The 114,247-nt window shown below is 72.8% G+C and carries 101 protein-coding genes (1 of these 101 cut by a window edge); 40 read left to right on the top strand and 61 right to left on the bottom strand.

Going from position 1 to position 114,247, the window contains the following annotated elements:
* Positions 1-142: 142 nt before the first annotated feature.
* From ACULK2_RS00790 to ACULK2_RS00770, 5 genes are all read left to right on the top strand, one after another.
* A complete protein-coding gene (locus tag ACULK2_RS00790; protein ID WP_445967632.1) occupies positions 143-1,351 on the top strand; it encodes a cysteine desulfurase-like protein in 1,209 nt (402 codons plus the stop codon).
* A 103-nt stretch (positions 1,352-1,454) separates the two neighbouring features.
* Positions 1,455-2,228 carry an isocitrate lyase/PEP mutase family protein gene (locus ACULK2_RS00785; protein WP_445967633.1) on the top strand — a complete coding sequence of 258 codons (774 nt, stop codon included), beginning with the start codon at positions 1,455-1,457 and terminating at the stop codon, positions 2,226-2,228.
* A gap of 50 nt (positions 2,229-2,278) precedes the next feature.
* A complete protein-coding gene (locus tag ACULK2_RS00780; RefSeq protein WP_445967634.1) occupies positions 2,279-3,235 on the top strand; it encodes an ATP-binding cassette domain-containing protein in 957 nt (318 codons plus the stop codon).
* Entirely contained in the window at positions 3,235-4,065 is an 831-nt protein-coding gene (locus tag ACULK2_RS00775) for an ABC transporter permease (protein ID WP_445967635.1), read from the top strand. The genes ACULK2_RS00780 and ACULK2_RS00775 overlap by 1 nt, the downstream gene beginning before the upstream one ends.
* Before the next feature lie 28 nt (positions 4,066-4,093).
* Positions 4,094-4,483 carry a DUF1304 domain-containing protein gene (locus ACULK2_RS00770; protein WP_445967636.1) on the top strand — a complete coding sequence of 130 codons (390 nt, stop codon included), beginning with the start codon at positions 4,094-4,096 and terminating at the stop codon, positions 4,481-4,483.
* Between the two features lie 9 nt (positions 4,484-4,492).
* Here ACULK2_RS00770 and ACULK2_RS00765 read toward each other — a convergent pair whose 3' ends face one another.
* The 14 genes from ACULK2_RS00765 to hemE all read right to left on the bottom strand — a co-directional run bounded on the left by ACULK2_RS00765 (position 4,493) and on the right by hemE (position 17,356).
* Positions 4,493-4,936 carry a hypothetical protein gene (locus tag ACULK2_RS00765; protein WP_445967637.1) on the bottom strand — a complete coding sequence of 148 codons (444 nt, stop codon included), beginning with the start codon at positions 4,934-4,936 and terminating at the stop codon, positions 4,493-4,495.
* 239 nt (positions 4,937-5,175) lie between these two features.
* Positions 5,176-6,513 carry a glutamate-1-semialdehyde 2,1-aminomutase gene (hemL, locus tag ACULK2_RS00760; RefSeq protein WP_445967638.1) on the bottom strand — a complete coding sequence of 446 codons (1,338 nt, stop codon included), beginning with the start codon at positions 6,511-6,513 and terminating at the stop codon, positions 5,176-5,178.
* A complete protein-coding gene (gene hemB / locus ACULK2_RS00755) occupies positions 6,510-7,505 on the bottom strand; it encodes a porphobilinogen synthase (protein WP_445967639.1) in 996 nt (331 codons plus the stop codon). The genes hemL and hemB overlap by 4 nt, the downstream gene beginning before the upstream one ends.
* A gap of 162 nt (positions 7,506-7,667) precedes the next feature.
* Positions 7,668-8,465, bottom strand: a complete 798-nt coding sequence (locus ACULK2_RS00750) for a uroporphyrinogen-III synthase (protein ID WP_445968207.1) — start codon at positions 8,463-8,465, stop codon at positions 7,668-7,670.
* A gap of 14 nt (positions 8,466-8,479) precedes the next feature.
* Positions 8,480-9,451 (bottom strand): hydroxymethylbilane synthase, encoded by a 972-nt coding sequence (gene hemC / locus ACULK2_RS00745; protein WP_445967640.1) that lies wholly within the window; start codon positions 9,449-9,451, stop codon positions 8,480-8,482.
* Entirely contained in the window at positions 9,448-10,734 is a 1,287-nt protein-coding gene (locus tag ACULK2_RS00740; protein WP_445967641.1) for a ferrochelatase, read from the bottom strand. Before ACULK2_RS00740 ends, hemC begins: the two co-directional genes overlap by 4 nt.
* Positions 10,734-11,468: a hydrogen peroxide-dependent heme synthase gene (hemQ, locus tag ACULK2_RS00735; RefSeq protein ID WP_445967642.1), complete on the bottom strand. Its 735-nt coding sequence runs from the start codon at positions 11,466-11,468 to the stop codon at positions 10,734-10,736. Before hemQ ends, ACULK2_RS00740 begins: the two co-directional genes overlap by 1 nt.
* Before the next feature lie 55 nt (positions 11,469-11,523).
* On the bottom strand, positions 11,524-12,648 hold the full coding sequence (locus tag ACULK2_RS00730; protein WP_445967643.1) for a class I SAM-dependent methyltransferase: 1,125 nt from the start codon (positions 12,646-12,648) through the stop codon (positions 11,524-11,526).
* A 25-nt stretch (positions 12,649-12,673) separates the two neighbouring features.
* Complete coding sequence (locus tag ACULK2_RS00725) at positions 12,674-13,363, bottom strand: GntR family transcriptional regulator (protein WP_445967644.1); 690 nt, start codon at positions 13,361-13,363, stop codon at positions 12,674-12,676.
* Complete coding sequence (locus tag ACULK2_RS00720) at positions 13,344-13,637, bottom strand: DUF3618 domain-containing protein (RefSeq protein WP_445967645.1); 294 nt, start codon at positions 13,635-13,637, stop codon at positions 13,344-13,346. Before ACULK2_RS00720 ends, ACULK2_RS00725 begins: the two co-directional genes overlap by 20 nt.
* Positions 13,624-14,028 (bottom strand): phage holin family protein, encoded by a 405-nt coding sequence (locus ACULK2_RS00715; protein ID WP_445967646.1) that lies wholly within the window; start codon positions 14,026-14,028, stop codon positions 13,624-13,626. The genes ACULK2_RS00720 and ACULK2_RS00715 overlap by 14 nt, the downstream gene beginning before the upstream one ends.
* A 24-nt stretch (positions 14,029-14,052) precedes the next feature.
* Complete coding sequence (locus ACULK2_RS00710) at positions 14,053-14,511, bottom strand: YtxH domain-containing protein (RefSeq protein ID WP_445967647.1); 459 nt, start codon at positions 14,509-14,511, stop codon at positions 14,053-14,055.
* A 113-nt stretch (positions 14,512-14,624) separates the two neighbouring features.
* Positions 14,625-16,199: a protoporphyrinogen oxidase gene (hemG, locus tag ACULK2_RS00705; protein ID WP_445967648.1), complete on the bottom strand. Its 1,575-nt coding sequence runs from the start codon at positions 16,197-16,199 to the stop codon at positions 14,625-14,627.
* The gene (hemE, locus tag ACULK2_RS00700; RefSeq protein ID WP_445967649.1) at positions 16,196-17,356 is read right to left on the bottom strand and encodes a uroporphyrinogen decarboxylase; all 1,161 of its coding nucleotides are present in this window, start codon (positions 17,354-17,356) and stop codon (positions 16,196-16,198) included. Before hemE ends, hemG begins: the two co-directional genes overlap by 4 nt.
* Positions 17,357-17,589: 233 nt before the next feature.
* On the opposite strand from hemE, the gene ACULK2_RS00695 reads away from it, so the two are divergent.
* From ACULK2_RS00695 to ACULK2_RS00685, 3 genes are all read left to right on the top strand, one after another.
* Complete coding sequence (locus ACULK2_RS00695) at positions 17,590-18,306, top strand: hypothetical protein (protein WP_445967650.1); 717 nt, start codon at positions 17,590-17,592, stop codon at positions 18,304-18,306.
* Positions 18,307-18,394: 88 nt separating this feature from the next.
* Positions 18,395-19,798, top strand: a complete 1,404-nt coding sequence (locus tag ACULK2_RS00690) for a glutamyl-tRNA reductase (RefSeq protein ID WP_445967651.1) — start codon at positions 18,395-18,397, stop codon at positions 19,796-19,798.
* Positions 19,799-19,856: 58 nt separating this feature from the next.
* Positions 19,857-20,504, top strand: coding sequence for a GNAT family N-acetyltransferase (locus tag ACULK2_RS00685; protein WP_445967652.1), 648 nt, complete (start codon positions 19,857-19,859; stop codon positions 20,502-20,504).
* Positions 20,505-20,523: 19 nt separating this feature from the next.
* On the opposite strand, the gene ACULK2_RS00680 is transcribed toward ACULK2_RS00685, so the two are convergent.
* The 6 genes from ACULK2_RS00680 to ACULK2_RS00655 form a co-directional block, all read right to left on the bottom strand.
* Positions 20,524-21,573 (bottom strand): hypothetical protein, encoded by a 1,050-nt coding sequence (locus ACULK2_RS00680; protein ID WP_445967653.1) that lies wholly within the window; start codon positions 21,571-21,573, stop codon positions 20,524-20,526.
* Between the two features lie 126 nt (positions 21,574-21,699).
* Entirely contained in the window at positions 21,700-22,836 is a 1,137-nt protein-coding gene (locus ACULK2_RS00675; RefSeq protein WP_445967654.1) for a sensor histidine kinase, read from the bottom strand.
* Positions 22,833-23,636: a response regulator gene (locus tag ACULK2_RS00670; RefSeq protein ID WP_445967655.1), complete on the bottom strand. Its 804-nt coding sequence runs from the start codon at positions 23,634-23,636 to the stop codon at positions 22,833-22,835. The genes ACULK2_RS00675 and ACULK2_RS00670 overlap by 4 nt, the downstream gene beginning before the upstream one ends.
* On the bottom strand, positions 23,629-24,366 hold the full coding sequence (locus ACULK2_RS00665) for a cytochrome c biogenesis CcdA family protein (protein WP_445967656.1): 738 nt from the start codon (positions 24,364-24,366) through the stop codon (positions 23,629-23,631). The genes ACULK2_RS00670 and ACULK2_RS00665 overlap by 8 nt, the downstream gene beginning before the upstream one ends.
* Positions 24,367-24,382: 16 nt before the next feature.
* Positions 24,383-24,907 (bottom strand): thioredoxin family protein, encoded by a 525-nt coding sequence (locus ACULK2_RS00660; RefSeq protein WP_445967657.1) that lies wholly within the window; start codon positions 24,905-24,907, stop codon positions 24,383-24,385.
* Positions 24,908-25,035: 128 nt separating this feature from the next.
* The gene (locus ACULK2_RS00655; RefSeq protein WP_445967658.1) at positions 25,036-26,421 is read right to left on the bottom strand and encodes a glycine--tRNA ligase; all 1,386 of its coding nucleotides are present in this window, start codon (positions 26,419-26,421) and stop codon (positions 25,036-25,038) included.
* 210 nt (positions 26,422-26,631) lie between these two features.
* On the opposite strand from ACULK2_RS00655, the gene ACULK2_RS00650 reads away from it, so the two are divergent.
* Positions 26,632-27,408, top strand: coding sequence for a polysaccharide deacetylase family protein (locus tag ACULK2_RS00650; RefSeq protein WP_445967659.1), 777 nt, complete (start codon positions 26,632-26,634; stop codon positions 27,406-27,408).
* A 36-nt stretch (positions 27,409-27,444) separates the two neighbouring features.
* Here the strand turns inward: ACULK2_RS00650 and ACULK2_RS00645 are convergent, their stop codons facing one another.
* Positions 27,445-28,746 carry an alpha-hydroxy-acid oxidizing protein gene (locus tag ACULK2_RS00645; protein ID WP_445967660.1) on the bottom strand — a complete coding sequence of 434 codons (1,302 nt, stop codon included), beginning with the start codon at positions 28,744-28,746 and terminating at the stop codon, positions 27,445-27,447.
* Between the two features lie 61 nt (positions 28,747-28,807).
* On the opposite strand from ACULK2_RS00645, the gene ACULK2_RS00640 reads away from it, so the two are divergent.
* Positions 28,808-29,212 carry an NUDIX domain-containing protein gene (locus ACULK2_RS00640; protein WP_445967661.1) on the top strand — a complete coding sequence of 135 codons (405 nt, stop codon included), beginning with the start codon at positions 28,808-28,810 and terminating at the stop codon, positions 29,210-29,212.
* 91 nt (positions 29,213-29,303) lie between these two features.
* Positions 29,304-30,836 (top strand): alpha/beta hydrolase, encoded by a 1,533-nt coding sequence (locus ACULK2_RS00635; RefSeq protein ID WP_445967662.1) that lies wholly within the window; start codon positions 29,304-29,306, stop codon positions 30,834-30,836.
* Positions 30,837-30,867: 31 nt separating this feature from the next.
* Here ACULK2_RS00635 and ACULK2_RS00630 read toward each other — a convergent pair whose 3' ends face one another.
* Positions 30,868-32,982 carry a multicopper oxidase family protein gene (locus tag ACULK2_RS00630; RefSeq protein WP_445967663.1) on the bottom strand — a complete coding sequence of 705 codons (2,115 nt, stop codon included), beginning with the start codon at positions 32,980-32,982 and terminating at the stop codon, positions 30,868-30,870.
* An 89-nt stretch (positions 32,983-33,071) separates the two neighbouring features.
* Positions 33,072-34,103 (bottom strand): TerC/Alx family metal homeostasis membrane protein, encoded by a 1,032-nt coding sequence (locus ACULK2_RS00625; protein ID WP_501045004.1) that lies wholly within the window; start codon positions 34,101-34,103, stop codon positions 33,072-33,074.
* A gap of 358 nt (positions 34,104-34,461) precedes the next feature.
* Between ACULK2_RS00625 and ACULK2_RS00620 the strand changes: the two genes are divergently transcribed.
* Positions 34,462-34,629, top strand: a complete 168-nt coding sequence (locus ACULK2_RS00620; RefSeq protein WP_445967665.1) for a hypothetical protein — start codon at positions 34,462-34,464, stop codon at positions 34,627-34,629.
* 12 nt (positions 34,630-34,641) lie between these two features.
* On the opposite strand, the gene ACULK2_RS00615 is transcribed toward ACULK2_RS00620, so the two are convergent.
* The 5 genes from ACULK2_RS00615 to ACULK2_RS00595 are packed head-to-tail and all read right to left on the bottom strand — an operon-like array spanning position 34,642 to position 39,566.
* A complete protein-coding gene (locus tag ACULK2_RS00615; protein ID WP_445967666.1) occupies positions 34,642-35,517 on the bottom strand; it encodes a MurR/RpiR family transcriptional regulator in 876 nt (291 codons plus the stop codon).
* Between the two features lie 20 nt (positions 35,518-35,537).
* On the bottom strand, positions 35,538-36,764 hold the full coding sequence (locus ACULK2_RS00610; protein ID WP_445967667.1) for a M20/M25/M40 family metallo-hydrolase: 1,227 nt from the start codon (positions 36,762-36,764) through the stop codon (positions 35,538-35,540).
* Positions 36,764-37,570, bottom strand: a complete 807-nt coding sequence (locus tag ACULK2_RS00605; RefSeq protein WP_445967668.1) for an amino acid ABC transporter ATP-binding protein — start codon at positions 37,568-37,570, stop codon at positions 36,764-36,766. The genes ACULK2_RS00610 and ACULK2_RS00605 overlap by 1 nt, the downstream gene beginning before the upstream one ends.
* On the bottom strand, positions 37,567-38,565 hold the full coding sequence (locus ACULK2_RS00600) for an amino acid ABC transporter permease (protein ID WP_445967669.1): 999 nt from the start codon (positions 38,563-38,565) through the stop codon (positions 37,567-37,569). Before ACULK2_RS00600 ends, ACULK2_RS00605 begins: the two co-directional genes overlap by 4 nt.
* A gap of 38 nt (positions 38,566-38,603) precedes the next feature.
* Positions 38,604-39,566 carry an ABC transporter substrate-binding protein gene (locus ACULK2_RS00595; protein WP_445967670.1) on the bottom strand — a complete coding sequence of 321 codons (963 nt, stop codon included), beginning with the start codon at positions 39,564-39,566 and terminating at the stop codon, positions 38,604-38,606.
* Positions 39,567-39,782: 216 nt separating this feature from the next.
* Between ACULK2_RS00595 and ACULK2_RS00590 the strand changes: the two genes are divergently transcribed.
* From ACULK2_RS00590 to ACULK2_RS00575, 4 genes are all read left to right on the top strand, one after another.
* On the top strand, positions 39,783-41,093 hold the full coding sequence (locus tag ACULK2_RS00590; protein ID WP_445967671.1) for a cyanophycinase: 1,311 nt from the start codon (positions 39,783-39,785) through the stop codon (positions 41,091-41,093).
* Between the two features lie 133 nt (positions 41,094-41,226).
* Positions 41,227-41,937: an ABC transporter ATP-binding protein gene (locus ACULK2_RS00585; protein WP_445967672.1), complete on the top strand. Its 711-nt coding sequence runs from the start codon at positions 41,227-41,229 to the stop codon at positions 41,935-41,937.
* On the top strand, positions 41,934-43,235 hold the full coding sequence (locus tag ACULK2_RS00580; protein WP_445967673.1) for an ABC transporter permease: 1,302 nt from the start codon (positions 41,934-41,936) through the stop codon (positions 43,233-43,235). The genes ACULK2_RS00585 and ACULK2_RS00580 overlap by 4 nt, the downstream gene beginning before the upstream one ends.
* A gap of 19 nt (positions 43,236-43,254) precedes the next feature.
* Positions 43,255-43,890, top strand: coding sequence for a TetR/AcrR family transcriptional regulator (locus ACULK2_RS00575; protein WP_445967674.1), 636 nt, complete (start codon positions 43,255-43,257; stop codon positions 43,888-43,890).
* A 32-nt stretch (positions 43,891-43,922) separates the two neighbouring features.
* On the opposite strand, the gene ACULK2_RS00570 is transcribed toward ACULK2_RS00575, so the two are convergent.
* Positions 43,923-45,905 carry a glycogen debranching N-terminal domain-containing protein gene (locus ACULK2_RS00570; RefSeq protein ID WP_445967675.1) on the bottom strand — a complete coding sequence of 661 codons (1,983 nt, stop codon included), beginning with the start codon at positions 45,903-45,905 and terminating at the stop codon, positions 43,923-43,925.
* Positions 45,906-46,070: 165 nt separating this feature from the next.
* Here ACULK2_RS00570 and ACULK2_RS00565 point away from each other — a divergent pair, with 165 nt between their 5' ends.
* The 4 genes from ACULK2_RS00565 to ACULK2_RS00550 are packed head-to-tail and all read left to right on the top strand — an operon-like array spanning position 46,071 to position 50,508.
* Positions 46,071-47,117, top strand: a complete 1,047-nt coding sequence (locus ACULK2_RS00565) for a LacI family DNA-binding transcriptional regulator (RefSeq protein WP_445968208.1) — start codon at positions 46,071-46,073, stop codon at positions 47,115-47,117.
* A gap of 57 nt (positions 47,118-47,174) precedes the next feature.
* Complete coding sequence (locus ACULK2_RS00560) at positions 47,175-48,371, top strand: sugar ABC transporter substrate-binding protein (protein ID WP_445967676.1); 1,197 nt, start codon at positions 47,175-47,177, stop codon at positions 48,369-48,371.
* Between the two features lie 2 nt (positions 48,372-48,373).
* The gene (locus ACULK2_RS00555; RefSeq protein ID WP_445967677.1) at positions 48,374-49,597 is read left to right on the top strand and encodes a carbohydrate ABC transporter permease; all 1,224 of its coding nucleotides are present in this window, start codon (positions 48,374-48,376) and stop codon (positions 49,595-49,597) included.
* Positions 49,594-50,508, top strand: coding sequence for a carbohydrate ABC transporter permease (locus ACULK2_RS00550; protein ID WP_445967678.1), 915 nt, complete (start codon positions 49,594-49,596; stop codon positions 50,506-50,508). The genes ACULK2_RS00555 and ACULK2_RS00550 overlap by 4 nt, the downstream gene beginning before the upstream one ends.
* 96 nt (positions 50,509-50,604) lie before the next feature.
* On the opposite strand, the gene ACULK2_RS00545 is transcribed toward ACULK2_RS00550, so the two are convergent.
* The 7 genes from ACULK2_RS00545 to ACULK2_RS00515 all read right to left on the bottom strand — a co-directional run bounded on the left by ACULK2_RS00545 (position 50,605) and on the right by ACULK2_RS00515 (position 62,245).
* Positions 50,605-53,496, bottom strand: a complete 2,892-nt coding sequence (locus ACULK2_RS00545; RefSeq protein ID WP_445967679.1) for an arylsulfatase — start codon at positions 53,494-53,496, stop codon at positions 50,605-50,607.
* Between the two features lie 311 nt (positions 53,497-53,807).
* Positions 53,808-54,716: a serine hydrolase gene (locus tag ACULK2_RS00540; protein ID WP_430646915.1), complete on the bottom strand. Its 909-nt coding sequence runs from the start codon at positions 54,714-54,716 to the stop codon at positions 53,808-53,810.
* A 94-nt stretch (positions 54,717-54,810) separates the two neighbouring features.
* Positions 54,811-56,847 carry a M13 family metallopeptidase gene (locus ACULK2_RS00535; protein ID WP_445967680.1) on the bottom strand — a complete coding sequence of 679 codons (2,037 nt, stop codon included), beginning with the start codon at positions 56,845-56,847 and terminating at the stop codon, positions 54,811-54,813.
* Positions 56,848-56,912: 65 nt separating this feature from the next.
* Positions 56,913-57,620, bottom strand: a complete 708-nt coding sequence (locus tag ACULK2_RS00530; RefSeq protein WP_445967681.1) for a potassium channel family protein — start codon at positions 57,618-57,620, stop codon at positions 56,913-56,915.
* On the bottom strand, positions 57,613-58,989 hold the full coding sequence (locus ACULK2_RS00525; protein ID WP_445967682.1) for a TrkH family potassium uptake protein: 1,377 nt from the start codon (positions 58,987-58,989) through the stop codon (positions 57,613-57,615). The genes ACULK2_RS00530 and ACULK2_RS00525 overlap by 8 nt, the downstream gene beginning before the upstream one ends.
* A gap of 92 nt (positions 58,990-59,081) precedes the next feature.
* The gene (locus ACULK2_RS00520) at positions 59,082-59,762 is read right to left on the bottom strand and encodes a response regulator (RefSeq protein ID WP_445967683.1); all 681 of its coding nucleotides are present in this window, start codon (positions 59,760-59,762) and stop codon (positions 59,082-59,084) included.
* Entirely contained in the window at positions 59,759-62,245 is a 2,487-nt protein-coding gene (locus tag ACULK2_RS00515; RefSeq protein ID WP_445967684.1) for an ATP-binding protein, read from the bottom strand. Before ACULK2_RS00515 ends, ACULK2_RS00520 begins: the two co-directional genes overlap by 4 nt.
* A 217-nt stretch (positions 62,246-62,462) precedes the next feature.
* Here ACULK2_RS00515 and ACULK2_RS00510 point away from each other — a divergent pair, with 217 nt between their 5' ends.
* From ACULK2_RS00510 to ACULK2_RS00500, 3 genes are all read left to right on the top strand, one after another.
* Entirely contained in the window at positions 62,463-62,837 is a 375-nt protein-coding gene (locus ACULK2_RS00510) for a YccF domain-containing protein (RefSeq protein ID WP_445967685.1), read from the top strand.
* A 64-nt stretch (positions 62,838-62,901) separates the two neighbouring features.
* On the top strand, positions 62,902-64,290 hold the full coding sequence (locus ACULK2_RS00505; RefSeq protein WP_445967686.1) for an MATE family efflux transporter: 1,389 nt from the start codon (positions 62,902-62,904) through the stop codon (positions 64,288-64,290).
* Between the two features lie 121 nt (positions 64,291-64,411).
* Positions 64,412-65,182 (top strand): head GIN domain-containing protein, encoded by a 771-nt coding sequence (locus tag ACULK2_RS00500; protein WP_445967687.1) that lies wholly within the window; start codon positions 64,412-64,414, stop codon positions 65,180-65,182.
* Between the two features lie 24 nt (positions 65,183-65,206).
* On the opposite strand, the gene ACULK2_RS00495 is transcribed toward ACULK2_RS00500, so the two are convergent.
* The 4 genes from ACULK2_RS00495 to tdh form a co-directional block, all read right to left on the bottom strand.
* Entirely contained in the window at positions 65,207-66,283 is a 1,077-nt protein-coding gene (locus tag ACULK2_RS00495) for a LacI family DNA-binding transcriptional regulator (RefSeq protein WP_445967688.1), read from the bottom strand.
* Between the two features lie 180 nt (positions 66,284-66,463).
* Positions 66,464-66,895 (bottom strand): SRPBCC domain-containing protein, encoded by a 432-nt coding sequence (locus ACULK2_RS00490; protein ID WP_445967689.1) that lies wholly within the window; start codon positions 66,893-66,895, stop codon positions 66,464-66,466.
* A 106-nt stretch (positions 66,896-67,001) separates the two neighbouring features.
* Positions 67,002-68,201 (bottom strand): glycine C-acetyltransferase, encoded by a 1,200-nt coding sequence (locus tag ACULK2_RS00485; RefSeq protein WP_445967690.1) that lies wholly within the window; start codon positions 68,199-68,201, stop codon positions 67,002-67,004.
* Between the two features lie 2 nt (positions 68,202-68,203).
* Positions 68,204-69,247: an L-threonine 3-dehydrogenase gene (gene tdh / locus ACULK2_RS00480; RefSeq protein WP_445967691.1), complete on the bottom strand. Its 1,044-nt coding sequence runs from the start codon at positions 69,245-69,247 to the stop codon at positions 68,204-68,206.
* A 469-nt stretch (positions 69,248-69,716) separates the two neighbouring features.
* Between tdh and ACULK2_RS00475 the strand changes: the two genes are divergently transcribed.
* The 5 genes from ACULK2_RS00475 to ACULK2_RS00455 all read left to right on the top strand — a co-directional run bounded on the left by ACULK2_RS00475 (position 69,717) and on the right by ACULK2_RS00455 (position 76,359).
* Complete coding sequence (locus ACULK2_RS00475) at positions 69,717-71,078, top strand: MFS transporter (RefSeq protein ID WP_445967692.1); 1,362 nt, start codon at positions 69,717-69,719, stop codon at positions 71,076-71,078.
* A gap of 102 nt (positions 71,079-71,180) precedes the next feature.
* Entirely contained in the window at positions 71,181-71,672 is a 492-nt protein-coding gene (locus tag ACULK2_RS00470) for a hypothetical protein (RefSeq protein WP_445967693.1), read from the top strand.
* Positions 71,673-71,762: 90 nt separating this feature from the next.
* Positions 71,763-72,458 (top strand): endonuclease NucS, encoded by a 696-nt coding sequence (gene nucS, locus ACULK2_RS00465; RefSeq protein ID WP_445967694.1) that lies wholly within the window; start codon positions 71,763-71,765, stop codon positions 72,456-72,458.
* A 101-nt stretch (positions 72,459-72,559) separates the two neighbouring features.
* Positions 72,560-73,246, top strand: coding sequence for an HAD hydrolase-like protein (locus tag ACULK2_RS00460; protein ID WP_445967695.1), 687 nt, complete (start codon positions 72,560-72,562; stop codon positions 73,244-73,246).
* 305 nt (positions 73,247-73,551) lie between these two features.
* A complete protein-coding gene (locus ACULK2_RS00455; protein WP_445967696.1) occupies positions 73,552-76,359 on the top strand; it encodes an immune inhibitor A domain-containing protein in 2,808 nt (935 codons plus the stop codon).
* A gap of 87 nt (positions 76,360-76,446) precedes the next feature.
* On the opposite strand, the gene ACULK2_RS00450 is transcribed toward ACULK2_RS00455, so the two are convergent.
* On the bottom strand, positions 76,447-77,115 hold the full coding sequence (locus ACULK2_RS00450; RefSeq protein WP_445967697.1) for a TetR/AcrR family transcriptional regulator: 669 nt from the start codon (positions 77,113-77,115) through the stop codon (positions 76,447-76,449).
* A 141-nt stretch (positions 77,116-77,256) separates the two neighbouring features.
* Here ACULK2_RS00450 and ACULK2_RS00445 point away from each other — a divergent pair, with 141 nt between their 5' ends.
* The 3 genes from ACULK2_RS00445 to ACULK2_RS00435 all read left to right on the top strand — a co-directional run bounded on the left by ACULK2_RS00445 (position 77,257) and on the right by ACULK2_RS00435 (position 81,325).
* Positions 77,257-78,180, top strand: coding sequence for a carbohydrate kinase family protein (locus ACULK2_RS00445; protein WP_445967698.1), 924 nt, complete (start codon positions 77,257-77,259; stop codon positions 78,178-78,180).
* 235 nt (positions 78,181-78,415) lie between these two features.
* Positions 78,416-80,122, top strand: coding sequence for a hypothetical protein (locus tag ACULK2_RS00440; RefSeq protein WP_445967699.1), 1,707 nt, complete (start codon positions 78,416-78,418; stop codon positions 80,120-80,122).
* Between the two features lie 66 nt (positions 80,123-80,188).
* Positions 80,189-81,325: a DUF998 domain-containing protein gene (locus ACULK2_RS00435; RefSeq protein ID WP_445967700.1), complete on the top strand. Its 1,137-nt coding sequence runs from the start codon at positions 80,189-80,191 to the stop codon at positions 81,323-81,325.
* On the opposite strand, the gene ACULK2_RS00430 is transcribed toward ACULK2_RS00435, so the two are convergent.
* From ACULK2_RS00430 to ACULK2_RS00405, 6 genes are all read right to left on the bottom strand, one after another.
* Positions 81,313-81,840, bottom strand: coding sequence for a DedA family protein (locus tag ACULK2_RS00430; protein ID WP_445967701.1), 528 nt, complete (start codon positions 81,838-81,840; stop codon positions 81,313-81,315). The genes ACULK2_RS00435 and ACULK2_RS00430 overlap by 13 nt on opposite strands.
* A 340-nt stretch (positions 81,841-82,180) precedes the next feature.
* Positions 82,181-82,900 (bottom strand): DUF2461 domain-containing protein, encoded by a 720-nt coding sequence (locus ACULK2_RS00425; protein ID WP_445967702.1) that lies wholly within the window; start codon positions 82,898-82,900, stop codon positions 82,181-82,183.
* Positions 82,900-83,436 (bottom strand): glutathione peroxidase, encoded by a 537-nt coding sequence (locus ACULK2_RS00420; protein ID WP_445967703.1) that lies wholly within the window; start codon positions 83,434-83,436, stop codon positions 82,900-82,902. The genes ACULK2_RS00425 and ACULK2_RS00420 overlap by 1 nt, the downstream gene beginning before the upstream one ends.
* A gap of 123 nt (positions 83,437-83,559) precedes the next feature.
* Positions 83,560-86,517 (bottom strand): helix-turn-helix transcriptional regulator, encoded by a 2,958-nt coding sequence (locus tag ACULK2_RS00415; RefSeq protein WP_445967704.1) that lies wholly within the window; start codon positions 86,515-86,517, stop codon positions 83,560-83,562.
* Between the two features lie 125 nt (positions 86,518-86,642).
* Positions 86,643-86,828 carry a hypothetical protein gene (locus ACULK2_RS00410; RefSeq protein ID WP_445967705.1) on the bottom strand — a complete coding sequence of 62 codons (186 nt, stop codon included), beginning with the start codon at positions 86,826-86,828 and terminating at the stop codon, positions 86,643-86,645.
* 413 nt (positions 86,829-87,241) lie between these two features.
* A complete protein-coding gene (locus tag ACULK2_RS00405) occupies positions 87,242-87,961 on the bottom strand; it encodes a pyridoxamine 5'-phosphate oxidase family protein (protein ID WP_445967706.1) in 720 nt (239 codons plus the stop codon).
* A 77-nt stretch (positions 87,962-88,038) separates the two neighbouring features.
* Here ACULK2_RS00405 and pdxR point away from each other — a divergent pair, with 77 nt between their 5' ends.
* The 4 genes from pdxR (at position 88,039) to ACULK2_RS00385 (ending at position 93,966) form a co-directional block, all read left to right on the top strand.
* Entirely contained in the window at positions 88,039-89,577 is a 1,539-nt protein-coding gene (gene pdxR / locus ACULK2_RS00400; RefSeq protein WP_445967707.1) for a MocR-like pyridoxine biosynthesis transcription factor PdxR, read from the top strand.
* A gap of 149 nt (positions 89,578-89,726) precedes the next feature.
* Positions 89,727-90,209 (top strand): LysM peptidoglycan-binding domain-containing protein, encoded by a 483-nt coding sequence (locus ACULK2_RS00395; RefSeq protein ID WP_445967708.1) that lies wholly within the window; start codon positions 89,727-89,729, stop codon positions 90,207-90,209.
* Positions 90,210-90,303: 94 nt separating this feature from the next.
* Positions 90,304-92,442: a S9 family peptidase gene (locus ACULK2_RS00390; protein ID WP_445967709.1), complete on the top strand. Its 2,139-nt coding sequence runs from the start codon at positions 90,304-90,306 to the stop codon at positions 92,440-92,442.
* A 210-nt stretch (positions 92,443-92,652) separates the two neighbouring features.
* Positions 92,653-93,966 carry an FAD-binding oxidoreductase gene (locus tag ACULK2_RS00385; RefSeq protein WP_445967710.1) on the top strand — a complete coding sequence of 438 codons (1,314 nt, stop codon included), beginning with the start codon at positions 92,653-92,655 and terminating at the stop codon, positions 93,964-93,966.
* A 70-nt stretch (positions 93,967-94,036) separates the two neighbouring features.
* Here the strand turns inward: ACULK2_RS00385 and ACULK2_RS00380 are convergent, their stop codons facing one another.
* The 3 genes from ACULK2_RS00380 to ACULK2_RS00370 all read right to left on the bottom strand — a co-directional run bounded on the left by ACULK2_RS00380 (position 94,037) and on the right by ACULK2_RS00370 (position 98,336).
* Entirely contained in the window at positions 94,037-96,667 is a 2,631-nt protein-coding gene (locus tag ACULK2_RS00380; protein ID WP_445967711.1) for a cation-translocating P-type ATPase, read from the bottom strand.
* 168 nt (positions 96,668-96,835) lie between these two features.
* Positions 96,836-97,492 (bottom strand): DUF1349 domain-containing protein, encoded by a 657-nt coding sequence (locus tag ACULK2_RS00375; protein WP_445967712.1) that lies wholly within the window; start codon positions 97,490-97,492, stop codon positions 96,836-96,838.
* A 28-nt stretch (positions 97,493-97,520) separates the two neighbouring features.
* The gene (locus ACULK2_RS00370; RefSeq protein ID WP_445967713.1) at positions 97,521-98,336 is read right to left on the bottom strand and encodes an oxidoreductase; all 816 of its coding nucleotides are present in this window, start codon (positions 98,334-98,336) and stop codon (positions 97,521-97,523) included.
* Between the two features lie 99 nt (positions 98,337-98,435).
* On the opposite strand from ACULK2_RS00370, the gene ACULK2_RS00365 reads away from it, so the two are divergent.
* Positions 98,436-99,035 carry a TetR family transcriptional regulator gene (locus ACULK2_RS00365; RefSeq protein ID WP_445967714.1) on the top strand — a complete coding sequence of 200 codons (600 nt, stop codon included), beginning with the start codon at positions 98,436-98,438 and terminating at the stop codon, positions 99,033-99,035.
* Here ACULK2_RS00365 and ACULK2_RS00360 read toward each other — a convergent pair.
* The 9 genes from ACULK2_RS00360 to ACULK2_RS00320 all read right to left on the bottom strand — a co-directional run bounded on the left by ACULK2_RS00360 (position 98,962) and on the right by ACULK2_RS00320 (position 108,616).
* Positions 98,962-99,309, bottom strand: coding sequence for a DUF2834 domain-containing protein (locus ACULK2_RS00360; protein WP_445967715.1), 348 nt, complete (start codon positions 99,307-99,309; stop codon positions 98,962-98,964). The two genes, ACULK2_RS00365 and ACULK2_RS00360, sit on opposite strands and share 74 nt — an antisense overlap.
* A gap of 112 nt (positions 99,310-99,421) precedes the next feature.
* Positions 99,422-100,072 (bottom strand): hypothetical protein, encoded by a 651-nt coding sequence (locus ACULK2_RS00355; RefSeq protein WP_445967716.1) that lies wholly within the window; start codon positions 100,070-100,072, stop codon positions 99,422-99,424.
* 86 nt (positions 100,073-100,158) lie between these two features.
* The gene (locus ACULK2_RS00350; RefSeq protein ID WP_445967717.1) at positions 100,159-101,064 is read right to left on the bottom strand and encodes a carbohydrate ABC transporter permease; all 906 of its coding nucleotides are present in this window, start codon (positions 101,062-101,064) and stop codon (positions 100,159-100,161) included.
* Positions 101,049-102,032 carry a carbohydrate ABC transporter permease gene (locus tag ACULK2_RS00345; RefSeq protein WP_445967718.1) on the bottom strand — a complete coding sequence of 328 codons (984 nt, stop codon included), beginning with the start codon at positions 102,030-102,032 and terminating at the stop codon, positions 101,049-101,051. The genes ACULK2_RS00350 and ACULK2_RS00345 overlap by 16 nt, the downstream gene beginning before the upstream one ends.
* An 83-nt stretch (positions 102,033-102,115) precedes the next feature.
* Entirely contained in the window at positions 102,116-103,477 is a 1,362-nt protein-coding gene (locus ACULK2_RS00340; RefSeq protein ID WP_445967719.1) for an ABC transporter substrate-binding protein, read from the bottom strand.
* A 25-nt stretch (positions 103,478-103,502) separates the two neighbouring features.
* The gene (locus ACULK2_RS00335; protein WP_445967720.1) at positions 103,503-105,275 is read right to left on the bottom strand and encodes a glycoside hydrolase family 13 protein; all 1,773 of its coding nucleotides are present in this window, start codon (positions 105,273-105,275) and stop codon (positions 103,503-103,505) included.
* A 213-nt stretch (positions 105,276-105,488) separates the two neighbouring features.
* Entirely contained in the window at positions 105,489-106,496 is a 1,008-nt protein-coding gene (locus ACULK2_RS00330) for a LacI family DNA-binding transcriptional regulator (RefSeq protein ID WP_445967721.1), read from the bottom strand.
* A 42-nt stretch (positions 106,497-106,538) separates the two neighbouring features.
* A complete protein-coding gene (locus tag ACULK2_RS00325; RefSeq protein WP_445967722.1) occupies positions 106,539-107,468 on the bottom strand; it encodes an NAD(P)-dependent oxidoreductase in 930 nt (309 codons plus the stop codon).
* Between the two features lie 170 nt (positions 107,469-107,638).
* Positions 107,639-108,616 (bottom strand): EamA family transporter, encoded by a 978-nt coding sequence (locus ACULK2_RS00320; RefSeq protein WP_445967723.1) that lies wholly within the window; start codon positions 108,614-108,616, stop codon positions 107,639-107,641.
* An 86-nt stretch (positions 108,617-108,702) separates the two neighbouring features.
* On the opposite strand from ACULK2_RS00320, the gene ACULK2_RS00315 reads away from it, so the two are divergent.
* Positions 108,703-109,050, top strand: coding sequence for a hypothetical protein (locus ACULK2_RS00315; protein WP_445967724.1), 348 nt, complete (start codon positions 108,703-108,705; stop codon positions 109,048-109,050).
* Positions 109,051-109,146: 96 nt separating this feature from the next.
* Here the strand turns inward: ACULK2_RS00315 and ACULK2_RS00310 are convergent, their stop codons facing one another.
* The gene (locus tag ACULK2_RS00310; protein WP_445967725.1) at positions 109,147-110,691 is read right to left on the bottom strand and encodes an FAD-dependent monooxygenase; all 1,545 of its coding nucleotides are present in this window, start codon (positions 110,689-110,691) and stop codon (positions 109,147-109,149) included.
* Between the two features lie 143 nt (positions 110,692-110,834).
* Between ACULK2_RS00310 and ACULK2_RS00305 the strand changes: the two genes are divergently transcribed.
* Entirely contained in the window at positions 110,835-111,410 is a 576-nt protein-coding gene (locus tag ACULK2_RS00305; protein ID WP_445967726.1) for an RBBP9/YdeN family alpha/beta hydrolase, read from the top strand.
* On the opposite strand, the gene ACULK2_RS00300 is transcribed toward ACULK2_RS00305, so the two are convergent.
* A complete protein-coding gene (locus ACULK2_RS00300) occupies positions 111,373-112,224 on the bottom strand; it encodes a DNA/RNA non-specific endonuclease (RefSeq protein WP_445967727.1) in 852 nt (283 codons plus the stop codon). The genes ACULK2_RS00305 and ACULK2_RS00300 overlap by 38 nt on opposite strands.
* Positions 112,225-112,346: 122 nt before the next feature.
* Here ACULK2_RS00300 and ACULK2_RS00295 point away from each other — a divergent pair, with 122 nt between their 5' ends.
* Both ACULK2_RS00295 and ACULK2_RS00290 read left to right on the top strand, forming a co-directional pair.
* Positions 112,347-114,026, top strand: coding sequence for a molybdopterin-dependent oxidoreductase (locus tag ACULK2_RS00295; RefSeq protein WP_445967728.1), 1,680 nt, complete (start codon positions 112,347-112,349; stop codon positions 114,024-114,026).
* Between the two features lie 134 nt (positions 114,027-114,160).
* On the top strand, positions 114,161-114,247 hold the 5' end (the start) of the coding sequence (locus ACULK2_RS00290) for a hypothetical protein (RefSeq protein ID WP_445967729.1). The gene runs 132 nt beyond the window's last position; only the first 87 of its 219 coding nucleotides appear in the window; its start codon is at positions 114,161-114,163; its stop codon lies beyond the right edge, outside the window.

Here is a 114,247-nt window from a genome sequence, read left to right as displayed (position 1 = left end):
AGGAACCCGCCGCATGAGAATCCGGCGCACGGCGCCCTCCGCGGCAGCATCCGCCGGATCCTCATGCACCAGCGGGCCGGCCCGGTCCAGCGCACGGGCCGCGCGCACGGCCCGCGCGCACGGCCCGATTAGGCTCCCGATCATGGCCTACGACGTCGCGCGCATCCGCGCCTGGTTTCCCTCGCTCGAGCACGGCTGGGCGCTCTTCGACGGACCCGGCGGCACGCAGGCGCCGCGGCAGGTCGGCGACGCGATCGCGGCGACGCTCACCGGCCCGCTCTCGAACCGTGGGCAGCTCGGCGAGTCGGCGCAGCGGGCGGATGCCGCGGTCGCGGCGTTCCGCGATGCGGTCGCCGACCTCACGGCCGCCGACCCGCGCGGCGTCGTGCACGGCCGGAGCGCGACGCAGCTGGTCTACGACTTCTCGCGGCACCTGTCGGGGAGCTGGGGCCCCGGCGACGAGGTCGTCGTCACGCGGCTCGACCACGACTCCAACGTGCGCCCGTGGGTGCAGGCCGCGGAGCGCGCGGGTGCGACCGTCCGCTGGGTGGAGTTCGACCCGGCCACGGGCGAGCTCCCGGTCGACGCCGTGGCATCCGCCCTCACCGAGCGCACGCGGCTCGTCGCCGTCACGGCCGCGTCGAACCTCATCGGCACCATGCCCGACGTGGCCGCGATCGCCGCCGCGGTGCACGATGCCGGGGCGCTGCTCTTCGTCGACGGCGTGCACCACGCGGCGCACGAACTCCCCGACCTCGCCGGGCTCGGCGCCGACGTCCTCACGTGCTCGCCGTACAAGTTCCTCGGCCCGCACTGCGGCCTGCTCGTCGCCGACCCTGCGCTGCTCGAGACGATCGCACCCGACAAGCTCCTGCCGGCGACCGACGTCGTGCCCGAGCGCTTCGAGTTCGGCACGCTGCCCTACGAGCTGCTCGCCGGCGTGACGGCCGCGATCGACGTGCTCGCCTCGCTCGACCCCGAGACGGATGTCGCGGCCCCGCGCCGCACTCGGCTCGCCGCGTCGTATCGCGCCCTGCACGAGCACGAGTCCCGCCTCCTCGACCGCCTCGAGCCGGCGCTCGCCGACCTGCCCGGCGCGGTCGTGCACTCGCGGGCCGCGCAGCGCACCCCGACGCTGCTCGCGAGCTTCGCCGGCCGCGAGGCATCCGTCGTCTCGGAGGCGCTCGCCGCCGACCGCGTGCTCGCACCGAGCGGGAACTTCTACGCGCTCGAGGCGTCGCGCCGCCTCGGGCTCGGCGACGCCGGCGGGCTGCGGATCGGGCTCGCACCCTACACGGACGACGAGGACGTCGACCGACTGATCGACGGACTCCGCCGCGCGGTCCGCTGACGCGCGGAGTGACGCGGGGCCCGACACGACTCCGGCGCGCCCGACCGGCGCGAACCGGGGCGTTTCCTCCGCCCCAGCCGCCCGCGGGCAATAGTCTGGGCGCATGACCCCCGCCGAGTCCGGCGCCGAGCTGCGCCGACTGCACGTCGACGACGAACTGCTGCAGGTCGTCAACGTCTGGGACGTGGTGAGCGCCACCGCGGTCGCCGCGCTCCCCGAGACCCGTGCGCTCGCGACCGCGAGCCATTCGATCGCGGCCGCGTTCGGGTATCCCGACGGCGAGCACATCCCCGCGGACCTCATGCTCGACATGGCCGGCCGCATCGCGCGGGCCGTCGACGTGCCCGTGAGCGCCGACCTCGAGGCGGGCTACGGCGACCCGGGCGAGACGATCCGGCGCGCGATCGGCGAGGGCATCGTCGGCGCGAACCTCGAGGACCAGCTGAAGCCGCTTCGCGACGCGGTCGCCGCGGTCGCCGCGGCCGTGGCCGCAGCCGGTGCCGAGGGCGTCCCGTTCGCGCTCAACGCCCGCACCGACGCCTTCCTCCGCGGCGGCGACCGGCCGCTCGACGTGCGGACTGCCGACGCGATCGAGCGCGGCCTCGCCTACCTCGACGCGGGTGCGACCTGCGTCTTCGTGCCCGGGAACTTCGGCGAGGACGTCATCGCCGACCTGGTCGAGGGCATCGGATGGCGCCGCGTCAGCGTCATCGGACTGCCCGACATCCCGCCGCCCGACCGACTCTCCGACCTCGGGGTCGCACGGATCTCCTACGGACCGCTCACGCAGCGCGTCGCGCTCGGGGCACTGCAGGACCTCGCGGCGATGCTCTACTCCGGCGGCGTCCCGCCAAGAGGCATCCGGCCACTGAACTGACAACCCGGCACGGTCGGCGCCCGCCGACCGGCACACGGAGAGGATCGCGCATGGGCGATGGGACCACCATCGAGATCACCGGACTCACGAAGCGCTTCGGCGCCGTCACCGCGGTCCACGACCTGACCTTCACGGTCGAACCGGGCCGCGTGACCGGCTTCCTCGGTCCGAACGGCGCCGGCAAGACGACCACGCTGCGCACGCTCCTCGGGCTCGAACGTCCCACGGCGGGGACCGCCACATTCGGCGGCACCGCGTACCGCGACCTGAAGCGGCCCCTCGAGACGGTGGGCGCCGCGCTCGACGCGGCCTTCCACCCGGGACGGAGGGCGCGCAATCACCTCCGCGTGACGGCGACCGCCGCCGGCATCCGCTCGTCCCGCGTCGACGAGGTGCTCGAACAGGTCGGCATGGCCGACTTCGCGTCCCGCCGCGTCGGCGGCTTCTCGCTCGGCATGCGGCAGCGACTCGCCCTCGCGACCACGCTCCTCGGCGATCCGCGCGTGCTGGTGCTCGACGAGCCGATCAACGGCCTCGACCCGGAGGGCATCAAGTGGATCCGCGGGTTCCTGCAGGCGCTCGCTCGTGACGGCCGAACCGTCCTCGTGAGCTCCCACCTCCTGAGCGAGGTGCAGCAGTCCGTCGACGAGGTCGTCATCATCTCGCGCGGTCGCCTCGTGCGCAGCGGAACGCTCTCGAGTCTCGAGCTCGACGCGTCGCCGCGCACCGTGGTCGATTCGCCCGACCGGGCGCGGCTCGCCGCGGCGCTCGACCAGGCGGGGCTCGAGTACAGCGACGGGCGCAGCGGCCTCATCGTCGTCGAGCCCGACCCCGCGGTCGTGGGGCACGCGGCGTTCGTCGGCGGCGTCGAGCTGAGTTCGCTGCACCGGTTGAAGTCGGGGCTCGAGGAGTCGTTCCTCGCCCTCGTCGGCGACGGCGGCGACATCGGTCACGGCGTCGACGACGGCCGAACCGGCCGAGACGCCGAAGGCGGGGTGGAGGCGTGATGTCGCTCGTGCGTTCCATCGGCGCGGAGTTCCAGAAGGTCCTCACGACGCGCATGTGGTGGCTGCTCGCGATCGTGCTGGTCGGGTACGTCGCACTGATGTCCGGCGGCTTCGGCGCCTTCCTCGGTTGGGCCGCCGAGAATCCGGATGCCGCGGCGTCGGCCGGCAACACCACGGCCCTGCCGCCCGGACTCGACCTCGCGCCGTTGCTCTACAGCTTCGCGTCGTCGATCGGGTACGTCTTCCCCGTCCTCCTCGGCGCCCTGGCGGTGACGACGGAGTTCCGCCACCGCACGCTGACGACGACGTTCCTCGCCGAGCCGCACCGCACGACCGTGCTCTCGGGCAAGTTCGTCTCGCAGCTCATCGTGGGCGCCGTGTTCGGCGTCATCGGATTCGCGACGTCGGTCGGCGCGGGCGCCGCTGCCCTCGCGGCGTTCGGCCTCGACACCGGCCTCGACTCGAGCGACACGTGGGCGCTCGTCGGCCGCGGCATCCTCGCCATGGCCCTGTGGGGCGCGATCGGCGTCGGGCTCGGCGCGCTCGTACCGAACCAGGTCGCCGCGATCGTCATCGTCATCGCGTTCACGCAGTTCTTCGAGCCGGTGCTGCGGCTCGTGGCCTCGCTGAACGACGTGACGGCGAGCATCGGCCGGTTCCTGCCCGGTGCGGCGAGCGACGCGCTCGTGGGCGCCTCGTTCTACAGTGTGGCATCCCTCGGCTCGACCGACACGCTCGAATGGTGGCAGGGCGGGCTGGTGCTCCTCGGCATCGCGGTCGTCACCACGGTCGTCGGCGGGGCGACGACCTGGCGGCGCGACGTATCCTGAGCCGCCCTCGCGGGCGTAGCATCCGACCATGAGCGTCCTCGCGATCGTCGGCACCGTCGTGGTGGTGCTCGCCGCGCTGCTGCACGTCGCCATCTTCGTGCTCGAGAGCGTCCGCTGGATGCAGCCGTCGACCTGGCGGGTGTTCGGGGTGCGCGACCGCGAGCAGGCCGAGACGCTGCGGCCGATGGCGTACAACCAGGGGTTCTACAACCTGTTCCTCGCGATCGGGGCGCTCGCGGGCATCTGGCTCTATTGGACGGACCTGCCTCGCGCCGGCCTCGCACTCACGCTGTTCACCACCGCGTGCATGGCGGCGGCCGCGGTCGTGCTGACGACGACCGGCCCCGGATACCTGCGGGCCGCGCTCGTGCAGGGGACGCTGCCGCTCATCGGGTTCGTACTGCTGCTGTTCGCCTGACGGACGACCTCAGTCGCCGCTCGTCTCCTCCTGCGCGAACGTCTCTGCATCGGGTCTCGTCGCGAGGGCGGCATCGTCGGCATCGTGCGCGTCGTCGTCATCGGGTGCGCCGACCTTGAGCTTGTCGATCAACTCGGTCGCCCGGCTGGTGCTCAGCACGAGACGTGCGAACTCGCCGGCCGACAGCTCGAGCACGACGGCCTGCCGCTTGCGCTTGACGAGCACGAAGTCGCTCCCGCCGTGGGTCTTCCAGACGCCGACGGCGAGGACGAGCGGCACCTCGGTGCCCCGCCGGCGGATGCCGCGGATCCAGATCCACGGGTCGTCGGTGATGATGGCCGAGCGGATGTCGTCGCGCTGGACGATGACGTCGGCGTTGCGGAGCGCGAGCGACTTCTCGGCCGGCGTGAGGTGGACCTCGAGCCGGTCGTTGTGCACGCGGAGGTTGGCCATATGAACCATCCTGCCCGAGGCCGCCGTCGACGGCGTCGTCGACGCTCCACAAACGCGGCATCCGTTCCGTGCACGATCCCGACCATCGACGGTCGCCCCGCTGATCCCGCCAGCCCCCGTCTCCACCCGCCAGCCCTCGTCTACAGGAAATCCGACGATGTGCAGGACGGCTCCGGCGGGACCGTCCTGCGGACCGCGGGATCTCCTGTGAACGGTGGGCGGGCGGGGAGGGCGGAGGGTCAGGCCTGCGGCGGGCGGGCGGATGCCGCGGCGCGGGCGGCTGCGGGGAGGGCGTCGACGATGCGCGAGACCGCCGCGTCGTCGTGCGCGGCCGTGACGAACCACGCCTCGAAGACGCTCGGCGGCAGCGAGACGCCCGCGTCGAGCATCGCGTGGAAGAACGGCGGGTAGCGCCACGACTCCTGCGACAGCACGGTCGCGTAGTCGCGCGCGCCCGCGGCGACCGCGTCGCCGAACATGAAGCTGAACAGGTTGCCGGCCGTCTGCACGACGTGCGCGACGCCCTCGGCGGCGAGCGCCGCCGAGACCTCGCGCTGCAGCAGCGCGCTCACCTCGTCGAGCTTCGCGTACACCGCGTCGTCGGCGAGCCGCAGCGTCGTGACGCCCGCGGTCACCGCGACCGGGTTCCCCGAGAGGGTGCCCGCCTGGTAGACCGGGCCGAGCGGCGCGAGCCGCTCCATGATCTCGGCGCGACCGCCGAGCGCGGCGACCGGCATGCCGCCGCCCACGACCTTGCCGAACGTGAGGAGGTCGGGCGTGGACGCGGCATCCGTCTCGGCCTCGAGGCCCCACCAGCCGGCCTTCGAGACCCGGAAGCCCGTGAGCACCTCGTCGCTGATGACGAGCGCGCCGTGCGCGTGCGCGAGCTCGACGAGCGCGCGGTTGAAGCCGGGCAGCGGCGGCACGACGCCCATGTTCGCAGCAGCGGCCTCGGTGATCACGGCCGCGATGCGGTCGCCGTGCTCGGCGAAGACCGCGCGGAGCGCGTCGAGGTCGTTGTAGGGCACGACGAGGGTGAGCGCGGCGACGTCGGCGGGCACGCCCGCGGAGCCGGGCAGCGCGAACGTCGCGAGCCCCGAGCCCGCCTCGGCGAGCAGGCCGTCGGAGTGCCCGTGGTAGTGGCCGGCGAACTTCACGAGCAGGTCGCGCCCGGTGAAGCCGCGAGCGAGGCGGATGGCGCTCATCGTCGCCTCGGTGCCGGTGGACACGAGGCGCAGCTTCTCGACCGGCGCGACGCGCTGCTCGATGAGCTCGGCGAGCTCGGTCTCGACGGGGGTCGAGGCGCCGAACGAGAGGCCGCGGGCCGCGGCCTCCTGCACCGCGGCGATCACCTCGGGGTGCGCGTGGCCCAGGATCGCCGGACCCCAGCCCGCGACGAGGTCGACGTACTCGCGCCCCTCGGCGTCGGTCACGTAGGGTCCCCGCGCCGAAACGAGGAAGCGCGGCGTGCCGCCGACCGAGCGGAACGCGCGCACGGGTGAGTTCACGCCGCCGGGGATCGCGGCCTGAGCGCGGGCGAACAGGTCGGCGTTCGTGGCCGTGGGTGCGGTCGTCATTCGGTCCCCTCCCGGATCCAGCCGGCGAGCTCGGTCGCCCAGTAGGTCAGCACGGCGTCGGCGCCGGCGCGGCGGATGCCGCGGACCGACTCGATCACCGCGCGGCGGCGGTCGATCCACCCGTGCATGGCGGCGGCCTCGATCATCGCGTACTCGCCCGAGACCTGGTACGCCCAGACGGGCACGTCGCTCGCGGCGGCGACATCCGACAGGACGTCGAGGTAGGAGCCGGCGGGCTTGACCATCACGATGTCGGCGCCCTCGTCGATGTCGATCATCGCCTCGCGCAGGCCCTCGCGCCGGTTGCCGGGGTCGAGCTGGTAGGTGCGGCGGTCGCCCTCGAGCGTCGACTCGACCGCGTCCCGGAACGGGCCGTAGAACGCCGAGGCGTACTTCGCCGAGTAGGCGAGGATCGCGGTGTGCGTGAAGCCCGCGCCGTCGAGCGCCTCGCGCACGGCGGCGACCTGGCCGTCCATCATTCCCGAGAGGCCGAGCAGCTGCGATCCGGACGCCGCCTGCACGAGCGCCATCTCGCGGTAGACCTCGAGCGTCGCGTCGTTGTCGACCCGTCCGAACACGTCGAGCACGCCGCAGTGGCCGTGGTCGGTGAACTCGTCGAGGCACAGGTCGGTCTGCACGACGAGCGCGTCGCCCACCTCGTCGGCGACGACCCGCGTCGCGCGGTTGAGGATGCCGTCCGGGTCGACACCGCACGAACCGGTCGCGTCGCGGGTCTCGGGCACGCCGAACAGCATCACGCCGCCGACGCCCGCGGCCGCGGCATCCGTCACCGCCTGCCTCACGGAATCGAGCGAGTGCTGCACGACGCCCGGCATCGACGCGATCGGCATCGGCTCGGTCACGCCCTCGCGGACGAAGATCGGCAGCACGAGCTCGGCGGGGTCGAGGCGGGTCTCGGACACGAGGCGGCGCAGGGCCGGCGTCTCACGCAGGCGCCGGGGCCGCACGCGGGGGGCGGGTGCGGAAGTCACCCGCCAAGCCTACGCGCGCGCGGCTGTGCGGTCGGTGGGCGCGGGCGCGTGCGAGCGAGCTCGGATCGAGTGCGATCTCTGCGGTGGAGTCCCGGATGCAACCGCACTCGACCGCAGAGAGCGCACTCGAACGGGCAGGGCGGGCGGGTGCCGCGGGGCGCGTCAGGCGCTCGCGAGCGCCGAGCTCACGACCGCGTCGATGAGCGACTCGGCCGACCGCTCCGCGGCGATCACGTCGACGCGGAGGCCGAAGGCCGCGGCGTCCTTCTGCGTCTGCGGGCCGATCGCGGCGACGAGCGTCTTCTCGGGGACCGGGCCGAGCTGCGCCTGCACCTGCTCGGCGACGCTGCCCGAGGTCACGAGGATCGCGTCGACCTTGCCCGCGCGCACGTCGTCGACGACCTTCTGCGCGACCGGCACCCCGACCGTGCGGTAGGCGACGACCGCTTCCACGTGATGGCCGATGCGCTCGAGGCCGACCGAGAGCACCTGCTTCGCGATCGCCGAGCGGAGCGCGAGGACGCGCAGCGGGACGACGCCCTCGGTCGCCGCCTCCCACTCCTCGAGGAGTCCGCGAGCGGAGTTCTCCTCGCTGGGGACGATGTCGGCGCGGTAGCCGGCGGCGACGAGGGCGGCCGCGGTGGTCTCCCCCACCGCGGCGACCTTCGTCGACTCCGGGATGACCGCGCCGTACGAGGACAGCACGTCGACCGTGGTCGCGCTCGTGACGGTCACCCAGTCGAACCCGCCGGCGGCGAGCTTCGCGAGCGCCGCCTCGAGTGCCGGCTGGTCGTCGGTCGGCGCGAAGTTGATCATCGGCGCGATGACCGGGGAGGCGCCGCGCGCCCGCAGGGAAGCGGCGACCGAGTCGCCCCAGGGTCCGCCGCGGGGTACGAGCACGCGCCATCCTGCCAGCGGCTTGGAGCCGTCGGCTCCGGGCAGGTTGATCGCGCCGGTCATCGGTTCGAATTCGGTCACGGCGACTCCAGGGCAGGGGCGAGATCGGCGGCGCCGTTGCCGAGGAGGTCCGCGACGACGCGGGATGCGACATCGCGTGCCGCGTCCGCCAGGTCGGCGGCCGAGCGGCTGTCGGGGGTGGCGGCGTGCGAACTGGTCAACTGCCGCGTCCCGTCGGCACTGTACACCGTCGCCGTGAGGAACAGAAGTTCGTCCTCCACGAATGCGGTGGCCCCGACGGGGGCGGCGCAGCCCGCCTCGAGGCCGGCGAGCACGAGGCGCTCGGCGAGCACCGTCGCCCGGGTCGTGCCGTGGTCGACAGCCTCGAGCCCGCGCTCGAGCGCTCGCGATCCGCGCTCGTTCCTGACCTCGAGCGCGAGGGCGCCCTGACCCGGCGCGGTCGGCCAGTCGCTCAGCGGGAAGCGCTCGGTCGCGGCATCCGCTCGCCCGAGTCGCCCGAGCCCCGCGGACGCGAGCAGGACCGCATCGAGTTCGCCCTGCTCGACGAATCCGAGCCGCGTGTCGATGTTGCCGCGCACGTCGACCGCGACCACGTCGGGCCGCGTCGCGGCGAGCTGCGCGATGCGGCGCGGCGAACCGGTGCCGATGCGGGCGCCCTCGGGCAGGTCGGCGAGCGCGAGACCGTCGCGCGCGCACAGCGCGTCGCGCGCGTCGGCGCGCTTGGGCACGGCGCCGAGCCGGAGCTGCGGGTGCTCGGCGGTGGGCAGGTCCTTCAGCGAATGCACGACCACGTCGCACTCGCCGGCGATGAGGGCCTCGCGCAGGGCGGCCGCGAAGACGCCCGTGCCGCCGATCGTCTGCAGCGATGCGCGCGACGTGTCGCCCTGCGTGGTGACGGTGACGATCTCGATGTCCGCGTCGGCGGCCTTCCCGAGGCGCTCGGCGATCTGCGTCGTCTGCGCGAGCGCGAGGGCGCTGCCCCGCGTCCCGACGCGGATCACGTCGCGCTGCGCCGCCGCGGCGGTCACGGTGCGATCCCCGCGAGGGCCGGCTTGAAGCCGAGGCGCACGTTCTCGCAGCAGCCGGGGCGGCACACGTCGTACCAGGGACCGAGGTCGGTGGCGTGCGGGCGCTCGGCGGCGGGCGTACCGTCGACGCGCTCGAGCACGAGGTCGACGAGGCCGCTGACGTAGGCCGGGTGCACGCCCGGCGTCGGCACGCGGACCGCGGCGAGGCCGTGCTCCTCGGCGGTCTCCATGGCCTCCTCGTCGAGGTCCCACATGACCTCCATGTGGTCGCTCACGAAGCCGAGCGGCACGATCACGACCGCCTTGCGGCCTGCTGCGGGCAGCTCGGCGATCGCGTCGTTGACATCCGGCTCGAGCCACGGCTGCGTCGGGGGGCCCGAGCGCGACTGGTAGACGAGCTGCCACGGCACGTCGCCCGCGCCGGCCTCGCGCATGACGACCTCGGCCACGGCGGTGTGCTGGGCCGCGTACGCGCCGCCCTCGCCGAAGCCGCGCTCCGCCGGGCCCGACTTCGCGGCATCCGTCGTCGGGATCGAGTGCGTCGCGAACAGCACCTCGACCTCGGTCGTGCGGTTCAGGCCCGCGTGCTCGGCCTCGAGCTTCGCGATGGCGTCGCGCACGCCCTCGACGAAGGGCGCGACGAAACCGGGGTGGTCGAAGAACTGGCGCACCTTGTCGATCTGCACGACACCGCCCAGGCCGGTGTCCTCCAGCGCGTCGGCGAAGTCCTCGCGGTACTGGCGGCAGCTCGAATACGACGAGTAGGCGCTCGTCGCGATCGCGATGAGCTTCGTCCATCCGTGCTCGTGCGCCTCTCGGACGGCGTCGTTCAGGTACGGATCCCAGTTGCGGTTGCCCCAGACGACCGGCAGGTCGATGCCGCGCCGCGCCAGCTCGGCCTCGAGCGCGGCCTTCAGCTCGCGGTTGTGCTCGTTGATCGGGCTCACGCCGCCGAAGTGGCGGTAGTGGTGCGCGACCTCCTCGAGGCGCTCGTCGGGGATGCCGCGGCCACGCGTGACGTTCCGCAGGAACGGGATCACGTCGTCCTGGCCCTCGGGCCCGCCGAAGCCGGCCAGCAGGATCGCGTCGTACGCGACCGGCGCCTCGACGTGCGCGGGGCCCGGCTGCGCGGGCTCGGTCGCGCCCGCCACGACCGCGCCCGGGGCGAAGGGGGCGGATGTCGCGGCCGCGGGCTTCACGCCCCGGAGCGGGTCGCCGGACTCGGCGGCCTTAACGCGCTCGGGCGAATCGGCGCCCGCACCGCCGAGGTTCGACGCGGGCATTACTGCAGCACCTCGACGAGTTCGGCGGTGGTGATGCGACGGCCCGTGTAGAACGGCAGCTCGTCGCGGACGTGGCGGCGCGCGTCGGTCGCGCGCAGGTCGCGCATCATGTCGACGAGGTCGGTGAGCTCATCGGCCTCCATCGGGAGCAGCCACTCGTAGTCGCCGAGCGAGAATGCCGAGACCGTGTTCGCCACGACCCCGCGGAACGCGGCCCCCTTGCGCCCGTGCTCGGCCAGCATCCGGCCGCGCTCCTCGGGCGGCAGCAGGTACCACTCGTAGCTGCGGACGAACGGGTAGATCGTGAGCCAGGCCTTCGGCTCGATGCCGCGGAGGAAGCCGGGCACGTGCGACTTGTTGAACTCGGCGTCGCGGTGCACGCCCATCGCGTTCCACGTGGGCAGCAGCGCGCGCAGCAGCCGCGCACGGCGCAGCTCGCGGAGCGCCCACTGCAGGCCCTCGGCGGTCGGGCCGTGCAGCCAGAGCATCACGTCGGCGTCGGCGCGGAGCCCCGACACGTCGTAGATGCCCCGGACGGTCACGCCCTCGTCGTCGACGACGTTGATGACGCCGTCGAGCTCGTCGACGAAGCGCGGCACGTCGCGACCGTCGAGGTCGTCGGGTCGCGCCGGATCCTTTCGGAACACGGCGAAGAGCGTGTAGCCCTCGGGCGAGGGGGTCGGGTCGGACTCGGGTGCGCTCGCGGCTGCCCCTTCGGCAGCGGGGGAAGACATGCCACTATCCTCCCCCCGCAACCTGAAAGGTCAAAAAGGGCGACGGATGCCGCGGTCAGGGACGGAGGCGCGTGAAGCGGAAGGCGGCGAAGCCCTCGATCGGGAGGATCTCGGTCGAAGCGAAGCCGGCATCCCGCGCATAGGCGTCCAGCGTCGCGGGTCGCATGACGGTTCCGGTGCCGACCGACCCCGGCGTCGAGAGGCTGTCGGGCAGGCACACGAGCAGGCTGTAGCCGTACATGATCCGCTCGACCTCGTCGCCGTCGGGCGCGAACGTCTCGGCGACGGCCTCGTCCATGATCACGACGGCGCCGTCGTCGCGCACGACGCGGCGGAGCGCCGTCAGCACCTCGACGGGGTTCGGCATGTCGTGGAGCGCCTCGAAGACGAACGCCGCGTCGTACGCGTCCTCCTCGGCGAGCGCCTCGCCGCCGCCGAGGTGGAAGGTCACCCGGTCGGCGAGCTCGGCGTCGTCGGCGTGGGCGCGCGCCGACGCGATCGACGGCTCGTCGATGTCGACGCCGTCCACGACGGCCTCGGGATACGCCCGCGCGAGCGCGAGCGACGACCACCCGTGCCCGCAGCCCACGTCGAGGATCCGCGCGCCGGGTCGACCGAGCACCGCGTCCAGCTCGGGGACCGACGCCAGCGCCCCGGCCAGCTGCCGGTCGAACCAGGGGCGGTTGATGTCGCCCTGCGCGTCGCGCATGTCCGCGCCGAACGAGGCCCACGGCACGCCGCCGCCCGTGCGCGCGGCATCGAGCAGGCCGGGCAGCTGCGCCGCTGCGCTCGCGACGATGCGCGCGATCGGCGCGAGGTACGCGAGCGACTCCTCGTCGGTGAGCACCTCGGCGTGCGCGGGCGGCAGCGAGTAGCGACGATCGGATGGCGCGGCGTCGGCGTCGTCGACGGCGAGGATCCCGCTGACCGCCTGGTGCTCGAGCCACTCGCGCGTGTACCGTTCGCCGGTGCCGGCGGCCTCGGCGAGCTCGGACGAGGTGAGCGATCCGCGCTCGGCGAGGATGCGGTACCAGTCGAGCCGGTCGCCGAGGTGGACGGAGAGCGTCTCGAAGGCCCCGAGCGCCGACGTGAAGATGCGATCGGCGAACGCATCGACGGGGTCGGCGCCGGTCGCGAGGTCGCCGGTATCGGGTGCTGGGGTGGGTTCGGTGGCGGACACGTCGCCTCCTTGCGGGGAGGGCCGCTCAGTCGGTGAGCAGCCGGGTGGAGTGCTCGAGATGGGCGCGCATGGCCTCGGGCCCGCGCTCGGGGAGCTCGACGAGCAGGCGCCGATGCTCCTCGACGAGGTCGGCGACGCCGTAGTGCCGCCGGACGTGGGCGACGAACAGCAGCAGTTCGCTGCCGATCGCCGCGTGGGCCTCGATGATGCGCGGGCTGTCGGAGGCCGCGACCAGCGCCGCGTGGTAGTCGGCGTGATACCGCTCGATGCGTCGCCACGCGGCATCCGACGCCCCGCCGGGGCCGCCGTCGGCGGCGGCCTCCATGGCGTCGCAGGCTGCGGCGGCCGGAGCGATCACCTCGGCGGGCAGCGTGCCGCCGAAGCGGGCGAACGCGATGCGCAGCGCCTCGACCTCGAGCGCCGCGCGCAACTGCTGCAGCGCGATGATCTCGCGGTCGTCGAAGCTCGTCACGCGGACGCCACGATACGGCTCGGCCACCGCGAGCCGCTCGGCGACGAGGCGCTGGAACGCCGCGCGCACGGTGTGCCGGGACACGCCGTGCCGGGCGGCGGCCGGCTCCTCGCGGAGGGGGGTGCCGGGCGCGAGCGCGCCGCTCAGGATCTCGTCGCGGATCACCGCGGTGACACGCTCGACGGCCGTCGACGCGGTGTCTGCGTCGACGCGGCCCGGTTGCTCAGTCGTCGAGGTTGGCACGCACCACGAGCCAGACCCCGACGCCGACGGCGACCACGACTCCGACGGCCACGGCGAGCGCCGCACCGGGTTGTTCGTCGGCGAAGCGCTGGAGGCGGCGCTTCGCCCGCGCCGTCGCGCGCGCCGCGCGCTTGGGCACGTTGAGCTTCTCCTCCAGCGCGCCGAGCGTGCCGGCGAGCTGGTCGCGCGCGGCGCGCGCGTTGTCGTGCGCCTGCAGGCGCGTGAGGTTGCGCTGCTGCTTCTTGTCGAGCCGGACGACGTCAGTGCTGGTCATAGTCGCCCCTTCCGGTGATCGCGTCGATGTCCTTGCGGACGCTCTCGATGGTCTCCAGCGGCTCGCTGCCGCGGCGGAAGTTCACGAGCGCGACGCCGACGAGGATCGCGATGACGAGCAGCAGGATGCCGGAGACGGTCAGTGCGGCCGCCCAGCCGGGCATCACGAGCGAGAGCGCGAGGATGCCGGTCGCGATGAGCGTGCCGAGCAGGAAGATGCCGACGAACGCCGCGGCGACCACGAGGCCCGCGCCGATGCCGAAATGCTTCGCCTTGTAGCTCAGCTCGGCCTTGATCTGGTCGATCTCGGCCTTGACGAGCGACTGGATCTGGTCGGGCAGCTCACCGACCAGGGTGAACAGCGACCGTTCGTCGTTCAGTGGTGCGGCCATCGGAAGTCACCTCCGCGGGGTCGGTCAGGACGAGGACGAGGACGAGCCCGACGACTTCGATGCCGAGGAGCCCGACTTCGATGCCGAGGAGCCGGACTTCGTCGCGCTCGATCGGGACGAGGAGCCCGACGAGCCGGATGAACTCGAGCCGCTCGACTTCGCCGCGGTCGACTTGGACGCCGCCGAGCTCGACTTCGATGAACCGGACGACGAGCCGGTCGACTTGGAGCCGGTCGACGTGGAGCCCTCACCGCCGCTCATCTGCCGCACGAGCTTCTTCGCGTTGTCGAGCACGACATCGCCCACGTCGCCGACGCGAGCCATGGCGAAGCCCTTCACCGTTTCCACGCCGTCCTGGACGGCCGGCTTGTTCCAGACGTCTTCGGCGGCCTTCCGGATCTGTTCGTAGCGTTCCCGCCCCGCTCTCGTGCCGAGCACGTAGCCCACGCCGAGACCGACGACGAAGAGGATCTTGCCCTTCATGTGCACCCCATCCCCCGCTGCGGTTCTTCTGACAGCGTCACTCCAGCGTAGACCCCGGGGGAAGCGGCGCAAGGGGGTTGCCGGGCGATCCGGCGGATCGTATGCCGATCCGGCTATGCATCCTCGGCGATCCGGAGCGACCGGCGCCGGATGCGCTCGGCGGCCTCGATGGCGTGCGGCACGACCGACGCGAGGCCGGTTCCGGCGACCCATGACCCGGCGAGCGCCAGCTCCTGCTCGTGCTCGAGCGCCGTCTCGAGGGCGCGGACACGGTCGCGCTGGCCGACGGCGGCCTGCGACAGGGCGTCGCGCCAGGCGGACCGGCCGTGCGCGCGCAGTCGCGAGGCGTCGAGGTCGACCCCGAGCAGGAGGGATGCATCGCGCAGCGCGAGTTCGGCGACCGCCTCGTCGTCGAGCCCGTCGAGGGGGCTCGCCGCGCCCGCCCGGCCGTAGGAGAGCCGGACCACGTGGCGCCCGGCGGCGGCATCCGCGAGCCACCGCCACTTGGCGCTCGAGTGCGTGAGCGCCTTGGCCGTGACACCGGGCGCACCGGCGGCGACGAGCACGCCCGTGCCGCGCGGTGCGGCGTCGAGCTCGGGTGCGTCGAGCACCAGCGTCACGAGTTCGACGGATGCCGCGGCCGGCCAGTCCTCGGCGAGGGCTCCCTCGGGGGCGATGCCCGAGAGCAGGGCGCGTGAGACGTGCGCGGGCGTGGCGACGATCGCGAAGCGCGCGTCGACGACGACGGATGCCGCGGGCTCGGCCGCCGAGGCGTCGCCGGGGCCGCCGTCGGCCGGCTCGACGACCGCCTCGCCGAGCACCCGCCAGCCGGATGCCGTGCCGGGGGCCTCCCGGGCGGGAGCCTCGACGTCGGCCGGCCGGCGCTCGAGCCCGGTCGCGCGCACACCGGTCCGCACCTCCGCGCCGAAGCGCGCCAGCTCCGCGGTGAGGGCGTCGACGAGCGTGTGCATGCCGCCCCGCAGCCCGAGCACCGCGGCGCCGGCGCGCCGCGCCTCGACGAGCTGGGCGACGCCGCCGGAGAGCGAGCCCGCGCGGGTCATCGCCTCGTTGAGCCCCGGGGCGACCACGTCGACGTCGAGGTCGTCCGGGTCGGTCGAGTACACGCCCGCCGAGATCGGCGTCACGAGCCGGTCGAGGACCGCGTCGCCCATGCGCTGGCGCACGAGCGGCCCGAGACGCTCGGCGCGGCCGATCTTGAGGATCGGGGTGATGCGGTCGCGCCACGCGCGCCACGCGCCGCGCCAGCCGATGATCGCCCGCACGTCGTCGCCGAGCGGGTTCGCCGGGATGCCGAGCACCCCGGTGCGGGGCAGGCGGGCGGCCCGCGCACTGCCGCGCTCGCCCCACACGAGCCAGGCGCCGGCGGGGTTCGGTGACTCGACGGCGTCGGCGAGGCCCAGGCGCTCGACGAGCTTCGAGACGGAGTCGTTGCGGGTCGCGAACGACTCCGCCCCCGAGTCGAGCGCGAGGCCGTCGACCTCGATGCGGCCCACGCAGCCGCCGGGACGGTCGGACTGCTCGAGCACGACCACGTCGAGGCCGAGGCGCGCGCACTCCAGTGCGGCGACGAGACCGGCGACGCCGCCGCCGACCACGACCACGTCGGTCGAGCGGTGGTCGGGCCCCGGGATGCGTGCGTCCTCGCCCGGCCCGACGCGGTCGGTCATCGTCCGGCCTCGTGCACGAGCTCGACGACGCGCGTGAGCACGGCCGGGTCGGTCTCGGGCGGCACGCCGTGCCCGAGGTTGAACACGTGCGACGGCGCCGACCGCCCACGCTCGACCACGTCGCGCACCGCGCGCTCGAGCACGGGCCACGGCGCGGAGAGGAGCGCGGGATCGAGGTTGCCCTGCAGCGGCACGCCCTCGCCGACGCGCTGCGCGGCGACGTCGAGCGGCACCCGGTAGTCGACGCCGACGACGTCGACCCCGACCGACTTCATGGCGCCGAGCAGCTCGCCCGTGCCGACGCCGAAGTGCACGACCGGGACTGCGTGGGTGCCGGCGGAGCCGGAGGCATCCGTCGTCTCGTAGGCGAGGTCGTGCACGTGCGTCAGCGCGGCGGCCGAGGCGGGGGCGACGTGCGTCTCGTAGTCGGCGAGCGAGAGCGCGCCCGCCCACGAGTCGAAGAGCTGCGCGGCGGAGGCTCCGGCGAGCACCTGCGTGCGCAGGAAGCGACCGGTGAGCTCCGCCGTCCAGTCCATGAGGGCGCGCCACGCGCCGGGGTCGGCGTGCATGAGCGTGCGCGCGGCGAGGTGGTCCTTCGACGGGCCGCCCTCCGCGAGGTACGCGGCGAGCGTGAACGGCGCACCCGCGAAGCCGATGAGGGGGGTGGAGGTCGGCGCACCCGGCGCGGTCAGGGTGGCGAGCTCGGCGATCGTGCGCCGCACGGCCTCGGTGATCGGCGCGGCCGCCTCGTCGAGGCGCGCGGGGTCGATCGCGGTGAGCTCGGCGACGGCCGCGGCATCCGCGTGGGCCCGTCCGAAGACGGGACCGCGGCCCGGCTGGATCTCGACGTCGACGCCGACGAGCTTCAGCGGCACGACGATGTCGCTGAAGAAGATGCCCGCGTCCACGCCGTGGCGGCGGACGGGCTGCAGCGTGATCTCGGCCGCCATCGCCGGGTCGAGGCACGCGTCGAGCATGCGCGTGCCGACGCGCAGTTCGCGGTACTCGGGCAGCGAGCGGCCGGCCTGCCGCATGAACCAGACGGGCAGGGTGTCGCTGCGGAGTCCCCGGTACGCGCGGACGAGTCGCGAGTCGTGCGTGAGGCCGGCGGCGAGCGGATGCTGCGGGGAGAGGTTCACCGTGACATCCTCCCCCATCGGGGCTGGGCGGGCCCTGATCCGGGAGCTCTGCGCCGCCGCCGCACGCTCCGGCGGAGCCGCCGGTACGGCCGCGCGCGCATCCGCCGGAGCTGTCGGCCGTCCGGAGAACCGGGTCTGGTGGTCGCGCTCCCACACCGATAGGGTCGGTCGGGTCGTGCGTCCCCGGCTCGACGACGCGCACCGCACCACGTTCGCGATGCGCGCCTCCGCCCCCGACGGAGAAGACCATCGTGTCCAGCATCGCAACGCGGCACCGCACCGGCCTCATCGTGCTCGTCGCCCTCATCGCCGCCGCCGTCGTCGCCGCGCTCGTCGTCGGCGCGCGACAGGTCGATCGCATCGTTCCGACCCTTCCCGAGGTGCCCGGCACCCCGGTCGCGCTCGCGCTCGCGGCCGTGGCCGCCGTCATCCTCCTCGTGTCCGCCCTCGTCCGCGGCGCGGCGACCGTGCGGGCGCGCGCCAGGCACCGTGCGCTCGAGGCGGTGCACGCCGGCGCCGTGAGCTGCGGCATCCGGAACCGCGACCTCGTCGACCGCCTCGACGAACTGACCCGCCCCGGCGATCGATCGCCCCGGCTGCCCGCGCGGTTCTCGGTGGTCGCCGACGACCAGGGCGTCTCGTTCTGGGGCGGCGGCCGCCGGCCGCGCCGCGTGGCGGCGTTCCCGTGGCGCGAGGTGCGCAACATCCGCGCCGACTCCACCGTCGCGGGGAGCACGAGCGTGCCGGTCGCCGTCGTGCGGATCCGCCGCGACGGCTCGAGCATCGAGCTGCCGATGATGCTGAACGACCCGCGCCCCGGCCGCTATGCGCTCACCGACGCGCCGTTCTTCGCGGTCGTGCGCGCATGGAAGGCCCGGCACCGTGCGGCGCTCGCCGCCGAGGGGCTCGAACTGCCGCCGGTCACGGGCGCGATCCCGATCATCCGGCAGGACCGGTCCGCGGCCTGAGCGCTCGCGTGCGACGGCACGGGCGCCGCACGAGGCGATCGTGACGTGGCCGGTCGGAGCCGCTTTCGACGCCGGGTAGAATCGTTCGGTGCTCATCTGTCTCTCCGCGAGCCACAAGAACGCCGGCTTCGACATGCTCGAACGTCTCTCGGCGTCCTCCGAGCACGCCGGACCGCGGCTGACCGACGGGCACGAGGCGGTCCAGGGCGCCGTCGTCGTCTCGACCTGCAACCGGTTCGAGGCCTACCTCGATCTCGACATCCCGCACGGCGACTCGCCCGTCGATGCCGTGCACGACGCGATCTTCGCGGTCGGCGACGTGGCGGGCCTCTCGACCGACGAACTGCGCAGCACCTTCGACTTCGTGCACGGCAACGCCGTCGCGGGTCACCTCTTCTCGGTCGCCGCGGGCCTCGAGTCCGTGGTCGTCGGCGAGGGTGAGATCGCCGGCCAGGTCCGCCGCTCGCTCGAGCGGGCCCGCTCGGAGGGCACGACGACCCCCGAGCTCGAGCGCCTCTTCCAGCGCGCCTCGCAGACGTCCCGCAAGGTGAAGAACCGCACGGGCATCGGGAACGAGGGCCGCTCGCTCGTACGCCTCGCGCTCGACCTCGCCGAGAGCCGCGTGACCGACTGGTCGGCCGTTCGCGTGCTCCTCGTCGGCACTGGCCGCTACGCGGGCGCGTCGCTCGCGGCGCTCCGCGACCGCGGCGTCGTCGACGTCGCGGTGCACTCGGTCTCGGGTCGCGCGAGCAGGTTCGCCGCGAACCACGGCATCGAGGCCGTGTCGGACGCCGACTACGCGACGGCCGCGGCGAGCGCCGACCTCATCCTCACCTGCACGACGGTCGAGCACCACGTCGTCGACCGCGCGCTGCTCGAGCTCGGCCGCACCGAGCTCGCCGTCGCCGAGGGTCGTCCGCCCGTCGCGCTGCGTCCGGGCGTCGTCCCGATGACGGATGCCGCGACCGGCGCCGATCCCGACGCGCCCCGCCAGCTCGTCATCGACCTCGGCCTGCCGCGCAACGTGGCACCCGACGTCGTCGCCGTGGCCGGGGTCGAGCTGCTCGACCTCGAGACCATCAAGATCCACGCGCCGCTCGAGGAGTTCGGCTCGACGGACGCCGCCCGCGAGATCGTCGACCGCGCCGCGCGCAACTTCGGCCGCGTCGCCGAGGAGCTCGACCTCGCACCCGCCGTCGTCGCCCTCCGCCGCCACGTGTTCGACGTGCTCGACGCCGAGATCGAGCGCGCCCGTTCGCGCGGCGACGACGACGCGCGTACCGAGGCCGCCCTCCGGCACATGGCGGGCGTCCTGCTGCACACGCCCATGGTCCGCTCGCGCGAGTACGCGCGCGCCGGCGACCAGCAGGCCTGGCTCGACGGGCTCGAGGCGATCTTCGGCATCCGGCCCGAGGTCGAGCCTGCGGCCTCCGCTGCCCCGGTCGTCGGCGAGCCCGGCTCGGGCGACCGTCGCGTCGCCGACGCGGGCTGAGCGGCGCTCGTCCGGACACGGGGTCGGTTCGGACCAGGCCGCGGTACGCTGCCCCTCGATGTCCTCCATCCTGCACGCTCGACCCGACGAGGCCGCCGACGCGGGCCCGCCGGCGCTCCGCCTGCCGTACGACGTCGCCGAGGTCGAGCACCGCCGGCTGACGACCGCGCGGATGACGCTCCGCCCCCTCGCGGCCTACGACGCCGACGACGTGTGGGAGTACCAGCGGCTGCCCGACGTGCTGCGCTACATCCCCTGGCCGGAGCGCGAGCGCGACGAGGCCCGCGAGCACACCGAGGCCCGGGCGTCGATGCGGCGCCTGGTCGCCGACGGCGACGCGGTCTTCCTCGCGATGGTGCTCGACGGACGGGTCATCGGCGACCTCATGGTCCGGCTCGCGAGCGCCCAGCACGCGCGCATCGAGATCGGCTGGGTCGTGCACCCCGACTTCCAGGGGCGAGGCCTCGCGACCGAGGGCGCCGACGTGCTGCTCGACCTCGCGTTCGGCCGGCTCGCCGCGCACCGCGTCGTGGCGCACCTCGACGCGCGGAACGCGGCATCCGCCCACCTCTGCGAACGCCTCGGCATGCGGCGCGAGGCGACGCTCCTCGAGGAGGAGTACAACGACGGCGAGTGGCAGGACACCGCGTCGTACGGCATGCTGCGGCGCGAGTGGCGCGCGCTGCGCGCCGGCCGATCCGCCTGACGCGCCGTCGGGCTCCCGCTCAGCCCACCGCGAGCGTCCAGTCCTCCGTCGAGCGGACGGTGACGACCGACGGCCCGGCGGCGAGCGGAACGCTGCCGTCGTAGGCACCCGTCACGTCGATGAGCGCGGCGCCGCCGAAGGCCTGCTGCGACTGCTGCGCCACGACGAACGGGTCCTCGGCGTCGTCGCCCGTGTGCGTCGCCGCGAGCGTCGCGGCGTCGCCGCCGTAGAGGTACACGGCGTCGTCCTCGCCGTTCGCCGCGTTCGGCAGCTCGGATGCCGCGGACATCGGCTCGATGGAGAGCGTCCACGCACCGCTCGCCGTCACCCGCACGCTGCGCGCCGACGAGGCATCGGCCACGCCCCACGCGGTCGTGCCCTCGTAGTCGTCGGTCGTGTCGACGAGCGGGTCGCCGGAAGGCTGGTTCGACGCGTCGAGCAGCGTGATCGTGAACGCGGTGTCGTCGTCTCCGTCGAACGTCGCCGTGACGATGCCGCCGGCCGCGCCGTCCGGGATCGCCACGACGTCGTCGCCGCTGCCGCTCGCATCGACCTTCGTGAACGTGCCCCACGCCTCGTCGGCCCACTGCTGGACGGTCGGGGTCGGCGTCTCGGTGGGCGTCGGGGTCGGCGTCTCGCTCGCCGACGCCGACGGCGAGGGCGAGGGCGAGGGCGAGGCCGTCGGCGCCGTACCGCCGGTGCCGAGCGCCCCCGTGCCGTAGAGCACCGCCATGATGATGGCGAGCACCAGTGCGGCGCCCGAGACCACGGTGCCGGCGGTCGCGAGGCCCTTCCGGCGATCCGACCGCGTGAGGCCCACGATGCCGAGCACGAGGCCGATCGCCGCGAGCACGGCGGCCGCGATCCACGCCCACTCCCACGCGAGCGCGACCAGGGCGAACACGGCCGCCACGATGCCGACGACGAGCGCGGCGATGCCGAGGCCGTTGCGCGTCGGCCGCCCGTCGTCGGGTGCGGCGCCGGCCGCATCGCCTGGGGCGTCGCCCGGGGCGTCGAACACCTCGGTGCGGTCGTCGTCGGGCGGGTTCGGTCCGGGTGCGTTCGTCATCATTCCCCCCGTGGATGTCGGACGTGCGCTCCCGCGCCATGATGGCAGGCGGCACCGGGAGCGGCAACGATTCCGTCGCGCGTCGGACCGGCCCGTGTCGGTGCCGCCCGATCCCGTCGCCGCGCGTCAGCGCGCCCGCGGCAGCGTCAGCGCGAGCACGGCGCCGCCGTCCGGCGCGTTCGCCGCCGAGGCGTCCCCGCCGTGCGCGCGGGCGATGCCGCGCACGATCGCGAGCCCGAGGCCGGCGCCGCCCGTCATGTCGAGGCGATGCGGCGAGCGCGCCGCCGAGCCGCGCCATCCGGCCTCGAAGGCGTGCGCGAGGTCGTCGTCGGCGAAGCCCGGCCCGCTGTCGGCGACCGACAGCCGCACGGCGTCGCCCTCGCCGTCGACCGTCACCTCGATGCGTCCGCCCGCCGGCGTGTGCTGCAGCGCGTTGGCGAGCAGGTTCGCGACCGCGCGTCCGAGCTGCAGCGGATCGCCCTCGACGGTGGTCGACGCCTCGGGCTCGACGACGAGGTCGAGGCGGACGCCGGCGCCGTCGGCGAGCCCGCGCAGTTCCGCGACGGCGTCGCTCGCGACATCCGCGAGCGCCAGCCGGTCGGTCCGCAGTCGGAGGGTGCCCGCGTCGATCTGCGACACCGCGAAGAGGTCGGCGACGAGCGCGTCGAGCCGGTCGACCTGCGAGCCGATGCGCGCGAGGTAGCGGTCGGGGTCGGGTGCGAGTCCGTCCTGCAGTGCCTCGGCCTGCGCGCGGATGCCCGCGAGCGGCACCCGCAGGTCGTGCGCGACGCGCGTGACGAGCTCACGGCGGGCCTGCTCCTGGCGTTCGACCTCATCGCGCGCGGCGCGGATGCGGGTGTCGGATGCCGCGAGCTCGTCGAGCACCGCGCGGAACTCGCCGATCGGCAGCGGGCGCGATTCGACCGGGACGCCGCGGCCCAGGTCCTCCGCGGCCGACCGCAGCACGCGCGCGGCGCGCGCGATCTCCGCCCCGAGGATCGACGCGGTGAGGATCGCGACCGCGCCGCTCGTGACCGCGATCGCGAGCGCGATCTGCGCGTCGTGGTCGGAGAGGTACATCGCCTGCGTCGCGACGAGGACGCCGCCCACCACGGAGGCCACGGCCGCCACGACCACGGTCACGAGGTGCACCACGATCGGCGCCCACGCGAAGCGACGGAGCAGCAGCCAGGCCGCCAGGCCCACGCCCGCGGCGATCGCGGCCGACACGGCGACGACGAGGAGGAGGTCGGTGCCGCTCACGGCGTCGCCTCCCCGCCCGAGGCGCCAGGGTCATCCGCACCGGCCGGCCCGCCGGACGCCCCGGCCGCGCCCGGATCGTCGAACCGGTAGCCGTAGCCCCACACCGTCACGAGCAGGCGCGGGTTCGCGGCATCCGCCTCGATCTTCTCGCGCAGCCGCCGCACGTGGACCGTCACCGTCGAGAGGTCGCCGTGGCTCCAGCCCCACACGCCCTGCAGGAGGTCCTCGCGCGAGAACACCGTGCCCGGCCGGCGCGCGAGGAACGCCAGCAGCTCGAACTCGCGCTGCGTGAGGGCGAGGCTCCGGCCGTCGAGCGAGACCGTGTGCGCGGCCGTGTCGATGCGGAGCGCCCCGCGCGAGATGACGGCCGCCTCCGACCCCGCGACCGCGGCGCCGGCCGCCTCGACGGCGAGCGCCCGGCGCAGCACCGACTGCACCCGCAGCGTCAGCTCGCGCGGCGAGAACGGCTTCGCGAGGTAGTCGTCGACGCCGGCCTCGAGGCCCGCGATGCGGTCGTCCTCGCCGCCGAGCGCGGTGAGCATGATGACCGGCACCTGCGACTGGGCGCGGATGCGACGGCACACCTCGATGCCGTCGACGCCCGGCAGCATCCGGTCGAGGACGACGAGGTCGGGTCGCTCGGCGGCGATGCGGTCGAGCGCGACGAACGCGTCGGCGGCGTCCTGCACGCGGAACCCCGCCGACTCGAGGTAGGCGCGGCACACCTCGAGCACGGTCGGGTCGTCGTCGACGAGCAGCACGAGCCGCCCGTCGAGCAGCAGGTCGACCTGGTCAGCCACCGATCACCTCCTCGAGGCGTGCGATGGGATCGTACAGCCCGGCGTCGAGGATCCACGTCTGGAGCGTCTTGTCGAAGCCGGTCACGACCACGACGCCGACGACGATGAAGATCACGCCGACGGTGCGGCGGAACCATCCGTCGGGGTTCGCGAGCCAGCCGAGCCGGCGCACGAGGCTCCGGCCGAGGAGCGCGATGAGGAGCAGCATGCCGGCGAGCCCGACCGCGTACGCGACGACGTAGAGCACGCCCTCGCCGAACGAGACCGGCAGCACCGCCGCGACGATGAGCGCATACGTCGGGCTGCAGCTCGAGAACACCGGGCCGAGCGCCGCACCGGTGAGGATGTCGCCGCCGACGCTCTGCCGACGGACCGACCGGTCGAGCATCTCGCCGCTGCGCGCGCCCCACCCGAGCGCGGTCGACACCCGCTCCCACAGCCGCGGGAACAGCATGTCGACGCCGAGCAGGATCACGATGCCGCCCGCGATGACCTGCCACACCTGCGGCGGGATGCCGAGCAGGGCGGTGGTCGCCTTGAGCAGCAGGGTGAAGAGCACGACGGATGCCGCGAGCGAGGCGGCGATCACGTACGGGCGGTACCGGGCGCGGCGCTCGTCGCCGTCGCGGACGATCGAGCCGCCCACGATCACGGGCAGCAGCGGCAGCACGCACGGGGCGGCGACGGTGAGGACGCCCGCGGCGAGCGCGAGGGAGAGCGAGGCGGTCATGACGCGGCCCGCCGCGTCACGGCATGGCGGCGACGAGCGACTCCACCGACGGGTCCTCGTAGAGCACGACGCTCGAGATCTCCTCGCCCGCGTCGTCGACGAACACGATCGTCGTCTGGATGGTCACGCCGTACTGCTGCCGCAGGTCGGTGCGCGAGTCGTAGTCGACCTTGAAGACGGTGAGCCCGTCGGGCGCCCCCTGCGCCTTCAGGTCCTCGTCGAGCGCCCGGCACTTCGGGCACCAGCTCGCGTGGAAGAAGAGCGCCTTCGGGCCGGCCGTCGCCTCGATCGCGCCGTCGGTGTAGTCGAGGTAGGCGCCCTCGGCGGGGGCCTCTGCCGCATCGGCGTCGGCCTGCTCCGCGTCGGCGGATGCCTCGGGCGTCGCGGCCGCGTCGGGCGTCGACTCCGGCGTGCTCGCCGCCGACCCCGGCGCGGGAGCATCGCTCTCGCCCGCGGTCCCGGTCGCGGCGCATCCCGTGAGCGCGAGTGCGGCGACGAGCAGCGCGGCGGCTCCGGTGGTTCGGACGGTCGGTGCAGGCATCGGGGGCATCCTCGTGTCGTTCGCGGGCGACGTCCGCCCGCTGCCTCCCACGCTAGGCCGGTCGAGGCCCCGCGGGTGGCCCGATGGGATTACGGAACCCTGACGAGCGCCCGATCGCACCCCGCGCGTCAGGCGCCGACGAGGCGCGCGGCCAGGTAGCCCTCGAGCTCCGCGAGCGGCACGCGCTCCTGGCCCATGGTGTCGCGGTCGCGCACGGTCACGGCGTCGTCGTCGAGCGAGTCGAAGTCGACCGTGATCGCGAACGGCGTGCCGATCTCGTCCTGGCGGCGGTAACGGCGGCCGATCGCGCCGGCGTCGTCGAAGTCGACGTTCCAGTTCCTGCGGAGCGTGGCCGCGACCTCGCGCGCGAGCGGCGAGAGCTTCTCGTTGCGCGAGAGCGGCAGCACGGCGGCCTTGACGGGCGCGAGGCGCGGGTCGAGCTTCAGCACCGTGCGGGTGTCGACGCCGCCCTTCGCGTTCGGCACCTCCTCGACGTGGTACGCGTCGACGAGGAACGCCATGAGCGAGCGCGTGAGACCCGCCGCCGGCTCGATGACGTAGGGCGTCCAGCGCTCGTTCTTCTGCTGGTCGAAGAACGAGAGGTCCTTGCCGGAGTGCTCGGAGTGCGTGGACAGGTCGAAGTCGGTGCGGTTCGCGACGCCCTCGAGCTCGCCCCACTCGCCGCCGGTGAAGCCGAACCGGTACTCGATGTCGACCGTGCGCTTGGAGTAGTGGCTGAGCTTGTCCTTCGGGTGCTCGAACAGCCGCAGGTTCTCGGGGTCGATGCCGAGGTCGACGTACCACTGGTACCGCTGGTCGATCCAGTACTGGTGCCATTCCTCGTCGGTGCCTGGCTCGACGAAGAACTCCATCTCCATCTGCTCGAACTCGCGCGTGCGGAAGATGAAGTTGCCGGGGGTGATCTCGTTGCGGAACGACTTGCCGATCTGGCCGATGCCGAACGGCGGCTTCATGCGCGCGGCCTGGAGCACGTTGGCGAAGTTCACGAAGATGCCCTGCGCGGTCTCGGGGCGCAGGTAGTGCAGGCCGGACTCGTCCTCGATCACGCCGAGGTAGGTCTTCAGCAGACCCGAGAACGCGCGCGGCTCGGTCCACTGGCCGCGGGTGCCGCAGTTGGGGCACGCGATGTCGAGGAGCCCGTTCTCGGGCTCGCGACCCTTCTTCTCCTCGAACGCCTCGACGAGGTGGTCCTCGCGGTAGCGCTTGTGGCAGTGCAGGCACTCGACGAGCGGGTCGGTGAAGACCTCGACGTGACCCGACGCCTCCCACACCTGCTTGGGCAGGATGACGCTCGAGTCGAGGCCGACGACGTCGTCGCGGCCCTGCACCATCGTGCGCCACCACTGGCGCTTGATGTTCTCCTTCAGCTCGACGCCGAGGGGGCCGTAGTCCCACGCGGACCGGGATCCGCCGTAGATCTCACCCGCCTGGAAGACGAAGCCCCGGTGCTGGGCGAGCGTGATGACGGAATCGAGACGGGTGGGTGCGGCCACGGTGGCTCCAATGGTCCAGGAAGGGAATCGGGCGAGTCGCCCGCGAAGTCGCTGTCCATCCTACGAAATTCGAGGGGCGACGGATGCCGCGGCTTCGCGCCGCACGGAGCGGGCGACCGGCCGCGGTCGGCACCTCGGTGTACAACGGCTCGTGAAGCGGTCGGCCCGGGCCGCGACCGGCACCGCCGACCCGGACGGAGGGAGCGACGCATGGGTCTCACCCGACGCGTGTTCCTGACCGGTGTCGCCGTCGTGGGCGTGCTCGCCGTGGGCCGCGTCGTGGCCGACCAGCAGGAGGCCGCCGAGGAGGAGGCCGCGGTCGAGGAGTTCCCGGCGCCCGAGTTGGCGCGCGTCGCCGTCCCCGCCGGCGCGCTCACCGAGCTGCCCTCCGACGCGGGGCCGGTCATGGCCTGGACGGTCGACGACGGCACCGACTCCTCCGTGGTCGGCGCCTACACCGCGTTCGCCGCGGCCCGCGGCATCCGCCTCACCTACTTCGTCAACGGCACCTACCCGTCGTGGGACGAGAACGCGGACGCCATCCGCCCGCTCGTCGAGCGCGGCCAGATCCAGCTCGCGAACCACACGTGGTCGCATCCCGACCTCACGACGCTGAGCGACGCCGAGATCCAGTGGCAGCTCCAGCACAACCACGACTACCTGCAGACGGTCTACGGTGTCGACGCGCGCCCGTTCTTCCGTCCGCCGTACGGCCTGCACGACGCGCGCGTGGATGCCGCGGCGGCGGAGGTCGGCTACACGGTGCCGACGCTCTGGTACGGCTCGCTCGGCGACTCGGGCGCCATCCCGGAGCAGCAGATCGTCGACCTCGCCGACGAGTGGTTCGCGGCCGGGCGCATCGTCATCGGGCACCTCAACCACGATCCGGTGACCCGCGTCTTCCCGCGCCTCGAGCAGTTCCTCGACGAGCGCGGCCTGCAGACCGTCACGCTGAACGACGTGTTCACGTCGGAGCAGCACCCGTGAGTCCGGCCGGGATCGGCGACGACGGATGACGCGGGGTCAGCCCTGACGGAGCGACTCCGGTCCGATCCCGCCGACGGTCCGGTGGCCGGCGAGCGCCATCGTGAGGTCGAACTCGGCGAGGTGGTTGCGCACCACCTCGCGCAGGCCCGCCTCGCCGGCGACCGCGAGCCCGTAGGCGTAGGGGCGCCCGATGCCGACGGCGGTGGCGCCGAGGGCGAGGGCGATCACGGCGTCGGCGCCGCCCCGCACGCCGCTGTCAAGGATGATCGGCACGCGGCCGGCGACGCGTTCGGCGATCGCGGGCAGTGCGTCGAGCGCGGCGACGGCGGCGTCGACCTGCCGACCGCCGTGGTTGGAGATCCAGAGGCCGTCGACACCGTGGTCGAGGGCGTGCTCGGCGTCATCCGGGTGCAGGACGCCCTTCAGGATCACGGGCAGGCTCGTCCACTCCCTGAGCCGGGCGAGGTCGGGCCAGGTGAGCGCCGGCTGCGCGAACACGTCGAGGAAGGTCTCGATCGCGGCGCGCGGAAGGGGCGAACGCAGCGCGTCCCGCACGCCGCCGTCGACGAGCGGGCTCCGGGCGCCGGAGCGGGCGATCGAGAGGGCCGAGCGCAGCAGTGCGGGGGTGACCTTCGGCCGCGGACCGCCTCCGCCGCCCCGCGCGACGCGCTCGCGCACGAGCTCGGCGAACACCGGGTCGCTCGTGTACTGCGCGATGCCCTGCCCGCGGGTGAAGGGCAGGAACCCGAGGTCCAGGTCACGCGTGCGCCAGCCGAGCAGATGGGTGTCGAGCGTCACGACGATCGCCTCGCAACCCGACGCCTCGGCACGACGCACGAACGATGCGTTCAGCTCGTCCGATGCGCTCCAGTACAGCTGGAACCACCGGGCGCCCTCCCCCATCGCCGCGGCGACGTCCTCCATCGGGCGCGAGCCCTGGTTGGAGAGCACGTACGGCACGCCGAGCGCGGCTGCCGCCCGGCCGACCGCGACGTCGGCGTCCCGGTGCGCGAGCTCGAGGACGCCGATGGGCGAGAGCACGAACGGGCTCGGCCGCCGCCGACCGAGGAGCTCGATCGAGAGGTCGCGCTCGGCGACGTCGCGGAGGATGCGCGGCCACACCGCCCGGCTCGCGAACGCGGCGCGGTTCGCGGCCATCGTGCGCTCCGCTCCCGCGCCGCCCGCGAGGTAGGCGAACGCCTCGGCGGACAGCGCCTTCGCCGCGGCCCGCTCGAGCGCATCCGGGTCGACGGGAACCTGCGGCCGCTCACCCGAGAGCCCTGCCCGGTACACCTCGGACTGCACCGATCGCGCGAATCCGCGGTTCGCCTCGGCCATCGCATCGCTCCTTCGCGTCGGGACCCGACGAGCGTAGCGGGTCCGCGCATAGGCTGAACGGATGCCGCTGCCCGACCTGCACGTCGCCGCCATCGCGCTCGTGCGCGACCGCCGGGTGCTGATGGTCACGGCGCGCGGCCGGGACGTGCACTACATGCCCGGCGGCAAGCTCGACCGCGGCGAGACACCGGCCGAGGCCGCCGCGCGGGAGGCGCTCGAGGAGGTCGGGCTCGTGCTCGACCCGACGCTGCTCGTCGAGGCCTTCACGGTCCGCGAGCTCGCGCACGGGCAGGAGGAGGGGCGCTTCGTTCGCATGCACGTCTTCCTCGCCGAGACGGATGCCGCGCCGATCGCCTCGGGCGAGGTCGGCGCGCTGCACTGGGTCGGCACGGCCGATGCGGACCGCTGCCCGCCCGCGGGCCGTGACGTGCTGCGGCGGCTCGCGGCATCCGGTCTCATCGACTGAGCGCCGCTCGGTCCCGGCATCGCGAACACCGCGATCCCGGGTGCGCGCGGCGTTGCATCGGGCATGATCGGAACGGACGGGAGGGGTGCGGATGTCGCGGACGCGCGAGTTCCGCCGCGGCGACGCGGTGACGGTGATCACCGAGTCGGGCGCGGGGCGGCCCACCTACGTGCTCGTGCACGGCATCGGCATGGGCCACCGCTACTGGTCCGACCTCGCCGACGCGCTCGCCCGCGACGGACGCGTGCTCGCCCTCGACCTCCCCGGGTTCGGCGACGCGCCCGAGCCGCGTGAGACGCAGACGATCAGCGAGTCGGGCGCGCACCTCGCCGAACTCCTCGAGGCGGAGTGCGGCGGCGAACCCGCCGTGCTCGTCGGGCACTCGATGGGCACGCAGGTCGTCGCCGAGGCCGCGGCGCAGCGGCCCGACCTCGTGGCATCCGTCGTGCTCATCGCCCCGACGGTGAACCCGCGCGAGCGCTCCGCCTTCATGCAGGGCGCCCGGCTCCTCGAGGACCCGTCGCTCGCACGCCCGAAGGTCGTCGCGCTCGGCATCCGCTCGTACCTGCAGGCGGGGCCGCGCTGGTACTTCCGGAAGCTGCGCCGCATGCTCGACCACCGCATCGAGCTGGTGCTGCCGGAGATCGCCGCCCCGACGCTGGTCGTCCGCGGCGAGCACGACCGGCTCGCGCCGCGAGGGTGGGCCGAGCAGGTGGCGCGGATGGTGCAGCGCGGCCGCTACGTCGAGGTCGCCGACCGCGGCCACGAGACCATGGTCACCGCCGGCGAGCGCGTCGCCGAGCTCGTCGAGCGCCACGCGCGGGGCGAGCACGTCGGGCACGAGGTCGAGCGCGTGTCGGAGCCCCAGGAGCTCTCCGCGCTCGCGCGGGGCTGGTGGTGGGCGCGCGACTACGTGTACGCCGGGGTGCGGCAGCTCGCGATCGTGGTCGAGGGGTGGAGCCCGCCGGCGCGGTGGCGTCGCGGCCGGGAGGACCGGCCGGAACTGCTGCTCCTCCCGGGAATCTACGAGCACTGGTCGTTCATGCGGCCGCTCGGCGACTCCTTGAACGGCGCGGGCTACCGGGTGCGGGTGGTGCACGGCATGGGAACCAACCGGCGCGGCATCGCTGACACCGCGACTCGGCTCGGCCGCGCGATCGAGAAGCGGCCGGCGCCGACGGCCGGTCGGGTGATCGTGGCCCACAGCAAGGGGGGCCTGGTCGCCAAGCAGTTGCTGGTGTCCGGGGCGGATGCCGCGGGCGCGACGTCGGACGGCGCCCGCGGCCCGCACGCCATCCGCGGACTCGTCGCGATCGCGACCCCGTTCGCAGGATCGCGCATGGCCCGGCTCATCCTCGACCCGAGCGTGCGCGCCCTCCTTCCGAGCGACGAGACCATCGTGCTGCTCGGGCGCGCGGCATCCGTCAACGCACGCATCGTCTCGGTCTTCGGCCGATTCGATCCGCACATCCCGGACGGGAGCATGCTCGAGGGCGCCACCAACATCCGCGTCCCGGTCAGCGGGCACTTCCTGCTGCTCGGCGCGCCCGAGACGCACCGAGCGGTGCTCGAGGGCGTCGAGCACCTCACCGGCGAACGCTCGGGCACCGCGGTCTCCCGCTGACCGGCGCGTGGACCGCGGCGGTCGGCGCGCGTCAGCCGTGCGCGCCGTGCGCGTCGGGCTGGCCCGCCTGCATGGGACCGATCCGGAACGGCCGCATCATCTCGTTGTCCTCGTGCTCGACGATGTGGCAGTGCCAGACGAACTGGCCGGGGCTCGCGAACGTGGCCCTGACGCGAGTGATCTCGCCGGGGTAGGCGATCACCGTGTCCTTGAACCCGGTCTCCCACGGTTCCGCCTGCCTCACGTTCCCATCGGGCTGCACGGGCTGGGCGACCTCGTCGCCGTCGAGCACCAGGCCCTCCCGGTTCACCACCTGGAACACGACCTCGTGCACGTGCATCGGGTGGGCGTCACCGGTCGTGTTGACGAACTCCCACACCTCGGTCGCGCCGACCTCGGGGTTCTCGGTCACCTCCTCGGCCCAGGTGCGCTCGATCCAGACACCGTCCTGGATGTCGCCGAGGAGCGCCTCGACCGGCCCCTCGACGGGTTCGCCGGCCGCGTCGACGCCCATGCCCATCTTCTCGATGAGCGCGAGCGGCCGGACGACCGATTCGGCCGGAAGCGGCACGATCGGCGGCAGCACGAGGTGCTGCGGCGGCGTCGTCGCGTCGGGGCCCGCCGACGGCTCGACGACGAACGCCATGACCTGCCCGGTCGAGGCCGGGTCGGCCTGGTCGAAGTCCTCGTCGGGCTCGCCGCCGCCGAAGGGCTCGTCGGGCCCGACGTTGGCCAGCACATGCGTGCCGAGCGGCACGTTCGTGAAGTCGACGATGACGTCGGCGCGCTCGGCGAGTCCCAGCAGCATCCGGTTGCCGTGGTTCGCCGTCAGGTTCACGGGTGCCGCGAGGAAGCCGCCCTCGTTGCCGATCTGCCAGGCCTCGACCCCCGGGATCCCGTTGAAGTCGAGGATCAGGAACCGGGACTGGCACCCGTTCAGGAACCGCAGGCGGTACCGGCGCTGCTGGACCCGGTGGAAGGGCCAGGTGTTGCCGTTGACCGTCAGCATGTTGCCGAAGAACTCCGGCTGCCAGATCGGCGAGAACTCGCCCGCGGGGATGTAGTCGCCGACGATCCCGTCGAAGAACTCCCGGGTGTCGGGGTAGAAGAGCGAGCCGTCGTCGTTGAACGAGCGGTCCTGCACGGCGATCGGGATCTCGAGGTAGGTCTTGTTCGAGGGGAACTTGTCGCCCTCGCGCGGCGCGGGCGACGGCAGGATCGCGATCGATCCGTCCCGACCGTCGAGCACGGCCTTCTCACCGTCGGGCCCGCCACGCACGATGAAGAACCCCGCCGGTCCGGCGTAGACGTTGAGGCGCGTCATCCCGAGCGCGTGGTCGTGATACCAGAGCGTCGACTCGCGCTGGTCGTTCGGGTACTCGGAGACGGAGTAGCCGGGCCCCCAGCTCGCGCCGAAGGAGGCGGCGGCCTTGGCGGCGAAGAAGTCGTACCACGTGCCCTCGGTCGCGTAGCCGGCGGGGATGTCGGCGGCGGCGGGCAGGAACCACGCCTCGGCGTAGCCGTCGCTCTCGTCGCCGACGCCGACGGCGCCGTGCAGGTGCGTGACGAGCGGGACGGGGCCCGTGTAGGGGCCGGGCGTCGTGTCCGTGAAGGTCGGTCGCATGTCGCGCCCGGCCGTGCCGCCGGGCGGGTTGGCCCAGTGCAGGGTCGGGTCGACCGGGAGCAGGTGCGGCAGGGCGTTCCCGTCGCCGTCGACGAGGTCGTTGATCCACTTCACCTGCACCGGGCGCCCCCACTGCGACTCGATCGTCAGCGACGGGGCGTTGTGGAGCAGCAGCCCGCGCCGGCTCTCCGAGGCGACCGCCCCGTAGCCCCAGACGGTCGTCATCGGCATGCCGGCGGGAAGGATCTGCTGCGCGAACTGCCGCACCGAGATCTCGTAGTAGTCCGCGGGCTTGCCGCCCTTCCGCTTGATCGTGCCCGCCCGGGGCATCACCGGCGGCACGAGCAGCGGCGTGACGAACTTGGGCACGTCGCCGGGCGGCAGCGTGCCCCCCGGGATCTCCGCGAGCGCCACGCGTTCGCCGCCGGGCAGGATCGCGTAGAGCATGAAGCCCGCGCCGGCCGCGGCTGCGATGAACGTTCGGCGGCTGATCGGCCGTCCCCTGCCTGCGTGCTCGGACATCGCCGTCTCCTCCACTCGCACGGTCGGGCCAGCCGTGTTCCACTGAGTATTCGTCAGTTTCTCGGCCGGCCCCGCGCGCGAACAGGGACTCAGGTCCCGCGGTGCCGATCCGCGGCGGGCCGATCCGCCGAGGGCGCCTCCGCCTCCGCCTGCGCCGCGGCGGCCGCACGGGACCGTCGCACCACCGGACCCGCCTCCGCGAGCTCCTCGGGCGTCGCCATCCGGAACGCGCCGGCCGGCGCCGCCTCGACCTCCTGCCGGCCCTGGCCGCGCGTGACGGAGAGCGACGCGCCGATCGCCACGGCGATGATGGCGGCGACGACCGCGAGCGAGAGGGTGGTCGGGATCTTGACCACGTCGAGCAGGGCCATCTTGACGCCCACCCAGACGAGCACCGCCGCGAGGCCGATCTTGAGGTAGCGGAAGCGGTGGATCAGGTCCGCGAGCAGGAAGTACATGGCCCGCAGCCCCAGGATGGCGAACGCATTCGCCGTGAACACCAGGAACGGCTCGGTCGTGACGGCGAAGATCGCCGGGATGGAGTCGACCGCGAAGACGACGTCGGTGACCTCGACCAGCACGAGCACGGCGAGCAGGGGCGTGGCGACCACGACGCCCGCCCGCCGGATGAGGAATCGCCGGCCGTGGTACGCGTCGGTCATCGGCACGAACCGTCGGAACAGCCGGAGCGTGCGCGAGCGCTCGGGATGGATGTGCTCGTTCCGCGTTCGGATCATCTGGATGCCCGTCACGATGAGGAACGCCGCGAACACGTAGAGGATCCACGAGAAGTTCTCGATCAGCGCGGCGCCCGCGGCGATGAAGACCCCGCGGAACACCAGTGCGCCGAGCACGCCGAGGAACAGCACGCGGTGCTGGTACTCGCGGGGCACGGCGAACGACGCGAAGATGATCGCCCACACGAAGACGTTGTCGACGGCGAGCGACTTCTCGATCAGGTAGCCGGCGAAGTACTGCTGACCGGCCTCGGCGCCCCAGGCGTTCCAGACGACGAGGCCGAACGTGATGCCCGAGAGCACCCAGACGATCGACCAGCCGAGCGCCTCGCGCACGCCGATGACGTGGGCGCGGCGGTGGGCGAACAGGTCGATCGCGAGCATGGCGATGATCGCCGCGAGCACGGCGAACCAGGCGTACAGGGGTACAGGGGTACGTCCAACGTCTCCTCCAGTTGTCGATGGCAACCGGAGGTCTCGTCCGAGCGTCGCACGGTGTCCGCCCCAAGCGCGGGGCCGTGCGGCCCGGGGGCGCCGGGGTCCGACGGCGGACCCGGAATGACGACGCACCCTGCGGGGACTACTCCCCTCCTGGAGATCAGGACAGCAGACGGATGGCGCGGCGCGCGACGCGCCGAGGCATCCTCACGCCGTTCTCGGGGCGTTCTCCCAGTTCTCCCGGTGCGAGCGGTCTGCGATGATCGACGCACGACCCCGCCTCGCCGTCGAGCCAAGGAGCGCCATGACCTCGAACCCTCCCGCCGCCACGTCGTCCCGCGCGCGCGAGTCGAAGGCGACCCTCTTCGGCACCGCGCTGATGCTCGTCATGGCCGGCCTCGTCATCGCGGCCGGCACGATCCTCGCCGTCGCCGCCGTCGTCCTCGGCGACACCGCGCTGCAGCTCCCCTAACCGGGCGTCGGCTCAGTAGAGGCCGAGCTCGCGACCGGTCTGCTCGACCTCGCGCATGCGAGCGGATGCCTCGGTGCCGAGCCGCTCGGCGCACTCGGCGATCACGGCCTCGACGATGGCCAGCACGGGCGTCATCGCGTCGAACGCCGCGGACGGGGACCCCGTCTCGCTGGGCAGCACGACGTCGGCCTCGCTCGCGATCGGCGAGAGCCAGGCGTCGGTGAAGAGGATCACGGATGCCCGGCGCTCGCGGGCGAGCGCGGCCAGCCGCTGCGTCGGCTCCTCGTACCGTCGGTAGTCGAAGAGCACGACGACGTCGCCTCGCCGGAGTCCGGAGACCGCCTCGATCCGGCCCGCATCGTGCTCGGGAAGCGCGGTGACCCCCGGACGGATGAGCTGGAGGTGCTGGGCGAGCAGCCGCGCGAGCAGCCCGCTGAAGCGGCCGCCCGCGACGAAGATGCGCGTCCTCCTCGTGCAGAGCAGGTCGACCGCGCGGTCGAACTCGCCGGGCACCAGCGCGTCGAAGGTGCGCTCCAGCGTGTCGCCCGTGATCGCGGCGGCGCGCCCGAGCCCGGAGACCGGCTCGGTGCCGGAGTCGGCGCGATGCCGGTCGTACAGGTCGATCGGCGAGGCCGAGCGCTCGTCGAGGTCGTCGCGGAGCGCCTGCTGGAAGTCGGGGAACCCCCGGTAGCCGAGCCGGTTGGCGAACCGGAGCACGGTGGGGCCGCTGACGCCGGCGCGGGCGGCGAGCTTCGCGACCGTCTCGAAGCCCGCCGACGGATACGACGAGAGCAGCACCCGCGCGACCTTGCGCTCGGCGGGGCTGCACTCGGCCATGCCCCGGCGGATCGCCTCCGCGACCGGCACCGGCGCCTCCCCAGCTGCCACGCTCTCCTCCTTCGCCGTGCTCACCGTATCGGTCCGCGCTCTGCGATCGCGACGACGAGTCCGGCGAGCAAGGCGACGCGCTCGGGCGCCGTCGCGAGGTCGAGCCATTCGTCGGCGCCGTGGTCGCCGCCGCCGACGGGCCCGAGCCCGTCGAGGGTCGGCACGCCGAGGGCGGCCACGAAGTTCGCGTCGGAAGCACCGCCCGTGGCGGCGACCTCGACGTCGAGCGCGAGCCCAGCACCGACGTCCCGTGCCAGGTCGGCGAGCGCGGCGGTGGCATGGCGCTCGAGCGGAGGGCAGACGTCGAGCCGCTCGACGGCGATGCGCGCGCCCTCCACGAACGGATGCCGCGCGCGCGCGTCGATCGCGTCGAGCGTGGCGAGCAGCTCGCCGATCCCGACCGACCTGACCTCGAGGTGCAGTTCCGCCCGCTCGGGCACGATGTTCGCGCGCGTCCCCGACGCCATCCGGCCCACGTTCACGGTGAGGCCCGGAACGGTCCCGCCGAGCGCCTGGAGGTCGAGCAGCAGCCGGGCCGCCTCGACGGCGGCGTTCACGCCGCGCTCGGGTTCGACGCCGGAGTGCGCCGCACGGCCGTGGACCGTGACGAGCACGTCGGCCACCCCCTTGCGCGCCCCCACGAGGTCGCCGTTCTCGCGCGCGCACTCGAGGCAGAGCGCGGCGTCCGCCCCGTCGACGATCCTCGCGAGGATCTCGCGGCTCGCGGGCGACCCGACCTCCTCGTCGGGGGTGAACGCGATCACGAGTTCGGCGAAGCCGGCGTACTCCACGTGGTCGAGCACGCGCGCCGCGGCGAGCGCTGCCGCGACGCCGGCGCCGTCGTCGCAGACGCCGGGACCCCGCGCGACGTCGCCGTCGATCCGGAAGGGCCGTTCGGCCGCCGTTCCCGCCGGGAAGACCGTGTCGAGGTGGGCGAACAGCACGATGCGCGCCGATCCTCGGCCGCGACGCCGGCCGACGACGACGGGACCGTATCGGTGCCCGGCCGTCTCCGGGGTCGGGACGACCTCCACGTCGAACCCGCCCTCCTGCAGCGCCCGTTCCGCCCAGGCGGCCACGCGCGACACGCCCTCGGCGTCGAGGGAGCCGGAGTCGATGCCGACGATGCGAGCGAGGTCGTCGCGGAACCCGGCGTCCGTCGCACGGGCCGCCTCGAGCAGCTCGGCCGGGGTGGGCGGGAATGCGACGGATGGTCCGCCGGCCGCCTCGGCGGTGGCGCGCGCCACTAGAGCACCTTCGACAGGAACGCGCGCGTGCGCTCCTCGCGCGGCGCGCCGAGGACCTGGGCGGGATCGCCGGCCTCGACGACCACCCCGCCGTCCATGAACACGGCCACGTCGCCGACCTCCCGCGCGAAGCCGATCTCGTGGGTCACGACGATCATCGTCATGCCGCTCTCGGCGAGGCCGCGCATGACGTCGAGCACGTCGCCCACCAGCTCCGGGTCGAGTGCGGAGGTCGGCTCGTCGAAGAGCATCACGTCGGGCTCCATGGCGAGGGCCCGGGCGATCGCGACGCGCTGCTGCTGGCCCCCCGAGAGCTGCGCCGGGTACGTGCCGGCCTTGTCGGCGAGCCCGACCTGCGCGAGCAGCCGCTCGGCGTGCGCCCTGGCATCCGCCCGCGACCGACGGGCGACCTGCACGGGCGCCTCGATCACGTTCTCGAGCGCGGTCATGTGCGGGAAGAGGTTGAAGCGCTGGAACACCATCCCGACCTTGCGGCGCTGCGCGGCGACCTCCTTCTCGCGGAGCTCGTGGAGCTTGCCGTTCCGCTCGCGGTAGCCGACCGTCTCGCCGTCGACGCGGATCATCCCGGCGTCGATCTGCTCGAGGTGGTTGATGCAGCGGAGGAACGTGGACTTGCCGGAGCCCGAGGGGCCGAGGAGGCACACGACCTGCCCGCGCTCGACGGACATGGTGATGCCCTTCAGCACCTCGAGGGTGCCGAAGCGCTTGTGCACCTCGACCGCCTCGACCATGGGGCGCTCCGCGGTCGCCGCGAGCGGCGCGGCCTGGGGGATGGTGGCGGTCATGACGCCGACTCCTTCTTCGCGCGGGGTGCGCGCCCGGTGCGGGCGGGCAGCGCGATGCTCTGCGTGAACGTCGACACGCGGGATCCGATGGTGGGCCGGGCGCCGTCGAAGCCGCGCCCGTAGCGGCGCTCGAGCCACATCTGCGGGATCGAGAGCAGGGACGTGAGCGCCAGGTACCAGATCGCCGCGACGATGAGGAGCGGGATGATCTTGTAGTTCTGCGTGTACGCCTCGCGGATGTTCGACATGAGGTCGTCGCCGGCGACGATGGCGACGAGCGACGTGCTCTTCAGCATCGTGATGGTCTCGTTGCCCATCGGCGGGATGATGACGCGCATCGCCTGCGGCAGGACGATGCGGCGGAGCGTCTTCGCGGGCGACATGCCGAGCGAGTGCGCCGCCTCGGTCTGGCCCGGATCGACCGACTGGATCCCGGCGCGGACGATCTCGGCGGCGTACGCCATCTCGTTGAGGCCGAGGGCGAGCAGCGCGGCGACCGTCGCGGGGATGAGGTCGCTCGTGGTGAACGACCAGAACTCGATCGACGTGAACGGCACCCCGACCACGATCTTCGGGATGAACGCGCCGATGAAGCCCCAGAAGATCAGCTGGAGCAGCAGGGGGGTGCCGCGGAACACCCAGATGAAGAGCCACGCGGCCACCGAGAGCACCGGATTGGCCGAGAGCCGCATGACCGCGATGACGATGCCGCCGAAGACGCCCATGACCATGGAGGCCGCGGTCAGCCACAGCGTGATGAGCACGCCGTTGATCGTGAGCGGCTTGAACAGGTACTCGGCGACCGTCGGCAGGTCGAGGTTCGGGTTCTGCAGGATCGACGCGATCGCGCCGATGCCGACCACGAGCACGATCGCCGCAGCGATCCAGCGCCCCGGATGCCGGACGGGAACGGCCTCGATCGGGCCCGGGCGGGCACCCGAGGGGCCGTGGAACCCCTCGGGTGCCGCCGTGGATGACGGCTGCGTTGCGGTCATGGGTGTGGTGCTTTCTGCTCGGAGCGTGCCCGAAGGGCTCACTTGGCGTCGGCGGCGCCGTTGATCGTGGCCTCGTCGATGCCGATGCCGGTGACGCCGTACTGGTCGAGGATCGCCTCGTAGGTGCCGTCGTCCATGAGCGACTGGAGCGCCGCCCGGATGGCCTCGGCGAGCTCCTCGTTCTCGGCGAGCACGCCGATGCCGTTGAGGGTGGCATCGTATCCGTTCGGCGCCGACGGGTCCTCGACGACCTCGAAGGTCGCGCCGTCGTTCGTCGTCTTGGCGACGTAGCCGGCGCTCGGCTTCGTGAGCAGCGAGGCGACGGCCTTGCCGCTCGTGATGGCGAGCTGCGCGTCGGCGTCGGAGGGGAACTCGGCGAGGGCGATCGGGTCGAGGCCCTCGGCCTCGCACTCGCCCTGCCAGACGTCGGTGACGAGGTCGACCTGGCTGGTCGCGGCCTGCACGGCGACGTCCTGCCCGCAGAGGTCGAGGTAGCCCTCGATGCCCTCGGGGTTGCCCGCGCTCGTGAGGATGCCGGTGCCCGACGCCGAGTAGTCCACGAAGGTCAGCACCTCCATGCGCTCGACGCTCGAGGTCATGGCGCTGATCGTGACGTCGAAGTTGCCGGCCTGGAGGGCGGGGATGATGCCGTCGAACGCCTGCTGCTCGAACGCGAAGTCGATGCCGAGCTTCGCGCCGATCGCGTGGCCGAGGTCGACGTCGACGCCGGTGAGCTCGTCGGACCCCTCCTCGAGGAACATCTCGAACGGCGCGTACGGCGCGTCGGTGGCGACCTTGACCGACCCGGCCTCGGCGATGTCGGCGGGGAGCAGTTCGGCGGCGGCCTCGTCCACGGCGATCTCGATGCCGGCGACCTCGACCGCGTCGCCCTCGGCGGCGGAGTCGGCCGACGAGGCGGCGGTGCTGCAGCCGGCGAGCACGGTGGCGCCGGCGAGTGCGGCGACGACGAGCGCCGTCCGGGTGGTGGTGGGAGCGAACATGTGCGAGCCCTTCTTGGTCACGACATCGGGAGCGGGTGGGACCGAGTATGTAACAGATGTTTCAGGAAAGCCAGAGATTTATCTATCTGTAACAATTCGGCGAGGCGCACGGCCGACATTGGACGACCGGCCCGGGGCCCTTCCGCGCGGTCGTATCGTGCGTTAGCATCCGGCACTAGTTGCACGCTCATGTAACGCACATTCCAAGGAGGCACCATGCGACGAATCCCCCTGTCGATCGCGGCCTGCACCACCGCCGCGCTCGCCCTGACCGTCACCCCGCCCGCCGCCGCGGCGCCCGGCTCCGCCGAGGTCGCGCCCGTTCCGCACGCCGTGCTCATCGGCGGGAACCTCGACGAGAACGCCGAGATCCTGCAGTCCATCGTCGATCTCGCCGACCCGGACGGCGCGGGGCCGGCCAAGGCTCGGATCGCGATCGTGACCGCGGCTGCGCGGACCGCTCGCACCGCGGCGCAGGCCGCCGACCCCTCGCTCAACAACGCCGCCGCCAACGGCCTCTACTACGCGGACCTGTTCCAGCAGTACGGCGCCGAGACCTACGCGGTGCCGGTCGACGCGGCCGTCGACTACCCCGGCGACGAGTACCGACCCGATCGCGCCGACGACCCGGCCGTCGTCGCCGAGCTCGCCGATGCGACCGGCGTGTTCTTCGGCGGCGGCGACCAGATGCGCTACGTCCGCACCCTCCAGGACTGCGAGCCGGTGCCGCTCGAGGCGTTCGAGTCGTGCGTCGACACGCCCGTGCTCTCCGCGCTGCGGACGGCCGCGGATCGCGGCGTCGTCGCGGGCGTGAGCGCCGGCCTCGCCATCCAGCAGGGCGCCGACATGGTGACCGGTGGCGAGTCCTACGAGGCGTGGCGCGACGGCGCCACGGCCGGGTACCTCGACGACCCGACGGAACTCGGCTACCTCCCGTCGGGCGGGTTCGGCTTCGTCGAGGGCGTGCAGATCGACAGCCACTTCACGACGTGGGGCCGCCAGGGCCGCGCGGTCAAGCTCGCCCTCGAGACCGGGCACGACCTGGTGCTCGGCGTGGACGAGACGACCGCCGTCGTCCTCGATCGGACGACCGGCGTCGGCCGGGTGATCGGCGAGCACGGCGCCTCCCTCCTCGACCTCGGCGCCGCGCGCGAGGCGGACGGCGGCGTGAGCGGCGTGAGCTGGAGCTACGCGACCGCGGGCGACACGGTCCACCTGCACCGCGGCCTCGCCCTCGCGGCGGACGGCTCGGCGGCCGTGCGGCCCACGGCGGGCCCGGTCGCCGAACGCTCCGACGTCTGGGACTCGCTCGACGGGGAGGGAGGCGTCTACACGCTGCGCGACCTCGCCCGAGAGACGGTCGCCTCGGGCGAGCGCAGCGGAAGCGGCACGAGCCTCGAGGACTCCCCGCAGTTCCGCACCGTGCTCACGCGGCTCCCGTCGACGCGCGCGTGGACCACTCCCGACGGCACCGTCTCGTTCGCGCGGCTCGACCTGCGCATCGAACTCGTGCCGACCGCCGACTGAGTCGGGCGCCCGGGGCGGCGGATGGCGCGGCGCGCCCTCCGCCGCCCTCGGCGTTCGCGGCTGCCTCCCAGCTCCATCAGTCACTGTTGCAGTCACTGCATTATTGACTGCACCACGTGAAAGGAACACGGTGATGGCATCCTCCCCCGCCTCCGGCGCCCCGCCGGTGCTCAGCGCCCGTGCGCTGACGAAGACCTACGGGACCGGCGAGTCCCGCTTCGACGCGCTGAAGGGCGTGTCCCTCGACGTCGGGCGCGGCGAATCGCTCGCGATCGTCGGCAAGTCGGGCTCGGGCAAGTCCACGCTCATGCACCTGCTCGCACTGCTCGACCGGCCGAGTACGGGTTCCGTCGAGATCGACGGCGAGGACGCGGCATCCGCTCCTGCCAGGCGGATCAACCGGCTCCGCAACGAGCGGTTCGGCTTCGTCTTCCAGCAGTTCTTCCTCACCGCGCAGCAGTCCGTGCTCGAGAACGTCACGCTGCCCCTGCTCGTCGCCGGGGTGGCACCCCGCGAGCGGGCGCGACGCGGCCTTGCCGTGCTCGACGCGCTCGGACTCGCCGACAAGGCGAGGAACCGTGCCAACGACCTCTCGGGGGGCCAGAAGCAGCGCGTCGTGATCGCCCGCGCGCTCGTCAACGAGCCCGACGTGATCTTCGCCGACGAGCCGACCGGCAACCTCGACACGTCGACCGGAAGCCAGGTCGAGGACATCCTCTTCGGCCTGCAGCGCGAACGCGGCATCACCCTCGTCGTCGTCACGCACGACGACGACCTCGCCGCCCGCTGCGATCGACGGGTGAGCATCGCCGACGGCCTGATCGTGGAAGGAGCGGGACGATGAGGACCGCGGATGTCATCACCAACGCCACCCGGAACGCCTTCCGCAGCAAGCTCCGCACGACGCTGACCGTGCTGAGCCTGTTCGTGGGCGCGTTCACGCTCACGCTCACCACCGCGCTCGGCGCGGGGGTGAACGACTACGTGACGAAGCAGGTCGCCACCATCAGCACCGGCGACGTGCTCCTCGTGACCCCCGCCGCGTCGACCGACACCTCTGCGGGTCCCGACGCGTACGACCCGGGCGGACGTCAGCAGTCCGCCCAGGCGAACCCGTTCGGCGCGGGGACCCTGCTGAACGACGACGATCTCGACGCGATGCGCGACATGGAGGGCGTCGACCGGGTCGAGCCCATCCGCCAGATCGCGGTCGACTGGGTGGCCCCGGTCGACGGGTCCGACGACGACCGCTACCAGCTCGACGTCAACCCGACCTCCTCGATCGGCCGCAGCGACCTCGTCGCGGGCGACCAGCTCGACCAGGGGTCGAGCCGCGCGGAGATCGTGCTCCCGCAGGACTACGTCGACGCCCTCGGGTACGACGACGCCGAGTCCGCCGTCGGCACGACGGTCGAGCTCGGCTACACCGACGCGGCGCAGGCCGAACGGACGGTCGAGGCCGACGTCGTCGGCATCGCGCGCACCAGCCTGCTGGCCACGGGAGCCGGCGTGAACCAGGCCCTGACCGACGCCGTCGCCGATGACCAGGCGGTCCCCGGACAGCCCGACGCCTACGTGATCGCCGTCGCCTCCCTCTCCGGGACCGGCGAGGACGGCGCGGTCGCCGCCTCCGACGTCGACGGAGTGAAGGCCCAGCTCGCCGAGGCCGACCTCGCGGGCCAGACGGTCGAGGACCAGCTCGGGGTCATCCAGACCGTCATCAACGGCATCATCGGCGTGCTCAGCGCGTTCTCCGTGATCGCGCTCGTCGCGGCATCCTTCGGCATCGTCAACACGCTGCTGATGAGCGTGCAGGAGCGCACGCGCGAGATCGGCCTGATGAAGGCGATGGGCATGTCCGACGGCAGGGTGTTCTCCCTGTTCAGCCTCGAGGCGGTCGTCATCGGCTTCCTCGGATCGGCGATCGGCGCCGTCGCCGCCATCGGGCTCGGCACGGCGATCTCGTCGGCCCTGTCGGCGGGGCCCCTGGCGGACCTCCCCGGGCTGACCATCCTGCTGTTCGACCCGGTCAACGTGGTCGGCGTGATCCTCGTGATCATGCTCGTCGCGTTCCTGTCCGGTGTCCTCCCCGCCCGCAGGGCGGCCCGCCAGGACCCGATCGACTCGCTACGGTACGAGTAGATCGACCAGGAGGCGGATCATGTCGACCGAGCCGGGATCCCGGCGCCGAGGCGTCGCGGAGACGACCGCGGCGATCGAGCGCGCCGCGATCGACCTCGTCACCGAGCACGGCTACGACCACGTCACGGTCGACATGATCTGCCAGGCCGCCGGCATCAGCCAGCGCACGTTCTTCAACCACTTCAAGACGAAGGATGCCGCGCTGCTCGGCATCGACGAACCGAGCGTCGACCAGCAGGCGGCGAGGGAGTTCATCGTCTCGGACGGCCCCCTCCTCGCCGAGGCCGCGACGCTCGTGCGCATCGAGCCCGACCGGTTGCCGGCCGATCCATCGCTCATCGCGCGACGGATCACCGCGGTCTCGCAGAACCCGATGCTCCTCGCGCGCCAGATGGAGCGCCTCACGGCCATCGAGGCGGAGCTCCGGCAGATCCTCGAGCTGCGGCTGCGGCAGGACGCCCTCAGGGAGGGTGCCGACGAGGCCGAGCTCGCCGACCTCCCCGAGCAGGCCGAGCTCATCACCCACCTGCTCGCGGGCCTCATGCGCTACGTCGGCCTGAGCTGGGCGCGCCGCGCCGCCGAGGGCGCGCCGCCCCCGGTCGACGTGGGCGACCTGGCCGACCGGCTGGACCGCGTCATCCGCAAGTTGGGCTGACGCGGAATCGCGTCCCGCGGCGTCCGGGGTGATCAGCTCACGGCGACGCGCAGGCTCCGTCCGCCGAGCCGGATGCCCTCGACCTCGATGCTGCCGAACGAGGCGAGCGGGTCGGTGCGCACGCCGTCCCCGTCGGGCTCGAGCCCGAGCACCGCGGTGAGCACGGCGACGGATGCCGCGGCCGACCACGCCTGCGGCCGGCACGCCGCCGGATACGGCACCGGCACCGCGACCTCGCTCGCCGGGTCGCCGGAGTGCAGCTCCGGCATCCGGTAGGCGAAGCCCGCGGCGGCGCGCAGGAGACCCTCGACGAGCCCCGCGGCATCCGCCCCTCGCCCCTCCCGCACGAGCCCGAGGACGGCGATCGCGGTGTCGTGGGCCCACACGGTCCCGCCGTGGTAGCTGAGCGGCCAGTACCCGCCGGAGTCGGTCGACATGGTGCGCAGCCCGTAGCCGGAGTCGAGGGTCGGATCGGTCAGGCGGCGCACGACGAGCTCCACCTGGTCGTCGTCGAGCAGGCCGGTGCCGAGCAGGTGGCCGAGGTTCGACGTGACCGTGTCGACCGGGCGCTTCTGCGCGTCGAGCGCGATCGCCGGGTACGCGCCGGCGGGGTCGTCGATCCAGAACTCGGCGTGGAAGCGATCGCGCAGTCGCTCGGCCCATTCGCGCCACTGCCCGCCGCCCTCGTCGCCGAACGCCTCGAGGAGAACGGCGCCGTGCATGGCCGCCTCGTAGGCGTAGGCCTGCACCTCGCACAGGGCGATCGGCCCCTCCGCGAGCGAACCGTCGCGCCACTGCACCGAGTCGCCGGAGTCCTTCCAGCCCTGGTTCGCGAGGCCGTGCCCGGAGCGGTCGACGTACTCGAGCAACCCGTCGCCGTCGGCATCGCCGTGGTCGCGCATCCAGGCGAGCGCGGCCCGGAGGTGCGGGAGCAGCGCACGGACCTCGTCGTGGGGCAGGCCCCAGCGCCAGGCGTCGTGCAGCAGCGCGATCCAGAGCGCCGTCGCATCCACGGTGCCGTAGTAGAGCGGCGGAAGCTCGCCGTCGCCGAGCGACAGGGCGGTGCGGCGCAGTTCGTGCATGATCTTGCCGGGCTCCTCGGCGGTCGCGTCATCGACCCGATCGCCCTGCAGTCCGGCGAGCACGCGGAGCGTGTCGCCCGCGAGCTTCGTGCCGAGCGGCAGCAGCATGCGCGCCGTCCAGATCGAGTCGCGGCCGAAGAGCGTGAAGAACCAGGGCGCACCGGCGGCGATGAACTCGGCGTCGGGGTGCCGCACGGTCGTCATCCGCAGCGCGTCGAGGTCGGCGAGGCCCTGAGCGATCCACCGCGACAGGCGGTCGTCGGCGGCGGTGACCGTGGGAGTGGTCCACGGGGCCGGCGTGTCGACGCCGCGCACCACGGCCGCCTCGTCGACCGTGTCGAGTCGCCAGCCGACGCTCGCCTCGCCCGAAGCGGGGACGACGAGCTCCGTGGTGAGGCGGATGCCGCGTGCGGTCGCCTCCACGTCGAGCCCGCGCGCCGCGAGCCGCGCCGAGACCTGCTCGCCGCCCCAGGCGGCGACCCCGCCGTCGAGGTCGGTCCGCGGCCCGGCCGAGGGCGCGGAACCGAGCTTGACGTGATCGACCGGGGTGGCGTCGGGCTCGATCTCGACCACGACGCGGGCACGCACCTCGACCCCTCGGCGATTGCGGAGCGTGACGGTGTCGGCGACCCCGTCGGCGTCGACGACGCGGTCGAGCACGAGGCGGAACCCCGGATCGGGCGTCGGGTCGTCGAGGCTGCGGACCAGGGCGTCGATGCGCACCCGGTCGCTCCGCTCACCCCCGGTGGCGAGGTGCTCCGGTGCGCGGCCGTCGACGGTGAGGCGGAGGCCGCGCACGAGCCGGACGTCGGCGCTGTAGATGCCGTGCACCGGTGCGTCGCCGATGTCGCCGCCCGGCGACGACCAGACCTGGGTCGGCGCCCTGAGGACCGCCAGCGCGTCGTGCAGCAGAGGCTGGAGAGGTGCGGTCACGGTGGTGCTCGCTTCCGGTTCGTGATGGAACGGTGACGCCGCGTGGGTTGACACCGCTGTCGGATGTCGGCAACATTAGCAAAGATTTGATCGATCAAATCAAGAGATTCCCAGATCGTCCTGCGGACGATCCGCACGAGCCAAAGGAGGCGCGCAGTGTCCCGGATGCCGACCGTCGACGACGTCGCGCTGGCCGCGGGGGTCTCGCGCCAGACGGTCTCGAACGTGCTCAACAGCCCGGGCATCGTGCGCGAGACGACGCGCGAGCGCGTGCTCGAGGCCATCGACCGCCTCGGCTACCGGCCGCACGCCTCCGCCCGCCGGCTGCGCACCCGCAAGTCGGCGACCATCGGCGTCCGCATCGACCCGTGGCGCGACGGCATCTCCGGCGCCGTGCTCGACCGCTTCCTGCACAAGCTCACGGAGCACGCCGACGCGCGCGGACTCCGCGTCATGGTGTTCTCCGCCGACGGGCCCGACGACGAGCTCGCTCGGATCCGGCGGCTGCGCGAGGGCTCGGACGTCGACGCGTTCGTGCTCACCGCGACGACCCATGGGGACGAGCGCATCCGCGCCCTCACCGAGCAGGGCGTCCCGTTCGTCGCCTTCGGCCGCCCGTGGGACCCGGAGACTCGCGCGATCGCGCACCGCTGGGTCGACGTCGACGGCCGAACCGGAGTCGCCGACACCGTGCGCCACCTGCGCGAGCAGGGCGCGCAGCGCGTCGCCTGGATCGGGTGGCCCCATGGCTCCGGGACCGGCGACGAACGGCGCGCCGGGTGGGAGGCCGAGTGCGCACTCGATCGGGACGCCCGCACGCGACTCGCGCGGCACACCGTCGACGGCGTGACCGAGGGCTCCAGGGCGGCGTCGGAGCTGCTCGCGCTCGCCGAGCCGCCCGACGCCATCGTCTGCGCGAGCGATTCCCTCGCGCTCGGTGCCATGATCGCCGCGCGCACCGCCGGTCTCCCCGCACTTCCCATCGTCGGCTTCGACGACACCCCGGTGGCCGCCGCCGTCGGGCTCTCCAGCGTGGAGCAGCCCCTCGACGACGTCGTGGCCGCCGCCCTTGACCTGCTGTTCGGCGAGGCGGGCGACGACGTGCGCCCGAATCCGAGCAGCGACGAGGAGCCGGCGAACCGGCTCCTCGCGCCCCGACTCGTCGAGCGACGGCCTGGACACCTGGCGCTCGACGCGATCCCCGGCACCTGAGGCCGGCAATCACAGAAGGGAAACATCGTGAGGACATCACAATGGAGTGCCGTCGCCGTGGCGACAGGACTCGTCATCACCCTAGCCGCCTGCTCGCCGGGCGGGAACGACGGCGGCGAGACCACCGGGCAGGAGCTCAGCATCCTGATCGGCTCGTCGGGCGACGCCGAGACCACCGCGGTCACCGAGGCCGCCGAGGCCTGGGCCGACGAGACGGGCAACACCGTCGAGGTCATCGCCGCCAACGACCTCGTGCAGCAGCTCGGCCAGGGCTTCTCGGGCAACAACCCGCCCGACCTGTTCTACATGCCATGGGACCAGTTCCAGACCTACGCCGACCAGGGCTTCATCGAGCCCTACGCCGACGACCTGGAGAACGCCGACCAGTTCCTGCCGGCGCTCCGCGAGCAGTTCACGTACGAGGACCGGTTCTACTGCGCGCCGAAGGACTTCTCGACCCTGGCGCTGCAGATCAACACCGCGGCCTGGGAGGCGGCGGGGCTCACCGATGCCGACGTGCCGACCGACTGGGAGGGCCTGCAGGCGGTCGCGCAGCAGCTGACCACCGATGACCAGGTCGGCCTCAGCATGGGCCGCGAGTACCAGCGCATCGGCACGTTCATGGGGCAGGCCGGCGGAGGCGTCTACGAGGACGGCGAGGTGACCGCCGACTCACCCGAGAACGCCGAGGCGCTGACGTACCTGCAGGGCCTCATCGACGCGGGCGTGCTCGCGTACCCGCAGGACCTCGAGGCCGGCTGGGCCGGCGAGGCCTTCGGCCTCGGCAGCGCGGCGATGGTGATCGAGGGGCCGTGGATCAACGGTGCGATGGTGAACGACTTCCCGGATCGGGAGTTCATCAGCGTCGAGCTGCCCGAGGGCCCCGCCGGCCCGTCCACGTTCGCGTTCAGCAACTGCTGGGGCATCCCGGTCGAGTCCGACACGCGCGACGCCGCGGTCGACCTGGTCGAGTACCTCACCGCCGACGAGCAGCAGCTGGCGTTCGCCGAGGCCTTCGGCGTGATCCCGTCGACCGAGTCCGGCTCGCAGGCCTACGCCGACCAGTTCCCGGAGAACGCGGCGTTCGTCGCCGGAGTCGAGTACGCGCAGAGCCCCGTGGCCTTCGCGGGCTCCGCCCCGGCCGTCGCGGACTTCAACTCGTCGCTCGAGACGCAGGGGCTCGCCGACCCCGCCGCCGTGCTCGGGCCGTTCCAGGAGAACCTCGAGGCGGCCGCCGCCGAGGCGAACGGCTGATCATGACCGGCACCGCTTCCGGGTCTCGTCGCGGCGGTGGCATCCGCCGCGGCGAGGCCCGGGCGGGCTGGCTCTTCGTCACGCCCGCCGTCGTCATCGTGGTGGTGTTCCTCGCCATCCCGATCCTCCTCGCGCTCTGGGTGAGCTTCAGCGACTGGAACGGCTTCCGGTCGCCGCTCAACCCGAACGTGAACTTCGTGGGGCTCGAGAACTACGCCGCGATCACCACCGAACCCGGCCTCGACCAGGAGAACTTCGGTCGGGCCGTGCGCAACAACCTCTGGTACGTCGTCTTCGTGGTGCCGCTGCAGACCATCGTCGCGCTGCTGCTCGCAGTGCAGGTCAATCGTGCGGCGATCCGCGGGCGGGGCTTCTTCCGCACCGCGTTCTACTTCCCGTCGGTCACCTCGACCGTGGCGATCGTCATCGTCTTCCAGTTCCTGTTCACGGCGTCCGGGGCCGTCAACGCGGTCCTCGGCTTCTTCGGCATCGACGGTCCCAACTGGCTGAACGACGCGAGCGGCGTCTTCCACAACCTGCTCGCCGTCGTCGGCATCACGAGTCCGCCGGAGGCGCTGGCCCAGGACGGTCCGCTCGGCATCACCTGGTGGGAGTGGCTCGCCGGTCCGTCCGTCGCGATGATGACGCTGATCATGCTCGCGATCTTCACGACCTCGGGCACCTTCATGCTGCTGTTCCTCGCGGGGCTGCAGGCCATCGGCGGTGAGATCGACGAGGCGGCGCGCATGGACGGCGCCGGCCCGTTCCGCACCTTCTTCTCCGTCACGGTGCCCATGCTCCGACCGACGATGTTCACGGTGCTCACGCTCGGGCTCATCGGCTCGTGGCAGGTGTTCGACCAGATCTACGTGCTCGGCGGCAGCACCGCCGGAGGGACGATCAAGACGCCCGCCTTCCTGGCCTACGAGACGTCGTTCGAGGAGCTGAAGTGGGGCCAGGGCGCGGCGATCGCGTTCATCCTGTTCGTCTTCATCATCCTGCTCACGCTCCTGCAGCGATGGTGGCTGCGCGAGCGCGACCCGAAGGGGATGGGCGCGCGCGATCGACGCATCGGACGACGCGCCGCCGACGCGGAGCTCCGTCGCCACGAGCCCGACGCCGCGTCCGCGGTGGTGGGCGCCGATCCCACCGACCGGGCGCTCCTGTCGGGCGCCGATGCGACCGAGCACGACGACGCCGGGCCACGAGACGGGAGCGGACGATGACCGACCTCAGCACACGAGCGGTGGTCACCGCCGACGGCGCCGCGGCATCCGCTCGCCCCTCACCGCGCCGCCGTCGGACGCCGGCGAAGGTGCGCGCAGGACTGTGGACGAGCTACCTGATCCTCATCGGACTGGCGCTCATCTACATCTACCCGTTCATCCTCTCGGTCGCGGGCAGCTTCAAGACCGATGCGGACGCCACGCAGAACGGCCTCTCGCTCATCCCCGAGACGGTCACGTTCGCGGCGTACGAGCGGCTCTTCACCGACTCGCCGTATCCGCTCTGGTTCGGCAACACGGTGTTCATCACCGTGATCGTCACCTTGGGGCGCGTGTTCTTCGACTCGCTCGCGGGATACGCCCTGTCGCGCCTGAAGTTCCGCGGACGTTCGATCCTGTTCGCGTTCTTCATCGCCGTGCTCGCGGTGCCCGGCGTGGTCCTGCTGATCCCGCGGTTCCTCGTGCTCCAGCAGCTCGGCATCTACGACACGTACGCGGGCATGATCATCCCGCTGCTGTCGACGGCCGCCAGCGTGTTCATCATGAAGCAGTTCTTCGACTCGATCCCCGTTTCCATCGAGGAGGCGGCGCGCATCGACGGGGCCGGCCAGTTCCGCACCTTCTGGTCGGTCGTCCTGCCCATGGCGCGGCCGGCGCTCGTCACGCTGATCATCCTGAGCTTCCAGGGCTCGTGGAACGAGCTGCAGCACTTCATCATCTCCAGGCAGAGCCCCGAGCTGAACACGCTCACGACCGGCGTCGCGTCGCTCGTGTCGGGGCAGCTCGGCTCGGGCAATCAGTTCCCGCTGCAGCTCGCGGCGGCAGTGCTCATGACCATCCCGGTCGCGGTGCTGTTCTTCATCTTCCAGCGCCGCATCATGAACACGACGGCGGGCGCCGAGAAGGGCTGACGTGCGCCTCGCGGCGGCGGGGCGGATGCCGCGGGGCCGGCGCCCCGCGGCATCCGCGCCGGGTCACGGCCCGTGCCGGTGGCTCGACTGCCGCGCTCATCCGGCCGCGCTCGCACCCATCCCCGTCGCACCGGCCGCGTGGTGGAGCCGCTTCTCGACGCTTACCGGTGCCGGCTTGAGGTCGAATACCACGGTGTTGACGGTCCCGGTGAACGCGTACGGCGCCTTCCCCTTGTAGGCGGCGTCGACGACCAGGCCGTTGTCACGGCCGATGTCCATGCCCGAGTACGAGGTGAACGCGATGGGCACCGTGCGATCGATCCGGCCCTCGCCGATCTTCGCGCCGTTCGCCCACAGCGACGCGACCCCGCCCGTCCCCGGCTTCATCTCGTCGGCGTCGAACTGCATTCTCACCGTCACGCGTCCGGTCGGGAGCGGACTGGTCGCCACCTGCCGGTACTGCTCGACGCCGAGCATCGAGTACGTGTGGTGGAGGAGGCCGTCGCCGTCGACCCAGAGGGCGAACCCGCCGATCTCGTCGGCCATCGCCACGACCACGCCCTCGGCGCCGCCGTCGGGAACGACGAGGTCGCCCTCGATCGCGTACGAACGGCCGTAGATGCGTGGAATCATGCCGCGCTGGATGTTCTGCACGTCGCCGTGGAACGTGAACCTCGTGGTGGTCGGGAGCGGCGGGAGGATGCCGAAGAAGATCGACATGCCGCCGAGGAGCGGGAGGGCCTTGTTGCGCTCGGCCTCCTGCCAGAAGAGCTCCTGCAACTCCGCGAGCTTCTCGGGCCGCTCGGCGGCCAGGTCGTGCGCCTGCGTGAAGTCCTCGGTGAGGTCGTACAGCTCCCAGGTGTCCTGCTCGGGGTCGTACACCCCCGGGGCGAGCTTGGCGATGGTCGCGGGTGAGAAGTCCCACGGCACGCGGTCGAGCCGGGCGCACGCCCACCAGCCGTCCTTGTAGATCGCGCGGCATCCCATCGACTCGAAGTACTGCACGGTGTGCCGCTCCTCCGCGTCCGCGGCCTCGAAGGTGTGGAAGAAGCTCGTGCCGTCCATCGGTTCCTGCGCGATGCCGTCGACCGACCTCGCCTCGGGCACGCCGACGGCCTCGAGGATGGTCGGACCGATGTCGATGCAGTGGGTGAACTGCGAGCGCATCTCGCCGCCCCCTGGGATCCGATCCGGCCACGCCACGACCATCGGGTTGCGGGTGCCGCCCAGGTGGCTTCCCGTCTGCTTGCCCCACTTGAACGGCGTGTTGCCAGCCCAGCCCCATGCTGCCGCATAGTGCGGCGCAGTGTCGATGCCGCCGAGCTCCTCGATGCCGCCGTGCTGCTCGATGAGCTCGAGCTGCTGCTCGGGCGTGAGCGGAACGCCGTTGAGAAAGGTGAGCTCGTTGAACGACCCGGTGATCGTGCCCTCCATGCTCGCACCGTTGTCGCCCCAGATGTAGAAGATGAGCGTGTCGTCGAGGTCACCCATCTCCTCGATCGAGTCGATGAGCCGGCCGACGTTCCAGTCGGCGTTCTCGGAGTACCCGGCGAACACCTCCATCTGGCGGACGTAGAGCCGCTTCTCGTCCTCCGACAACGAGTCCCAGGCCGGGAACAGGTCGGGTCGCTCCGTGAGCTCGGCGTCCTGCGGCACGATGCCGAGCTCCTTCTGGCGTGCGAAGACCGTCTTGCGGTACTCGTCCCACCCGGCGTCGAATCGGCCGGAGTAGCGATCGGCCCATGCCGACTCGACGTGGTGCGGTGCGTGGGCGCAGCCGGTCGAGTAGTACATGAACCAGGGCGCGTCGGCGTCCTGCGCACGGACGGCGTGCAGCCACTCGACGGCCCTGTCGGTGATGTCGTCCGGGAAGTAGTACTGCTGCCCGTCATCGCGGACAGGCACGCCGAGCGTCGTATTGCCCTGCGTGATGATCGGGTCGTACTGGCCCGCGGCGCCGCTCAGGAAGCCCCACCAGTGATCGAAGCCCCAACCGCTCGGCCAGCGGTCGAACGGGCCGGCGGCACCCTGCACGTTGTCGGGCGTGAGGTGCCACTTGCCGAAGCCGCCCGTCACGTAGCCGTTGTCCTTCAGGATGCGAGCGATGGGGGCGCAGCTCTTGGGCAGGGCGGCGGTGTAGCCGGGGAAGGGGCCAGGGTACTCCGCGATCGAGCCGAAGCCCACCCGATGCTGGTTGCGTCCCGTCAGCAGCGCCGCCCGCGTCGGGGAGCAGATCGCGGTGACGTGGAAGCGGTTGTCGGTCAGTCCCATCTGCTGCACGCGGGTCATGTTCGGCGTGTCGATCGGGCCGCCGAAGGTGCTCGGATTGCCGAAGCCCGCGTCGTCGATGAGCACGACCAGCACGTTCGGGGCGCCCGCAGGGGGCTTCGGCGTCATCACGACGGTCCAGTCCGGCACCGACTGGTCGATGGTGCGGCCCGCCGTACCGCCGAACGCCGGATCCCGCAGCGGCAGCACCGTCCGGTCCGGCGAGAACTTGCCGGCCGCCTCGGCGAGCGAGGCCTTCAGCTGGGCCAGGCCCCGGTGCTCCGTCTGCGCGACCGACTTCGCCGGCGATCCCGCCAGTGCCTGCTCGACCGCGAGCCGACTCGCCTCGTCGAAGACGACGACGATGCCGGCGCGGCCGGGCGGCAGGTTCGTGCCGATGTGATCGGCGATGCCGCTCTTCAGCCGGGTGTCGGCGAACACGCCCGCGAGCGCGCCTCCGGCGGCACCGACCGCGATCGCCGGGATCAGCGCCGGGGCGAAGAGGCCGACGGCGAGGCCGACGCCCGCGCCCCACCCCGCACCCTTGCGACCGAGGTGATCGCCCGTGTCGGCGACCGTGACTTCGCCGTCCGGATCGTGCGTCACCAGGATGGCGCCCTCGATGCGCAGGGTCTTCTCCTTCACGCGGCGGACGAGCCCGTCGAAGTCGTGCTGCGCGCTCTCGATGTCCTGGTACCCCGCCACCAGTACGTCCGTCATCTGCTCACCCATGAGTCAGTCCCCCTCGTGTCGACCCGCTGCGAGGCTAGGTGGCGAGCGGAGCGGCGGACGGGACCTTCGACTCGCACGCGTCGGGGCTGCGACGTTGCGGCCCGGATGGCATCACGGCCGCCGTACGACGCCCCGTAGCGTCGTCGCGAGGGAGGCACTCGTGACCGACGGACCGTCGGATGGACTTCGTACCGCGTTCCGTCGGCCGGGGCCCGACGGAGGCCGGCAGGGCGCGCCTCGGGAGCCGACCGAGTCCGAGTCGTTCGACGCGGACTGAGCGGTCCGCGCCGGCCGTGGCCTCAGTGCACGTACTCGAGCAGGTCGGCGCCAACGCGCCGCATGCCGTCGAGCACCGCGAGCCGCGAGGCGAGCTGCGTGTCGGCGAAGTACATCGAGACCGCGTAGGCGACTCCCGCACGCGGGCCGCGGAGCACGCCGACCTCGCTGCGCACGCCGCCGTCGGTGCCGGTCTTGTTCATCAGCAGCAGCCCGTGGTCGGGCGTGCGATGCGCGAGCGGGTCGAGGCCGAAGGCGGAGGCGACCATCGAGAGGTCGGAGTTCAGCGACAGCCAACCGACGACGCGCTGCGAGACCTCGGGGCTCACGATCTCGCCGCGAGCGAGCGAGGCGAAGAGCCAGGTCAGCTCCTTGGCCGAGCCGATCGAGAGCTGCGGGGCGTCGTCGGGCCCGCGGTGGTCGCGGACGAGGTCGAGCAGCGCCGTGCGGGTGAGCCCGAGCGTCTCGGTGCGCGAGCGCACCGACTCGAGACCGACCTGGCGGATGAGGACGTTGGTCGCGAGGTTGTCGCTCGTCGCGCCGACGAGCGCCGCGAGGTCGGACATCGGCAGCGACGGCGTCTGCAGGTGCTGCCAGATGCCGGAGTCGCCGACGGCGTCGCGCGGCGCGCGGTCGAGCACTGTGAACGCCTCGGGGCTCGCATGGCCGAGGCGCGAGGCGACCTCGACGAGCAGGAGCACCTTGCCGATGGATGCGGTCGGCATGACCACGTGGTCGTCGACGGAGAAGAGCACGCGCCCGGTCGCGAGGTCGGTCGCGCGCGCCGAGACCTGCACGCCGCCGAGCGCGAGCTCGCCGAGCGCGTCGAAGCCGCGCGAGAAGTCCTCGGCGTGCTCATCGCCGCGGTGGCGGCCTCGTCGGAATGATGCGTGCCGAGCACGGCGCTCGGAACCCTGGGACGAGGCGACCACGACTGGAACAGCGGCTTTCGTTCGGGTCTCGCGCTCCCCCACCGCGGCATCGCGGTGCGCTCGACGGGATCGGACGGGGGTCTGTGGTGAGGTGCTACCAGATCCGGACGCGGTCGGCCGGGTCGAGCCAGAGCTCGTCATCGGGTGTGACCTCGAAGACAGTGTAGAACTCGTCGATGTTCCGGACGATCTGGTTGCACCGGAACTCGTTCGGCGAGTGCGGATCGATCGCGAGCAGCCGCTCGACCTCGGCGTCGCGGCCCTTCATCTGCCAGGCCTGCGCCCACGACAGGAAGAAGCGCTGCGCGCCGGTCATGCCATCGATCACGGGCGCCTTCTTCCCGCCGAGCGAGAGCAGGTAGGCCTTCCACGCGATCGCGAGGCCGCCGAGGTCGCCGATGTTCTCGCCGATCGTGAGCGCGCCGTTGACGTGCGCCGGCTCGCCAGCGGCATCCGCCTCGCCCTCGTCGGCGGCGTCACCGCCGTCGGTCGCCTCGGCGGCACGGCCGCCGTCGAGGAGCTGCGCCGGCACGAGCACGTCGTACTGCTCGATGAGCGTCTTCGTGCGCTCCTCGAACGCGTCGCGGTCGGCCTCGGTCCACCAGTCGACGAGGCGCCCGTCGCCGTCGAAGCGCGAACCCTGGTCGTCGAAGCCGTGGCCGATCTCGTGCCCGATGACCGCGCCGATCGCACCGTAGTTCGCCGCCGCGTCGCGCTCGGCGTCGAAGAACGGGAACTGCAGGATGGCGGCCGGGAACACGATCTCGTTGAAGCCCGGGTTGTAGTACGCGTTGATCGTCTGCGGCGTCATGAACCACTCGTCGCGGTCGAGGGGCTTGCCGATCTTGCCGAGCTGACGCTGGAACTCGAACTCGGCCGCGGCGCGCACGTTCGCCACGAGGTCGGATGCGGAGACGTCGAGCGTCGAGTAGTCGCGCCACTTCACCGGATAGCCGATCTTCGGGGTGAACTTCTCGAGCTTCTCGAGCGCCCGCTCGCGCGTCTTCTCGCCCATCCAGTCGAGGCCGGTGATCGAGTCGCGGTACGCCTCGACGAGGTTCGCGACCAGCTCGTCCATCGCCTCCTTCGCCGCAGGCGGGAAGTGGCGCTCGACGTAGATGCGGCCGACCGCCTCGCCCATCGCGCCCTCGACGAACGAGACGCCGCGCTTCCATCGCTCGCGCAGTTGCGGCGTGCCGGTGAGGGTGCGGCCGTAGAAGTCGAAGTTCTCCTCGACGAAGGCGCTGCCGAGGTACGCCGCCGCCCCGTGCACGACCTGCCAGGCGAGCCAGTCGCGCCAGGCGGGCAGGCGATCGGCGGTCATCAGCGCACCGACGCCCTCGACGAAGCTCGGCTGCCGGACGACGAGCTCCTCGAACGCACCCTGGGGCACGCCCATCGCGTCGCGCCACAGGTCGAGGTCGACGGATGCCGCGTCGGCGACCTCCGACCAGGGCATCAGGTTGTAGGTCTTCTGGCTGTCGCGCGAGTCGACGTTCGTCCAGTGCACCTTCGCGATCTCGGTCTCGAGCTCGAACACGCGCCGGGCGCGCGCGGCCGCGTCGTCGAGCGCGGCGAGGCCGAACATGCGCTCGAGGTGGCCGAGGTACTTCTCCCGGATCGGGGCGAAGCGCTCCTCACGGTAGTAGCTCTCGTCGGGCAGGCCGATCCCGCCCTGCTCGACGAACACGAGGTAGCGCTCGGGGTTCCCCGGGTCGTTGTCGACGAAGAGCTGCGCGAACCCGCCGACGCCCTGCCGCTCGAGCCGGCCGATGGCCTCGAGCAGCTGCGCGACCGTGCCGGGGAGGGACGCCTCGACGAGCTGGCTCGCGATGGGCGTCGCGCCGAGCATCTCGGCTCGTTCCTCGTTCATGAACGATGCGTAGAGGTCGCCGACCTTGCGGGCCTCGGTGCCGGGCTCCGCATCCTGCGCCTCCTCGATGATCTCGCGGACGGCGCGCTCGGCCTCCTCGTAGAGCACGATGAAGCTGCCGTAGCGCGCCTTGTCGTCCGGGATCTCGGTCCGCTCGATCCACCTGCCGTTGACGTGCCGGAAGAGATCGTCCTGCGGACGCACGTCGGGATCGAGTTCGTCGAGGATGATGCCGCTGGGCTTCGTCGCATCGCTCATTCCGACAGCCTAGGCGGCCACCGGGCGGTGAGGCCGAGCGGATGCCGCGAAAGCGCGCCCGCGCGTCACCTCAGCTGCGCGAACCCCTCGGCCTTCCGCGTGGGGCCGACGATGAGAATCGTGTCGCCCTCGTCGAGCACCGTGTCCATGTCGGCGTTGTGCCACTCGCCTCCGGGCTTCTTGAACGCCGCGATCGTGACGCCGAAGTCCTTGCGCAGCCCCGACTGCCCGAGCGGCACGCCGTGCAGTCGAGCGGGTGGCGACGACTTCACGATCGCGTAGCCGGGCTCGATCTCGATGTAGTCGAGCGCCGCGCCGCGCACGAGGTGCGCGACCCGCTTGCCCATCTCGGCCTCGGGCCGGATCACGTGGTGCACGCCCAGTTGCTCGAGGATGAGCGCGTGCTGCTCGGTCACCGCCTTCGCCCAGATCACCGGGGTCTTCATGCCGAGCAGCACGGAGCAGGTCAGGATCGAGGCGGTGATGTCGGTGCCGATCGCGACGACCACGCGGTCGAACTCGTCGACGGCGAGCTGCCTCAGCGCCTCGGCCTTGGTGGAGTCGGCGCGGACGACCTGCGTGAGCTCGCCGTTCAGGCTCTGCACGATCTCCTCGGTCGCATCGATGCCGAGCACCTCGGTGCCGGCGCGCATGAGCTCGAGCGCGAGGGAGCTGCCGAACCGGCCGAGGCCGATGACCGCGACCGAGTCGGCCTCGGCGATGCGCCGGGACGTGTCGGCGGCACCGCCGCCGAAGATCGAGAACCTAGCCAATTGCGGGCCTTTCCTTGGGGAGTTCGTAGAGGATCCTCCGCTCGCGAAGCGCGATCGCCGAACCGAGCGTGAGGGGACCGATGCGGCCGAGGAACATGAGCACGACGAGGATCACCTCGGCGGCGGGATGCAGGTCGAACGTGATGCCGGTCGACAGCCCGACCGTTGCGAACGCGGAGACGGCCTCGAACAGCACGCGGTCGAATCCGAGCCCGGTGATGTGCATGAGCGCGACGGCCGCGACCATGACCGCGGCGACCGCGACGAGCACGACCGTGATCGCCTGTCGGTGCACCGCCCGCGAGAGTCGCTTGCCGAAGATGTTCACGGCGCCCTCGCCACGCAGCTCGGTGAGGAGGATGAAGAACAGCACGGCGAAGGTCGTGACCTTGATGCCTCCGGCCGTGCCCGCCGGGCCGCCGCCGATGAACATCAGCACGTCCATCGCGACCCAGCTCTCGTCGTGCATCAGGCCCACGTCGACGCTGTTGAATCCCGCCGTGCGGGTCTGCACCGACGCGAAGAATCCGGCGAGCAGCTTCCCTCCGGGATCGAGCGGACCGAACGTGTCGGGGTTGTTCCACTCGACCACGGTCAGGTAGGCCCAGCCTCCGACGAGCAGCACGACCGTGGCCCAGAGCACGAGCTTGGTGTTCATCGACCAGTGCAGCGGCCGTGCGAACTCCTTGCGCAGCTGCATGATCACGGGGAAGCCCAGCCCGCCGAGGATGATCGCCGCGCACATCGGGAGGCAGATGAACGGGTCGGCGACGAAGTCCATGATGCTGTTCGAGTACAGCGAGAACCCGGCGTTGTTGAACGACGAGATCGAATGGAACAGCGCGTGCCACGCGGCATCCGCCGGGCTGTAGTCGTAGCCGAACAGGAATCGCGGGAACAGGAACATCCAGGTCAGGCCCTCGATCGCGAACGAGATGAGCACGATGCCGCGCACCAGGCCCCGGACGTCGTCGAACCCGACCGCCTTGGCTTCGGCCGCCGTGTTGAGCCGGGTGCGGACCGACATCTTGCGAGCGAGAACGAGCCCGATGAGCGACGCGAAGATCATGATGCCGAGACCGCCGAGCTGGATCAGCGTCAGGATCACGAGGTGTCCGAGCGGAGTCCAGTGCAACTCGGTGTCGACGACGACCAACCCCGTGACGCACACGGCGCTCGTCGCCGTGAACAGCGCGTCGATGAAGCTCGTTCCGCCCGGCTCGCGACTCATCGGCGGAAGCCAGAGCAGGAAGGTGCCGGCCGTCACCGCGGCGGCGAATCCGGCCGCGACCGCCTGCGCAGGATGGAGGCGGAATCCGCGTCGGATGCTCGCCCGACGCGCGCGACGGACCGACTGCCGGATGCTCACGGATCGATTCCAGCCCAATCCCCGGCGCGCGGATGTCGGCGCGCCGTCAGGATCGGCATGCCGAGCGTAAGGATTCCGTTAGGGGCGTTGCGTCAGGGGTCGAACCGGTACCCCATCCCGGGTTCCGTGACGAGGTGCCTCGGCTGCGAGGGCACCGGTTCGAGCTTTCGCCTGAGCTGGGCCATGTAGAGCCGCAGGTAGCCGCCGTCGTTCGCGTGGTACGGGCCCCAGACCTCGCTCAGCAGCATCTGGCGGGTCATGAGCTTGCCCGGGTTGCGGAGCAGCAGCTCGAGGAGCCGCCACTCGGTCGGTGTCAGCCGGATCGTGCTCGGCCGGCCGTCGGCGGTCCGCACGGCGCGTGCGGCCAGATCGACCTCGAGATCGCCGATGCGCACGGATGCCGCGTCCTCCTCACCGGCCGGTCGCCGGGATCTGGCGCGGATCCGCGCCAGGAACTCGTCCATCGCGAACGGCTTCGTGACGTAGTCGTCGGCACCGGCATCGAGCGCCTCGACCTTCTCGGTCGAATCCGTGCGCCCCGAGAGGACGAGGATCGGAACGCTCGACCACGCCCGCACGGCCCGGATGACGTCGATGCCGTCGACCCGCGGCATGCCGAGGTCGAGCACGATGAGGTCGGGGTGGCCGCTCGCGGCGACGTCGATGGCCTCGGCGCCGTCGCGAGCCTGCAGCACCTCGTAGCCGCGCGCGGTCAGCGTGATGCGCAGTGCGCGTTGCAGCTGCTCGTCGTCGTCAGCCAGCAGGATCCTCACGCGACCTCCTCGTCCTCGGCGGGGAGGGTGACCACCATCGTCACGCCACCGCCCGGCGTGTCCTCCACCTCCAGTGTGCCGTCCATGCCCTCGACGAAGCCCTTCGAGAGAGCGAGGCCGAGCCCGAGCCCGGCGTCGTTGTCGGTGTCGCCCAGGCGCTGGAACGGCGTGAACACCTGGTCGCGTCGCTCGGCCGGGATGCCGGGCCCACGGTCCACGATCCTCAGCTGCACCGAGCCGCGAAAGGAGCTGGCCGTCACCCGGACGCGTTCGCCCGGCGGCGAATAACGCAGCGCGTTCGCGAGGATGTTGACGACCGCCCGCTGCAGCAGGACGCCGTCGGCGAGCACGCGCGGCGCGTCGTCCGGCAGCTCGATCTCGACGTCGCCCGGCCCCGCCCGGAGTTCCTCGAGCGCGGGGAACATCACGTCGGCGATCTCGGTGGGCGCGATCGTGACGGCGAGCGCGCCGGCCTGCACCCGGCTCACGTCGAGCAGGTTCGTCACCAGCTCCGCGAGCGATTCGAGGCTCTCCGCGGCCGTGTCGAGCAATTCGCGTCGCTCGGCGCGACCGAGCTTCACGTCGTCGGCGCGCAGCGCGCTCACCGCGGCGCTCGCTGCCGTGAGCGGCCGGCGCAGGTCGTGCCCGACGGCCGCGAGCAGGGCGCTGCGGACGCGGTCGGTCTCGGCCAGCGAATGGGCCGCCGAAGCCGCGGTCGCGAGCGCGCCCTGTTCGACTGCGGCATCCATCTGCGTAGCGATCACCGCGAGCAGGCGCCGCTCGGATGCCTCGAGCTCTCGCCCGTGCAGCTCGAGCACGCCGCGCGTGCCGATCGGCACCATCTGGTGGCGCTCATCCCTCGTGGGCTCGCCGTCGGTGGCGCGAATCTCGCCGTCGACGAGGAGCCGCACGCCCGCGAGCCCGAATGCCTCGCGCGTCCTCGTCACCATCGCCTGCAGGGCGTCCTCGCCGCGCAGCACGCTGCCGGCGATCGTGGCGAGCAACTGCGACTCCGCGGCCGATCGGCGTGCCTCGCGTGTCCGCCGGGCGGCCTGGTCGACGACATAACTGACCAGGAGCGCGTTGACCACGTAGAAGACGAGGGCGAGCAACTGGCGCGGCAGCCCGATCGAGAGCGTGTACAGCGGCTCGATGAACAGGAAGTTCAGCGTGATGCCCGACAGCACCGCCGCGAAGAGCCCCGGCCACAGGCCGCCGATGAGCGCGACGATGATGACGAGCAGCTGGTAGGCGAGCACGTCGCTCGTGATGGACGCCTCCGACCGGAGTATCCAGAGCATCCAGCTGAGCAGCGGGCCCGCGACGAGCGCGACCGCGAAGCCGGCGATGAGCCGCCGCCGGCTCAGCGCGCCGCCGAGGCGTGGCAGCGAGAAGGCCGACCCGGCCGCCGCGTGCGTGACGATGTGCACGTCGATGTCGCCGGACTCGCGGATGACCGTCGCACCGATGCCCGGGCCCGTGAACGCAGCGGCGAGCCGCGACCGGCGGCTCACGCCGATGACGAGCTGCGTGGCATCCGACGCCCGTGCGAAGTCGACGAGCGCCCGCGGGATGTCCTCGCCGACGACCTCGTGGTACGTGCCGCCGAGTCGTTCCACGAGGGTGCGCTGCCGGTCGAGGGCCTCCGGATGGCGCGCCCGCAGCCCGTCGGGGCTGGTCACGTGCACGGCGAGGAGCTCGCCGCCCGACGAGCGCGCCGCGATCCGGGCGCCGCGCCGCAGCAGCGTCTCGCCCTCGGGGCCGCCCGTGAGCGCCACGACCACGCGCTCGCGGGCCTCCCACTTCCCGGTGATGCCGTGCTCGGCGCGGTACGCCTTCAGCGCCTGGTCGACCTCGTCGGCGAGCCACAGCAGCGCGAGCTCCCGCAGGGCGGTGAGGTTGCCGAGCCGGAAGTAGTTCGACAACGCCGCGTCGATGCGCTCGGCCGGGTACACGAGGCCCGTGGCCAGGCGGTCCCGCAACGCCTGCGGCGCGAGGTCGACCACCTCGACCTGGTCGGCACCGCGGAGCACCGCATCCGGGATGGTCTCGCGCTGCTGGGCGCCCGTGATCTCGTAGACGACGTCGCCGAGCGACTCGATGTGCTGGGTGTTCACCGTCGAGATGACGTCGATGCCCGCGGCAAGCAGGTCGTCGACGTCCTGCCAGCGCTTCGGATGGCGCGAACCGGGCGCGTTCGTGTGCGCGAGCTCGTCGACGAGGGCGATCTCGGGCTTCCGCGCGAGCACCCCTTCGAGGTCCATCTCCTCGAGGCGCAGTCCGCGATGCGTCTCGCTGCGGCGCGGCACGACCTCGAGCCCGTCGACCATGGCGGCGGTGGCGGCGCGTCCGTGCGATTCGACGAAGCCCACGACGACGTCGTGCCCCTCGTCGCGAAGGCGACGGCCTTCCTCGAGCATCGTGTACGTCTTGCCGACGCCGGGAGCGGCGCCGAGCAGCACGCGGAGCCGCCCCCGTCTCATGCGGTCAGTCTCCCATCCCGGAGAGCGCGAGTTCCGACGTCGGCCGATCCACCGTCGGCGATCCGGGAACTCGGGATCGGGTGGCGGGACCACTCCACGGCCGGGCCTCCCGACGCCTCGCCTCCGGACGCCTCGCATCCGGTCTCCCGAACACCACATCCGGCCTGCGGGGGTCAACCCGATTCCGCGCTCCGGCCGGCGCTGCCATGATCGAGCCATGCTCAACACGATCCTGAACGTCGTCTGGCTGATCCTCGCGGGCATCTGGCTGTGGATCGGGTACATGCTCGCCGGCCTGCTGATGTGCGTGCTCATCGTCACGATCCCGTGGGGCATCGCGTCGTTCCGCATCGCGAACTACTCGCTCTGGCCGTTCGGGCGCGAGGTCGTCTCGAAGCCGACGTCGGGCGCCTGGTCGTTCATCGGGAACGTGATCTGGGTGCTCCTCGCCGGATGGTGGCTCGCGCTCGAGCACCTCGTGACCGGCGTCATCATGTGCCTCACGATCATCGGCATCCCGCTCGGCATCGCGAACTTCAAGCTCATCCCGGTCTCGCTCGCGCCGCTCGGCAAGGAGATCGTCGACGCGTAGCCGCGATCCGAGGCGATCGGAGCGCCGTCGCACCGTCGGCGGCGGCGCGTAGGCTCGTCCCGCCATGAGCTCCGCCTCCCCCGCCCCGACCCCCTCCGCCGCGTCGGTCGTCGCGCGTCGCACGGTCGACCGCGACATCCTGCGCCTCGCCGTGCCCGCGCTCGGCGCGCTCATCGCCGAGCCGCTCTTCCTGCTCGCCGACACGGCGATGGTCGGGCACCTCGGCGCCGCCCCCCTCGCCGGCCTCGGGCTCGCGAGCGCCGTGCTGCAGACGATCGTCGGGCTGATGGTCTTCCTCGCGTACGCGACGACGCCGTCGGTCGCGCGCCGGCTCGGCGCGGGCGACGAGCGGGGCGCCGTCGCGGCCGGGGTCGACGGGCTCTGGCTCGCGCTCGGCCTCGGGGCGGTGCTCGCCCTCGCCGGATGGTTCGCCGCCCCGTGGCTCGTGGGCGCCTTCGGCGCCTCCGATGAGGTCGCCGCCGAGGCATCCGTCTACCTGACGATCTCGATGATCGGCCTGCCCGCCATGCTCGTGGTGTTCGCCGCGACGGGGCTGCTGCGGGGCCTGCAGGACACGCGCACGCCCCTGTGGGTCGCCGGCATCGGCTTCACGGCGAACATCGCCCTCAACGCGCTGTTCATCTACGGGCTCGGCTGGGGCATCGCCGGCTCGGCGATCGGCACGGTCGTCGCGCAGTGGGGCATGGTGCTCGTCTACCTCGTCGTCGTCGCCCGGCACGTCTCTCGAGTCGGCGCGTCCCCGTGGCCGCATCACGCCGGCGTGCTGCGCGGCGCCCGCGACGGCGGTTGGCTGTTCCTCCGCACGGCGAGCCTGCGCGTCGCGCTGCTGCTCGCGACGTGGGCGGCAGCCTCGCTCGGCCGCGACGAGCTCGCGGCCTACCAGGTCGCGATCACGATCTACTTCACGCTCGGGTTCGCGCTCGACGCGCTGGCGATCGCGGCGCAGGCCCTCATCGGCAAGGGTCTCGGCGCGGGCGACGTCGCCGTGGTGCGCGCGGTGCTCCGCCGGTGCGTCGAGTGGGGCGTCGGCGCGGGCGCCGTGGTCGGCGCGCTCGTCATCGCGACCGCGTGGGTGCTGCCCGCGGTCTTCACGTCGTCGGCCGAGGTCGCGGCCCTCCTGCCGCCGTCGCTCGTCGTGCTCGGCCTGTCGGCGCCGCTCGGCGGGCTCGTCTTCGTGCTCGACGGCGTGCTCATCGGCGCCGGCGACGCCCGCTACCTGGCGTGGACGGGCCTCTTGAACCTCGCCGCGTTCGTCCCGATGGCCCTCGGCGTCGTGTGGTGGGCGGATGCCTCCGGCGCCGACGTGTCCGGCGCGGTCGCCCTCGCGGCGCTCACGGCGGCGTTCTCGCTCGGCTACCTCGCGGCGCGCGCCGTCACGCTCTCCCTGGGTGCCCGCGGCCGTGCCTGGATGGTGACGGGCGCACCCGCCTGACCTGACCCGCGCACAGGCCGCTGCACGAGCGACCGGCGCACTCGCCCGGGTGACCAATGGCCCTGCGGCAGCGCACGGCACCGCCTAGCGTTCGAGCCACCGCCGTCCGAAGGAGGCCGCCATGTCCGCCCGCCGCGCGCTGCCCCGCTCCGCCGCTCGCATCCGCGGTCGACGCCGCGTCGTCCCACGCGCCGCCGCGGCATCCGTGCTGGCCGCCGGCGTCCTCGTCGCGGTCACCGCGTGCGTGCCGTTCGTCACGGCCGGCGACACACGCACCGAGAACCGCGAGATCGGCGATGCGTCCGCCGTCGTGCTGCGCGGGGCGGGCGACGTGACGATCCGGCTCGGCGATTCGCCATCGCTGACCGTCACGGGCGGCGAGAACGTGCTCGAACGCCTCACGACCGAGGTCGAGGGCGACGCGCTCGTCATCGACCTGCAGCGGGGCCCGATCGTCGTCGGCGCGCGCGACCTCGTGTTCGACATCACCCTCACCTCGCTCGAGTCCGTCCTGATCTCGGGGTCGGGCGACATGACCGCCGAGTTCGGCGACGCCGACGACGTGACCCTCGAGATCCGCGGCTCCGGCGAGATCGAGACCGACGAACTCGACGCGACGACCGTCCGGGCGTCGATCAGCGGCTCGGGTTCGATCGTGCCGAGCGGGACGACCGACGAGCTGCAGGTGAACGTCGACGGCTCTGGCGACGTCGACGCATCGGAGCTCAGCGCCGACTCGGCGCGGGTGGTGCTCTCGGGGTCGGGCGAGATCTCGGTCGACGCGTCCGAGTCGCTCGAGGTCGTCCTCTCCGGCAGCGGCACGGTGCGCTACTCGGGCCGTCCGGAGATCCGCAGCACGGTGTCGGGGTCGGGCGAGATCACGCCGTCCTGAGCTCGGCCGCTGCGGGTGGGGCGCTCAGCCGCGTGGCGGCGCCGTCGTGTCTCCGACGTGCAGCGTGCTCGTGAAGTCGGTGCCGGATGCCGCCTCGCCCGAGAGCATGCGCACGACCGCCTCGCCCGCCGCACGTCCCTTCGCGACCGACGGCTGCACGAGCGTCGTCAGGTCGTGCTGCAGGCCGTCGACCCGGATGCCGTCGAAGCCGATGACGCTGAGGTCGCGCGGCACGTCGAGTCCGAGCTCCTCGGCGGCCTGGATGACGCCGGCCGCGAGCAGGTCGGACTGGGCGATGATCGCGGTCGGCCGCGTCGCGGCATCCGCGAGCAGGAGTCGCGCCGCCTCGAGGCCCTCCTCGATCGAGCTCGCGCCGGCCACGCTCACCCGGATGTCGGGGAACACGTCGCGCGCTCCGCGCAGTCGCTCGACGGCGGTGTCGACGGTCGCGCCGGCCTCCATGTCGGGCGTGAGCTCGCCGCGGCGGCGTGTGGGCTCGAACGGGAGGGTGACGGTCGCGACATCCGTGTGCCCGAGCGAGCGCACGTGGTCGGCGCCGAGCCGCGTCGCCTCGCGATTGTCGATCGTGATCTCGGGGATGCCGCCGCCCGGCGCGCCCTCGATGGCCACGAGCGGGATGCCGCGGCGCTGGAGCGCCTCGACCTGGGCGAAGAACTTCGGGCTGCAGCCGATCAGCACGACCGCGTCGACGGGCGCGGTGTCGAGGCTGACGGGCGCGGCCGGGTCACCGGAGTCGGTGAAGAGGAGGAGGCCCGCGCCGAGGGGCGCGATGCCCTCGGTGAGCCCGTCGAGCGTCTGGATCTTGACCGGGTCGAGGAACGCGGCGCGCACGCGCTCCTCGAGCACGACCCCGACGATGCCGGAGCGACCGCGCCTGAGCGACCTGGCGCGCGGGTCGGGGCCGGCGTAGCCGAGCTCGGATGCCGCGGCGAGCACGCGCTCCTTCGTGGCATCCGACACCGGGCCGGAGCCGCTGAACGCGAGCGACGCGGTCGACGCGGAGACGCCGGCGAGCGCCGCGACGTCGGCGAGCGTCACGCGCGGGATGGCGCCGGTCGTGGCGGCGGGTTCGTGGCTCACCCTTCGATTGTACGGTCGAATCGATTCGAGCACGCTCGAGCGTCGCCGTTCGTGCCGCACCCGACCGCGAGATGCCACGTGATGCGAGTCGGCACCCGTGGTACCCGCAGCAGGTGGCATCTCGATCGCAAGGTCTGAGCAGCGGATGGCGCAGCGCCGCGCGCTATCGCTGGGCCGGCGTCAGCGCTCGGCGATCCCCTTGACCTTGGCGACGAGCGCGTCCCACACGCGCTTGGCGTGCGCCGCCGACTCGGGCGTCGCGTTGTTGTCCTGCGAGAGCGTGAGCACCGTCGGGGCGTCGCCGCCGCCGTCGATCGTCCAGGTCAGGGTGTGGTGGTCGTCCGGCTCGAGTCCGCTGGTGCGCCGCGGGCTGAAGTGCGTGTGCACCAGGCGGTGCGGCGGGTCGATCTCGAGCACCGTCCCGTGGTCCTCGTAGGGTCGGCCGTTCCACTCGCCGCTCCACCGGAGTGCGCCGCCGACCATCCAGTGCGCTTCGAACTCGGTCCCGGGAAGGTACTCCCGCGCCGCCGCGGGGTCGGTGATGACCTCCCACACGCGCTCGGGCGGGGCGTCGATCTCGATCGCCGAGGTCACGACGAGGTCCTTCAGCATCTCGTGCCTCCTTGTCATCGGTTCCGACCGTACGCCGAGCGCACCGGATCCGCAGCCCCCTTGCGCTGGCGGGCCCGGTCGGTCGGGTGACCGCCGGACCGACCGCTCAGGCGGGCGCCGGCGACGCGGCGAGCACCGCGTCTCGCGCCTCGGCGAACGCCCCGACGCACCGTCGGATCTCGTCCTCCGAGTGCGCGGCCGAGAGCTGCACCCTGATGCGCGCCTTCCCCTTGGGCACCACCGGGTACGAGAAGGCGGTCACGTACACGCCCCGTTCCTGCAGGGCGTCCGCGATGCGCGCCGTCAGCGCGGCGTCCCCGAACATCACCGGCACGATCGGGTGCGAGCCGGGCAGCAGCTCGAACCCGGCCTCCTCCATGAGCGAGCGGAACAACGCCGCGTTCGCGACCAGCCGCTCGCGGAGCTCGCCCGACTCGCTCACGAGTCGCAGGGCCTCGAGCGTGCCGGCGACGATCGCCGGCGCGAGCGTGTTGGAGAACAGGTACGGCCGTGCGCGCTGGCGCAGCAGGTCGACGATCTCCTGCCGTGCGGCGACGTACCCGCCGGATGCCCCGCCGAGCGCCTTGCCGAAGGTGCCGGTCGTGATGTCGACCCGCCCTTCGACGCCGCACAGCTCGGGCGTCCCCCGCCCGCCGGCGCCGACGAAGCCGACCGCGTGCGAGTCGTCGACGAAGACGAGCGCGCCGTACTTCTCGGCGAGGTCGCAGATCTCCGCGAGCGGCGCGACGTAGCCGTCCATCGAGAAGACGCCGTCGGTCACGATCACCCGGCGCCGCGCACCCGACGCGGCGACGAGCTGTGCCTCGAGGTCGGCCAGGTCGCGGTTCTTGTACCGGAACCGCTGCGCCTTCGACAGCCGGATGCCGTCGATGATCGAGGCGTGGTTCAGCTCGTCCGAGATGATCGCGTCGTCCGGCCCGAAGAGCACCTCGAAGACACCGCCGTTGGCGTCGAAGCACGACGAGAACAGGATCGTGTCGTCGTAGCCGAGGAACGCCGAGACCGCGCGCTCGAGCTCGAGGTGCAGCTCCTGCGTGCCGCAGATGAACCGCACGCTCGCGAGCCCGTACCCCCAGTCGTCCAGCCCTCGGTGGGCGGCCGCGACGATGCGCGGATCGTCGGCGAGGCCGAGGTAGTTGTTCGCGCAGAAGTTCAGCACCGTGCGCCCGGCGACCTCGATCTCCGAGGACTGCGGGCCGTGGATGCCGCGCTCGCGCTTGGTCAGGCCCGCCGCCTCGATCTCGTCGAGCTCGGCGCGCAGCTGCGCCTTCACGTCTCCGTACACGTTCAGACCTCCGTCCAGTCGAGGATGACCTTGCCGACTCCGCCCGAGGCGGCCGCGTCGAAGGCCGTCCGCCAGTCGCGCGCCGGGTAGCGGTCGCTGATGATGGATGCCACGCGCCCGCGCAGCTCGGCGCTGGTCTGGAGCATCGCGCTCATCGAGTTCCACGTCTCGAACATCTCGCGGCCGTAGATGCCCTTGAGCGTCAGCATGTGGGTGACGACCTTGCCCCAGTCGATCGCGAACGGCTCGCTCGGCAGGCCGAGCAGCGCGATCCGGCCGCCGTGGTTCATGTTGTCGATCATCTCGGGCAGCGCCTTCGCCGAGCCCGACATCTCGAATCCGATGTCGAAGCCCTCGCGCATGCCGAGGCGCGGCTGCACGTCGCGGATGCGTTCGCGCGACACGTCGACCGTGGCATCCGCGCCCATCCGCATCGCGAGCTCGAGGCGGGCCGGCGAGACGTCGGACGCGACGATGTACCGGGCGCCGACGTGGCGCGCCACGGCGATCGACATGAGCCCGATGGGGCCGCAGCCGGCGACGAGCACGTCCTCGCCGACCAGCGAGAAGGCGAGCGCGGTGTGCACGGCGTTGCCGAACGGGTCGAAGATCGCGCCGACCTCGGGGTCGACATCGTCGTGGTGGACCCACACGTTCTCGCCGGGCAGCACGATGAACTCGGCGAAGGCGCCGTCGCGGTGGAGCCCCACGCCCTTGGTGCGGATGCACATCTGGCGGCGCCCCGCGCGGCAGTTGCGGCACATGCCGCACACGATGTGCCCCTCGCCCGACACGCGGTCGCCGACCGAGACGTCGTGCACGAGCTCGCCCACCTCGACGACCTCGCCGTAGAACTCGTGGCCGGCGATCAGCGGCGTGCGGATCTCGGTCGAGCACCAGTCGTCCCACTCGTCGATGTGCAGGTCGGTGCCGCAGATGCCCGTGCGCAGCACCCGGATCTTCACGTCGGCTGGACCGGGCTCGGGCTCGGGGCGGTCGACGAACTCGAATCCCGCGCCGGGCGCGGACTTGTACAGGGCCTTCATGGGCGTCGTTGTCCTGACTTCGTACGGGCTCCCACGGGGTGTGCGGGTGCCGGGCTCGCCCGCCGAGGGTCACGGCGCGCGTCGAGGTGACCCGATCATCGTAACGAGCAGGGCATTCGGATGACGCGGGGCCGGCGCTGCCGGAACCGGTGATGGCCGGCCGGCCCTCTGGCCGGGCCGACCCCGGCCGAGCGCCGCGGCATGGGTCCGGGAGCGGGGTCGGACACCGGGCCCGGGCATGGACGAGGACGGCGCAGTGCAAGTTGCGTCGTCCTCGATTGGCATGATCGTTGCACGCCGCGGAACACCCTCGCCACCCCCCGTTTCCTGAGAGATCGCCGTGAACGGCATCGCGGCCTCGTTGCGCCGCCTCGGGAGACCGCGCTACTCTCGAATCGATTCGACTCGAATCGATTCGAACCGGCGGCGAACGCTCGGCCGGCAGATCCACCCCGACGACGAGGCAGTAATGTCGCAGCACCGAGACGACGCGAGCTCCGCACCGAACGCGGACACCACCCGCAGCACCGAGACCATGAGCGAGCACGACGACCACGCGCCACGGCACGGCGATGCCGACCCGCGCGCCGCGGCATCCGCTCGCCCGCGTCGCGAACTGGTCGCGTGGCGCAACGCGATCTTCGCGATCTTCTTCCTGTCGGGCTTCGGCCTCGCGAGCTGGGTCGCGCGCATCCCCGCGATCCGCGATGCCGTCGGGCTCAGCACGCAGGGCGTGGGGCTCGTCATCCTCATGGGCTCGATCGCCTCGATCGTCGGACTCATCGCGGCGCCGTGGCTCATGGCGCGCTTCGGCGCGCGCCTCGGGATGATCGGGGTGCTCGCGACCGCCGCGGCCGGCCTGGTCGCGGTCGGCCTCGGCGGTTCCGTGCTGCCGAGCGTCGCGCTCATCGTGCTCGGCCTGGCCCTCTTCGGCTTCGGCAACGGCGCGGTCGACGTGATGATGAACGTCGAGGGCGCCGAGGCCGAGCGCGAGCTCGGGAGGACCGTCATGCCGCTCATGCACGCCTTCTTCAGCTTCGGCACGGTCGCCGGGGCGGGGCTCGCGGCCGCGGCATCCGCCCTGGGCCTCTCGATCGCGATCCACCTCGGGGTGATCGCGGCCCTCATCGCCGTCGGCGTGGTCGTTGCGGTGCGCTTCGTGCCCGTCCGGGAGGAACTCGGCGACGACCCGCACACCGACGCTCCGCGCGAACCGCTCGGCGCGCGCATCCGCCGCAGCCTCGCGGTGTGGACCGACGGTCGCCTGCTCCTCATCGGCGTGGTGCTGCTCGGCATGGCGTTCGCCGAGGGCAGCGCGAACGACTGGATCGCCCTCGCCGTCGTCGACGGGCACGGACTCGACGACACGGCAGGTGCCGCCGTCTTCACGGTGTTCACGGTCGCGATCACCACGGCGCGCGTGCTCGGCGGCCCGTTCATCGACCGCTTCGGGCGCGTCCTCATGATCCAGGTCATGGCCGCCGTCGGCGTGCTCGGCCTCGCGCTCTTCATCTTCGGCACCGAGCCGTGGGTCCTCGTCGTCGGCACCCTGCTCTGGGGCATCGGCTGCTCGCTGGCGTTCCCGGTGGGCATGTCGGCCGCGGCCGACGTCCCCGATCGAGCGGATGCCGCGGCGCGCGTCTCGGCGGTCGCGATGATCGGCTACTGCGCGTTCCTCGTCGGACCGCCGCTCATCGGCTTCCTCGGCGAGCGGTTCGGGATCCTGAACGGGCTGCTCGTGCTGCTCGGCCTCATGGCGCTCTCGTTCCTCGCCGCGCCCGCGGTCCGCGAGCGGAACCGCCCCGAGCGGAGCCGCGCCGACCGGGGCTGACGCCGGGCGGGCGGACCGCAGCGGGCCGCGACGTGCTTCGACGCCTCGTCGGCCCGGCGCAAGGGGCTGCGGCATCCGGCCCCGCCTCGGCATGATTCGGGGATGAGCCAGCGAGACGACACCGCACCGGACGACCGACCCGTGCCCGACGACGGGCCGCGCCCCGAGCACACGCGGCCCGACGGGGTGACCGACGCAACTATCGAGGCGCTCGGCAGGTACTCCGCGGCGCTCGAGGTGATCGAGGACGCCCGGGGTTCCCTCTACCGCTTCCACCGGCTGACCGGGAAGGCCGATCTCGCCATGGGCGAGGCCGTCGAGCTGTTCCGCGAGGCGGGTCATCACGGGATCGCCGACCGCATCGACCGGGAGGTCGTCGGCCGCAACGTGATCGAGGGGCGGTGGACCTTCCAGCTGGTGGAGGAGTACGACGACGGCTACTACGCCGCCGTGCGGGCCTCCGAGCGCGCGGCGCGCGACGAGCTCGTCGGCGGCCGTCGGCACGTCTTCGAGTCGGAGATGAAGGAGCGCGAGCGTTCGCACGGGCGCCGGCACCACGAGGCGCGACCGGGCGACGGCTCGCCGCAGGGCTGACCGGCCGGCCCGGCGCGGGCGGACCGCACCAGGGCCCGTCGCGGGCGGACCGCACGGGGGCCCGCCCCACGCCCGACGTAGACTCGTCGGGTGCGTCTCGTCATCGCCCGCTGCTCCGTCGACTACGCCGGCCGGCTCTCGGCGCACCTGCCGCTCGCGACCCGCCTGCTCATGGTGAAGGGCGACGGCAGCCTCCTCGTGCACTCCGACGGCGGCAGCTACAAGCCGCTGAACTGGATGAGCCCGCCGTGCACGCTCGCGGCGGCCCAGCCCGACGACGACCAGCGCGCGGCGGGCGTCACCGAGGTGTGGAAGGTCACGCACGCGAAGACCGCAGACCAGCTCGTCGTGTCGATCCACGAGGTGCTGCACGACTCGGCGCACGACCTCGGGGTCGACCCCGGGCTCGTGAAGGACGGCGTCGAGTCGCACCTGCAGAAGCTCCTCGCCGAGCAGATCGAGCTCCTCGGCGAGGGCTACCGGCTGGTGCGCCGCGAGTACATGACGGCGATCGGCCCGGTCGACATCCTGGCGACGGATGCCGCGGGCCGATCGGTCGCGATCGAGCTCAAGCGCCGCGGCGACATCGACGGCGTCGAGCAGCTCACCCGGTACCTGGAGCTCATGAACCGCGATCCGCTCCTCGCGCCGGTCGCCGGGGTCTTCGCGGCGCAGGAGATCAGGCCCCAGGCGCGCACGCTCGCCGAGGACCGCGGCATCCGATGCGTCGTGCTCGACTACGACGCGATGCGGGGCGTCGAGAGCGGGCACGCGCGGCTGTTCTGAGCGATGGCGCGGCGCGGCGCGGCCGCTCGCGACCGGTCGCGTTCAGCCGGCACACAGCGTTCCCGAGTGTTCCTCGGATTTCATCGGCCTAGTATGTCGCGGTGACTTCCCTGCTCCCCGTCCCGACGATCGCGCCCCCTCGCGAGTGGACCGCCGTGCTCTTCGACCTCGACGGCACCATCGTCGACTCCGCCAGCGAGATCATGGACTCCCTCGCCCACATGTTCAGCGAGATGGGCGTGCCCGTGCCCGACCGCGACACCCTGCGCTCCTACGTCGGCCCGCCGCTGCTCGACAGCCTCCGCATGACCGCCGGCTTCAGCGACGTCGACGCCTGGGAGGCGCTCAACGTCTACCGCGACCACTACGACGACCACCTCCTGCATTCGCCCGTCTTCCCCGGCGTCGAGGGCGTGCTGCAGGCCGTGCAGGCGGCCGGCCTGCCGATCGCGCTCGCGACGAGCAAGCCCGAGTCGATGGCTCGCGCCGTGCTCGCGCACACCGGCCTCGACCGCTACTTCACGGTCATCGCCGGAGCGAGCGACGACGAGGAGCGCAGCACGAAGGCCGACGTCGTCGCCGAGGCACTGCGGCGCCTGGACGACCTCGGCCTCGACACCTCCGAGTCGGTCATGGTCGGGGACCGCGGCTACGACGCCCTCGGCGCCGCCGCGCACGACGTGCCGACGATCATGGTCGAGTGGGGCTACGGCTCGCCCGCCGAGGCCGCCGATGCGCTCGCGGTCGTGCACTCGGCCGACCAGCTCCGCGGAATGCTCATCGGCTGACCGCCGCCCGCGGCATCCGCCCTGCCCGCCCTCGCGCATGATCGCGTGCACGACGCCGTGAGCGGCGCCATCGGTCGGCGGGTGCGCCGTGCGCGGATGCTTCGGCGCATACCGCCCGGATCGAAGCATCCGCGATGCACCGCCGCTCAACGCGAGAAAACCTCGATAGCAACGATTCGGAGCTTCTCCTCCTCGGAGGCTTCCCTCCACCCCCGGCCGGGGGGCAGGATGCCGGATACGTCCGCCCACCGGCGGACGACGTTCGTGTCCCGCGGTCACCGTCGCGGGCACTCGGAGGGAGAAGCATGTCAGGGAAGACCAACCGCGCGCGTCGTCGCGTGGTTGCGACGCTCCCCGTGCTCGCACTCGCGGCCGCCGGACTGGCGACCTTGGGAACGAGCACGGCGACCGCCGCACCGGCACCGGTCATCGGTGCCGACGAGTACTACATGAACTACGCCGCGCCGCGTGCCGAGGCCGCATTCGAGACCGATGAGGCGCTCGACGCGACCATCGACGGCTCGGCCGCGAAGTCCGGCGCCGTCAGCGGCTCCGTGGCGGAGCAGTCGGCAGTGCTCGACCGCAAGTACGCACAGGGCAACCCTGCGACCGCGCGCAAGCTCGCCGAGCTCGAGGCGAAGTCGATCACGACCGGCAAGAGCCCGAAGGCGCTGAAGAAGGCGAAGTCGACGCAGGAGGCGAAGCTCCTGACGATCCTCGTCGAGTTCAACGACGAGGCGAACGACGACTTCACCGACGTCTACGTCCCCGAGTACTGGGGCGCGTCGACGTGCAAGCCGGGTGAGGTCGTGAACGGCCCGCTCCACAACAACATCCCGAACCCGGCGGACTACCCGCAGCTGGACAACAACTCCATGTGGGTCGAGGACTTCTCCCCCGAGCACTTCGACCAGATGCTCTTCACCGACGCTGGGCTCACCGAGCGCGTGCGCCCCGACCTCACCGGACCCGACGGGCAGCCGGGCATCGACATCTCGGGCTACACCATGAAGTCGATGTACGAGGAGATGTCCCGCGGCGCCTACACCGTCACCGGTGAGGCGACCCAGTGGGTCGAGCTGCCGCACTCCGAGGGCTGGTACGGCGCGACGACCTGCTTCAAGAACGACGAGGGCGAGTGGGAGGCCGGTGCCTACCAGGGCATGCAGGGCCACCCCGACAACCCGATCGGCGCGAACGCGCTGCCGATCCACGCGGTCGAGGCCCTCGCCGCAGCGCAGCCGGACTTCCCCTGGGCCGACTACGACATCGAGGACCAGGCCGACCGCGACGGCGACGGCGACTTCTACGAGCCCGACGGCGTGATCGACCACGTCGTGCTCGTGCACGCCGGTGAGGACAAGTCCGGTGGCGGCGGTGCCGAGGGCACCTACGCCATCTGGGCGCACTCCTCGGCCGTCGCAGGCGGCGCCGACATCCCCGGCACCGACCTCAAGCTGTCGAACTACATCGTGCAGCCCGAGGACTCGGGCGTCGGCGTGTTCGCGCACGAGTACGGCCACGACCTCGGTCTGCCCGACCTGTACGACGTCTCGGGCGCCGGCAGCTCCGACGTCGACTTCTGGGACCTCATGAGCTCGGGCTCGCACTCCGGCCCGATCTTCCAGTCGATGCCGACCCACATGGGCCTCTGGGACAAGTGGGTCCTCGGCTGGGCCGACCCCGAGGTCGTGAACCCCGGCGATGACACGGAGACCATCAAGGTCGGCCAGACCTCGCGCCCCAAGAAGGGCACCGAGGACGGCATCAAGGTCAACCTGCCCGACAAGGTGATCACGCTCGCCGACCCGCACAGCGGCGAGAACATGTGGTACACCGGCGCGGACCAGGACTGGGCCGACATCCGCCTCTCCCGTTCGGTCGACGTGCCCGCCGCGGCGGACGCCAAGTTCTGGATGTGGAACGACTACGTCATCGAGGCCGACTGGGACTACGGGTTCATCGAGGTCTCGACCGACGGCGGCACCACCTGGTCGCAGCAGAAGGTCTACGACGAGACCGGCGCCGAGGTCTCGACGAGCGACGCGTACGGCGACCCGAACAACCGCCTCGCCGACTTCGGCGGGCTGAAGTACGGCCTCACCGGTGACACCCACGGGTGGCAGCACCACTACGTCGACCTGACCCCGTACGCCGGCACCACGGTGCAGCTGCGCCTCCGCCAGGCCACGGACGCCGCCTACCTCGACCGCGGCTGGTTCGCCGACGACTTCGAGCTCGTCGCCGACGGTTCGACGGTCTGGAGCGACGACGTCGAGTCGGGCGACAACGGCTGGACCAACGAGGCGACCACGTTCGTCGACACGACCGGCCCCGGCTGGCGCATCGACACCGGCACGTCGGTCAAGGCGCAGTACTACCTCGTCGAGTGGCGCAACTTCGACGGCTTCGACGAGGGCCTGAAGTACGGCTACAACACCGTCTACAGCGACGGCGCCTGGAAGGTCGAGAAGGTCGCCTACAACGCGCCCGGTGCCCTCGTCTGGTACCGCGACACGACGTACGGCAACTCGAACCAGATCATCTCGAACGAGGCGGCGCTGCCGAGCTACGGCGCGAAGGGCGGTCTGCTCATCGTGGACAGCCACTTCGACCCGCTGCAGCGCACCGGTGCGGCCGCCGACGCCGACCCGACCACGCTCAACGTGATGCCCTCGCGTGCGCAGTCGTCGAACGCGGCGTTCGGCCTCACGAAGACGCACGCCTTCACGGAGTGCTTCACCGTGGCCGGCTCCACCGAGGAGTACTGCACCGACATCCCCGCCCTCGACGCGGTGAGCACCTTCACCGACGACCAGGGCTGGGTGCCGGGCTTCGCCGTGAACGCGGACACGGGCGCGCTGTACTACCGCGACCGCGACGCCTCCGTGGTCGTCCCGTCGGTGGGCAACGCCCCGTACTCGGTGCCGCTGTACTACCTCGACGGCACCCCGGCGACGGACTACTACGGCCTCGACATCGGGCTCGGGCCGTTCGGCTCCGGCAACCCGGCTGACGACGGCGTGGGCTACGGCACCGTCATCACGGTCAAGAAGGCGCTGACGGGCAACACCGCGGCGCTGATCGAGGTGACCCCGCCCTCGGCGGGCTGATCCCGAGCGACCCGAACCGGCGAGGCGCCGGCCCCCTCGGGGGTCGGCGCCTCGTCGCGTGCACGGGCGGTCCGCCTCGCCGCTCGCTCAGTCGCGCGACGCGGGCTCCGACGCGAGCAGCCCGTCGAGCAGCCGCCGGATGCCCCAGGCGAACCGGCCGGCGGGATCGTCGCCGAGCTCGCGCGTCCGGTCGCCGAGCGGGAACGTCTCGCCTTCGTCCCACAGGGTCGCGGATGTCGCGGGCGCCGTCGCGACGTCGGGAGCGGGCTCCGCCTGCGCACGCGCCGCCTCGGCGGCATCGAACGCGACGGCGCCGAGCGCGTGCACGCGGACGGCGTGCGCCGCCCGGCCGGCGGCGACCGGGTCGAGTCCGGCGTCGGCGAATGCCGCGAGGAGCGCCTCGTCGAAACGGCGCGCGTTCGGCCCGTCGAGGGGGGTCGCGAGGAGCAGCCCGACGGCACCCGGCCGCTCGACGAGGATCGAGCGCAGCCCGTCGGCGAGCGCGGCGATGCGCTCGCGCGCGGGAGCCGCGCCATCCGTCGCCCCGGTGTCGAGGCGGCCGAGCACCCGTTCGACCATGCCGGCGAGCAGCGCGCCCTTGTTCGGGTAGTACGTGTACATGGCCGTGGGCGTGAGGCCGAGCGCACCGGCGACGCCGCGGACCGAGACGGCCTCGAAGCCCTTCGTCTCGAGCAGCTCGAAGGCGGCGTCGAGGATCTCTGCGTGCGTGAGGCTGCGTCGGGGTCCGGGTCTCATGGGGCCTTCCGTAGGGGACTCGACACACCGTACAGTGTTGCGACCGCCCGCCGAGCCGTGGACTCGGCCCGCGGCCCGTGCCACGCTGGGTGCGAGCGAGCGGGTCGGCGGACGACCCGGGCCGACGAGGAGGTCGAGCGGATGACGCGATCGGACGCCGCGAGGATCACGGTCGTGGGCGACGCGCTCATCGACGAGCTGCGCGACCCGACGGGCTCGCGGGAGTTCGTCGGCGGGGCGGCCCTCAACGTCGCGGTCGGACTCGCCCTGCTCGGCGAGGACGTCACGCTCGTCGCGATGATCGGCGACGACGAGCCCGCGTCGCGCATCCGCGCCTTCCTCGACGACTACGGCGTGCGGCTGGTCGAGAGCCCCTCCGCACTCGGCACCTCGCGGGCCGTCTCCGACCGGACCGAGGGCGGCGAGCCGCGCTACGTGTTCAACGACGCCGCGCAGCATCGGCGGCTCTCGTTCGACGACGCCACGCGCGAGGCGCTCGACGCCGCCGACCTCGTGGTCGTCAGCTGCTACCCGTTCGACGACCACGAGCAGGTCGATGCGCTCATGGAGGCCGTCCGCGACCCCGAGCGTCGCCTGATCGTCGACGGCAACCCCCGCTCGGGCATGATGCGCGATCGCGAGGCCTTCCTCGACGCGTTCGGGCGCGTGGCGGCCCGGTCGCTCCTCGTGAAGGCCGGCGACGAGGACGCGGAGCTGCTCGCGCGCGAACCGCTCGACGCGTTCGTCCGTCGACTCCGGGGCGGCGGGACGGAGGGCCCCGCGGTCCTCGCGACCGCCGGACGGAGCGGTGCCGACCTCCACCACGGCGAACTCGACGTCCACGCCGACATCGTCGACCTGCCGGGTCGCGTCATCGACACCATGGGGGCGGGCGACGCGACCCTCGCCGCGGTCGTGCGCCGCATCGCCCGAGACGGCCTGCCGGCCACGGCGGAGGCCTGGCGCGAGGCCCTCGACGAGGCGATGACGATCGCGGCCGCCACCGTCCGGCACGAGGGCGCACTGCTCCGGACCGGGATGAGTCCACCCCAGCTCGGAAGCTGACCCGCCGAACGGGGGTCTTGCACTCGGCCCCGGGCGGGGTCGTAGACTCGCCCCAACCGCTGATGGCGACATCGGCTCGGTGCGCACCCCCGATCGGCGCCGACCCCACGGACCTCCGATCTCGGCACCGCGTCACGCCGGACGCGGACCCGAGTTCCCCCGGCGCGCGCCACGATCCGCCTGCGTCGGACGCCGAGCGCCGACCCGCGCGAACGGCGCGACGAGAGGAGTGACCGTGCCCGATGCCGCTGGTGGCCATCCGGCCACCTCGCCGCTCGCGCTCCCGATCGTCGCCACCCCGACCGACGACCAGCTCATCGCCTCCGCTCGGGCGGGCGACGGATTCGCGGCCGCGCGGCTCTGGCATCGGCACGAGACGGCAGCCGCCGTCGCCGCGGCGGCGACCCCCGGTTCGGCCGAGGTCGAGGCCGTGGTGGAGGCCGCGGAGGCGAGGTTCGACGCCGCGATCCTCTCTGCCCGTGCGCCCACCGGCGCCATGCGGCCGCACGTGCTCGCGGCCGTGCGCGAGGCCGCCGCCGCGGTCGACGGTCGTGGCACGACCGGCGACCCGGTTCCCGCGCTCCTGGCACCCGAGGAGTGGTACCGCAGCGAGCTGCCGAGCGGACTGGCCGACGGCGAGGCGATCGCGGTCGCCTTCACCTCCCTCGGCACCTCCGCGCAGGAGGCACTGTGGCTCGCCGAGATCGACGGCCTCGCACCGGTCGACGTCGCGGCCGAACTCGGCTTGACGCCCTCCGAGACCGAGGGCCTCCTCGCCACCGCGCACGAGGCGCTGCGGAGCGGCTGGATCCGGCAGACGGCCGCCGCGCGGGCGGACTGCGACGGCGTGCTCGCCGAGATCGGCGCCCCCGGCACGGGCGGGCACCGGGTGCCGGGTCGCGTGCGATCCCACGTCGACGGGTGCGACGGATGCCGCGCCGCCGCGCTTCCCGCCGCGGACCTCGCCCATCGACTCGTGGGGCTCGTCCCCCTGCTCGTGCTCGGCGCCCCCTCCGGGATCGGCTTCCTCGAGGCCACGCGTCCCGGCTCCTCGAGCGCCGTACTGGCGCCGATCCCCGCGCTCGCTCGCGATCGTGCCGCGTTCGTGCTCGTCGCCGCCGCGGCGGGCTCGGGAGCGGCGGCCGCAGCGGCGCCGGCCGGGGCGGCTTCGGCGACCGGCGGCGCCGTCGCGCGCGTCGTCCGGTCGATCAGGCGGATGCCGCGCGCGGCGCTCGTCGCCACCTCCGCGTCACTCGCCGCCGCGGCGGCCGCGATCGTGCTCGTCGCCGCCGTCACCTCGGTTCCGGGCGGACCGGGCTCGCCCGGATCATCGGTCACCGGCGACGCCGGTGCCGCCGACATCTCGGCCGCACCCCCGGGCATGTCCCCGCCGGAGATCGTCTCGACCGACGTGCCCGCCGATCCGAGACCCACCCCCGACGACGAGACAGAGGCCACGCCGCCGAGCGAGGCGGCCCCGGGCGACGAGGCGGCCGAGCAACCGGCACCGCCGGCCGAGGGCGGGTCGGGAACGTCCGACCCCGGGACCGATCCGGGAGCCGCGGACCCGCCCGCACCGGAACCCGGCGGCCAGCCGATCGCCGATCCCGACGACGGCGTGAGCACGCCCGTCGGCGACCCCGAGCAACCCGGGCTCTCGTTCACGGTCGGAGACCCGGGCGAGGGCGGATGGCGCCCGCTCACGGTGACGGGACCGGCGGGTACGGAGTTCACCATCTTCGACAGCGGGCGTGTGCTGCTCGAGGGCGTCCTCGACACGACCGGCACGGCGAACTTCGCCATCCGGGGGTCGGTCGCGAACCTGACGATCGGCTACAGCTCGACGTCGGTCACCGCGGGCGGCGGCTCCGCCGACGCGCTGAGCGCCAAGGCCACCGGCCCGGTGCCGAACGGCGCGGACCGGCAACGCGTCGCGGACTGACGGGCCGATCGGGGATCGCGGGCTCGGGTGCTTCCGCCGCGTGCCCCGCATCCATAGCATGACGGCATGACCGCGTCATCGCAGGCCGCACCGGCCGCGTCTCCGTCGCCCGGCGCGCCCGTCGCCGTCGAAGCGCCCGTCGGGCGCCGTGTCGCCGTCGAGACCGAGGCGGTCGCCGGCGGACTCATCGCCGCGGGCGTCACCGGCCTGGTCGCCGCCGTGGTCTTCGCGGGCGGCGTGTGGCCGCTCTGGGGCGGATGGTCGGTCGGCGCGGTCGCAGCGCTCGGCGTGCTCGCCAGCGGCATCCTGCTCGGCGCGGCCGGGTACTGGCGTTCGCGGAACCTGCCCGGACAGGAGTGGCGTGTCGCCCTGCGACCGTGGAAGTTCTCGCTCGACGTCGCGACGGTGTCGACGGTGCATGGCATCATCGCGGCGATCCTGACGGTCGTCACCTACACGATGCTGCAGCGCAGCTTCGAGGGCCTCGTCGTCGACGCCCTGACGGGCACCGGCGCGGTCGCGGCATCCGCCGGTCTCGCCGGCTACTGGATCTACCTGTCGGTGTCGGCGATCACGACGAATCGGCTCGCCTCGCTGCTGGTGTTCTTCATGGCGTCGGCCACGCTCGCGAGCATGGCGACCGCACAGGACCCGCAGTGGTGGGAGTACCACTTCAGCCAGCTCGGCACCGCGAACGACTTCTCGAGCGGGTTGTTCAACCTCGCGCTCATCGTCGCGGGCGCGTTCGTCACGACGTTCGCGCTGTACGTCGACCGCGACCTCACGACGCTCGTGCAGCAGGGGGTGCTGCGGCGGGCGTGGGCGCCGAGGTTCATCTCGATCGCGTTCATCGTCATGGGCGTCATGCTCGCGGGCGTCGGCGTCTTCCCGTTCGACGTGAACCTCGCGCTGCACAACACGTGCGCGATCGGGATGTCGCTGTCGTTCCTGACGCTCCTGCTCACCGCGCCCTACACCCTGGCCGGCATGCCCGGCCGGTTCTTCTGGTTCTGCGGCGGCGGCGCGGTGCTGCTGCTCGGAGGCGCACTGCTGTTCGAACCGGTCGGGTACTACAACCTCACGGCGTTCGAGCTGCTCACGTTCGCGACGATCTTCGGCTGGATCTCGGTCTTCATCCGCTTCGTGAACGCGCTCGCGCGCCACGACGTCCCGGTCTCGTACGACGGCGGCTACTCGGTCTGACCGGCCTCGTCGGGCAGGATCGGCTCCGTCGCGTCGGCGTGCCGCGCGGAGATCGCCCGCGCCCGGCGCGTGGCGAACTCGACCAGCACGAGCAGCGCGACGACCGCGACCACGCTGACGATCGCCCCGACCGGGTCGCGCTGCGCGGCCTGGATGATCGCGTTGACCGTGGCGAGCCCGAGGACCCCGTAGAGCGTCGCCCACATGGCCCCGCCGAGCACGAGCGCGGGGAGGTACTTGATGAGCGGCATCCGCAGGACGCCGGCCGCGAGGTTCACGGCGGTCTGGAAGCCGACCGTCAGGAACGAGAGCGCGACGACCGGGGCGCCGAACCGCTCGATCACGGCCTCGGCGCGCGCGAGCTGCGGTGCCATCCGGCCGCGACGCTCGAGCAGCCGCTTGACGCCCTCCCGCGAACCTCGGCCGAGCGCGTACGTGCCGCCCGCACGGAGCAGGACGATCACGAACAGCGCTCCGATCGCCGCAGGAAGGGGCCAGCCCTCGAAGATCTCCACCGCACCGCCTGTCGCCGTCTTCGACCGCCGAGGGCGGCGACCGCCGCCCGGACGTCGCGGTCGTGGGTTCCGTTCGAGTCTAGAACGGCGAGATCAGCCCACGGCATCGTCGGGCCACCTCGTCACGCCGATGCCCTCATCGTGGTCGGCGGTCCCGAACCGGAGACGACGGATGCCGCGCTCCGCGACGCTGCGGCCGCGTTCGGCCGAGCGGCGAGCGACGCGGCACCCGTGGGCGCATCTCGACATCGCGGGCACCATGAGCGCCGACAGCGACGACTCGTGGCGCTCGATGGGCGACGGGCTCCGGCGCGCGCCTGCTCGCGAGGTCGCGCGGACGTCACGCCCCTGGCGTGAGCCGGTCGTCCCAGTCGGCCTCGGCGTACCGCTCGACCCAGGCGAGGAGCGGCTCGACGCCGCGCCACACGTCGTCGAGGTCGCCCGGCGACGCCGTGGCGGGGAGGGAGATGAGCCCCGCGAACCGGGTCTGCCTGAGGAGCGCGATCCGCGGGTGCTCGCGGTCGAAGCCGCGCGGGGCCGTGCGCAAGGGCGGACCGGCGAGCTCGAATCCGGATGACTCGAGCCCGGCGACGATCCGGTCGAGTTCGGCGGCGGCGGCGCCGTCGGCGGCGATGACCTCGCGCGAGCGCCGCAGCTGGAGTCGCGACGGCTCGTACAGGCCGCCGCCGGCGTGGAGGCCGTCGGCCGAGATCGACACGTAGACGCCCGCCACGCCGCCGGCGGTCATGGCGCCGTTGAGCTTGTAGGGCGACTTGTCGGCGGAGAAGCGGACGTCGCGATTGGGACGGAACACCTTCGCCGGCCCGTAGCGGGGCTCGGCGATCTCGGCGAGGCGCTCGAGCGGTATGCGGATCAGGCGCTCGTAGTCGGCACGATGCGCCTGCCACCAGTCGCGGTCGTTGTGCTCCGCGAGTTCGCGATAGAAGGCGAACGCGGCGGGCTCGAAGAGTCGCTCGCCGGGCTCACCGGGCTCGATGCGGTGCGCCTCGCTCGCCTCACCGGCCGCTCGACCGGCGGAGGACGGCACCGGCTCGCCCATCAGACGCGATCGGAGCGATCGGACTCGGCGTCTTCGGCGAGGTCGGCCTCGGCATCCGGCAGGGCGGCCTCGATCGCCGCGATGATCGCCGGGTCGTCGGGCTCCGTGTTCGGACGGAACCGGCGCACCTCGCCGGACGGCAGGACGAGGAACTTCTCGAAGTTCCAGGTGACGCGACCGGCCTTCCCGGAGTCGTCCGCGGCCTGCTTCAGCTCGGTGTAGAGCGGGGCCTCGTTGCGGCCGTTGACCTTGACCCGATCGAGGATCGGGAAGCTGGTGCCCCACGTCGTCGAGCAGTACTCGCTGATCGCCTCGTTCGACGACAACTCCTGCAGGAACTGGTTGCTCGGGAAGCCGAGCACGGTGAATCCGCGGTCCGCGTAGGTGCGCTGCAACTCCTCGAGCTGCGCGTACTGCGGGGTGAGTCCGCAGCGGGACGCCACGTTCACGACGAGCCGGACCTTTCCGGCCCAGTCGCCCAGGGTGCGGGTCTCGCCGGACATCGTGCGGAAGGGGATCGATTCGAGCTCGGTCATGCGTCGCTGCTCCTCGGTTCGGTCCGCCCAACGTATCGCGGCGCGGTGGGAGGCGGCTCCGAATCCGGTGGGCGGATGCCGCGCGCCGAGCATGCGGAACGGAAGGGCCGCGGATCTGCCGCGTCAGTGCGTCGCGCGCGCCAGGTAGACCGCCTCGGTGCGACTCGACGCCCCGAGCTTTCGGAGGATCGCCGACACGTGCACGCTGGCCGTCTTGCCGCTGATGTAGAGCCGCTCGCCGATCTGCCGGTTGCTGAGCCCCTCGGCGATGAGGTCGAGCACCTGCCGCTCGCGTGCCGTGAGCTCGGCGACCGCGTCGGCCGGATCGTCGGCGCCCGCGACGCCCGCGGCGCCCTGCTCGGTGTCGCGGTGGGTCGCCCCGTCGAGCGCGAGCCCCGCCTGCATCGCGACGCGCGCGGTGCGCGTCTGCACGGCCGTGACCCCGCCCTCGACCGCGCCGTCGAACGCCTCCTGCAGCGCATCGCGCGCAGCCGGTCGGTCGCCGGCATCGAGCAGCGCCTCGCCGAGCCGCAGGAGCGCGTAGGGGCGGAGGAACCTCGGCGCGGTGTCGGCCGTGGCCTGCTCGGCGGCGACCCGCCACGCGGCATCCGTCGGGGTCAGCTCGGCGTCGACGAACGCCTTCCAGAGCGGATGCGTCGGCCAGAACGAGAGCCGTTCGATGAGGGCCCGGATCTCGGGCTCCGCCGCGAGGATCTCGGCGGCCTCGGTCTCGGAGACCCGCGCCGGGTCGGCGCGCACCGCGGCGATGACGCGGGCCAGCGCCCACAGCAGCGGTTCGGCGTAACCGGCGAGCGGCAGGACCTTCTCGTGCAGCACGCTTCGCCCGTCGCGCCAGGCCTGAGCCAGGTCGCCGACGGCGAGCGCGATCTCGACCGCCACGCGGCCGACGGCGAGCCGGGTCTGCATCTCGACCTGCATGACGGGCGCCATGGCCGGGCGGACCTGACGGAACAGCGCGGCCGCATGCTCGGCGTCGCCTCGCCAGACCAGCGCCCAGAGCTTCGCCCGCTCCAGGTACGTGCGGACCGGGCCGGGCGGGTCGAGCGCGAGCGCACGCTCGATGAGCGCGTCGGCGCGCTCCCACTCGCCCAGCGCGAACAGCGGGTCGACCGCGTTCGAGGCGAGGATCACGCCCGAGCTGCGCTCGACGCCCTGCGCACGGGCACGTGCCAGGCCCTCCTCGGCGAGCCGGACCGCCTCGGGGAAGTCGCCGACGAGGAATCGGAGGTCGGACGCGTTCACCCAGTACCGCAGGAGGGCGGCGCCGTCTCCGTGGGCGAGCTCGCGCGAGCGCTCCATGTCGGCGAGCGCACGATCGACCTCGCCGCGCGACGCGCGGCTGACCGCGCTGATGTTCATCGCGACCGAGGCGTACCGATCGAACTCGAGCGAGCTCGCGAGCTCGTAGGCGGCGTCGGCCATCTCGACGGCCTCGTCGATGCGCGCCTCGATCATGAGGCGACCGGCGAGCCCGGTCATGACCGTCGCCCGAAGGTCGTCGGAGTCGTCGTCGGTGATCGCGGCGAGCGCCTCCTCGAGGATCTCGATCGACCCGCCCCGCCCGACGTTGGCGAGGTAGAGCGCCTTGTCGCGCAGCAGTCGCGGGTACTGCGGGTCGGTGCGGGGGCACTCGGCGAGCGCGAGCTTGACCATCGCGAGGCTGCGCTCGCCCTCGCCGGCGTGGCGGAGCTGCGATGCGGTGCGGCCCATGAGTTCGAGTTTGGTCATGCCGGCGATGTGCTCGGCGTCGGGCACCGTGTCCCACAGCTCGAGCGCGCGCTCGCCGAGCTGCGACGACGTCGCGTAGGCCACCGCTGCACGTGCCTCGCGCATCGCCTGGATCGTCGCGGGGAACGCGCGCACGGGGTCGCGCGCGCCGAGCCAGTGGTACGAGATCTCGGCCGCGAGCCGGCGGCGGCCGGCGGCGGCCTGGGCCTCGTAGGCCTCGGCGTATCGGGCGTGGAACCTCGCGCGCTCGCCGGGGAGCAGGTCGGCGAGGATCGCCTCTCGCACGAGCGCGTGGCGGAACGCGTAGTCGTCGCCGTCGATGACGAGCACGCCGTACGTGACCGCTTCGCGGGCCGCGGTCTCGAGCTCCTCGTCGCTGCGCCGGTACACCGCCGCGAGGAGGGCGTGCGGCACGCGCACACCGCCCGTGGAGAGCAGGCGCAGGAGCTCCTGCGCCTCGTCGGAGAGGCGCTCGTACCTGGCGAGCAGCAGGTCTCGCAGCGTCCCGGGCACGAATCCCTCGTCGCGGCAGCCGTCGATGCCGATCAGCTCCTCGACGAAGAACGGCACGCCGTCGCTGCGGCGGAACACGGTCTCGAGCACCCGGTCGCTCGGTGCCTCGTCGTCGATCAGGGTGCCGACCAGCGCGCGCACCTCGGTCTCGTTCAAGCGCTCGAGTTCGCGACGTTCGACCCAGCGGTCGCGCTCGGCCTCGGAGAGGAACAGACGCAGCGGATGGCCGCGTGTGACGTCGTCGGTGCGATAGGTCAGCAGCATGAGCAGTCGACTCGAGCCGAGCGAGCGCAGCAGGAAGCGCAGCAGCGCGAGGGTCGCTGCATCCGCCCAGTGCAGGTCCTCGATGACGAGGACGATCGGCAGCTCGCGCGAGAGCGTCTCGAGCAGCACCGCGACGGCCTCGTGCAGCTGCCCGCTGCCGGCACCGCCCGGCGTGACGACGATCTCGCCGGCGGTCACGGCGTCGGATGCAGCGAGCTCGGGAAGGAGGGCGATGAGCGCGGCCCGACCCGGGCCGACGGCCTCGAGCGTGCGTTCCGCGCCGACCTGCGCGACGAGCTGGCGGAGCGCGCCCTTCACGGGCGCGTAGGGCGCCGCGACGTCGCCCAGGTCGACGCACTGGCCGAGGATCAGCCGCACGTCGGGACCGAGGCCGGCGATGAACTCGGACATCAGGCGCGACTTGCCGATGCCGGCCTCGCCGCCGACGACGGCGGTCGCCGGCGTGCCCGCGCGCACGCCGTCGAGCAGGCCGTTGAGCCACTCGAGCTCGGCGTCGCGGGCGATCATCGTCGGGCTCGACGAAGAGCTGGTCACGTACACATCGTCCCACGCACCGACGACAACGGCGCCGGCCTCCTCGGGCCGGCGCCGTGCCGTGGTTCCCTCGTCTCCGGCGGCGTCGGGGGTCCGCTCCGCCGCACCGCCGCGCCGGATCGCGCTCACCGCGCGAACTGCGGCAGGTGGAAGCGTCGGTGCCCCGCGCGCCCGCGACGCGAGCCGCGCGTCGTCGCCGGACGCTCGGCCTCGCGCTCGGCCGCGGCCTGCGCGTAGGCGATCCGCTGCTCGGAGCCGAGCAGGTTCACCTCGTGCACCTGCTGTGCGACGAATCCTGCTGCGTAGTCCATGGTGTTCCTCCTGGTCTGGATGATGGATCGAGACTCCTCGCTGAGGTGGTCCCGGTTCATCGGGAGATCTCCCTATTTCCGTGACGCGGGATCCTGAGGTGGTCCTCAGGACCCCGATCGGTCGGATGCGGATGTCCGGGTCGCTCCGACCTCAGTGCGCCAGGGTGGGCATGCGGTGGTAGCCGTCCCTGCGGAACTGGATCACCGATGCGATCACGGCCCCCGCCGTGACGAGCCCGAGCACGAGCATCGCTGCGAACATCACGCACCTCCTTCCGTTCTGGTTCTCGTGGTCTCTTCCGGCTTCCCGCCCGGTGCGTGGCCCGGGCGATGACACGATGGTGCGCCCTGAGGTACCGGGCGATCATCGGGAGTTCGGCGTATCTCCGCCGACCGCCTCGCCCTGAGGCACCTCAGGCGGCCGGCTCGGACGCCTCGTCGAGCGTGCCCGGAGGCGACGCACGCGTCGCCAGCGCGAGCACCGAGTCCGGCACGGGCGTGCCCTCAGGGGTGAGCCCCGAGGCGATCGGCGCCCCCCAGCGCCGTTCGAGCGGCACGACGCCGGCCCAGGTCGCGTGGTCCTCGCCGTCGCCCTCCGATGGGCCGCCCGAGCGCTGCTTCATGACGACGTCGTCGAGCGCGAGCCGGAGCACCCGCGTGGCGGCGACCTCCTTGCGGCGCATGCCGCGCACCTCGGCCGACCGCCCCGGCATGAGCCGTTCGGAGAGCGCCAGCAACGCGGCATCCGCCTCGCCCTGGGGCACCTCCTCGAGCACGCCCTGCACCGTCGCGCTGCGGTAGTTCATCGAGCTGTCGAACAGCGATCGCGCGTAGACGAGGCCGTCGAGCGCCGTGACCGCGAACGCGACGGGGGTGCGAGCGGATGCCGCGCGGAGCGCGAATCCTCCCCCGGTCGAGCCGTGCAGGACGATGTGCTCGCCGACGCGCGCGTAGCCCATCGGGACGACGACCGGCACGCCGCCCGCGACCACCGCGAGGTGGCCGACGAGCTCGGAGTCGAGGAGCTCGTGCAGGGCGAAGCGGTCGACCGTCTCGCGGTCGGGCAGGCGGCGGATGCGACGGGGCGGGGCGGGCGGCAGGGCCTCGTCGACGGTGGGGTCGGTGCTGATCATGCGACCAGTCTGATGGCGACGCTGGTATGGTGAGCAGACCAGTTCCCGTAAATTCGGGCAGTCCAGTGGGGGATGCGATGGACGGACCGCTGCTCACCATCGACCGGGCCGACGACCGGCCGCTCGGCGTGCAGCTCGTCGAGGGCCTGCGCCGCGGCATCCTCTCCGGCCTGCTGCAGACCGGCGATCCGCTGCCGTCGACGCGGGCGCTCGCGGTCGAGCTGGGCGTGGCGCGCAGTTCGGTCGTCGCCGCGTACGACCAGCTCGCCGGCGAGGGCTACCTCGAGGTGCGGCAGGGCGCGCCGACCCGCGTCGCACGGCTCGCCGCACCGCCCGCGCCCGCCGCCTCCACGTCCGGCGCCTCCCCCGCCACTGCCGAGGGTCCGGTGAGGACGGTTGTTGCGGGTGTCGCGTCCTCCACACCCGCGACGACTGTCCAGACGGGAAGGGGCGCCCCGGAAGCGGGCGCCGCGGACGCGGGCGCTGCGGGCGGCGGGGCGGATGCCGCGGCCGTCGACCTGCGCCCGGGGCGCCCGTCGACCGCGCGGCTCGACGAACGGGCCTGGCGGGCGGCGTGGCGGGCGGCGGCGCGCGACGCCGTGCCCGACGACACCCCGCCCGACTTCGGCTCGCCACGGCTCCGCGCCGAGATCGCCGAGCATCTGCGCCACGCGCGCGGCGTGACCTGCCCGCCCGACGACATCGTCGTCACGGCGGGCACGAGCGATGCGGTCGCGCTGCTCGCCTCCGCACTCCGGATCGTCGTCGGCGGCAGGCCGCGCGTCGCCGTCGAGCACCCGGGCTATCCCTCCGCCCGGCGCGTGCTCGAGCGACGGGGCGCCCTCGAGACGGTGCCCGTGCCCGTCGATCGCGACGGCATCGAGGTCGCGGCGCTCCGCGCCATCCGGCCCGCCCCGCACGCCGTGCTCGTGACGCCGAGCCACCAGTACCCGCTCGGCGGCCGGCTGCCCGTCGCGACGCGGCTCGCGCTGCTCGAATGGGCCGAAGCATCCGGCGCCCTCGTCTTCGAGGACGACTACGACAGCGAGTTCCGCCACGTCGGGCCGCCGCTGCCGGCACTCGCGTCGCTCGACGGAGCGGGCCACGCCGTGCTCATCGGCAGCTTCTCGAAGGTGCTCACCCCGTGGCTGCGACTCGGCTACCTCGTGCTGCCGCCGAATCCGGCGCTCCGCGCGGCGGTGGCGGCAGTGCGCGACGACGAGACCTGCCCGGTGCCGGGCATCGCGCAGGCCGCCATGACCGAGCTGCTTGCGACCGGTGCCGTGCGGCGGCACATCGCCGCGGCGCGGCGCGACTACGCCCACCGGCGGACGCTCGTCGTCGACGCGCTCGACGGCATCGACGGCGCGCCGCTGTCCGGGCTCGACGGCGGTCTCCACGCGGTGGTCGGCCTGCCCTCGCACGCGGCGGCGGCGCGCGTCGTCGCGCGGCTCGCGGGGGTCGGCGTGCTCGTCGCGCCGCTGTCCGAGTACTCGGCGATCCCGGGCGAGGGCCCGTCGGGAATCGTGCTCGGGTACGCCTCGCCGCCGGACTCGCGGCTCGCCGGCGCGCTCGGGCGGGTCCGGCAGGCCGTGGACGAGGCACTGGGCCGGTGACCGGCGGGCCGGCTCATGCACGTCGGCGAGGCGTACCGCGCGCCGGCGCGCGCCCCGCGGCATCCGCTCGTCGCCCTTCCCTCCCGGCACCGGCTTCGCTAGCCTGACCTCGCCAGCGGTCCCGAACACCGCGGCGACTCGGGGGCGGAATGCGTCATCGGCGACCCGGAACACCTGCGGCCCTGCTCGCAGCCGGACTCCTCTCGACCTGCGGCGTGCTCACGCTGCTCGCCGGCTGCGCGCCCCCCGAGGTGATCGAGGCCGCACCCGTCACGGTCACCGCGACCGTCACCACGACCGCCACTGCCACCGTCACCGCCGAGCCGCCGGAGCCGGACGCCGCTCCGGCACCGGACCCCGTGCCGAACGCCCCGGCACCCGTCTACGAGTGGGGTCCGGCCGTCGACGACGGGCCGATCCCCGGCGCGAGCGGGACCCCCGAGCTCGACGGGAGCGGCGAGCCCGAGCGGTACTCGGTCGTCGAGGGCGACAGCTTCTTCGACATCGCGCAGCGCTTCAACCTGCCGCAGCAGCAGCTCCTGCGCATGAACCCGCAGATCCACGACTACGGCGAGACGGTCTACATCGGCCAGGTCGTCAACCTCGACTGGGAGAAGGTCGGCATCGGGTGACGAGGGTGCTGGCGACGGCCACGAGGCATCCGATCGCCCTCGGATCGCCGCGGGCGGATGCCGCGGCGCGACCGGGCGGCGTACCGTTGACGTCGTGCTGACTCCTCCGGTGACCGAGAAGCGACCGACCGAACGCACCCACCACGGCGACGTGGTGATCGACCACTACGAGTGGTTGCGCGACAAGGACGACCCGGCGGTCATCGCCCACCTCGAGGAGGAGAACGCCTACACCAAGGCGAGGACCAAGCACCTGTCGATCCTGCAGGAGCAGGTGTTCGAGGAGATCAAGGCCCGCACCAAGGAGACCGACCTCAGCGTGCCGACGCGCGAGGGCGACTGGTGGTACTACTCGCGGACGGTCGAGGGCCTGCAGTACGGCATCCACTGCCGGGTCCCCGCGCGTGCCGCCGACGACTGGGAGCCGCCGGCCATCCCCGAGGACGGCTCGCCGCTGCCCGGCGAGCAGGTGCTGCTCGACGACAACGTCGAGGCGAAGGGCCACGAGTTCTTCTCGCTCGGCAGCTTCGACGTGACCGCCGACGGGGCGACGCTGCTCTTCGGCGTCGACGTCGAGGGCGACGAGCGGTACACGATCCGGCTCCGCTCGCTCGACGGGTCGGGTCGGGAGTTCGACGACGAGATCCCCGGCACCGCCGCGGGCGCGCTGTTCGACCCGAGCGGCCGGTACGTGTTCTACACGACCGTCGACGACGCCTGGCGGCCCGACACGGTCTGGCGGCACGAGCTCGGGACGGCGGCCTCCGATGACGTGAAGGTCTTCCACGAGGCCGATGAGCGCTTCTGGCTCGGCGTCGGCCTCACCCGCAGTCGTCGATACCTCGTGCTCGAGGCCGGGTCGCACGTCACGAGCGAGACGTGGCTGCTCGACGCGGCCGACCCGACCGGCGAGTTCCGGGTCGTGTGGCCGCGCCGCGACGGGGTCGAGTACGACGTCGAGCACGTCGTCGCCGGAGGTCGCGACCGGCTGCTCGTCATCCACAACGAGGGCGACGCGGTGAACTTCGAGCTCGTGAGCGTCGCGGCCGACGACCCGCAGGGGCCGAGGCGGATGCTGCTCCCCCACGACCCTCGCATGCGCATCGAGGCCGCGCACGGCTTCCGCGACTTCGTCGCGCTCGAGTACCGCCGCGACGGCCTGCCGCGCGTGGCGATCGCCAGGGTGCCGCCGCAGGGCATCCCCGCCGACGCGACGGTCGACGACACCCTGCACGAGCTCGCCTTCGACGAGGAGCTCTTCTCCGCCGGCGTCGGCGCGAACCCCGACTGGGAGCAGTCGTCGCTGCGGATCGGGTACGGGAGCTTCGTCACGCCGTCCATGGTGATCGACGTCGACGTGGCATCCGGGACCCGCTCGGTTCGCAAGCAGCAGCCGGTGCTCGGCGACTACCGCCCCGAGCGGTACGCGCAGAAGCGCGAGTGGGCGACGGCACCGGACGGCACGAAGGTGCCGATCTCGATCGTCTACCGGCACGACCTCGTGACCCTCGGGGAGCCGGCGCCGACGCTGCTCTACGGCTACGGCTCGTACGAGCACGCGATCGACCCCGCGTTCGGGATCCCGCGGCTCTCGCTGCTCGACCGCGGCATGGTGTTCGCGATCGCGCACGTGCGCGGCGGAGGCGAGCTGGGCCGGCTCTGGTACGAGCACGGCAAGAAGCTGCACAAGAAGCACACCTTCACCGACTTCATCGCCGCGGCCGAGCACCTCGTCGACCGCGACATCACGACGCCCGACCACCTCGTGGCGCAGGGCGGATCGGCCGGCGGACTGCTCATGGGCGCGGTCGCGAACCTCGCGCCGCGGCTCTTCGCCGGGATCGTCGCCGAGGTGCCGTTCGTCGACCCGCTCACCTCGATCCTCGACCCGTCCCTGCCGCTCACGGTCATCGAGTGGGACGAGTGGGGCAACCCGCTCGACGATCCCGAGGTGTACGCCTACATGAAGTCGTACGCGCCGGTCGAGAACGTGCACGCGGTGGGCTACCCGCGGATCCTCGCGATCACGTCGCTGAACGACACGCGCGTGCTCTACGTCGAGCCGGCGAAATGGGTCGCTCGCCTGCGCGAGGTCGGCGCCGACCCGCTGCTGAAGATCGAGATGGCGGCGGGGCACGGCGGGGTTTCGGGCCGCTACGCGGCCTGGCGCGAGCGGGCGTTCGCGAACGCGTGGATCATCGACGCGGCGGGGGCGCACCCGAGCGGCGAGTAGCGGCATCCGCTCGCGCGGTGCGCACCGCCGCACCAGCCGGCCCCACCCGCTGGAGTGCGATTCCTGCGGTCGAGGGACGTTTCGAACGGCACTCCACCGCAGAGATCGCACTCGGCGGGGATGGACGGACGAGGCGGATGGCAGGATCTGCTCGATGCGGCGCCTGAACTGGGGTCGCGGATGTCGGAGGCCCGCTCCAGACTGGCCGTCATGTCGTTCGTCACCGAATTGAGTGAGCGGATGCCGCGGCTCGTGCACGCGCCCGGCACCCCCGAGTACGAGGCCGGCGCGCACGTGTTCGCCGGCCAGGGCACGCCCGATGCGGTCGTGCGTCCGACCTCCGCCGCCGAGGTCGCCGAGGCGGTGCGCGCCGCCGTCGCGGCCGGCGTGCCGATCACCGTCCGTGCGGGCGGTCACGGGTCCGATCCCGCAACGGCCGGGCTCGTGATCGACCTCTCAGGCCTCGCGGCGATCGAGCTCGCCGACGACGGGCTCGTCCGCATCGGCCCCGGCGCCCAATGGGGCGACGTCGCAGCGACCCTCGCCCCGCACGGCCTCGGCGTCACCTCGGGCGACACGCGCGACGTCGGCGTCGGCGGTCTCGCGCTCGGCGGCGGCATCGGCTGGCTGGTCCGCGCGCACGGGCTGACCATCGACATCCTCCGGGAGGTCGAGTTCGTCACCGCCTCGGGCGACGTGATCACGCTCGACTCGGAGCATCATCCCGACCTGTTCTGGGCGGTGCGCGGCGGCGGCGGCAACTTCGGCATCGCGACGCGCTTCACGTTCCAGGCCGCTCCGGTCGACGGACTCGTCGGCGGGCACGTCATGTTCGACCAGTCCGACACTCGCGCGGTCCTCGGCGCCTGGCGCGATGTCATGCGCGAGGGGCCCGACGAGCTGAACTCGACCCTCCTCGTGATGCCGCCGCTCATGCCCGAGATGCCCGCGGGGCCGCAGCTCCTGGTGGCCCTGCAGGGCTCCGAGGAGGAGCTCCGGCGCCTGCTCGAGCCGCTGCTGTCGCTTCCGTCGGTCACCGACATCGCGCTCGGGCCCGTCGACTATCCCGACCTGCTCGAAGACGGCCCGCCCGGCAAGCCGCCCTTCGAGATGGTCGGCGGCAACGGGTTCGTGCCCGACCTCTCCGACGCGGCGCTCGACGCGTTCATGTCGACGCTCGACCACGACCTGCCGACCATGCTGCTGCTCCGCGGGCTCGGCGGCGCGTTCTCGCGCGTCGCAGCCGATGCCACCGCGGTCGCGCAGCGCGACGGCGAGGCGCTCTTCGCAGTGAACCGGTTCGTGCCGGCCGGCGCAGGCCCCGACGAGTTCACCGCGGCCCACGACGGGGTCGCTGCGGCGATGGCGTTCACGAACGGCTGCTACTCGAACTTCACGCCCGAGTTCGGCGAGGACATCGTGACGGAGATCTACCCGCCCGACACACTCGCGCGCTTGCGCGCGATCAAGCGCGAGGTCGACCCCGACGACGTGTTCCGGCCGAGTCACCACATCACGCCGTAGCGCGGCGGCGTGCCGGGGAAGCGCCGCGGGCCGCGTGCATCGACCGCACCGCGCCCGCGGGGCCGGAAGGTCAACGGGCGCGCGTCGGCACCCCGGCGCCCGCATGCGGATGCACGTGCCGTGCGCGCAGCGCCTTGTCCGCGGCATCCACCGCGATGAGGATCGGCATCGAGGCGAGGGCGACCACCCATCCGGCGAGCGGCGGGTTCGCCTGGCCGAGGATCTCAGCGACGGTGGGCTGCAACAGCAGGGCGAGCGAGAACGCGAGCTCGACGAGCACGCCGACGACGAGCAGGCGGTTGCCGAACCATCCGAGGGCCCCAGGCCACTTCGTCGACGACCGGCAGGCGAACGCGTTCGCGGTCTGCGCGAGCACGACGGTCATGAAGGCCGCGCCCGACGCCGCCATGAGGTCGGGGCCGGTCGGGAACGCCTCGCCGGGGCGCCAGCCGAGCGCGACGAGCGAGACGACGAAGGCCGTCATCGTGAGCAGCGCCTCGAGCGGGCCGAGCACGCCGAAGGCGCGCCGCAGCACGGTGCCGTTCATCAGGCGGCCGCCGACGGGCGGCCCCTCCAGCAGGTGCTTCGCAGGCTTCTCGGCGCCGAGCGCGACCGCCGAGAGGGTGTCGGTGCCGAGGTCGAGCGCGATGATCTGCAGCACGCCCAGCGCGAGCGGGAACTGGCCGCCCGACAGCGCCCACACGACGAACGGCGTCAGCTCGGCCACGTTGTCGGTCAGGTGGTAGGTCAGGAAGCGGCGGATGTTCACGTACGTCGCCCGCCCCTGCTCGATCCCCGCGACGATGCCGGCGAAGGAGTCGTCGAGCAGCACCAGGTCGGCGGCCTCGCGCGCGACATCCGTACCGCCGAGGCCCATCGCGACGCCGATGTCGGCCTCGTGGAGCGCCGGGGCGTCGTTCACGCCGTCGCCCGTCATGGCGACGACGTGCCCTCGCGCGCGCAGGGCGCGGGCGATGCGCAGCTTGTCCTCGGGCGAGACGCGCGCGACGACCACGCCGTCGCGGTCGAGCACGGCCCCCAGGTGCTGGTCGTCGGCCGGCAGGTCGTCGCCGGAGAGCACGGGGGCGTCGGGCGTGCGCAACCCGACCTGGTCGGCGATGGCGCGCGCGGTGGCGGGGTGGTCGCCCGTGATCATGGCGACGCGGATTCCGGCCTGACGGCAGGCGGCGAGCGACGCCGTGATGTCGTCGCGAGGCGGGTCCTGCAGCGCGAGCAGGCCGATGAGCCGCAGGCCGGCTTCGGCCTCGAGCTGGGCGACGGGCGTCCGGCCGGCCCTGGGCGCCGAGGCCACCGCGATGACGCGCAGGCCGGCGGCCGTGAGCTCGTCGACGACGGATGCCGCGTCCGCGCCGGTCGCGCCCGCGACATCCGTGCACTGCGGCAGGACCGTGTCGGGCGCGCCCTTCACGATGATCTCGTCGGCCAGGACCACCGCCATGCGGCGAAGCTGCGAGTCGAACGGGAAGCGCAGTTCGGGCGGGCTCGCGCGCCGGTCGGCGTCGGTGTCGATGCCGAGGCGGCGGCCGAGCGCGTCGAATGCGGCCTCCATGGGGTCGCCGTGCGGACGCCAGGCACCGGCGACCTCCTCGGCGTAGCCCGTCGAGCAGCGCAGCGCGGCGAGCGCGAGCGCCCGCAGGGCCGGCCCGGCCTCCGGCGAGCTCGCCGTGAGCGTCGCCTCCGGGCCGTACCCGCCGCCGTCCACGACCAGCTCTCCGACGGGCGTCCAGGCACGGACGACGGTCATCTCGTTGCGCGTGAGCGTTCCGGTCTTGTCCGTGCAGATGAACGTCGTGGAGCCGAGCGTCTCGACGGCCTCGAGGTTGCGCACGAGGATCCGGCGGCGCGCCATCCGCTCCGACCCGAGGGCGAGGGAGAGCGTGACGGTCGGCAGCAGGGCCTCGGGCACGAGGGCGACCGTGACGCCGATCGCGAAGACGAAGGCGTCCTGCAGCGGGTTGCCGACGAGCGTCGAGATGATGAGGAAGAGCAGGCCGGCGCCGATCGCGATCGACGCCGTGAGTCGCACGACGCCGCGCAGTCCACGCGTCAGCGGGGTGTCGGGCGCCACGGTCGTCGTCATCCGGGCGATGCCGGCGAGCCGGGTGCGCGGCCCGGTCGCCGTGACCCGTGCCTGGGCGTCGCCTTCGACGACGAACGTGCCGGCGAAGAGCGCGCCGCCCGGCTCGACTCCCGCGGCGACGCTCTCGCCCGTGAGCATCGAGGTGTCGACGAGCAGGCGGTTCGCGGCGACGACCTCGGCGTCGGCCGGCACGCGGTCGCCGCTCTCGAGAAGGAGCACGTCGCCCTCGACGACGTCGACCGCGTCGACCTGCCGGCGGCGGCCGTCGCGTCGCACGGTCACGCGGGCGGGCAGCATCTCCTGCAGCCGGTCGGCGGCGCGATCGGCGCGGCCCTGCTGGATGACCGCGAAGACGGCGTTCACCACGATCACCGCGACGATCGCGATCGCGAGTTCGGGGAGGCCTGCCACGAACGCGAGCACGGCGGCGCCCCAGAGCAGCAGCGCGAAGAAGTGCGTGAGCTCGCCGACGAGCCGGCGCAGGATCGAGGGTCGCTTCGCCCCGGGCAGCGCGTTGGCGCCGTCGCGGGCGCGCCGCGCGGCGGCATCCGCACTCGTCAGGCCGGATGCCGCGGCCTCGACTGCGGGCTGCGGGTCCATGCGCGGCCAGCGTAGGGTGCCCGGTCTCCCCGGGACGGGACCGTGGTCCCCCACGTTCGCCGAAGGCGCGGCGGCCCCGTCCAGCGGCCGGCCGGGAGCCCGGCGACCCGGCCGTGGCGGACCGGCGTGCCGACCGCTCAGGCCGCGGCGGACCGGCGTGCCGACCGCTCAGGCCGCCGGCGGGTCCTCGTGCAGGTCGACGTCGGCCTCGACGAAGGCCCAGCCCGTGAACCGCACCTCGAGGCCCGCGCGCATCGGCGCGCAGACCATCGGCCCGGCGGTCGCGGCATCCGCATCGAAGGGCGCGACCCTGATCGTGCGCCATGGCCCGTCGCCCGCGCGCGCCCGCAGCGTCACCGCGTCGCCCTCGACGCCCGATCGGCTCGCGCGCACGGTCACGATCTCGCCCGCCCACTCCGGCACGGGCGCGAGCGACCAGTCCGAGACGCGGTTCGTGACGACGGCGCCGACGTGCAGCACGCCGTCGTTCACCTCGAGTCCGGCCTTGATCCACAGCTCGTCGCCGCCGTGCAGGAACAGCCCGGCCTGGTCGTAGAGGCCGGTCAGCGTCGACGTGTCGACGGCGATCTCGACCGCGGCATCCGCCGGCCATGGAGCCAGCAGTGCGTGGCCGTCGTCGTGGACGAAGCCGTAGTGGGTCGTGCGCCAGAAGTCGCTGCCCTCGGCCGCCTCGACGACGAGCCCGTCGGCGGCGGCGGTGACGGCGACGGGATCACGGGTCCAGATCCCGGCGTCCCACGGAGCGGCGGGGGCGGTCGGGACGGCGGGGGCGGTCTCGTCGGGGGCGGCGGCGTCGTCGGTCATGCCGCCAACGCTAACCCGCGGCGGGCCGTCACCGCGCGGCGGCGGCCAGCAGGCGGTCGAACCCGCGATCGCCGAGGACCCGGCGCGCTGCGATCAGCGGCTTGGCGAGGCGCCCGACCGCGTACCGCGTGCGCGGCCGACGGGCGGAGACCGCCTTGGCGACCGTGTCGGCGATCACGGTCGGCGAGGTGCCCCCTGAGACGTAGTTGCGCTCGGTGGAGACGACGACCGTGCGCGCGAGCGCCGCGTACGCACCGGACCCGCTGCGCTCCAGGATCGGCTCGGCCATGACCCCGGCCCACTCGGTGGCGACGATGCCGGGTCGGACGATCACGACGTCGATGCCGAACGGCGCGACCTCGAAGCGCAGCGCGTCGGACCATGCCTCGAGCGCGTGCTTGGTCGCGTGGTAGTAGGCGCCGAGCGGCGTGTAGATCTCGCCTCCGACGGACGAGATGTTGACGATGCGGCCCGCCTTCTGCGCCCGCATGTGCGGCAGCACGAGCTGGGTGAGGCGAGCGACGCCGAAGAAGTTGACGTCGAACTGGTAGCGGACGTCGGCCATCGCGGTGTCCTCGACGGCGCCGTAGAGGCCGAAGCCCGCGTTGTTCACCAGCACGTCGATGCGGCCGGTCTCGGCGATCACGCGATCGACTGCGGCGACCACCTGCTCGTCGACGGTGACGTCCATCCCGATGACGCGGATGCCGGCCTCCTCGAGGTCGCGCATGCGCTCCACTCGGCGAGCTGCGCCGTAGACGAGGTATCCGTCGGCGGCGAGGCGCAGGGCGATCTCACGGCCCATGCCCGACGATGCGCCGGTGACGAGAGCGGTCTTGGCCATGGTGCTTCCTCCGTGTAAGTAACTGGTTGCTTACTTCAGACTCTAGGCGCGCAAGGCTAGGATGTCAACAAGTACTTACTTACTTCCTCGGGAGGACGCATGGCCAGGGATGCCGCGCAGACCCGCCGCCGGATCCTCGACGCGGCGCTCACGGAGTTCGCGGAGGGCGGCTTCGCCGGCGCGCGCATCGCCGGGATCGCCGATGCCGCAGCGGCCAACCAGCGCATGATCTACGCGTACTTCGGCAGCAAGGAGGGGCTGTACGACGCCGTCGCCGACGAGGTGATCGAGCGCGCGCATGCCGAGGTGCCGTTCACGCCCGACGACCTGCCGGGCTACGCGGCGGCCCTCTTCGACTATGCCCTGGCCCGTCCGGAGGTCGTGCGCTTCCAGGCGCGCCGCACGCTCGAGGCGCACGAACCCACGCCGCGCGAGCTCGAACTGTACGGCGAGAAGCTCGCCGCGATCCGCGATGCGCAGGAGTCCGGGCGGCTGGCGGTGCACACGCCGCCGGCGGAGCTCCTCGTCCGCGTCACCGGCGCTGTCGCGGCCTGGATCCAGGCGCCGACGGGACTCCGGCCGGCGCTCGTCGGCACCGACCTCCGCGATCGGGTGCGAGCGGATGTCACGGCGCTCGTCGCTCCTCCCGCAGCGCCGCCAGTCGCCGCTCCCGCATCGCGAGCCACAGCGGGAACGTGAACGCGAAGGCCGTCAGCGCCGACCCGACGATGTACGCCCACGCGAACCGCATGCCGATCCGGCGCGACTCGACGACGATCAGGATGCCGCCGGCCACGGCCACGACGAGCAGGTCGGTCGTGATCGACGACACCGCCGGCCCGTTCGAGACGAGATCGCCGACGAAGTCGCGGCCCTCGGCGATCGCCATGGCGTTGCAGGTCCACGTTCCGACGAGGCCCGCGACCGCGGCGACCAGGTACACGACGGCGAGCGGGGTCCAGTGACGGGTCATGCGCCCAGTGTGCCGGTCGGTGCGGTCCGGGCGGCGGATGCCGCAGGCGCGCCCGTCGCGCCGGGGGCGTGCCGGGCCGCGCCCGTGGCGCGGGCCGCGGCGCATCCGAGCGTCAGTACTCCGGGATCGCCTCGACCGCGCGCTGCGCCTCGAGCCGGGCGAGCTCGCGCATGAGGTCGTCGCCCACGCCGGACATGCGGTCGGAACGCTGCTCGGCGTAGTCGGGCTCCTCGTCGTAGCGCGGCCAGCGACGGTCGAGCTCCTGCTCGATCGCGGTGCCGAGGTCCTGCCAGGCCGCATCGCGGGCCCGCTCGACGAACTCCGTGACATAGGCGTCATCCGACCGCTTCGTCCACAGCTGCTTCGCGACGGAGGCGTACACCTTCTCCCGGCGGCGGAGGTTCAGCAGGTCGTCGCGGTGGTAGTCGTGCTGGTGCTGCGAACGCCCCTCGCGCTTGCCCGCGGCGGCGCGCTCCTCGGCGACGTGCTCGGCGGCCTCGTCGGCCTCCTGCACGAGCTCGTACAGCACGGCCCGCGCCTCGGATGCGGCGTGCTCGTCGGAGAACGGCTCGTCGGTGCGCAGGGCGTGCACGATGAGGCGGTTCTTCAGCGCCATCCGCCCCGCGGACTCGGCCATCATCAGGCCCTCCTCGAGCATCTCGTCGAAGGAGGCGGTGCGCGCCTCGGGCAGCCGCGAGCGGTCGAACGGCGCCATCTTGACCCGGCGCCGACGCCGGCGCCAGGGCCACTCCAACACCCCCATCCGCACCTCCTCGCGTCGCCTCTTCGAGGGTACCGAGAACACGGTGAACGGATGCCGCGAGCTCGCGCCTCGGCGCCGGCGCGGCGTCAGCCCTTGACGGCGCCCCCGAGGCCCGCTCCGCGGAGGAACAGCCGCTGGAACAGCAGGAACAGCACGACCGGGATCAGCGTCGAGATCGCGAGCGCCGCGAGGAACACGTCGAGCTCGGTCTGCGACTGCACCGCAGGCAGGCGCACCGACAGCGGCTGCACCGCCGGGTCTGGAAGCACCAGCAGCGGCCAGAGGAAGTCCTTCCACGCCGCGATCACCGCGAACACCGACACGACGCCGAGGATCGGCTTCGACATCGGGAGCACGATCGACCAGAACACGCGGAACGGCCCCGCGCCATCCGTCTTCGCCGCCTCGAACACCTCTCGCGGCAGGCCGTCGAAGAATCGTTTGACGAGCAGGATGTTGAAGGCGTTCGCCGCAGCGGGAAGCCACACCGCCCAGTACGTGTTGAGCAGCGACGTGCCGATCACCGGCGGATCCAGGATCGTGAGGTAGAGCGGCACGAGCAGCACGACCGCGGGGATGAACAGCGTCGCGAGCACGAGCCCGTCGAGGATCGGCGCGTACTTCGGCCGAAGCACCGACAGTGCATAGCCGGCGGTCGTGGCGATGAGCAGCTGGAAGAACCAGGAGCCCGCGGCGACCCAGATCGTGTTGAGGAAGTACTGGTCGATGTGGATGTCGTTCCACGCCGTCGACAGGTTCGCCCAGTCGATGCCGTTCGGCCAGAGCGCGAACGGCCGGCTCAGCGTGTCCTGCGTCGGCGTGACGGCCGCCTTCGCGAGCCACAGCAGCGGGCCGAGTCCGGCGACGACGAGCCCGACGAACAGGAGCCCGTGCACGACGGTCATCGATGCGCGCACACTCGTGCGCCGGCGGTCGGCGGGCGAGAGCACGCCGCGGTCGAGATCCGGTGCGGCGGTCAATTCGTGCTCCAACGTTCGGTGAGCCTGAAGTACGCGAAGCTCAGGAGGGCGAGGAAGATCGCGAGCATGAGGCTGAGGGCGGTCGCCTCCCCGTAGGCGCCGCCGAGGCTGTTCTGGAACGCGTACCGGTAGATGAGCAGCAGGATGGTGAGCGTCGCGTTGTTCGGCCCGCCGCCCGTGAAGAGGAACGGCTCGAGGAACACCTGGCTCGTGGCGATGATCTGCAGGATCAGCATGATGAACAGCACGCCGCGCAGCTGCGGCAGCGTGACGTGCCAGATCTTCCGCCAGATGCCGGCGCCGTCGACCTCGGCGGCGTCGTAGAGCTCGGGCGGCACGGCGATGAGCGCGGCGAGGTAGATGATGATCGCGCCGCCCGCGGCGGCCCACGTCGCCTCGAGCACGAGCGAGGGCATCACGGTGGCCGACGACTGCAGCCATGGCTGTGGCGGGATGCCGACCCAGCCGAGGATCGTGTTGAAGACACCGTCCGGGCTCGCGTTGTAGAACACCTTCCACAGCAGCACCGCGACCACGGGAGGGATGACCACGGGCAGGTAGGCGAGGGCGCTGTAGAGGCCCTTGCCGCGACGCACCTCGCTCATCATCACGGCGAGCAGCAGCGGCAGCGGGAAGCCGAAGAGGAGGGCGAGCACGGCGAAGTACAGCGTGTTCACGACGGCCGTGCCGAGGTTCGGGTCGGAGAGCACGCGCACGAAGTTGTCGAGGCCGACGAACACGGGCGGCGAGACGAGATTCGTCCTCTGGAAGCTCATGACGACCGCCTGCACGATCGGCCCCCAGCTGAAGACCGCGAACACGACGAGCATCGGCGCGACGAACGCGAGGTTCGACAGGCCGCCGCCGCGCAGCCAGGTCATCGGGGTGCGGCGGCGCTTCCGGTGGGCGGGCGGCACGTGCGGCGGGGGTGCGCCGGGGTCGGGCTCGGCCGAGACCTCCGGCTCTCGCGTCATCGTCATCGGTGCTCCTGGGTCGGTGCGAGGGGTGGGGCGGATGCCGCGGCCGCGCGGGGAGGTCGCGGCCGCGGCATCCTCGCGGGGGCCTACTGGTCGAGCAGCGCCTGCGCGTCGGCGTCGACCTGCGCGAGGAGCGCGTCGATGTCGGCGTCCTCATCGGTCAGGACGGCCTGCACGAGGTTGTCCATCAGGGCGTAGATCGGCTGGGTCTGTCCCTTGAACTCGCCCACGGGCGTCTGCTCGAAGATGCCCTCGGTGAACCCGGTCATCTGGTCGAGCGGCACATTGACGTAGGGGGCGATCCACTCCTGCGACTCGAGGTACGTCTCCTGGTCGAGCACCGGGAGCACCGGGGTGCCCACGGCCTGGCCGGCTTCGGAGAGCGCCTTCGCGTCGGCGACCGCGGCGTCCTCGTCGAGGAGCTTCTGCATGTAATACCAGTCGATCCACTCGACGGCCGCGGCCTTCGTCTCGTCGTCGAGGTTCGGCGGCATCACGGCGATGTCGCCGCCGCCGAGGACGCCGCCGCCGTCCTCAGTCGGGATGACGGTCAGGCCGTAGTCGTCGGGCGCCATGCCGAAGTCGCGCACCAGTGCGGTGTAGACATCGGAGCCCGAGGTGTACATGCCGAGGTTGCCGGCGGCGAACTCCTGGTTGATGGTGCCCCAGTCGTAGTCGAAGGTCGCGCCCATCGAGTCGTCCTCCCAGCGGAGGTCGTGCAGGAACTCGAGCGTCGCCTTCGTGGCGTCGTTGCCGATCGTCGACGTATAGGTGCCGTCGTCGTTCGCGGTCTGCAGCGACGCCCCGCGCGAGTCGGCCTGCACCGAGAGCTGCCAGCCGCCCGTGTTGCCCGTCGCCATGGTCGCGTACCCGGCCTTGCCGGTCGCCTCCGAGATCTGCTTCGCGGCCTCGCGCACCTCGTCCCACGTGGTCGGCGGGCTGTCGGGGTCGAGTCCCGCCTGCTCGAAGAGCGCACGGTTGTAGTGCAGGCCGTTGGCGTACGCCTGGCGCGGGAACCCGAAGACCCGACCGTCGGCGTCGGTGACCTCCTCGAGGATGATCGGGTTGAACTTGTCGGCGTACCCGAGCTCCTCGATCTCATCGGTGACGTCGGCGAGCTGGCCGTTCTCGAGCAGCGTCTTCGAGTCGGTGAACGGCACCGTGAACACGTCGGGCAGGCTGCCGCCCGCGAGCTGGGCGGCGAAGGTCGGGGCCGTCCACTCGTACTCGACGCCGACGATGTCGATGTCGGGGTTCGCCTCCTCGAACTGCGCCTCCTGCTCGGCGAACGCGTCGTAGGCCGCCTGGTCGGCGCCCGGCGGGAAGGTGGCGACGCGGAGCTCGAGCGTGCCGTCCTCCGAGCCGCTGCCGGACGTGCACCCGGCGAGGGCGCCCGCGACCGCCAGCGCGGTGATGCCCGCGATCGCGATCCTGCGTGATGACTTCATTGTCGTGGTCCTTTCGGTGCTGTGTTCAGGTGGTGGTGCGGAGGTGGGTGCGTTCCGCGGCGCGCCGCGGGCTCTCCGTCCCGGTCCGCACGCGGAGCCAGGCCGTCGAGTCGGGTGCGAGCAGGCCGCCGGCGAGCGGGTCGCTCGCGAGCAGGATCCGCTCGTGTTCGGGGAGCTCGACCGCCGCACGGCCGAGGTTCGTCACCGAGACGAGGTCGTCGCCCCGGCGGAAGGCCAGCACCTCGGGCCCGAGGTCGAGCCAGTCCATGGGCCCGTCGCCGAAGCCCTCCTCGCGGCGGCGGATGCGCAGCGCGTCGCGGTAGAGCCGGAGCATGGAACCGGCGTCGGCCTCCTGGGCCTGCACGCTGAGCGCGGCCCACTCGGCGGGCTGCGGGAGCCAGGGCGCGGCGCTCGCGCCGTGGGGGCTGAACCCGAAGGGCGACGCGGTCCCGCGCCAGGGCAGCGGCACCCGGCATCCGTCTCGCCCGGGGTCGACCCCGCCGGAGCGGAAGTGCATCGGGTCCTCGAGGACCTCGCGGGGCAGGTCGACCTCGGGCAGGCCGAGTTCGTCGCCCTGGTAGAGGTAGAGCGAGCCGGGCAGGGCCGCGGTGAGGAGGGCCGCGGCGCGCGCCCGGCGCGTGCCCCGTTCGAGGTCGGTCGGCGTGCCGAAGCGCTTCCTGGCGAAGGCGAAGCCGGAGTCCTCGCGCCCGTAGCGCGTCACCGGGCGGGTCACGTCGTGGTTCGAGAGCACCCAGGTGCTCGGCGCGCCGACCGGCGCGTGCGCGTCGAGCATGAGGTCGATCGACTCGCGCAGCTCCGCGGCATCCCACGGGCGGGCCATGAAGTCGAAGTTGAACGCGGTGTGCATCTCGTCCGGGCGCAGGTAGGCCGCGAAGCGGGCGGCATCCGGAACCCAGACCTCGCCCACGAGCACGCGCGTGCCCTCGTACGAATCGGCGATGCGCCGCCAGGCGCGGTAGACGTCGTGCACCTCGTCGCGGTCCTCGGTCGGGTGCGCTCCGGGCGCGACGACCTCCGGGACCTCGGGCAGCTCGGGGTCCTTGATGAGCAGGCCCGCCGAGTCGATGCGCACTCCCGCGACGCCCCGGTCGAACCAGAACCGCAGGATGTCCTCGTGCTCGGCGCGCACGTCGGGGTGGTTCCAGTTGAGATCGGGCTGCTCCGGTGCGAACAGGTGCAGGTACCACTCCCCCGGCGTGCCGTCGGGGTTCGTCGTGCGGGTCCACGTGCCGCCCTGGAAGTTCGAGACCCAGCCGGTCGGCGGCTCGTCACCGCCGGGACCCTTGCCCGGGTGGAACCAGAACCGGGCGCGCTCGGGGCTGCCCGGGCCGGCGGCGAGCGCCGCGCGGAACCACGGGTGCTCGTGCGAGACGTGGTTCGGGACGACGTCGATGATGGTGCGGATGCCGCGTTCGAGCGCCGCACCGATGAGCTCCTCCGCGTCGGCGAGCGTCCCGAAGGCGGGGTGGATGTCGCGGTAGTCGGCGACGTCGTAGCCGCCGTCGGCCAGCGGGCTCGGGTACCAGGGGTTGAACCAGAGCGCGTCGACGCCGAGCTCCTGGAGGTGGTCGAGGTGGGCGAGGACACCGCGCAGGTCGCCCGTGCCGTCGCCGTCGGAGTCCGCGAAGCTGCGCACGTAGACCTGGTAGATCACCGCGCTCCGCCACCAGAGCGGGTCGGCCGTGAGCGTCGCGTGGGCCGTCGCCGGGCCGCCGGCGGATGCTGCCGCTGGTGCGCCTGCGGATGCTGCGGCGGCCTCGGTGAGGGGCGTGGTCACGGCGGTCGTGCTCCTGTCGTGGACGGGCGGGGCGACGCGTCGGCAGGGACCGCGGCGTCGATGCCCGTCAACGTAATGAGAGCAACAGAATGATGCAACTTTTCAACATCTGGACAAAAGTTTGCGACGGCTTGCGCGAGATTGCGGGAGTGGCTTGCGCAGTCGCACCCGACGGTCGGCGAGGCGCGAACCGCGCGGTGGAACCCGGAGCCGTCAGCGAGGGGCGGGCGCCGTCGAGGCGCGCACCACGAGCTCGGGCGCGAAGAAGACCTCGTCGCCCGCGACGTCGTCGCTCGACATCTGCCGCATGAGCAACTCGATGATCATCTTGCCCATCGATTCGATCGGCTGGCGCACGGTCGTGAGGGGCGGCTCGGTGCAGTTCATGAGGGCGGAGTCGTCGTAGCCGATGACGGAGACGTCCTCCGGCACGCGAAGGCCCGCTCGGCGCACCGCGCGCACCGCGCCGAGCGCCATGGGGTCGCTCGCGCACACGATCCCGGTGACTCCGGCGGCCAGGAGCTTCGCCGCGGCCGTCTGCCCCGACTCGAGCGAGTAGAGCGAATGCACCACGCGCTCCTCGGGGAGGTCGACGCCGTGACGCTCGGCCATCGCGAGCGCCGCGGCGTGCTTGCGCTGCGAGGGCACGTGGTCGCTCGGCCCCAGGAGGATGCCGATGCGCTCGTGGCCGAGCTGGAGGAGGTGCCCGAACGCCTGTTCCATCGAGGCGGCGTCGTCGCACGACACGGTGGAGAAGCCGAGGCCGTCGACCGGCGCACTGACGAGCACCGTCGGCAGGTTGAGCTCCCGGAGCCGGTCGTAGTGCTCGTGGTTCGCCTCGGCCTGCGTGTACGCGCCGCCCGCGAAGATCACGCCGGACACCTGCTGGTGCAGCAGCAGCTCGACGTAGTCGGACTCGGAGACCCCGCCCGCGGTCTGGATGCACAGCACGGGGGTGAACCCGTTCTGGGCCAGGCCGCCGCCGATGACCTCGGCGAGCGCCGGGAAGATCGGGTTCTGCAGCTCGGGCATCATGAGTCCGACGAGCCTCGCGCGTTCGCCGCGGAGCTTCGTCGGCCGCTCGTAGCCCAGCACGTCGAGCGCGGTGAGCACCGCGTCGCGCGTCGACGCCGAGACGCCGGGTTTGCCGTTCAGCACGCGACTGACCGTCGCCTCGCTCACGCCCACCTTGCGCGCGACGTCCGCCAGCCTCCTCGACACGGCGGCAATGCTACGCGAACGCCTGCAAGAACTCGACAGAGTTCAATCGCCCGGGTCGAACCCCGGTGTGCGGCCGTCTCGACCCACGTACTTGACGACGAGGCTGCAGTCGAGGTCGCCGTGGCCCTCCTCGATGAGTCGGGTGAACCGCTCCATGGCGAGGCGCCCCGCGGCGAGGTCGAGACCGGCGGCCTCGCCCGCCTCGAGCGCGTACGACAGGTCCTTCTCGGCGAGCCGGGTCGTGAACGTCGCGTCGAAGTTCCGGTTCGCCGGGCTGGTCGGCACGACGCCCGGCACGGGGTACCACGTGCGCAGCGGCCACGAGTCGCCCGACGACACGGTCGCGATGTCGTGGAAGATCGTCGGGTCGAGCCCGAGCGCCTCCGCGAGCCGCGCGCCCTCCGACGACGCCTGCAGCGTGATGAACAGCATGAGGTTGTTCGCGAGCTTCGCGGCGATGCCCGCCGTCGGCCCGCCGACGACGAAGACGTGCCCCGCCATCGGCGCCACGAGCCTCGCGGCCTCGCCGGTCGCGGCCTCCTCGCCCCCGAGCATGAAGGTCAGCGTTCCCGCGTGCGCGCCGGCGATCCCGCCCGAGACGGGGGCGTCGACGAACCGGATGCCGCGGGCCTCGGCCGCGTCATGGCAGGCGCGCGACGTGGCGACGTCCACGGTCGACGTGTCGAGCACCAGCGCCTCGCGCCGCACGGCGTCGAACACGCCGATCCGGCCGCCCGCTCCGCCGATCAGCACGTCGCGCGAGTGCTCGGCCCTCGGCAACGACGTGAACACGGCATCGGCGTCGCGCGCCGCGGTCGCGGCATCCGCCACCACCCGCACGCCGGTCGCGGCCGCCGCCTCGGCCATCCCCGCGTCGACGTCGAAGCCCACGACCTCGTGCCCCGCCTCGACCAGGTGGGCAGCCATCGGCCCGCCCATGTGCCCGAGCCCGATCCACCCGATCACGGCCATCGCGTCCTCCTCGACGTCGCGCGCGGCTCCGTCGTCGCGCCTGCTCCCACGCTACGACGCACCGCGTCCGGGCGCACGGGTCGCTCGTCCCGTCCCGGCGGCGCGCGCCGACACGGCGCTGGGGTGCCCGAGTCCGGGACGTCGCGGCGAGGCGTCGCCGCACGGCGGCGCTACGGGATCGTCTGCGCGGTGACCTCGAGATCGCTCACGGGCCGCTCGCGCTGCGTGGCCAGGGCGACCGCCGCCGCGCCGCACACGACGAGGATCGCGATCACCTCGATCGGCGTGAACGACTCCCCGAGCACGAGCACGCCGAAGATCGCCGCGATCACCGGGCCGAAGCTCGTGATGATCGCGTAGAGCCGGGGCGTGATGCGGCGGAGGATGTACGTGTCGAGGCTGTAGGGCAGCGCCGAGCTCAGCACGCCGACCCCGAGCAGCAGGCCCGCGACGCGCCAGTCGATCGCGGCCGCGTCGAACGTCCAGATCGCGACGGGCAGGAGCAGGCCGAGGCTCACGATGCTCGCCACCGTCAGGCCCTCGAGGCCGGGCAGGCGGGTCGCGACGCGTCGCGTGAGCAGGATGTACGCGGCCCAGCTCGCCGCGGCGGCGAGCGCGAGGAGCACCCCGATCGGGTCGACGCCGGCGGAGGCCGACGACGCCGCGCCCGCGGCATCCGCATCGCCCTCGCCGATGCCGGGCGCGATGAGCAGGTACACGCCCGCACCCGCCGCGACCGCGCAGCCGACGTCGAGCAGCCGTCGCGACGTGAACAGGGCGATCGAGAGCGGCCCGAGGAACTCGATCGTGGCGGCGATGCCGAGTCCGAGGCGGTCGATCGAGGTGTAGAACGTGACGTTCATGACCGCGAGCACCACGCCGAGGGCGAGGGCCGGGCGCAGGCGCCGCCACGTGAGCTCCGCGCGCTTCGGCCGGTAGAAGGGCAGCACCGCGGCGACCATGACCAGCTGGCGCACGGCGACGACCACGAACGTGCCGACGACCGGGATGACGAGGCCCGCGAGCGAGGACCCGAAGTTGATCGAGACCTCGGTGCCGAGCTGCGTCGCCGCGCCCGCGAACCGGCGGCGCCGGAGCACGCCCTCGGCATCACCCGGCGCGGGCGCCGGCTCGGTCTCGTTCGTCACGGAACGACGATACGCGTGCGCGACTCGCCCCCGCGCCTGGTGCCGTGCATGCCCGGCCTGTTGTTGGCTGTGGTCAGGGGTGCGCGATGACGAAGCCATTCGGAAGCCTGACGGACGACGAGGTGCAGCACGCGGGACGGGTGGAGCTGCGCCGTGTTGTGGTGACGGACGATGTCGAATCCTGGGACCTGCTGCTGTACGCGGCCGGCGGTCTCGAACCGATCGCGGTCGACGCGTTCAGCCTCGACGAACTGAACCGGATCAACCCGCCGTCGTCGCGCGACCTCGCCGACGGCGTCGCGAAGGTGGTACTCGGATGCCACGGCCTGCGCCGCACGGAGGCGTGGACCATGTCGCGTGACGCGACGACCTGGTCGGCTCGCGTCGCACCGGTGCCGGTCGCCGCGTCGGAGGAGGCGCCGGCCGGGAGTTGACGCGCGGTGCCGGGCGCGCCGGGCCGGGCACGGCGCGGACGGCGGGCATCGTGAGCCGTCCGCGCCGGCGGTCGGTCGCGCGCGAGGCAGCGCGGCTCAGCCGTCGAGCTGCTCGCGGAAGCTCGCGGGCACCGAGCCCGCCCTGGCGCGGCGCCCTGCCGCGACGCTCGCCTCGGCGGCCACGAACCCGTCGGGACGCACCAGGTAGAGCCGGTCCGAGCGCAGACGGCCCGCCGCAGGCGGGAAGACGTGATGCTCGATCCCGAGCGATTCCGCGACCGCCCGCACGAGGTCGGCGGGCGCGCCGTATCCGTGCACCTGCCAGCGGAACGATCGCAGCACGTCGAAGTTCGACGGGTCGCCCCCGGCGTACGGCAGCCGCTTGCCCACGATGTCGTCGCGCACCTGCGACCGCGTCGGCGCGAGCGGCGACATCCGGTACCTGATGCGGATCTGCGAGAGGAAGCCGAACAGCCGCCCGCCGCCGATGAGGCGGGGCGCGAGACGCACGACCACCGGGCCGAAGGCGGGCAGCAGGCGACCGCGCACGATGCGCGCGGCCCGCGACTCCGAGGTGACGACGCCGAAGAGCCGGTCGGTCGTCGCGACGAGCCGTCGCGCGACGGGACGGCGCTCGGCCTCGTACCGGTCGAGGCGGCTCGGCGGCATGCCGCCGGCGAGCACGTCGCCGAGGGCGCACGCCAGGTTGTGCGCGTCCTGCAGGCCCGTGTTCATGCCCTGCCCGCCGACGGGCGAGTGGATGTGGGCGGCGTCGCCGACGAGGAAGCAGCGGCCGTCGCGGAAGCGCGACGCGACGCGGTGGTGCAGCCGGTACGTCGCGAACCACGTCGACGCGCGGTAGCCGACGGTGAAGCCGCGCGCGATGCGCGAGCGCACGAGCTTCTCGGGCAGGCGGTCCTCCTCGTCGAGGTCGGCGTCGCGCACCACCCCGAGGATGCGGTGGTGACGCGCCTCGCCCATCGGGAACGAGAGCAGGATGTCGTCGGGCGACATCCGGATGTTCACCACGCCCTCGACGAGACCGCTCGCGCCGACCGCGTCGGCGACGAAGAACGTGTGCTCGTTGGTCACGCCCTCGAACGGGATGCCGTGCAGCTCGCGCACCGCCGAGTGCGCGCCGTCGGCGCCGATGACGTACCGCGCCTCGACGACGACCGGCCCGTGGGGCCCCTCGAGCGTCGCGGCCACGGACGAGGCCTGCGCGTCGAGCGCGACGAGCCGGTGGTGCCAGCGCACCTCCAGCCCGTGCCCGGCCAGTGCATCCACGAGCAGTCGTTCGTTGCGGCTCTGCTCGTACACGGTGATGTCGGGGAACGGCGTCAGCCCCTCGGCGAAGCTCCGCAGCGGCACGCGGCCGAGCACGCGATGGCGGAACGCGAGCACCGCGCCGACGGCCGCGCCGCGTTCGGCGAGGATCCGCTCGGCGAGGCCGAGCTGGTCGTACAGCTCCATCGAGCGCGCCTGCACGACGAGCGCGCGCGACTCGCGCGTCGGGCCCCCCTTGCCGTCGACCACGATCGCATCGACCCCTCGCGTCGCGAGCACGTCCGCCGCCATGAGCCCGCTGGGACCGGCGCCCACGACGAGCACGTCGGTGCGCAGGACCTCGGGCTCCGCCATGCCCCCAGCCTGTCACCGGCCGCGCGATGACGGAATGCGTCGACGCGGCGCGGCCCGGGATGCCATGCTGAGGCGGTCACCGCGTCCGTTCGCGCGCCGGATCGCGTCCGTCCCCGTCCCAGCGCCCCTCCGAGGAGGCCGCCATGCCGCACTCGCTCGTCATCGTCCCCGGCATCGGCGGTTCGGGGCCCGAGCACTGGCAGTCGCGCTGGGAGGCCGCCCTCGCCGGCACGACCCGGATCGACCCGGAGTCGTGGGACGAGCCGGGGCTCGACGACTGGGTCAGGGCGATCGACCGCGCGGTCGCGGCGAGCCCGGCTCCGCCCGTGCTCGTCGCCCACAGCCTCGGCTGCCTCGCTGTGGCGCAGTGGGCGCTGCGGGTGGATGCCGCGTCCGCGCGCATCTCGTACGCCTTCCTCGTCGCTCCTCCCGACCCCTCCGGGCCGAGCTTCCCCGAGGCCGCCGCTGCCGGCGGCTTCACGCTCCCGAGCCGGCTGCTCGGGATCCCCGCGACGGTGCTGGCCTCGTCGGACGATCCGTTCTCCGAGCTCGCGTGGAGCGCGGTCGTCGCCGCATCGTGGGGTGCGGGACTCATCGACCTCGGCGCCCGTGGGCATGTGAACGCCGAGAGCGGCCTCGGCGAGTGGCCGGAGGGGCTGCAGCTGCTCGAGGACCTCGCGACTACCGGGCCCCGAGCAGCAGGTCCTCCGGCCGCGTGACCTCGCGCGGGCCGGCCGCGGCGAGCGCCCTCGGCATCCGGTCGGCGGCGACGAGCGCCGGCATCTCGAGCCCGGTGACGTCGGCGACATCGGCGACCGGCACCTGGAACGTGCGGAACGGGCCGAGGTCGGGCACCTCGGTCGCGCCCGCGGCGACGCGGGCCCGCTCGCGGGCGGCGATGCCCGCACGGCTGCGCAGCGGGTCGCCGAGGTCGACGACGGGCGACTGGTCGAGCAGGAACCCGGCCGTCGCGAGCCCGTCGCCCGACCGCCAGGCGACCACCTTCACGAATCGCAGCGGCACCTGGATGCCGCGATAGGGCGGATCGTCGCCGTCGAGGACGGGAGCGGTGAACACGCTGAGCCGCTGCCCGTGCACCCGCGCGAACTCGAGCACGTGGTCCTCGAGCCCGTTCCACAACTCGAGCGACTGGTTGAACTCGCCCTGCTGCGGCGCGGCGTTCGGGTAACGGAACGTCTCGGCGTTGGCGCGCGCGGCGACCTCGGGCGGACCCCACACCGGGTCGCGCCGACGCACGAGGTGCCCGCGGTCGAGGTCGTTGCGCGCGTAGACCTCGGGCCCCGCCTGCCAGTCCTGCGGGATCCGGGCGTCGTACTGCCAGTCGTCGCCGCGCGGGACCTCGACGAGTTCGGCGCCGTCGACGTTCACGCCGGTGATCCGCGCGAACCGGCGGCGGGTGTCGAGCACGACCGTGAAGTGCACGTAGTCGAGGGCGACGGATGCCGCGGCATCCGCCTCGGGCACCGCCGGCATCGGCGCCTCGACCCCCAGGAAGTGCGCATCGAAGCCCATGCGTCCAAGCACATCACGGGCGGCCGACACGCGCCTCGCGGCGCGCGAGCGATCCGTTGGGGCGGCGGTGACGAACCACCCTCAGCGGGTCGCCCCGACCACGCGGATGCGGAGGACCGATGATGCGCACGTGGCCGGCCGAACGGCGGTCGCGCCGGAGATCCCGCACCGGCCCGCGCGCCGGTCGCGCGCGCTTCCTCGCGTGGGCCGGCCTCGCGGGCGTCGTCGCGGGCGCCGCCTTCCTCGCGGTCGCCGAGCTGCTCGCGCTGCTCCTGGCGCGCGGCGCCGGCCCGGTGCTCGCCGTCGGCGCGTTCGTCATCGACATCGTTCCGCAACCGGTGAAGGAGTTCGCGATCTCGACGTTCGGCGAGGCCGACAAGCCGGTGCTGCTCGGGAGCCTCGGGCTCGCCGTGGTCGTCGCGAGCGTGCTCGCCGGCGTCCTGCAGTTCGTGCGGCCTCCGCTCGGCGTGCTGGCGATGGGGGTCGCCGGGGCGGCCTCGATCGCGGCGGTGACGACCCGTGCCGGCGCGTCGGCCTGGGCGTGGCTCCCGTCGCTCGTCGGCGCGGCGGTCGCCACGGTGCTGCTGCGCGCGATGATCGTGCGGCTGCGCGCCTGGGCCGCATCGGCGGACGCGGCCGCGGCCGCGGACGCGACGACGGCGACGGACGCGACGGCGACGGACGCGACCGCGCGGCCGACGGCCGACCCCCCGGTCCCCTCGCGCCGCCCGTCCGTCGATCGCCGAGCGTTCCTCCTGCTGACCGGCGTGGCTGCGGCATCCGCCCTGCTCGTCGGGATCGGCGCCCGCGTGGCCGACGTCGCGAGCACGTCCATCGCCCGCATCCGCGACGCGCTCCGCCTCCCGGCGGCCGGCCGCACCGTGACGGTCCCGCCCGGTGCCGAGCTCGACGTCCCCGGCCTCTCGCCCCTGTTCACGCCGAACGCCGAGTTCTACCGCGTCGACACGGCCCTGACCGTTCCCGAGGTCGACCCGGGCTCGTGGACGCTCGTGATCGACGGCATGGTCGAGCGACGCGTCGAGCTCAGCTTCGACGAGCTCGTCGCGATGGGCCTCGACGAGTACGCGGTGACGCTCACCTGCGTCTCGAACGAGGTCGGCGGAGATCTCGTGGGCACCGCGAAGTGGCTCGGCGTCCCCGTCCGCGACCTCCTGCGCCTGGCCGGTCCCGCACCGGGGGCCGACATGGTGCTCTCCCGCAGCATCGACGGCTTCACCGCGTCGACGCCGCTCGACGCGCTCACCGACGACGGTCGCGACGCGATCCTCGCGGTCGGCATGAACGGCGAGCCGCTGCCCATCGAGCACGGCTTCCCGGTCCGGATGGTCGTGCCCGGCCTGTACGGCTACGTGTCCGCGACGAAGTGGCTCACCGAGCTGAAGGTGACCACGTTCGCCGCCGACGAGGCGTACTGGACGCCGCGCGGCTACAGCGCCGAGGCGCCCATCAAGTTCTCGTCGCGCATCGACACGCCGCGCTCGGGCACGCCCGTGCCGGCCGGAGCGGCGGTGATCGCCGGCATGGCGTGGGCGCAGACGGTCGGCGTCGAACGGGTCGAGGTCCGCGTCGACGACGGCGACTGGCGGGCGGCGACCCTCTCCACGCCGGTGAACGCCGACACCTGGGTGCAGTGGTTCCTCGAGTGGGACGCGACGCCGGGCACGCACTACGTCACGGCGCGCGCCGTCAACCGGGCCGGCGAGCTGCAGGTCGAGGAGCGCGCGCCGATCGCGCCCGACGGGTCGACCGGATGGCAGCGGGTGCTCGTCACGGTCGCCTGAGCGGGCTCGGGCCGACGGACGAGGCGGCGGGCGCGAGTCGCGCCATCCGTCGCCTGTCAACGCCTCGACGGATGACGCGTGCGCGACGAGCATCGATGGTGGCGGGCCGCCGGCGCGCCGGGAGGAGGACTCGCATGACCGAGACACCGGGCACCCAGGGCGCCCCCATCGAGGACGGCGCGGGCGACGCGACCCGGACCGAGCAGATCCGCGGGATCCTC

The organism is Agromyces molybdatiresistens (assembly GCF_052748445.2).
This window is presented reverse-complemented; position numbering and strand designations above follow the sequence as displayed.

Bases quoted from the DNA above. Each gene is read 5' to 3' on its own strand.
- ACULK2_RS00790 (WP_445967632.1), top strand. From the start codon at position 143: ATGGCCTACGACGTCGCGCGCATCCGCGCCTGGTTTCCCTCGCTCGAG.
- ACULK2_RS00785 (WP_445967633.1), top strand. From the start codon at position 1,455: ATGACCCCCGCCGAGTCCGGCGCCGAGCTGCGCCGACTGCACGTCGAC.
- ACULK2_RS00780 (WP_445967634.1), top strand. From the start codon at position 2,279: ATGGGCGATGGGACCACCATCGAGATCACCGGACTCACGAAGCGCTTC.
- ACULK2_RS00775 (WP_445967635.1), top strand. From the start codon at position 3,235: ATGTCGCTCGTGCGTTCCATCGGCGCGGAGTTCCAGAAGGTCCTCACG.
- ACULK2_RS00770 (WP_445967636.1), top strand. From the start codon at position 4,094: ATGAGCGTCCTCGCGATCGTCGGCACCGTCGTGGTGGTGCTCGCCGCG.
- ACULK2_RS00765 (WP_445967637.1), bottom strand. From the start codon at position 4,936: ATGGCCAACCTCCGCGTGCACAACGACCGGCTCGAGGTCCACCTCACG.
- hemL (WP_445967638.1), bottom strand. From the start codon at position 6,513: ATGACGACCGCACCCACGGCCACGAACGCCGACCTGTTCGCCCGCGCT.
- ACULK2_RS00750 (WP_445968207.1), bottom strand. From the start codon at position 8,465: ATGACCGGCGCGATCAACCTGCCCGGAGCCGACGGCTCCAAGCCGCTG.
- ACULK2_RS00740 (WP_445967641.1), bottom strand. From the start codon at position 10,734: ATGCCCGCGTCGAACCTCGGCGGTGCGGGCGCCGATTCGCCCGAGCGC.
- hemQ (WP_445967642.1), bottom strand. From the start codon at position 11,468: ATGTCTTCCCCCGCTGCCGAAGGGGCAGCCGCGAGCGCACCCGAGTCC.
- ACULK2_RS00720 (WP_445967645.1), bottom strand. From the start codon at position 13,637: ATGACCAGCACTGACGTCGTCCGGCTCGACAAGAAGCAGCAGCGCAAC.
- ACULK2_RS00715 (WP_445967646.1), bottom strand. From the start codon at position 14,028: ATGGCCGCACCACTGAACGACGAACGGTCGCTGTTCACCCTGGTCGGT.
- ACULK2_RS00710 (WP_445967647.1), bottom strand. From the start codon at position 14,511: ATGAAGGGCAAGATCCTCTTCGTCGTCGGTCTCGGCGTGGGCTACGTG.
- hemG (WP_445967648.1), bottom strand. From the start codon at position 16,199: ATGACCGACCGCGTCGGGCCGGGCGAGGACGCACGCATCCCGGGGCCC.
- hemE (WP_445967649.1), bottom strand. From the start codon at position 17,356: ATGGGGGAGGATGTCACGGTGAACCTCTCCCCGCAGCATCCGCTCGCC.
- ACULK2_RS00685 (WP_445967652.1), top strand. From the start codon at position 19,857: ATGTCCTCCATCCTGCACGCTCGACCCGACGAGGCCGCCGACGCGGGC.
- ACULK2_RS00680 (WP_445967653.1), bottom strand. From the start codon at position 21,573: ATGACGAACGCACCCGGACCGAACCCGCCCGACGACGACCGCACCGAG.
- ACULK2_RS00665 (WP_445967656.1), bottom strand. From the start codon at position 24,366: ATGACCGCCTCGCTCTCCCTCGCGCTCGCCGCGGGCGTCCTCACCGTC.
- ACULK2_RS00660 (WP_445967657.1), bottom strand. From the start codon at position 24,907: ATGCCTGCACCGACCGTCCGAACCACCGGAGCCGCCGCGCTGCTCGTC.
- ACULK2_RS00650 (WP_445967659.1), top strand. From the start codon at position 26,632: ATGGGTCTCACCCGACGCGTGTTCCTGACCGGTGTCGCCGTCGTGGGC.
- ACULK2_RS00645 (WP_445967660.1), bottom strand. From the start codon at position 28,746: ATGGCCGAGGCGAACCGCGGATTCGCGCGATCGGTGCAGTCCGAGGTG.
- ACULK2_RS00640 (WP_445967661.1), top strand. From the start codon at position 28,808: ATGCCGCTGCCCGACCTGCACGTCGCCGCCATCGCGCTCGTGCGCGAC.
- ACULK2_RS00635 (WP_445967662.1), top strand. From the start codon at position 29,304: ATGTCGCGGACGCGCGAGTTCCGCCGCGGCGACGCGGTGACGGTGATC.
- ACULK2_RS00630 (WP_445967663.1), bottom strand. From the start codon at position 32,982: ATGTCCGAGCACGCAGGCAGGGGACGGCCGATCAGCCGCCGAACGTTC.
- ACULK2_RS00625 (WP_501045004.1), bottom strand. From the start codon at position 34,103: ATGCTCGCGATCGACCTGTTCGCCCACCGCCGCGCCCACGTCATCGGC.
- ACULK2_RS00620 (WP_445967665.1), top strand. From the start codon at position 34,462: ATGACCTCGAACCCTCCCGCCGCCACGTCGTCCCGCGCGCGCGAGTCG.
- ACULK2_RS00605 (WP_445967668.1), bottom strand. From the start codon at position 37,570: ATGACCGCCACCATCCCCCAGGCCGCGCCGCTCGCGGCGACCGCGGAG.
- ACULK2_RS00600 (WP_445967669.1), bottom strand. From the start codon at position 38,565: ATGACCGCAACGCAGCCGTCATCCACGGCGGCACCCGAGGGGTTCCAC.
- ACULK2_RS00595 (WP_445967670.1), bottom strand. From the start codon at position 39,566: ATGTTCGCTCCCACCACCACCCGGACGGCGCTCGTCGTCGCCGCACTC.
- ACULK2_RS00590 (WP_445967671.1), top strand. From the start codon at position 39,783: ATGCGACGAATCCCCCTGTCGATCGCGGCCTGCACCACCGCCGCGCTC.
- ACULK2_RS00585 (WP_445967672.1), top strand. From the start codon at position 41,227: ATGGCATCCTCCCCCGCCTCCGGCGCCCCGCCGGTGCTCAGCGCCCGT.
- ACULK2_RS00580 (WP_445967673.1), top strand. From the start codon at position 41,934: ATGAGGACCGCGGATGTCATCACCAACGCCACCCGGAACGCCTTCCGC.
- ACULK2_RS00575 (WP_445967674.1), top strand. From the start codon at position 43,255: ATGTCGACCGAGCCGGGATCCCGGCGCCGAGGCGTCGCGGAGACGACC.
- ACULK2_RS00565 (WP_445968208.1), top strand. From the start codon at position 46,071: ATGCCGACCGTCGACGACGTCGCGCTGGCCGCGGGGGTCTCGCGCCAG.
- ACULK2_RS00555 (WP_445967677.1), top strand. From the start codon at position 48,374: ATGACCGGCACCGCTTCCGGGTCTCGTCGCGGCGGTGGCATCCGCCGC.
- ACULK2_RS00550 (WP_445967678.1), top strand. From the start codon at position 49,594: ATGACCGACCTCAGCACACGAGCGGTGGTCACCGCCGACGGCGCCGCG.
- ACULK2_RS00545 (WP_445967679.1), bottom strand. From the start codon at position 53,496: ATGACGGACGTACTGGTGGCGGGGTACCAGGACATCGAGAGCGCGCAG.
- ACULK2_RS00535 (WP_445967680.1), bottom strand. From the start codon at position 56,847: ATGAGCGATGCGACGAAGCCCAGCGGCATCATCCTCGACGAACTCGAT.
- ACULK2_RS00515 (WP_445967684.1), bottom strand. From the start codon at position 62,245: ATGAGACGGGGGCGGCTCCGCGTGCTGCTCGGCGCCGCTCCCGGCGTC.
- ACULK2_RS00510 (WP_445967685.1), top strand. From the start codon at position 62,463: ATGCTCAACACGATCCTGAACGTCGTCTGGCTGATCCTCGCGGGCATC.
- ACULK2_RS00505 (WP_445967686.1), top strand. From the start codon at position 62,902: ATGAGCTCCGCCTCCCCCGCCCCGACCCCCTCCGCCGCGTCGGTCGTC.
- ACULK2_RS00500 (WP_445967687.1), top strand. From the start codon at position 64,412: ATGTCCGCCCGCCGCGCGCTGCCCCGCTCCGCCGCTCGCATCCGCGGT.
- ACULK2_RS00490 (WP_445967689.1), bottom strand. From the start codon at position 66,895: ATGCTGAAGGACCTCGTCGTGACCTCGGCGATCGAGATCGACGCCCCG.
- tdh (WP_445967691.1), bottom strand. From the start codon at position 69,247: ATGAAGGCCCTGTACAAGTCCGCGCCCGGCGCGGGATTCGAGTTCGTC.
- ACULK2_RS00475 (WP_445967692.1), top strand. From the start codon at position 69,717: ATGTCGCAGCACCGAGACGACGCGAGCTCCGCACCGAACGCGGACACC.
- ACULK2_RS00470 (WP_445967693.1), top strand. From the start codon at position 71,181: ATGAGCCAGCGAGACGACACCGCACCGGACGACCGACCCGTGCCCGAC.
- ACULK2_RS00455 (WP_445967696.1), top strand. From the start codon at position 73,552: ATGTCAGGGAAGACCAACCGCGCGCGTCGTCGCGTGGTTGCGACGCTC.
- ACULK2_RS00450 (WP_445967697.1), bottom strand. From the start codon at position 77,115: ATGAGACCCGGACCCCGACGCAGCCTCACGCACGCAGAGATCCTCGAC.
- ACULK2_RS00445 (WP_445967698.1), top strand. From the start codon at position 77,257: ATGACGCGATCGGACGCCGCGAGGATCACGGTCGTGGGCGACGCGCTC.
- ACULK2_RS00435 (WP_445967700.1), top strand. From the start codon at position 80,189: ATGACCGCGTCATCGCAGGCCGCACCGGCCGCGTCTCCGTCGCCCGGC.
- ACULK2_RS00425 (WP_445967702.1), bottom strand. From the start codon at position 82,900: ATGGGCGAGCCGGTGCCGTCCTCCGCCGGTCGAGCGGCCGGTGAGGCG.
- ACULK2_RS00420 (WP_445967703.1), bottom strand. From the start codon at position 83,436: ATGACCGAGCTCGAATCGATCCCCTTCCGCACGATGTCCGGCGAGACC.
- ACULK2_RS00410 (WP_445967705.1), bottom strand. From the start codon at position 86,828: ATGGACTACGCAGCAGGATTCGTCGCACAGCAGGTGCACGAGGTGAAC.
- ACULK2_RS00405 (WP_445967706.1), bottom strand. From the start codon at position 87,961: ATGATCAGCACCGACCCCACCGTCGACGAGGCCCTGCCGCCCGCCCCG.
- pdxR (WP_445967707.1), top strand. From the start codon at position 88,039: ATGGACGGACCGCTGCTCACCATCGACCGGGCCGACGACCGGCCGCTC.
- ACULK2_RS00395 (WP_445967708.1), top strand. From the start codon at position 89,727: ATGCGTCATCGGCGACCCGGAACACCTGCGGCCCTGCTCGCAGCCGGA.
- ACULK2_RS00385 (WP_445967710.1), top strand. From the start codon at position 92,653: ATGTCGTTCGTCACCGAATTGAGTGAGCGGATGCCGCGGCTCGTGCAC.
- ACULK2_RS00380 (WP_445967711.1), bottom strand. From the start codon at position 96,667: ATGGACCCGCAGCCCGCAGTCGAGGCCGCGGCATCCGGCCTGACGAGT.
- ACULK2_RS00375 (WP_445967712.1), bottom strand. From the start codon at position 97,492: ATGACCGACGACGCCGCCGCCCCCGACGAGACCGCCCCCGCCGTCCCG.
- ACULK2_RS00370 (WP_445967713.1), bottom strand. From the start codon at position 98,336: ATGGCCAAGACCGCTCTCGTCACCGGCGCATCGTCGGGCATGGGCCGT.
- ACULK2_RS00365 (WP_445967714.1), top strand. From the start codon at position 98,436: ATGGCCAGGGATGCCGCGCAGACCCGCCGCCGGATCCTCGACGCGGCG.
- ACULK2_RS00360 (WP_445967715.1), bottom strand. From the start codon at position 99,309: ATGACCCGTCACTGGACCCCGCTCGCCGTCGTGTACCTGGTCGCCGCG.
- ACULK2_RS00355 (WP_445967716.1), bottom strand. From the start codon at position 100,072: ATGGGGGTGTTGGAGTGGCCCTGGCGCCGGCGTCGGCGCCGGGTCAAG.
- ACULK2_RS00345 (WP_445967718.1), bottom strand. From the start codon at position 102,032: ATGACGATGACGCGAGAGCCGGAGGTCTCGGCCGAGCCCGACCCCGGC.
- ACULK2_RS00340 (WP_445967719.1), bottom strand. From the start codon at position 103,477: ATGAAGTCATCACGCAGGATCGCGATCGCGGGCATCACCGCGCTGGCG.
- ACULK2_RS00325 (WP_445967722.1), bottom strand. From the start codon at position 107,468: ATGGCCGTGATCGGGTGGATCGGGCTCGGGCACATGGGCGGGCCGATG.
- ACULK2_RS00315 (WP_445967724.1), top strand. From the start codon at position 108,703: ATGACGAAGCCATTCGGAAGCCTGACGGACGACGAGGTGCAGCACGCG.
- ACULK2_RS00310 (WP_445967725.1), bottom strand. From the start codon at position 110,691: ATGGCGGAGCCCGAGGTCCTGCGCACCGACGTGCTCGTCGTGGGCGCC.
- ACULK2_RS00305 (WP_445967726.1), top strand. From the start codon at position 110,835: ATGCCGCACTCGCTCGTCATCGTCCCCGGCATCGGCGGTTCGGGGCCC.
- ACULK2_RS00300 (WP_445967727.1), bottom strand. From the start codon at position 112,224: ATGGGCTTCGATGCGCACTTCCTGGGGGTCGAGGCGCCGATGCCGGCG.
- ACULK2_RS00295 (WP_445967728.1), top strand. From the start codon at position 112,347: ATGCGCACGTGGCCGGCCGAACGGCGGTCGCGCCGGAGATCCCGCACC.